We start from the raw sequence: 115,343 nt of genomic DNA, 5'->3' as shown, positions 1-115,343 counted from the left end.
TGAATTATGGGTGATGTTGCAAAAAGCAGCCGTTGCCGCGCGTGCTTTAAGTTATGAAGGTGTCTTTGTTTACCAAACAGGTCAGCAGGCGAAAGCGGTACAAATTACCCATTTTTTTGATGGCAGAAACGAATTTTCTCGCAATGTGGTGTTAGATGGTGCATCGCGTGAAGTATTGAGCCAAGGTAGTAATCTGGTGATTTATAACGCTAAAAACGAAAAAATAGTGATTGAGAAAAAGCGCGGCCAAAATATGTTCCCAGCCATGTTGCCGCTAAACTTTGATACGATTAAAGATAATTACAACGTACATTTAAGCACCCATGAACGGGTGGCAGACCGTCAGGCGCAAATTCTGTTTCTGGAGCCTAAAGACAGGTTGCGTTATAGCTATAAATTCTGGATAGATGACGAGTATGGTTTGTTATTAAAGTCCGTCAGATTTAATCAGCGCAGTGAGATTATTGAGAGTATTGGCTTTAACCGCGTGTCCTTATTAAATTCGGTTGGTCTTGATTGGTTCACCCCACGCATTGATAGCAAAAAGAGCTATGTAATGGCAGATGAGCCGGTGATTTTGCCTGATGGCAAATTGTCGGTGACATGGGAGATTAAAGAGCTGCCAGCCGGTTATCGCAAGGTAGATCAAATAGTACGTATGGTGCCAGGTAAACCTTATCCCGTCATGCATATGATTTTTTCAGATGGCTTGGCCACGGTGTCATTATTTATTGAGCCTACGAATAAAGGCGAAAAAACCAAAGTGGCGTTAGCCTCTAGCGGCTATACCAGTTTTTATGCCGGTGTGAATCACGGCTATCTGGTGACTGCGGTGGGTGAGGTGCCTGAGGCAACCGTGGTGCAGATTGCCAACGCGGTAGTCATTGGGAAATAGTAGTTATTACTAAATCACTCTCTGGTCAGTTTCACTCATCCTTATGATAGAAGAACACGCAGTCGTCATTCGTTGCCAGCAAGGTGCAGTTGAGCTGGAAATCGAGCGCAGAACCGCATGCAGCATTTGTGGGCAGCGACGTGGTTGCGGTAATGCAACTTGGGGCAAAATGCTTGGTCATAAAAGCCAAACATTCTTAGCGGAAAATGGCATCAATGCACAGGTTGGCGACAGTGTCGTGGTTGGCATTGATGAGCGCATGGCATTACGCTCGGTTTTTTTGCTGTATGTGCTGCCTCTATTAAGCCTGATTTTCTTTTCAGTGTTAGCCGAGGCTTTATTTAACAATCAGCTGTACGTAGTGCTAGCTGCCGTCTTTGGTTTGTGCATAGGATTTTTCTGGGTTAAATGGTACTTGATGGGGCGCGGGCGTTCTGCGGGTGTTAATTCATATCAGGCTGTGGTGTTGCGCTATGCTGATGATGTGGTCAGTGATGCATCAGGCATTAATTAGCTTGGTATTTGAAACATTTAAATTTTTTAAACATATTTCAAACATAATTAAGTGGGGTGAGTAGATGATGAGAAGTTGGCTTGCTGCAGTGATATTTGTTTTGTGTTCTGCAGTGAATGTGCATGCTAAAGATTTGCCGGATTTTACCGAGCTGGCAGAAAAGCAAGGACCTGCGGTTGTAAATATCAGCATTACGCAAAATATGCGTGCTAGTCCTACGCAGTTGCCGGGCATGTTGGGCGATGAGCAGTTACAGGAGTTTTTTAAGCGCTTTGGTATTCCTAATTTTCCAGGCCAAAATGGCGGCGGGGCCCAGCCAGAGTATAAATCACAGTCTCTCGGTTCTGGTTTTGTGATCAGCAGTGATGGCTATATCTTGACCAATGCGCACGTAGTGTCTGATGCGGATGAGGTGATTGTTAAGTTATTCGATAAACGTGAATTTAAAGCCAAGATTATCGGCGCAGACAAGCGTACCGATGTTGCGCTGGTAAAGATTGAGGCAACAGGTTTGCCAAAAGTGGTAATTGGCGATCCCAATAAATTGAAAGTGGGTGAATGGGTAGCGGCGATTGGCTCTCCGTTTGGCCTAGAAAATACCATGACTGCCGGTATTGTGAGTGCCAAGGGCAGAGCGTTGCCGCAGGAAAACTTTGTTCCATTTATTCAGACCGATGTTGCGATTAATCCGGGTAACTCTGGTGGGCCATTGTTTAATCTGGCTGGTGAAGTAGTGGGTATTAACTCGCAAATTTACAGCCGTAGCGGTGGTTCTATGGGGTTGTCGTTCAGTATTCCTATTGACGTGGCGCTTGAGGTGACTAACCAATTAAAAGCTTCTGGTAAGGTAACTAGAGGGTGGTTAGGGGTGGTGATTCAAGAGTTGAGCAAGGAGTTGGCGGAATCATTTGGCATGAAGAATACCAATGGTGCTTTGGTTGCCGGGGTAGAAAAAGGCGGCCCTGCGGACAAAGGTGGTGTAGAGGCTGGTGATGTCATCATTAAATTTGACGGTAAGCCGATTAACAGCTCTACAGATTTGCCGCGTGCGGTCGGTGCGGCTAGACCAGGCAAAGCCGTGCCAGTGGAAGTGCTGCGTAAAGGTAGTGATAAAACCTTGAGTGTGGCAATTGGTGAAATGCCATCAGACCCGTCTGAGTCGGCGCAAGCGAATAAGCCTGCAGTCAAACAGGATGCGGACCGTGTTGGTTTAATCTTAAAAGAGCTTACACCGCAGCAAAAGAAAAAGCTGAATGGTAAAAATGGTCTTTTGGTGATGGATGCGTTAGGTGCTGTAGCGCAGGCAGGTATTAGGCGCGGTGATGTGATATTAGGTTTAAATAATACCGAAGTGCAAAGCCTTGAGCAATTTAACAAGCAGTTGGCTGGGTTTGCTGCAGGTAAAACCGTTGCATTGCTCGTGTTGCGTGGTGAGAGCACCCTGTATGTGCCGGTTAAAATACCAAGTGCCAAGTAAATGCTGTTTCACCGCATAATAAAGGCTAAGCATTAATCTGTAGATGTTAATACTTTGAATTTGCTGTAAAATCCGAGCTGTTCGGTTAACAATAAGGGCGCCTAGTGCGCCCTTATTGTCTAGTATGCCTTTATATCCGGTATGCCCAAATATTAAGTACGCTTTGTATTGTTATCTGAACAGCCCGTTAGCCGTCAATTAGTCATTATTAAAAAATTAAACATGAAAAACATTCGTAACTTTTCCATTATTGCTCACATCGATCACGGTAAATCCACCTTGGCGGATCGAATTATTCACCTATGCGGTGGTTTGGCAGATCGTGAGATGGAAGCGCAAGTGCTTGATTCTATGGATATTGAGCGTGAGCGTGGTATTACGATTAAAGCGCAAACAGCGGCTTTGGAATATAAGGCGGATGACGGACAGATTTACCATTTGAATTTAATTGATACCCCAGGCCACGTAGACTTTAGCTACGAGGTTTCGCGTTCACTCTCTGCTTGCGAAGGCGCCTTGCTGGTCGTTGACGCTAGCCAGGGCGTGGAGGCACAAAGTGTGGCCAACTGTTACACCGCGCTGGATTTAGGCGTGGAAGTAACGGCTGTGTTGAATAAAATTGATTTGCCATCAGCCGACCCTGACCGAGTGATTCAGGAGATTGAAGATGTGATTGGCGTGGATGCGTCAGATGCCGTGCGTTGTTCTGCTAAAACTGGTGTGGGTGTGCGTGACGTACTGGAAGCGGTGATTGCTAAAGTACCGCCACCAGTAGGTGATGCTACTAAGCCACTTAAAGCCTTGGTGATTGATGCATGGTTTGATAACTATGTAGGCGTAGTGATGTTGGTGCGCGTAGTGGACGGCACACTAAAACCTAAAGACAAGATTCGCCTGATGGCAACCGGTTCTGAGCACCTGTGCGAGCAAGTAGGCGTATTTACACCAAAATCGTTACAAAAAACTGCATTGTCAGCGGGCCAAGTGGGCTTTGTGATTGCAGGCATTAAAGAGTTGGCTGCTGCTAAAGTGGGCGACACAGTGACCTTGGCTGCTAAGCCTGCAGCCGAGCCATTGGCAGGCTTTAAAGAAGTGAAGCCGCAAGTGTTTGCTGGTTTATACCCGGTTGAATCCAACCAGTTTGAGGCACTGCGTACAGCGCTAGAAAAATTGCGTTTGAATGATGCGTCCTTGCTGTTTGAGGCAGAAAACTCAACTGCATTAGGCTTTGGTTTTAGATGCGGCTTCTTGGGTCTGCTGCACATGGAAATTGTGCAAGAGCGTTTAGAGCGCGAATACGATATGGATTTGATTACCACCGCGCCAACGGTAGTTTACGAGCTACTGCTTAAAAATGGTGAGGTGGTACAGATTGAGAATCCATCACGCTTACCGGAGCCATCACGCATTGAAGAGATTCGTGAGCCGATGATTGTGGTGAACTTGCTGATGCCTCAAGATTATGTAGGCCCAGTCATGACTTTATGTAACGGTAAACGTGGCATTCAGCGCAATATGCAGTATATGGGCCGTCAGGTGATGTTAAGCTATGAAATGCCATTGAATGAGGTGGTGTTAGACTTCTTTGACCGTCTGAAATCTGTATCTCGTGGTTATGCAAGTATGGATTACGAGTTTTTAGAGTTCCGTGCGGCTGATTTGGTTAAACTGGATATTATGGTGAACGGTGAACGTGTGGATGCGTTAAGTCTGATTGTGCATCGCAGCAACAGCGTTTATCGTGGCCGTGAGGTGGCAGCAAAAATGCGTGAATTAATCCCGCGTCAGATGTTTGATGTGGCAATTCAGGCTTCTATTGGTGCCAACATCATTGCGCGTGAAACAGTAAAAGCCATGCGTAAAAACGTGATTGCCAAATGTTATGGCGGTGATATTACCCGTAAGCGTAAGTTGCTTGAGAAGCAAAAAGAGGGTAAAAAGCGCATGAAGCAAGTGGGTAGCGTTGAGATTCCGCAAGAAGCATTCTTAGCGATTTTAAGAGTAGAAGATAAATAAAAATAAGGTAAAACGCCATGATGTTCGCGCTTTTTATGATAGTCGTATTGCTGGTTACTGGGCTAATTTGGCTATTTGATATTCTTGTATTAAGTAAAAAACGTCCTGCGGGCGCGGATGAGCCAGTGCTGGTTGAGTACGCTAAGAGCTTTTTCCCCGTTATTTTGGTGGTGTTTTTGGTGCGTTCATTTATTGTTGAGCCGTTCAAGATTCCATCAGGCTCTATGATGCCAACCTTATTGGCTGGTGACTTTATTTTGGTGAATAAATTTACTTACGGTCTGCGCGTTCCCATTTTAAATAACACCTTCCTACCGGTGAATAGGCCGGCACGTGGTGATGTCATCGTGTTTCATTATCCGCCTAACCCTTCTATAGATTACATCAAGCGCGTAGTAGGCTTGCCTGGCGATAAAATAGGCTATCAGGATAAGCGCCTCACTATTAATGGACAGCCGGTTGCTGTCGAGAGCGCCGGTTATTATGAGTACGTGATGTCTGGGCTTAATGTGGTGCAGGCAAAACAGTATCATGAGCAGCTAGGCAGTAAAAATCATGATATTTTGGTACATAACGTGATTGGCAACTACGATGCGGACACCATAGGCGCTAAATTTGCAGAAGGTGAAGAAGTCACTGTACCGGATGGACAATATCTGGCGATGGGGGATAATCGAGATAATAGTTCCGATAGCCGAGTATGGGGTTTCGTACCGGAGCAGAATCTAGTCGGCAAGGCATTTTTTATTTGGATGAATTTTGATCAGGGTTCTAGAATCGGCAATAAAATAGACTAATGATTTGGCTGTACTAAACTGACTAAATATGGAGATTAATGATGGTGAATAAGTTAATGCATATGCAACGCGTTAAAAAACAGCAGGGCGCCACTTTATTAGGCATGTTAATCGTTGGTGCTTTTGTCGTATTTGCCGCTTTGGTTGTCATGAAAGTTGCTCCGGCTTATATTGAGTTTATGTCAGTGAAAAAAGTGCTGAAAGCCATGCAGTCTGAATCGCTAGGTACGATGACCAACAAAGAAATTAAAGATTCGTTTGAAAAACGCGCTTCGATTGCCTATGTTGATACCGTTAAAGGCTCAGATCTGGTGATAGAGAAAGCGCCTGATGGTGGTGCAGTCGTGTCGGTTTCATATGAGGTTGTTAAGCCGATTATGGGTAATGTAAGTGTGCTGATAGACTTTTCAGCGCGTAGTGATGGCAAGTAGTGTATTTGAAAAAATTGAATAAGCAGTTAACTTCTGGCGGTATTGATGTCTAAACAAGAGTTATTAAGGCGCTTGTCGCATCAGTTTGTGAATGAAAGCTTGTTAACACAGGCACTCACTCATCGTAGTTATGCAGGCCAGAATAACGAACGGCTTGAGTTTTTGGGGGATGGTGCCCTTAATTTCATCATTGCGCACCAGTTATATCAGCGTTTCCCCAAGCTAGCAGAGGGTGATTTAAGCCGTCTGCGTGCGCAATTGGTAAAAGAGGCGACCTTATCCGAAATTGCCTTATCTCTGAATCTTGGTGATGCGTTATTGCTAGGTGAAGGTGAGTTAAAGAGTGCCGGTTGGCGCAGGCCGTCTATTTTGGCTGATGCCCTGGAAGCCATTATCGGTGCAGTTTATCTGGATAGCGGTTTTGAAGCGGCGCAAACTTTCGTGTTGGGTCTATACGCCGGCAAGCTGGAAACCATAGACCCTAAAGTCATAGATAAAGATCCTAAATCTTTGCTGCAGGAGTTGTTGCAGAGTAGAAAGATCGCAGTCCCTGAATATACGGTTATACACACTAGTGGTGAAGCACACGAGCAAAAATTCGTGGTGGAGTGTCTAGTGGAAAAACATCAAATTCGCACAGTAGGCGAGGGCAGAAGCCGCCGCATAGCTGAACAGCAGGCAGCAGAGCTCGCTTTGCTTGCGTTAAATAAACTCCATATTGGAAAAGTTAAAAAATGACAGATATTGATCACGAACTTGAAGTCAAAGCGGTTGCTGCTTTAAGTGATGGGCCTTTTAAATGCGGTACGGTCGCGATTGTTGGGCGCCCGAATGTGGGTAAGTCTACGCTGCTTAACCATATTTTAGGCATGAAGTTGGCGATTACCTCGCGTAAGGCACAGACTACGCGCCACCGTCTATTGGGTATTCATACGACAGATGATACGCAGTATTTATTTGTTGATACACCAGGTTTTCAGCAAAAGCACCTCAATGCGTTGAATAAAGGCCTAAATAAAACAGTCACCCAAGTGCTGACGGAAGTAGATGTGGTGCTGTTTGTGATTGAGCCAATGAAGTTAGGTGATGCTGACCGTAAGGTATTGCAACTATTGTCTGATAAAACACCGACGATTTTGGTGGTGAATAAGCTGGACTTAATGGGCGATAAAGGCAATATTCTGCCACTGATTCAAGACTTTGATTTGGAATTTCCATTTTCAGAAATCGTACCGGTCAGCGCGAAAAAGAGCTTGAATCTAGATGAGTTATTAAAATCTATCCGCACTTATTTACCTGAGCAAGAAGCGATTTACTCGGAAGATGAATTGACCGATAAAAATGAGCGTTTCCTAGCGGCAGAATTAGTGCGTGAGAAAATATTTAGACTGCTAGGTGATGAAATTCCTTACTCAGTAGCGGTAGAGGTTGAGAAATTTGAAGTAGTGGGTAAATTACGCCGAATTTTTTGCGCCATCATCGTGGATAAAGATAGCCAAAAACCTATGCTGATTGGTAAAAATGGTGAGAAGCTAAAGCAAATTTCTACCGAAGCCAGACAAGACATGGAAAAACTGTTTGGAGGCAAGGTTTATTTGGAAACTTGGGTGAAAGTTAAAGGCGGTTGGGCAGATGATGCACGCGCCCTAAAATCGTTAGGTTATTAATCGCAAGGTTGTGTTATTTCTGTCTAATTAACTCATAGCTTATTAAGCTGGGATTGATTGGGCAAATTGTCGGTTTTTTTGATGGTAATGGTGGCACGTTGATGCAATTGGTTCTAGATGACGTTAATCTCGATACCATGAACATGGCTGCTGGTATCAAGGTGATTGAATAGTATTTATGGCGTCAGCGAGTTCTCATCGTCAAGACAATCAGTCCGTTTACGTACTGCATACCTATCCATTTAAAGAAACCAGCTTGGTGGTTGAGCTGTTTTCACGTGAGTTCGGGCGCGTTGCCACCACCGCAAAAGGCGCAAGGCGTCCACGCTCCGCCATGCGCGGCATGCTACAGGCGTTTCAGCCTATGTTGGCAACATGGTCAGGTAAGCTGGAGCTTAAAACTTTACACGGCTTAGAGTGGAACGGTTGTTTACTGCTGTTGCAGGGCGAAGCACTGATGTGCGGCTTTTACCTTAACGAGCTTTTGCTAAGACTGCTGCCGCGTGAAGACCCGCACGAAGCCTTGTTTGCCTATTATGCTGAGACCTTAAAAGCCTTGGCGAGTGAACAGCATCTGGCGACAACGTTGCGTCGTTTTGAGCTGAAGTTTCTGCAAGAACTAGGCTACGCAATACCGCTACAGTTGGACGTCAATAACACGCCGATAGTGATGCAGCAGGCTTATCGTTATGAGGCCGAGCACGGTGCCTACCCAATACGCTGTGCCTCTGCACGTTATGAGACACGCTATGAAAATGGTGTGCAGCTGTCCGGCAAGACCTTAATCGATATGCTGCATGACGATTATAGCGATGAACAAACCCAGCAGCAGAGCAAGCAGTTGATGCGTTATTTGCTAGCCCATTATTTAGGCGATAAGCCATTACATACTCGGCAGTTACTGATTGAATTGCAAGGGTATTAACGAACTTCTTGAGACAGCGCAATGTGAGTTGTGTCTGTGCTGCCATAATATTTTGATTTATAAGGTGATAGACGCATGATTAAATTGGGTGTCAATATCGACCACGTTGCAACAATTCGTCAGGCACGTGGCACTAAATATCCTAGCGTAGTGCAGGCGGCTTTGCGTGCTGAGCAGTCTGGTGCGGATAGCATTACTTTGCATTTGCGTGAGGATCGCCGACATATGCAAGATGCAGACATTTTTGCTTTGCGCCCGCTACTGCAAACCAAAATGAACCTTGAGTGTGCCGTGACAGATGAGATGCTGGATATCGCAATTAAGGTTATGCCACAGGATGTATGCTTGGTGCCAGAGCGCCGCGAAGAGCGCACCACCGAAGGTGGGCTGGATGTGATTGGCAACTTTGATAAAGTACAGCACGCCGTTAAAAAACTGAGTGATGCTGGTATTCGTGTCTCGTTATTTATTGCGCCAGATTTGGCACAAATAGATGCGGCAGTTAAAGTAGGTGCGCCGGTGATTGAACTGCATACTGGCACTTTTGCTGATGCAGAAACGGAACGCGCGCAAACTAGCGAACTGGATCGTATCGAACGTGCGCTGCATCATGCAAAAGACGCGCGTTTAGTGGTCAACGCTGGGCATGGCCTGCACTACCATAATGTGCATCACATTGCACGTATGTACGGCTTTGAAGAACTAAATATCGGCCATGCCATTGTGGCCCATGCCTTGTTTGTGGGTTGGGATAATGCCGTGCGCGAGATGAAAGCACTGATTAAAGAATTTGCGAAATAGTTTATTAACCTATGCAAGGTCAATGCCCCCGGTGTGCCAACAATACCTATGTCACTAGGCGCATTACGCTGTCTTGGGAAGGGGTGCTAGTCGCATTGTTTTTTAGTGCGATAGTTTTTTGTGCTCTGTATTTTGCATTTCCTATAATTGCACACAGCGGTAGTGGAAGATTCCCTGGATATTTAATTTTTGGCGCCATCGGTTTAGTAGGGTCGTTATTTACTTATTTTGTGAAAAAAGACACGTATCTGGTAGAGAGTTGTACGCGCTGCGATTTTAAACAATCTCAAAAAATAGTAGAAACGGATTTATGATTTTTGGCATAGGTACTGATGTTGTAGAAGTCACGCGTATTAAAGACTCAATTGCAGAGTTTGGCGATGCTTTCGCACGCAGAATACTGGCGGAGAGCGAGTTGGCTAGTTATGAGCAATCGCAGATTAAAGCGCGTTTTTTAGCTAAGCGGTTTGCCGCTAAAGAGGCGTTTTCTAAAGCCTTAGGTACTGGCTTGCGTGCCCCTGCCACTTTGCAAAATATATCAGTAAGCCATGATGCTTTAGGTAAGCCTATATTGGTGCTGGCGCCAGTATTGCAGGCGTTATTAGATGAAAAAAATATTAGCCATATGCATATCAGTATTAGTGATGAAAAAAACCTGGCCGCAGCTTTTGTAGTGCTGGAAATATAATGTCTGAAGTCACTGTACTCGATACTATGCAGCAACCGGATATGGCGCGGCGCTTTGGTGGCGTGGCTAGGTTATACGGTGCCGATGGCTTGTTGAAATTGCAGTCTGCACATATGTGCGTGATCGGCATAGGTGGGGTCGGTAGTTGGGCAGCCGAGGCTTTGGCGCGTAATGCGGTAGGCAATATTACTTTAATTGATTTGGATAATGTTGCAGAGTCTAACGTCAACCGTCAGTTGCATGCCTTAGACGACACTTTCGGCAAAGCCAAGGTGACCGCTATGCGTGAGCGTATTCTTGCCATTAACCCTTTGGCCAACGTACATGAGGTGGAAGACTTTGTGACGGTAGAGAATGTAGCCGTCATGCTGAAGCAGACCTATGACTTCGTGATTGATTGCGTTGATGATGCTAAGGCAAAAGTGGCAATTGCCGCTTTTTGCCGTGCGCACAAACTGCCCTTGGTAACGGTAGGTGCTGCCGGCGGTAGGTTGGACCCTACTCGCATACAGGCAACTGACTTAGCGTATGTATCCGGCGATAGATTGTTGGCCAAAGTACGCAATCAATTACGCCGTGACCATCAATTCCCCAAAGCTAGCAACACCAAAAAGTCCGATAAATTTGGCATACAGGCGGTTTATTCAGACGAGCCGGTGATTAAGCCAGATGCCACTTGCGAGGTTGATACTAATGCTGGCGTAACAGGCTTGAATTGTGCTGGTTATGGTTCTAGCGTCTGTGTCACTGCGCCATTCGGCTTTACCGCCTCCGCGTTAGCGTTAAAATCTTTCTTGCAAAAATAATCGTGTGGGCATGGTAGGTTAGCCATCATCGCTTAGACCTGGCTAGATGGGGCGACGTCAGTGGTTGGTAATACATTTTCAGTATCAACTTGTAATTCCAGCATCAAATTAGCAGTGATTTTCCATCCCGTATATCTAATTGAAAGACGATGGTTGGCATGACTAAGCGACGAAAGCTCATAGTTGGTAATTGGAAATTACACGGTAGCATTGCCGGTAATCAGCAGCTATTGCAGCAATTGCGATTAAATCTGCAGGCGCTGGATGCGGTAGATTTTGCACTGTGTTTACCCTATGTTTATTTGTTCCAAGGGCAGCAACTATTGGCTGGCAGCAACATTCTGTGGGGTTCGCAGAATGTGAGCCAGTATGATGAAGGTGCTTATACTTCATGTATCTCTGCTGCAATGATAGCGGAGTTTGGCTGCAGCTACGTGATTGTGGGGCACTCTGAGCGGCGTCTGTTGCGCTTAGATAGCTATGACATCATTGCGACTAAGCTCCTGCGTGCATTAGCTAGTGGCTTAACGCCAATTTACTGTGTGGGCGAAACGCAGCAAGAGCGTGATGCCGGTATGGCTGAAGAAGTGATTCAGCAGCAACTGCTGAATATGCTAAATGCACTGGATGACGATGCATTGGAACGTGCTAAATCTCTTAATATTGTGGTGGCTTATGAGCCGGTGTGGGCAATTGGCAGCGGGCAGCATGCAAGCCCACAGCAAGCGCAGTTGATGCATGTGCTGATTCGACAGCTTATCGCTACGCGCGACCATGCGCTTGCACAGCAGGTGCGCATTCTCTATGGCGGCAGTCTAACTGCCGATAATGCACATGATATGCTGTCCATGCATGATATAGACGGCGGTTTGCTGGGGCGCTCATCGCTGGATGCGCAAGCCTTTACGAAAGTAGCTTTGATTGCAAATGCCTTGGCACATGGGGAGTGAACCTCTACTATAGGCGGTAGTCCTTACCAAAGTGTATAAGGTTTTTGTTTGTTTCCTACATAAAATAGCCATATCTGTTTGCTAAGCTTTTACATATTTCACAGAGATGACGGTTTTTATGAATTTTCATGACACTGTCATAATTGTCACTTATGCTGAATGAAATAACTAATTAGAAAATATCATGCGTTCAGTCAATTCACCGCTTAAATTACTTAATCGAGACATCAGCATATTGGCGTTTAATGCGCGCGTATTGAGTCTTGCCCAAAATGCGGAATATCCTTTGCTTGAACGCCTGCGTTTTCTTTGCATCGTGTCTTCTAACCTTGATGAGTTTTTTGAAGTACGCGCCGCGCCGCATGTGGATGCTATGCGTGACAATGAAAAGAAGACCGACGTCAACGTACAAAGCTATTTGGAAATATCCAAAGCTGCACATACCTTAGTAGAAAAGCAGTACGAGATTTTTAATACGGATTTAATGCCTGCACTGGCGAGCGCTGGCGTCTATTTGGTCTCGAACGCAGAGCGTACATTGGAGCAAAAGCGTTGGGTGGCGCGTTATTTTGAGTCTAGTGTGCGTCCGCTCTTGGTGCCAGTTGCGCTCGACCCCTCACACCCTTTTCCGCAAGTAGCTAATAAGTCATTAAACTTTATTGTGTCACTGGGTGGCACCGATGCATTTGGTCGCAATAACAATATTGCTATCGTGAAAGTGCCGAGAGCACTGCCACGCTTGATTAAGCTGCCTAAACACTTGAGTGGCAAGCAACAAAAGTTTGTGTCGTTATCCAGTGTTATCCGTGCGCATCTGGCTAGCTTATTTACTGGCCGTGAAGTGCTATGTTTTTCACAGTTCAGGGTAACTCGTCACTCTGATTTGGCGGTGGATGAAGAAGACGTAAAAAACCTGCGCACAGCATTAAGAAAAGGCTTAGTACAGCGCCATTTTGGTGAGGCGGTGCGCTTGGAAGTATCGCACGGTTGCGATGAAAAACTAGCTAAGCTTTTGCTGCAGCAATTTGATTTGCCTAAACAGTCGCTATACCGCGTGAATGGTTTGGTGAATCTCGCACGTTTGATGCAGTTGGCCGATTTGGCGGAGGGCGATCAACTCAAATTTAAGCCATATGAGCCGCAAATTAGCCAGCAGTTGGTGCCAAATCAGTCGTTTTTCTCACAGCTCAAGCAGCAGGATATACTTATCCATCAGCCTTATGAGAGTTTTGAATCGGTGATTGATTTTCTGCGTGAAGCAGTGCATGACCCTGATGTGCTTTCTATCCAGCAAACTATATACCGTACTGGTTCAGACCCGCGTATGCTGAAGCTGCTGCAAGAAGCAGTGCGCCGCGGTAAAGAGGTGATGGCTGTGGTGGAACTTAAAGCTAGGTTTGATGAAGAGGCCAACATCAACTGGGCTGAGGATTTGGAATCCGTGGGTGCGCAAGTGGTTTATGGCATAGTGGGGCTCAAAACCCATGCCAAAATGTTATTGGTAATGCGCCGTGAGGCTTCCGGCCTTCAGTATTATGGGCATGTTTCTACTGGAAACTATAACCCAAGAACAGCGCGCCTTTATACCGATGTGAGTATGCTGACTGCTGACGCGCAGATTACCCGCGATATGGAGCATCTGTTTAGGCATATTGCCAGTCAGGTTAAATTGCCTCGTATGCAGAAACTGCTGGTCGCGCCGTTTAATTTGCATAAACAGATGCTGGCTAAGATTAGAGCTGCAGAGTTGTGTGCAAAAGCTGGTAAACCTGCTTCTATTATTCTGAAAATGAATGCGTTAACGGATGAAGCATTGGTGAAGGCGTTGGTGCGGGCAGGACGTGCCGGAGTGGAAGTGGATTTGATTCTGCGTGGCGCTTGCATCTTGCCGATTGATGCGCCGGGCTTGAATGGCCGAATTCGTGTACGTTCGGTGATTGGTCGCTTGCTTGAACATTCGCGCGTGTTTTATTTTAAAATCGCAGAAGTTGAACATATGTGGCTCTCCAGCGCCGATTGGATGAACCGCAATATGATGCGCCGTGTTGAAATTGCATGGCCGATTACCGATGCTAAAAATCGTGCGCGAATTTTGCAGGAATGCTGCCAAATGTACTTAGAAGATAACCATGATGCATGGATATTAAATGCCGATGGCACCTATCAGCCTATCGCAGCGCAAGCACATAAAGCTAAGCCTGGTGAGCCGCTGCGTATTTATAGTGCGCAACTGCAATTACTGCATAAATATACGGATTAACTGATTACTAAACTGCTTAATTAAATCATGGCAAATTTAATCATTTGGCGGCATGCAGAGGCCGAAGTGGAAAGTGACAGCGGTCGCGACCATGATCGTGCATTAACTAAGCGAGGTCTTAAGGATGCAGCCAAGATGGCAAAGTGGCTGTATAAGCATTTGCCGGAGTCTACTGAGATTCTATGCAGCCCGGCACGACGCTGCCTGCAAACAGTGCAGGCCTTGCAAGACTTAAATCATCTGGAAGTTAACATTACTGATTGTTTAAACATAAAGAGTAATGTGGAGCGCATACTGCAAGCAGTTGCCAATCAGGATAACACGCAAACTATTCTATTGGTGGGGCATCAGCCTAATCTTGGTTTACTAATCAGCAGCTTGCTAGGTCTACACGAAAGTGCGTGCGTGGTAAAGAAGGGCGCAGTTTGGTGGCTAACCCAGCGCCAGGTGAATGGCCTGGCACATTACTACATTGATGCCGTGAAACAACCTAGTTTTTGATTAGCGGAAACGGTATGCAGCTTCAGAATTTCAGCATACGTATGTCTATACACGGCTGTTGAACTGTGTTACTTTTGCTCCGTAGGCGTATTTCTCCATATGTGATGGCTTTTGAGCCTATTTCCAGAAACTAGGGTGAGCAGTAAGATTTAAATCGTCTTTTAACTAAACTTTAATGATAAGGGGTACTTGCCATGATTTTTGTTAAACGTTTTTTCAGTACGTTTCTTGCCGCTTCTATTTTATTTACAGGATCTGTGCAAACAGTGCAGGCCGCCATGATTAGCTCGGCACAGGTTGCGGAAAGCGCCTTTTCAACTGCAGGTGATCAAGACCGTGCGCGTATTGTTACCGCCTTGTCACGTCAAGATGTGCAGGCCGCGCTAATTGAGAAGGGTATTGATCCAGCACAAGCGCGTAGCCGCGTTGCTTCACTTACAGATGAAGAAGCTAGCGCTATGGCGACTCAGATTGAAAATGCACCAGCGGGTAGCGGCATTATTGGTGCAATTGTTCTGGTATTTTTAGTGCTGTTATTAACTGATATTCTTGGTTTTACTAAAGTTTATCCATTTACACGTTCTATCCGCTAATCGTGTGTTAGTCTGATTTAGATCTTGTTACAACAGAAAGCCAGCATGTTACATAAGTGGATCGTGCTGGCTTTTTGTTTGCTACTCAATGCCTGTGCTGCAACAGGTGTACGTGAAACCGTACAAAATACATCGCTGCCTAGACAGCATGAACTGACTCAAACCCCATTCTTCCCCCAATCGTTATATCACTGCGGGCCTGCCGCATTAGCAACAGCGCTCAATGCTGTTGAAATTCGCGTGACGCAAGAGCAACTGGTACCTGAAGTTTATATTCCCGCCCGTCAAGGTAGTTTACAAATTGAAATGTTGGCTGCAGCACGCAGACATGGCGCATTGGCGATTAAAGTGGCACCTAAGCTTGATGCTGTGCTGGCAGAAGTTGCCTCCGGTAATGTGGTGGTGGTGATGCAGAATTTAGGTCTGTCTTGGGTGCCTTCTTGGCATTATGCGGTAGTGGTTGGCTACAATCTAGACCGAGAGTTGGTCTGGTTACGTTCTGGCACTTATGAACGTTTTGAAATGAGCTTGAGCGCTTTTCAGCGCACTTGGGCGCGTAGCAATTATTGGGCGTTTGTCGCATTGAAACCGGGTAATTTACCCAAGGCTGATGACCCGGATGCCGTGGCCAAAGCAATCGTGGCTTTTGAGAACAATGCCAGTAAGACCGATATCTATTTAGCCTATGATGCAGCTGCAACACGTTGGCCTAAACATTTGGTGCTGCTGATGGGGCTGGGTAACAGTGCTTATGCGCTAGGCCAGTACGCTGATGCGGTAAGGGCTTTCCGCAGCGCAACGATTGCACACCCTAACTCTGCTGCTGCATATAATAATTTGGCTAATGTGCTATTGCTGCAAGGAGATGCGGTGGCTGCTAAAGATGCTGCCGAGAAAGCGTTGCAATTGACACAGGCAGATCCTGCTTTACGAGTAGAGGTTAGCAAAACGGTAGATGAAGTTAACGCTTATATCAAGAAATCCCCACACTAGTATTAGGCTGCTGAGGTAACACCAGTCTATATCACTGGAGTATCTTACCTAAGACTATCTTACCTATCTATGTGAGTTGTAATAAAGCCGGTTTTTCTAAAGGTGCGTTGATATAAAGTTAGTTATTTTTTTACGCAAAAAACTTAACTGACGCTAGATTGGATCATCGCGCCATTACCAGAGTTTAACTTCAGCAGAATTTAACTTTAAGTAGTAATGACGCGAATCAACCTTCATCACCAGTCGTGCTTATTTCTTTTTAGGTCTGCCGGTTTTGATGGCAGGTACTTTACCCATCGCTGCCTTTAAGGCGGCATCGGTCATTGCGCTTAACTGCATGATACCTGCACGTAATAACTCACTCTTTTTGGCTGGTTGACCTAATTTAGTCAAACGCTCTTTTAGTACGGAAAATTGCGCGTACTCAGTTTTAGGCATGGTAAAGCTATCACGCTCCATTTTTAGTTTAGGCGTTTTTTCTTTTGCAACCTTATTTTTTTCAGCGGTTTTCTCTGCAGGTTTTTTGCTGCTAGCGGCGCTAGCTTTAGCGGCAACTTTTGCTGCTGGTTTGGCTGCGGTCGCAGGCTTTACAGCGTTGGTTTTCGCTGCAGTTGGATTAACAGTAGCTTTGCTGGCTGGTGCTGCCTTGGTGGCAGGTTTGTTTGCTTCTACGCTGCTTGTATTTTCAGGTGTTGATTTTAAGGCTTCAGCCTGGATTGCATTGATTTTTGACATGGTTACACTCCAAATAAACGATATAAACAGTTTATACCGTTTATTTTTTAGTGCAAATGAATTTTTTGTGACAGTTTTATATTGTGGTTACTAGCTCAAAGTGCCAGTTTATTTTCTGCCATGCCAGTGTTTCCTCATCCAGCAGGTAGTGGGATTGCGGATATTTTGTTGCCCACGATTTTGGTAGTGTGACCTTAAAGCCATTGTGGTTTAACGTGAGTTGTATGCCGCGTAAGTTTGGCATTTGCCGTGCGTGGCATAAGATGACAGACAAACGCATGCAAATTAATTGCATCATAAAGATACGGTCTGAGAAGTCGGCTTCTAATCGCTTTAATTTGCCGCGATGACCCAAGATAATTAAACTTAGGCAATGCAACTCGCTTTGTGAGAAGCCAACTGGTTCTGTATGGTCTAGGATGTAGGCGCCATGCAAGTGCGCATCTACTGGGGAGATGATGCCGCCAATTTCGTGCAACTGTGCTGCCCAGCGTAATTTGCGGGCGTGCTTAAAGTATTCGCCGTCTGCAAAGGTTGTGCCATCGCTGATTTTCTCAAATAACTTCTCAGCAACTTCAGCAACCGTGTTGGCATGCGTTTCATCTACATCAAATTTACGTGCTAAGCGCTGAATTGATGTATTACGCAAGTCCAGTATGTCGTTCTCACGTGCCAGCATGTCATGGAGCAAGCCGTGTCGTAGCGCACCTTTTGCCACGTTTAAGTTATCGATGTTGAGGAACTCAAACACGGCAATCAGCACTGACAAGCCACCGGCAATCACCGGTTTGCGGTCTTCTTTTAAGCCATTCAAGCGTAGCTTATCTACATATCTTGCTTTGAGCAGTTCTTCTTTTAGCCAATATAGGCTTTCTCTACTAACCGAATCAGCTGGTTTGCCATATTGCGCTAGCACATCTGCAACCGCGCCCACCGTGCCCGAGGCGCCGTAGGCGACATCCCAGTGTTTGTTGTTGAAGTGATTACCCAAGGTTTCAAAGATGGATTCGGCTGAAATCTCAGCGCGTGTAAATGCCTTTTCAGTAAATTCACCGTTGCTAAAGTGCTTGAGTGCCCATGCCACAGAGCCTACGTGCAGTGATGCGGTTTGTGTAGACTCAAAACCGTGACCAAGGATGAACTCGGTTGAGCGTCCGCCGATGTCTATCACCAATCTTTTTTCATCGGACTGGGGTAAAAAGCGGCTTACCCCTTGGTAAATAAGACGCGCTTCTTCTACGCCGGAAATTACCTCAACTTCAAAGCCTAGTGCCTTTTTTGCCAGTTTGAGAAAGTGATCGCGGTTGTTAGCTTCGCGCAAGGTTTGTGTGGCAACTGCACGTACGTGCGATGCATCAAAGCCTTGCAAGCGCTCACCAAATCTAGATAAGCAGCGAATGCCGCGTTCGATGGCATCGGTGGTTAGGTTACGCTCCTCATCTAGGTCGCCACCTTGTCGTACCGCTTCTTTGATGTACTCCACACGCTCGATATGACCGCTATCCAGTCGGCCAATTTCAAGCCGGAAGCTATTGGAGCCAAGGTCTATTGCCGCGAGTAGTGATTTATCTGCGGGTGAGTTACTTGATTGATTATTCATAAAGGATGCAGAGCTTTTTGTGCGAGTTTTATGTGAAAACAGTTTTATATAAAAACAATAATACTGTTTATTTTGTGATTATAGTTTGAAAGTTTAATGACATTGATTATTTTGCATAACAATTTAATCATGGCATTAAACTTGTCGCTTGAAATTTTTTTGCTAATCCCCACATAGCTACTATTGTTTTATTCTTAACATTAGGAGCTTAATTTATGTCCACTGCGACAGCGCAACAAGAAATTCATCCAAAAGAATCAATGGCTTTCCAAGCTGAGGTGAAACAACTCTTGCAGTTGATGATTCACTCCCTATACAGCAACAAAGAAATTGTGCTACGTGAGTTGATTTCAAATGCATCAGATGCTGCAGATAAATTACGTTTTGAAGCGTTAGCCAACGGTGCTTTGTACGAAAATGACAGCGAGTTAAAAATCCGCATCGCTTTTGATAAAGCAGCACGCACCTTAACCATTAGCGATAACGGTATCGGCATGAGCCGCGCAGAAGTAATTGCTAATATTGGTACTATCGCTAAATCTGGCACTAAAGAGTTTTTTAACGCCTTAACCGGTGACCAAGCAAAAGATGCTAATTTAATTGGTCAGTTCGGTGTGGGCTTTTACTCAGCCTTTATTATTGCCGATAAGGTAACGCTGACTACACGCCGTGCTGGTGTAACAGAAGCGGTGCGTTGGGAGTCTGCTGGTGAAGGTGACTTTACAATTGAAGCTGCAGACAAGACTAGTCGCGGTACTGAAATCGTGCTGCACTTGCGTGAAGGTGAAGATGAGTTCTTAAGCGACTGGAAACTGAAAACCATCATCCGCAAGTATTCAGACCATATCACTTTGCCGATTGTGATGAAGAAATCAGAATGGAAAGATGGTGCTGAAGTTGCAACCGATGAGGATGAAACTGTCAACAAAGCATCTGCATTATGGGCACGTAGCAAAAATGATATTACTGAAGAAGAGTACCAAGAGTTTTACAAGCATGTATCTCATGACTTTGAAAACCCACTGGCTTACACGCACAGCCGTGTAGAGGGTAAGCAGGAGTATATTTCTTTACTGTACGTGCCAGCTAAAGCACCGTTTGACTTGTACGACCGTGACCGTCGTCATGGCATTAAACTTTACGTTAAACGCGTGTTTATCATGGAAGACGCAGAAAAATTAATGCCGCAATACCTGCGCTTTATCCGCGGCGTGATTGATACCTCAGATTTACCACTTAACGTCTCGCGCGAAATCTTGCAGTCTAGCCGTGACGTAGATGCGATTAAAGCGGGCTCTGTGAAAAAGGTATTAGGTCTGCTCGAAGATATGGCTGAAAACAAGCCTGAAGACTACGCTAAATTCTACCAAGAGTTCGGCCGTGTACTCAAAGAAGGCCCAGGCGAAGATTTTGCCAATAAAGAGAAAATAGCCGGCTTATTGCGCTTTGCTTCAACCAAGGCTGATACCGACGTGCAGGATGTATCGTTCAAAGACTACATTTCACGCATGCAAGCTGAGCAAGATGTGATTTATTACATCACAGCCGATAGCTTTGCTGCGGCACAGCATAGCCCGCACTTGGAGATTTTCCGCAAAAAAGGCATCGAAGTATTGCTGATGAGTGACCGCGTGGATGAATGGCTGCTTGGTAGCTTGACCGAGTTTGAAGGTAAAAAACTGCAATCTATTGCTAAGGGTGATTTAGATTTAGGTAAGCTTGAATCCGAAACCGAGAAAGAGATTCAAAAGAAAATTGAAGAAGAATCAAAAACCTTAGTAGAAAAGATTAAGCAAACACTGGGCAGCCAAGTTAAAGACGTGCGCGTGACGCATCGCTTAACAGACTCTCCTGCATGCTTGGTGAGTGATGCGCAAGATTTGTCAGGCAACTTGGCACGTATCTTAAAAGCGGCTGGTCAGAACGCACCAGAAAGTAAGCCAATTTTAGAAATCAATCCGGGTCACAAACTGGTGAAACGCCTGGAAAACGAATCTGCAGAGGCGGTATTTGCAGATTTAACGCATGTGTTGTTCGACCAGGCGTTATTGGCAGAAGGTGGCACGTTGGAAGACCCAGCTAGTTTTGTAAAACGTATGAATAGTCTGATTAGCTAAGTTGTTGTTCTAAATATAAAAACCGCCCTGCGTAAGCTCGGCGGTTTTTTTATGGCAGTGAACAATGAAGATTTGCCATGCAACTTTCAAACAACAGTCATAAAGCTGGCGCAATTTTTGCTAAAATGAAACTACCATTCAATCATTTAAAGATTATCTAAAATGAAAACGCCAGCCGAAACTAAAGCTAAACCTAAAAAAACAGTCAAAGCTAAGTCGATTGCAATCCCCAAGCTCGGACCAATTCAACAGGCTTTAAAAAATCATTTGATATTCTCTAGCTTCAAGACCAGCGAGGCTGCAACGCCAAGGGACTGGTATGACGCTGCGAGTTATAGCGTGCGTGATCATGTCGTGGAGCGCTGGGTACAAACGGCAGAATCCTATTATCGCGACGACCCGAAGCGCGTTTACTATTTGTCCTTAGAGTTTTTGATTGGGCGCATGCTGAGCAACGCTGCACTAAACTTGGGCATTAACGAAGAGTTGAGGGAAGGCATGGATGCCTTAGGTCGCAGTCTAGAGAACGCGATAGAGTTTGAAACCGACGCGGCATTAGGTAACGGTGGTTTAGGTCGTTTGGCGGCGTGCTTTCTTGACTCAATGGCCACGATGGATATTCCAGCGGCAGGCTACGGCATTCGCTATGAGTACGGGATGTTCAGGCAATCCATAGAAAATGGCCAGCAGATAGAAAACCCGGATAACTGGTTGCGGTACGGCAATATATGGGAGTTCCAACGTCCGGAGGCCACTTATAACATCAAGTTTCACGGTCATGTTGTCAAATACCCAAATGATCAGGGCGAAGAGATTCAGCATTGGGTAGACGCTGAGCATGTGATTGCAATGGCTTATGATGTGCCGGTGCCTGGCTATGGCACAGATACTGTCAATAATTTACGTTTATGGTCAGCTAAAGCCGCGCGTGAGTTTGATTTAAGGCATTTCAATGACGGTAATTACGAAAAAGCGGTAGAAGAGCGTAATGCGACCGAGAATATTTCAAAAGTACTTTACCCGAATGACACGTCAGTGCTTGGTAAAGAGCTGCGCTTAAAGCAGCAGTATTTCTTTGTTTCTGCTTCTATTCAAGATATTTTGCGCCGCTTTTTAAGCACGCATGAAATGAAAACGCAGGATGACTGGAAGATCCTGCCAGAGAAAATAGCGATTCAACTCAATGACACGCACCCATCTGTAGGTGTGGCTGAAATGATGTATCAGTTGGTGGATGTCTATCAATTGCCGTGGTCTTTTGCCTGGGAGTTGGTGGTTAAGATTTTTGCTTACACTAACCATACGCTAATGCCAGAAGCGCTGGAAACCTGGACGGTGGATTTGTTCGGTCGTTTGTTACCACGTCATTTGGAAATTATTTATCAAATCAACCATGAGTTCTTGCACATGGTCAACCACCACTTCCCGGGTGATGCCGAGCTGTTACAACGTGTATCTATTATTGATGAAAACAATGGCCGTCGTGTGCGCATGGCACATTTGGCCGTGGTTGGCAGTCATACCGTCAATGGTGTAGCGGCGCTGCATAGTGAATTGCTGAAAAGCACGCTGTTTGCTGACTTTGACCGCATTTTCCCTGGAAAACTGACCAATGTGACTAATGGTATTACGCCACGTCGTTGGTTGAATCAAGCTAACCCAGGCTTAACTGCCTTAATCGAGAAGGCAATTGGGTCTGGCTTCAAAAAAGACCTGACGCAGATTAAGAAAATTACACCATTAGCGGATGACGCAGATTTTAGAAAAGCATTTGCCCAGGTCAAGCTTGCAAATAAACAACGTCTAGCGGCAAAGATTGAAGCTAAAACTGGTGTGAAGTTGAATGTGAACAGCTTGTTTGATGTGCAAATCAAGCGTATCCATGAGTACAAACGCCAACTGCTCAATGTGCTGCATGTGATTACTTTGTATAACCGTATTCGTCGTGGTGAAAAAGGAATTACACCACGTACCGTTATTTTTGGTGGTAAGGCTGCGCCTGGCTACTGGATGGCAAAACATATTATTCGTTTGATTAATGATGTTGCCACCATCGTGAATGAGGACATCGCGGTAGGTGACAGCTTGAAAGTGGTGTTTTACCCAAATTACGAAGTGTCCGCTGCTGAGATTTTGTTTCCGGGCAGCGATCTTTCTGAGCAGATTTCTACCGCAGGCACAGAGGCGAGCGGTACTGGCAATATGAAGATGGCGTTAAACGGTGCGCTAACGATAGGCACACTGGATGGCGCTAACGTGGAAATTAAAGAAGAAGTTGGCGATGAGAATATCTTTATCTTTGGCTTAACCACACCGCAAGTGGCTGAAGTAAAGGCAAGTGGCTACCAACCTCGCGATTACTACAATAGCAATCCGGAGCTTAAGCAGGTGTTGGATATGATCGCCGATGGCTATTTCTCTATTGATGAGCCTGGCCGTTATAAAGTCATTGTTGATAATTTGCTAAACAACGATCAATACTTGTTGCTGGCCGACTATGCGAGCTACATTGAAGCGCAAGACCGTGTTGGCAAGCTATACCAGAAACAAGAGGACTGGACGCGTATGGCGATCTTGAACGTAGCGAATATGGCTAAATTCTCAAGTGATCGTGCCATTAACGATTACGCTAAGGAAATTTGGCATGTAACTCCGCATGCAAACGCTAAAGCCAAGAAATAGATCTAGCTTGCATTACGGTCTATTGGGCGCTAAGTTGATACTGCCAATTAATTGTCATACTATTCAGTTAGAATCGTATCGTTAATTTTACAGCGCCCAGTTTGGGGTAATGAATGGAGAAGCATATGCGCTACTTAGTGGCAGTTTTAAGTTTTATATTGTTTGCAACGCATGCCAATGCCTTGAGCGTGAACGATTTGAGTAACACAGAAGCAAGCGGCGGGCTAAAAGAGGCGCTTATTCAGGCCGCTGGTAAGGCTGTTGGCCAACTAAGTGCAACAGATGGTTTCTTTGGCAATAAAGAAGTAAAAATTCCGTTGCCAGAGACCATGCAAAAAGCAGAAAAGGCCATGCGCATGTTTGGCATGGGCAAGCAGGCGGATGAGTTGGTGCTTAAAATGAATCGTGCAGCCGAAGCCGCCGTGCCCGAAGCTAAAGCCTTGTTAGAGGATTCGGTTAAAAAAATGAGTGTTGCAGACGCTAAAGCAATCTTGACTGGCGGTGATGATGCTGCAACGCAATACTTCAAAAAAACCACCTCAGCGCCTATGGCCGAGAAGTTTTTACCTATCGTGAAAAAAGCCACAGAGAACGTACAGTTGGCTCAGCAATATAATAAATTTGCAGAGTTGGGCAGCAAGTACGGTGTAGTTAAAAAAGAACAAGCCAACCTAGAGCAGTACGTCACGCAAAAAACACTGGATGGTGTGTATTTGATGATGGCAAAAGAAGAAGCTGCTATTCGCAAAGACCCGGTCGGGCAAGCTAGCAACGCGATTAAAAAAGTATTTGGTGCGCTGATTAACTAATGTAAAAAAATGTGCGCAAGCAATTAGTTACACTTGCTTGCGCTTTCTTTTTTATTAGAGTGTCTTTTGCTTAAGTGCGTGCTTAAAGCATTAGACATGCGCTAATGGCTTTACCTGAAACTTGATGTCTTCCCCTGAAATTTAATAATTTCTATTCCTAATCAATTTCGTATTGATAGTTCTCACATTGCAACTGTATGAGCAATGTAAATAATTGTTAACTTTATAGTTCGGCAGAGCTGAAACCCTAGCTGGTCTGATATTATTCTCAAAAAAATGTGGCTGAACAATAAACAAAAATCGAATCACACACGATTTATTGTGATGAAGTTGCATTTCTAATTTAGCTTTCTATCTGTTAATACGATAGCAGGCCTTCCTCGTTTCGCAATTCCCCAGCAACCACAACATATTATTTGGAAAATTGTGTCTGTCCCCATTTCTGCTACTTAGAATTTGTAAGGCAATCCTCTACTTTTATTGCACAAACCTTAACATCAATCAAAATCTCTGCACCGGTAGGCACTACATAGCCTGATTTACTTAAGGTAAATGAGTCACAGAATACGTCGATTCAAGTGCTTGTGCCATAACGATAATATTAGTTTCTAATATGTGATGCTGAATTGGTTTGAATAAGGTGGCCTACCAAATAGATGCTTATGTGCTTAGACTTACATAAAACGATAATGGACAAGCCAAGATTTATGAAACTTTATACGGGAGAGTTTTGCTAGATAAAGCAAGGATTTATAGAAGTGAGTTAACAATAATTTACAGTGAAGGTTTTAATAATTTAGTAGCATGTGTGTTTAGTAAATGCTGTACGCAATTTGGCTTTTCTGTTCAATGGTAAATGGCTTGTGCAAATAATACGTGCCATGCAGAAAAGTAGTTTGCGTGATTAACGAAACATTCTACAAGTTTGGTATGAGCTCAAAGTGTAGTGGCAGTTGAGGATTTGAAATGAGTTTTATTAGTAAGAAGTTATTGAGTAGTGGGTTTGTCTTTGTGTTGTGTCTTGTGTCAATTGCAGTATTTTTTGCTATGGAGAACATATCAAGCTCAGTTTTATTTAGGATTGTTTTAGGGCTTGATGCTAGTTTTTTAATATGCAATATTGCGCTCGCCATGCGCTTTCTATCTGAAGGATACGGTGATTTTTTAAAAATGGTTCTGCATAAAAATGAAGAGTTGTTTTTATCAACCGTATTCGTGTTGTCACCAATAGCTTTCTCAGATAAATATCTAAATGAAACCGGAAAGATGCTAAGAAGTAGTTTGGTGAGTAATGCTGTTTCATTTGTTTTGATTGTGATTGTTAACGTAATCATAGGGTTTTTATTAATCAATCTGGTACAAAATTAATTGCAATGATTGCATAAATAAAGATTAGGTCTTGGGTACTTTTTCATAGGCATAATGGCTTTGTATCAAAATGATGATAAAAACTAATTGCATCAAATGAAATATTACTCAGTTCACTTGGTGTTGTTTTTGATCTTGGTTTCTATAGCCAATGCCTTGCTTGCTGAAGATTGCTAACAAGAGAAAAATACATTCATTAAGAAATCTGCTAGCATTTAGCAGGTGCAGATCATTCAGTTACACCAAGCGATAACAGTATTAGGGTAGAAGATTACACCTTCAGTATGATTATTCCCACTCATGTATCGGTTTTGCTCTTTGATTGTCACATTCGACCTGCTGCAAATCCGCTATAGCGCCACCGCTAAAATTGGTAGCAGAGGCTAAATTTAGAGTGTGTTAGTTTTTTATTCTTTAATTAACTGTGCATACTTGGCTCTAATTTTAGCGGCTTTAGGTGCGGCGACTGCCATGCAGTAAGGTTGATTGGGGTTCTTATCAAAATAATACTGGTGGTAATCTTCCGCTGGGTAAAAGGTTTCAGCGGCATTGATCTCGGTCACGATGGGGCTGGCCCAAATCTGTTGTTTATTTAATGTATTAATCATGCTGGCGGTGGCTGTGCGCTGAGCCTCATTTTGGCAGAACACGGCAGAACGATACTGGGTGCCAACATCATTGCCTTGGCGATTCGGCGTAGTCGGATCGTGCGATACAAAGAATATTTCTAGCAGCGTTTCAAAGTTAATTAACTCTGCATCATAAGTGATTTGAATGGCCTCAGCATGACCGGTATCTCCATTGCAAATCTGTTTGTAGGTTGGGTTGCTGGTGTGTCCACCGATGTAGCCAGAGATAACTTTCTTTACACCGTTCAGCTGGCTAAATACCGGTTCTGTGCACCAAAAGCAGCCGCCGGCAAATACTGCAATTTCTTCATGACTCATGATGTAATCCTTATAATAATGCTGAGAGTGTTTAAGCTATATTTCATGCTTGGCGCTAATTATCTGCTGTATTGTTAGTCACAACATTGGGCTAAACATTCATTTTTTCTAAATATTTTCATTGCTATTATCCATGCAGTTAAATGCTTTATACGTAGATTTTAATTCTTATTTTGCCTCAGTTGAGCAGCAGTTAGTGCCTGAGCTGCGAGGCAAGCCTATTGGCGTGCTGGCAGTGATGGCGGAAACCACTTGCTGTATTGCAGCCAGTTATGAAGCCAAAGCGTTTGGTATTAAAACCGGCACGCTGGTCAGTGAGGCGCGCAAGTTGTGCCCGGATATTATTTTTGTGGAGGCACGGCCGCCGGTCTATGTGCAGTATCACCATTTTTTAATTGATATTGTGGAGAGTTGTACTCACGTAGAAAAAGTACTCTCAATTGATGAAATGGTTTGTAAGCTCACTGGCAGTCAGCAGCAGCCAGACAATGCACTTAAATTGGCGGCAAAGATTAAATCGGTACTCGCGGAAAAAGCAGGCAGTTTTATTCGCTGTTCTATCGGCATTGCCCCTAATACTTATTTGGCAAAAGTTGCCTCAAATATGCAAAAGCCTGATGGCTGCGTGCTGATTGTCTTCAATGAGTTACCGCAGCGTTTGTATGGATTAAAACTGCGCGATTTAAATGGCATTGGTAAGCAGATGGAGGCGCGTTTAAATCGGTACAAGATTACGACAGTGGAGCAGTTGTATGCTGCTAATCGGCAGCAGTTGCAGGTGGCATGGGGTAGCGTGGAAGGTGAGCGCATGTATGATAAGTTACGCGGCATAGAGCCTTATTACGTTAAAAACGCGCGCAGTAGTTTAGGGCACTCACATGTGATGCCGCCTGAGCAGCGCAACGAAGTGGGCGTAAGGGCGGTATTGCACCGCTTGTTGCAAAAAGCCTGTATGCGTATGCGTAGCTACGATTTACTCGCTTCAAGAATTAGCGTTAAGGTGAAATTTAGAAATAAGCCTAGTTGGCAAAAAGAAAGTGCGCTATCACCTACGGATAACACTTTACGGCTAATTGAAGCGCTAGAAGCTTTTATGCAGCATTATCCGGTGACCGATGCGGAGCCGTATGCAGTTGGCGTGTCTTTTTCAGGGCTGGTCACGGCAGATGAAGTGGCTCGAGATTTGTTTCAGGTAGCTCCGTTGGAAAACGAGAGAAAATTAAATCAGGCCATTGATAGCCTTAATTCAAAATTTGGTAAAAATACGATTTACTTTGGTGGTGCGCATGAGGCACTCAAAGATGCGCCGATGCGTATCGCGTTTAATCATATTCCTGATATGGATGTAGAGAGTGATGAGTAAATCGTTACTTAATGTTGAGTAATGCCTGCTACGTAAAATCATTAGTTACAAATTATTAACAATTTCTGGTAAGCCAATTTAAAACAATCGCGTTAACTGAGCATGGCTACGACGAGTTGGCCTGATTCAGTGGCTTAATAAAATCTAGAAATAGAGGAGAAGTAAAATGCGTAATTTTAAGTTGAACGTTGTTAATAGCACGCGCGTGGCAATGGCGGTGCCTGCATTGATCGCAGCAGTGTTTGCAACGCCAGCGTTGGCCAGTGATCAATATATCGATACTGCACGCGTGATTTCAGTCACGCCGCAAACAGAGCGTATCAATACTCCACAGCAAGAATGCCGTACAGAGTATCAGCAACAGAGTTACTCTCAAGGTAATCGCTCAATGACAGGTGCAATCATCGGCGGTATTGCTGGTGGTTTGTTAGGTAACACGGTAGGTCGAGGTAGTGGCCGTGTTGCGGCAGTCGCAGTTGGTGCCGGTGTTGGTGCGATTGCGGGTGACCGTATTGCGAATAGTCGCCCGAATGAAGTAGTAACACGCAACGTGCCGGTAGATGTGTGTTATCAGGTAGACCGTTGGCAAACTGTGAATACTGGCTATTTTGTCACTTATGAGTATAACGGTAGAACCTATAACACGGTGACCGCTGAGCATCCTGGTCGTTTTGTGGATGTGAATGTGATGGTGGCGCCAAACCGTTATGCGCCTGCACAAATCAGCTATGTTGATCCTGGTTATCGCCGTGATGGCCAATGGCGTGGGAATCGAGGACACGGTAAACATGACTGGAAAGATCAGGAGCGTTATGACCGCGATGATCGCTACGATAGGGATGATCGTCGTTACTACTAATTGTGAAGTAACGTAAGTGTGAAATAACCTTTGCATGATATGGTTTTGATTTAGCCTAGTAGCTTATTGCTGCTAGGCTTTTTTTATGCGATGTGTCCCATAGTCATCTGGTTGCAAGTAAAATTGGTAGTTCTTATCAAGTCAAAATAACAGAGTAAAAATAACCGAGTGAAACTAACTGTAGACTGTGTATCAACTGGGCAACTGTTTGCCATGCCTGAAACTAGCGTTTTGGCGTATTTACTCTCTAAGGCGAGTAAGCGTTTAGAGGCTTTGCCATTAGAAGCTTTGCTATGTGCGCAAAGCGGCTTGCTGGCTGCGCCGGAATATCCTATTGCGGCTATTGCCGCCGCTGCGGATGCGCTAGATGTCGGTACCGACTACTGGCTGCGCGCTGAGCCAGTACATCTGGTGCTACAGCGCGACAGTTTTAGTTTAAGTGAGCCTTGCCCGCTCACGGTGGCACATGAGCATGCGCAAGCGATGATCGCGAGTTTGAATGCGCACTTTGTCACAGATGGTTTAAAGTTTGCGCTAGGTGAGTCTGGTGCATGGTATTTATCTTTAACGCAGCCACCATCAATTAACACAGCACTGCCGGCAATGGCGATGGGCAAAAATATTGCGCATTTTATGCCGCAGGGTGCCGATGCTAACCGTTGGGTGGCATACTTGAATGAAGTGCAGATGTTATTGCATGTGCATGCGGCTAATGCCGCACGTGAAGCAGCCGGTGAAGTTGCGATTAATAGCATTTGGCTCTCTGGCGGCGGCGTGATGCCACCATCTTTAGCCGCAAATCTTGATTGCGATATTGATGCTGTGGTTGGAAGCGGTGTTTTGTATAAAGGCTTGGCAAAGCACTCCGGCTTGGTGCGTCACGAGCCGCTCACCTCTTTACGCAGTGTAATAACGCAGTTGGCTGGGTGTGCACATGTACGTGTGCAGTTGGCGCATGATGCATTGCTGGTTGAAGATAACTTTCAGGTTTTGTTGGAAGGGCTAAAAAAACGTACCATCACCCAATTGGTACTTAACCTGGCTTGTTATGACCAAACCCTAGTGGCGAAAATTAAACCGCTTGATCTTTATAAATTCTGGCGAGCAGCCAAGCCTATGAGCATCTACTTAGTATGACATCCATCTCACAACGTAACGTGCCTGCTGCCATCGTACAAAGCTTGCAAGCATCGGGCGTCTCCCCACTGATGTCGCGCCTGCTATCTGCACGCGGGGTGTCTGATATTGCACAAACCAGCATACATTTGAGTGCGTTGCTGCCACCGCAGCAGCTTACGCATAATCAGGCCATGGCGAAGCTATTGGCTGAAGCAATCCAAGCCAATAAGAAATTATTAGTGGTTGGTGACTATGATGCAGATGGCGCCACTGCGACAGCGGTTGCGGTCAAAGGCTTACGATTATTTGGTGCCAACGTAGATTTCTTAGTGCCGAATCGTTTTGAGTATGGGTACGGACTCACCCCGGAAATCGTCAAACTGGCCGCGACACAGGCGCCAGACGTCATTGTTACGGTAGATAACGGTATCGCCAGTGTGGATGGTGTAGCTACCGCCAATGCAATGGGCATACAGGTGTTGATTACTGACCACCATTTGCCTGGTGCACAAACGCCAGAGGCTGCCTGTATTGTCAATCCCAACCAGCACGGCTGTACTTTTCCCAGCAAGAATCTTGCTGGGGTAGGGGTCATGTTCTACTGCCTACTAGGGTTGCGAGCAGAGCTACGTGAGCAGGGCGCTTACCAATCTAGTGCTGAGCCTAATTTAACCGAGTTGCTGGATTTGGTAGCCTTGGGTACCGTTGCTGACTTGGTTAAACTGGATGAAAACAACCGCATTTTGGTAGAGCAAGGTTTGCGCAGAATACGTGCCGGAGCATGTAGTCATGGGGTTTCTGCTTTGCTTAGAGTCGCGGGACGTGAGCCAGCTAAAGCCGCTGCGCAAGACTTAGGCTTTTATGTCGGGCCGCGGCTAAATGCAGCTGGCCGATTGGATGATATGACGCTAGGTATACAGTGCCTGTTGGCAGAAACTGAAAAAGACGCAGTCGTACTCGCCCAGCAGTTGCATGATTTAAACAAGCAAAGACGTAGCATAGAGGCGGACATGCAAGAGAGTGCCAATGTTTCGCTCGATGAGATAGCCATTGCGGATCAGTACTCCATCAGTATTTATGAGCCAGATTGGCACCAAGGCGTGATTGGGATTCTGGCATCGCGCATTAAAGAGCGGCACCATCGCCCAGTGATTGCGTTTGCAGATGGCGGCTCCGGTTTGCTTAAAGGTTCTGGGCGTTCAATTGCCGGCTTGCATCTGCGTGACGCCTTGGATTTGCTGAGCAAGCATTTACCAGATTTAATCTTGAAGTTTGGCGGTCATGCGATGGCGGCAGGTTTGACAATCAAGGCAGAAGATTTTAACGTATTTAAAATGGGTTTTGAGGCCGTGGTCAAAAGCCTGCTTACCGAAGTGGATTTGGAAGCTGTTTTGGAAGTGGATGGCAGCTTGAGCTCTGGCGAGATGACCTATGCCGTCGCACAAACACTGGAGAATCAAGTGTGGGGGCAGGGTTTCCCTCCGCCATTGTTTTACGATGAATTTGAGGTGGTGAATCAGCGTATCCTAGCTGAGAAGCATTTAAAACTCAGTTTGAGAGCGCTTGCCAGCCCATCAGCAGCAGTGATTGATGCTATTTATTTTAATCAAACAGAATTTTTAGATAGCCAGATACAAGCGGCCTATCAATTGCAAACCAATAGCTATAACGGTGTGCAAAAAGTACAATTAAATATCAGGCATGTGAACGTTTAAGCACGCTATGCAAACAACCCCACACTTACTTACCAAGCAAATGCTGCAAACCGCACTGCCGGTGCGTGCAGTTGACGCGCACAAAGGTACATCAGGCAGTGTTGCTATCATAGGTGGCGATGACGGCATGCTTGGTGCAGTGCTACTGGCGGCCAGGGCTGCATTATTGTCTGGTGCCGGCAGGATATACGCCGCCATGCTTTGCGAAACAGCTCCCGCGGTGGATTTGCTGCACCCAGAAATCATGATGCGTAGACCGGATGCGCTTGCAACGTTGGCGCAGTTAGATGCCGTGGCTATTGGCCCTGGTTTAGGACAGTCTGACGCAGCCATCACCGAGCTCACTTTTTGGTTGACGCAAGCCTGCCCGCTGGTGCTGGATGCCGATGCGCTGAATTTGATTGCTCAACATCATCAGCTAGCAGAGTTGCTGAAAAATAGACGAGGCCAAACCGTGTTAACCCCTCATGCGGGAGAGGCTGCTAGATTAATGGGCGTTACTGCGGCAGCAATTCAATCTCAGCGCGTAGAATCGGCTGTCAGATTGGCGCAATCGCTACATGTGATTTGTGTGCTTAAAGGCGCGGGCACCATCATTGCCGAGCAAAATGGCAGTTATTGCATCAATACTACTGGCAATTCAGCGCTAGCGACTGGCGGTACTGGGGACGTGTTGACCGGCGTTATTGCAAGTTTAATTGCGCAAGGCTTAGCGCCTATTCAGGCTGCGAGGCTGGGTGTTTATGTACATGGTGCAGCGGCAGATGCGCTAGTTGCGCGTGGGATAGGTCCGCTTGGTTTAACCGCGTCAGAACTGGTGACGGCAATACGCGACGTGCTTAACCAACTCAGCCGTGATTAATCCTGTGTGCTAGCTCAGTTTAATATGGGTTAGCAGCGGCTAAAAACGCACAGCCTTATTTGATTTGCCATTTGAGCCAGGTAAACAGGATGTTGCCATTGCCTTGGCCGCCTACTATATAAGTCGATTGCACAGCCAACTGTTTGTACTCAATAGAAGCAATAGGCGCAATCACCGGTATCGGCAAATAGTGGTAGTCCTCACGTAAAGTGGCACCTATGGTGTAGCCAGCGCCTAAGCGAAAATCATTATTGGCATGCCACATTTTCTGAAAGGCATAGCCAGCCACCGGCTCCATCTCCTTGTGTGAGTCTGCAAACACCATCGCGTATACACCATGCCAATCACCATCTGCATCGTATCTATACTTGCCAATACCTATGCCCCAGGGATGTTCGTTGTAGCCGTCTATTTTTTCTTTATCGTAAAATGCGCGGTTGTGCCAAGTGTTGACTGGTACATACAGTTCATAATCACTACTGTTCCAGGTTTCGGACAATGTGTTTTTAACGTCAGCCCATAATCCATCTGATGCCGTGTCAGCAAATGCGTGAAAATGGGGTGAGATAATGAGTAAAATCGTAACTGCAATTTTTTTTATCATGATTAATCATACTATTATTCGCGCTTAAATCCCACCATCTAAAATTAAGTTACAATGTCGTACGGTTGCGGCGAATTGCATGGAGATGATGCTGTTGTCACAAAATTCGTCCGCCTAAAGTAGATAAACCATATACTTTTAGTTTAAGAACTCAAAAAAATTAGGGGTAGCATGCCTAGAAAAATAGTAGTTGCCAATTGGAAAATGCATGGCAACTTAGCAACGAATCAACAGCTTCTGCAAGCTTATCTTGATCGATTAAGCGCACTCAAAAATGTTGAAGTAGTCGTCTGTGTCCCATATCCATATCTCGCGCAGGTGCAAAGCCTTTTGCAGCATACTGCTATCGCATGGGGTGCGCAAAACCTCAGTAAAGATGTAGTCGGCGCTTATACCGGTGAAGTAAGTGCAAGTATGCTGAGAGACTTTGGCGCAACTCACGTCATTATTGGACATTCAGAGCGTGCAACAGCCTATTGCGAGTCTGATGAAAATATCGCAGCTAAGTTCATGCAAGCCAAGGCGCATGGATTAGTGCCGATACTGTGTGTAGGTGAAACCTTGATCGAGCGTGAGGCCGGAGTGATGGAAATGGTCGTCGCCAAGCAAATTGACACCATTATTAACCTATACGGTGCAGCTGTTTTTGCGAATACAGTGGTTTCATACGAGCCAATCTGGGCAATTGGCACCGGCTTGGCAGCTACGCCAGACCAAGCGCAGAGTATGCATGAGTTTATCCGGCATAGGGTTGCAAGCCACAATCAAGAAGCGGCAGCCAGCTTGAAAATCCTTTACGGGGGGAGCGTAAATCCTCAAAATGCGGTACAATTATTCAATATGCAGGATATAGATGGCGGCTTGATTGGTAGATGCTCATTAAGCGCGCAAGAATTTGAAGGAATTTGCCAGGCGGCATGTTAAGTGAGGTATCGGACTTGTGTTCGGTCAAGTTGCTGATTTCACTCGGCTTAGCTTAAGTGTTGCGGTGGCGTATAAGGTAAAAAATGGAAAATATAGTATTAGTAATTCATGTGCTGGCAGCTTGTGGTGTGATTGGCTTGGTATTGTTGCAACATGGTAAAGGTGCCGATATGGGTGCATCTTTCGGTAGCGGTGCATCAGGCAGTTTGTTTGGTGTGTCTGGCTCATCTAATTTTATGAGTCGTGCGACAGCGGGCTTCGTATTCGTATTTTTTATTACTAGTTTGACGTTGGCTTACTTGTCTAGCCATAAAGCTAGTAGCGGTAGTGTGGTTAAGGCAATGTCAACGCAGGCGGTTGATGCTGCTAAGTCTGCACCGGCTGCTGCAACTGAAACAACCAGTACAGAGGCTGTGCCAAAATAATGATGTAGTTTAAGCATATGCCGTCGTGGTGGAATTGGTAGACACGCTATCTTGAGGGGGTAGTGACGAAAGTCGTGAGAGTTCGAGTCTCTCCGTCGGCACCATTTAGTAGTTTTGATTTTTTGGTTACAAGTAGTAAATCTGGTCTTGAAGTTGTTAGTTTTTGGTGACGGTAATGTTTTACTTTTATTCGTTGCAAATTCTTTAGTGATTTAGTCTGGGGTTTGTTAGTGCTAGAAAATTATTTTCCGATATTGTTGTTCATTCTTGTAGGTTTGGCCGTTGGCGTTGGTCCGCTAATTCTGTCTAAACTAGTCTCCCCAAGCAGACCTGACTCTGCAAAAAACTCCCCGTATGAATGTGGCTTTGAAGCCTTTGAAGATGCGCGTATGAAGTTTGATGTGCGTTACTATCTTGTTGCTATCCTGTTTATTTTGTTTGATTTGGAAATCGCGTTTCTATTTCCATGGGCCGTGGTGCTGCGTGAAATAGGTTTGTTCGGTTTCCTTGCAATGATGGTTTTTTTAGGCGTGCTTGTGATTGGTTTCATCTACGAGTGGATGAAGGGCGCATTGGAATGGGATTGATTGAATCATGAGTCTTGAAGGTGTATTAGAAAAAGGGTTTGTCACCACTACGCTGGATACGGTGATTAACTATACCCGTACTGGTTCGTTATGGCCGATGACTTTTGGTTTGGCCTGTTGTGCGGTAGAAATGATGCACGCAGGCGCCTCTCGTTATGACCTTGACCGTTTTGGTATCGTATTTCGTCCCAGTCCTCGACAATCTGATGTGATGATTGTGGCTGGGACTTTGGTTAATAAAATGGCGCCGGCCTTGCGTAAGGTCTATGACCAAATGGCTGAGCCGCGCTGGGTTATTTCTATGGGGTCATGCGCTAACGGTGGTGGTTATTACCATTACTCTTATGCGGTTGTGCGCGGGTGTGATCGTATTGTTCCTGTTGATGTCTATGTGCCGGGTTGTCCGCCTACTGCAGAGGCGTTGTTGTACGGCATCATCCAGTTGCAAAATAAAATTAAGCGTACAAACACTATTGCCCGTTAGGTTAATAATGGGCCTGTTAAATTAAGAACAAAATTATGTCAGCTAAATTAGATCAGCTACTAGCCAGTTTGCAAACAGTGCTCGGTGAAAAAATTACTAAGCAAACTGTTGCTTTAGATGAAGTTACTATCGAGTGTCGTGCCGAAGATTATCTCGCTGTTTGTGAGTTGTTGCGTGATGATACTGCGTTAAAGTTTGAGCAGTTGATTGATCTGTGCGGTGTGGACTACCAAGAGTACGGTGAAGGTAGTTATGATGGTTTACGTTATGCAGTGGTCTGTCATTTTCTTTCTGTTTCCTTGAATCAACGTCTACGTTTGCGTGTGTTCGCTAAAGATGAAGATTTTCCAATATTGTCGACTTTGGTTGGTTTGTGGCCAGTAGCTAACTGGTTTGAGCGTGAAGCGTTTGACCTGTACGGCATTCTGTTTGAAAACCACCCAGACCTGCGTCGTTTGTTGACTGACTATGGTTTTGTTGGTCATCCGTTCCGTAAAGATTTCCCTATGATAGGTAACGTCGAAATGCGTTATGACCCAGAGCAGCAGCGTGTAATTTATCAGCCAGTTTCTATTGAGTTGCGCAATAACGTTCCACGCGTCATTCGTAACGAAGGAGCGCACAATGGCTGAAATTAGAAATTACACCATGAATTTTGGCCCACAGCACCCGGCGGCGCACGGTGTGTTGCGTTTGGTGTTGGAGTTAGATGGTGAAGTGATTCAACGCGCAGACCCACATATTGGTTTGCTGCATCGCGGTACTGAAAAATTGGCTGAAAATCGCACTTATTTACAAAGCGTACCCTATATGGACAGGTTGGACTACGTGTCCATGATGTCTAATGAGCACGCTTATGTGATGGCAATTGAAAAGATGCTGGGGTTGGAAGTGCCAATCCGCGCACAGTATATTCGCGTGATGTTCGATGAAATCACCCGTGTGCTGAATCACTTGCTATGGCTAGGCGCACATGCGCTAGACGTAGGTGCTATGACTGTGTTCTTGTATGCGTTCCGTGAGCGTGAAGATCTGTTTGATGTGTACGAGGCCGTTTCTGGTGCTCGTATGCATGCTGCTTACTACCGCCCAGGTGGTGTCTATCGCGACCTGCCAAATTCGATGCCGCAGTATCAGGTGTCATCCATGCGCAATGCTAAGACGGTTAAAGCACAAAATGCGAACCGCCAAGGTTCATTGTTAGATTTTATTGAAGACTTCACCAACCGTTTCCCAGCTTATGTTGATGAGTATGAAACCCTGTTAACGGATAACCGTATCTGGAAACAACGTACTGTTGGTATTGGCGTGGTCAGTCCTGAGCGTGCTTTAGCGCTTGGTATGACTGGGCCGATGTTGCGTGGCTCAGGCATTGAGTGGGATTTGCGTAAAAAGCAACCTTATGAGGTTTATGCTGATTTGGATTTTGATATTCCAGTAGGCGTCAATGGTGACTGTTACGATCGTTACTTGGTGCGTATGGAGGAGTTTAGACAGTCCAACCGTATCATCAAGCAATGTGTTGACTGGTTACGTAAAAATCCAGGCCCTGTGATTACAGCAGATAATAAAGTCGCACCGCCGAACCGTGAAGGGATGAAAACTAACATGGAAGATCTGATTCACCACTTCAAGCTGTTTACTGAAGGCTTTCATGTGCCGGCGGGCGAAGCCTATGCTGCGGTTGAGCATCCTAAAGGCGAGTTCGGTATTTACATGGTGTCCGATGGCGCGAACAAGCCATACCGTTTAAAAATTCGTGCGCCCGGCTTCCCACATTTAGCTGCGCTGGATGAAATGACCAGAGGTCACATGATTGCCGACTTGGTTGCTATTATCGGCACCCAAGATATCGTGTTCGGGGAAATCGACCGATGAACGTATTCTGTAACATTTCTTCGTTATTGTTAGCATTTTCGTCATTGCCATGCGCGCTGGTGCGCGGTGTGGAGTAGGAATCAATCAGTATGTTAAGCCCAGAAGCAACCACAAAAATAGATTATGAGTTGACCAAATACCCAGCTGATCAACGTCAGGCTGCGGTGATGAGTGCCTTACGTATCGTGCAAACTGAGCGTGGCTGGTTGTCAAAAGAAAGTATTACCGAGGTAGCGCAATATTTAGGCATGCCTGAAATTGCAGCGATGGAAGTGGCAACTTTTTACAATATGTATGATTTGTCACCAGTAGGTAAATACAAAGTAACGATCTGTACTAATATCTCATGCATGCTGCGTGGCTCTGATGAAATCGTTAATCACCTACAGAGTAAGCTGGGTGTGGGTTTTAATGAGGTTACCCCAGATGGTAAGTTTTGTTTAAAAGAAGGTGAGTGCATGGGCTGTTGTGGTGGTGCGCCGTTAATGCATGTTAATAACACAGAAATGCATGAATTTTTAACCACCGATAAAGTGGACGCGATTATTGAGGGGCTTAAATAATGGTCGCTTCTAGCAAGCCGGTAGTAAAAACAGATCTAACCGGACAAACTTTGGTCACGTTACGTACGCTGACTGAGGAAAATCCGGCGTCATTGGAAACCTACCTGAAGTTAGGCGGTTATGCTGCGCTGAAGCGTGTGGTCACCGAGAAAGTCAAACCTACCGATATTATTTCCGAGGTAAAAGCTTCGGGTCTACGCGGTAGGGGCGGTGCAGGCTTTCCTACCGGTCTTAAATGGAGCTTCATGCCACGTTATTTTGATGGTGTGAAATACCTAGTGTGCAATACCGATGAAGGTGAGCCAGGTACTTTTAAAGATCGCGACATCATTCGCTACAACCCGCATCAGTTAATTGAAGGTATGGCGATTGCTGCTTATACCTTGGGTGCGCGTGTGGGCTACAACTATATCCATGGCGAAATCTGGCAGGATTATGAGATCTTTGAAGCTGCATTGCATGAAGCAAAAGCTGCTGGTTATCTAGGTGAAGATCTATTCGGTACAAATTTCAGTTTTGATTTATATGCAGTGCATGGTTATGGCGCCTATATTTGTGGTGAAGAAACCGCACTGATTGAATCAATCGAAGGCAAAAAAGGCCAGCCCCGCTTTAAACCGCCATTCCCGGCAAGCTACGGTGTGTTTGGTAAACCTACCAACGTCAATAACACTGAAAGCTATACCAGCATCCCTTGGATTATGCAAAATGGTGGTAAAGCTTTTGCTGATTTAGGTGTTGCAAACTCTGGTGGTACCAAACTGTTTTCTATCTCTGGTCATGTTGAAAAACCTGGCAATTACGAAGTGAATATGGGCATGCCATTTACTGAGTTGCTAGCATTGGCTGGCGGTATCTGGAAAGGGCGCCAATTGAAGGCGGTGATTCCTGGTGGACCATCTACTGCGGTGATGCCTGCATCAGCCATTCTAGGCGCAACCATGGATTATGACGGCTTAAGCAAAGCTAGATCTAGTCTGGGTGCTGGCTCGATGATTGTGATGGATGATACAACCTGCATGGTGAAAGCTTTGCATAGATTGTCTTATTTCTTCTACGAAGAAAGCTGTGGCCAATGTACACCTTGCCGTGAAGGTACGGGCTGGGTATATCGCGTGATTGACCGTATTGTTAAAGGTCAGGGCAAGATGGAAGACTTAGATTTGCTCACCGATGTAAGTAACAATATCGCCGGTCGTACGATTTGTGCGCTAGGTGAGGCAGCTGCAACGCCAGTATTAAGTTTTATTAAGCATTTCAGGCCTGAGTTTGAATACTACATTCAGCATGGCAAGAGCATGGTTGACGGTAAATAACTGTAAAGACGGTAAAAATACATAATGTTGAATATTGAAATAGATGGTAAATCGATAGAAGTCGAGCACGGCAGCACCATTATTGATGCGGCTGATAAAGTCGGTATTGCGATTCCACGTTTTTGCTACCACCCTAAATTATCCGTGGCGGCAAACTGCCGTATGTGCTTGGTGCAGGTAGAGAAATTTAACAAGCCATTACCAGCGTGCGCAACCCCGGTTGCAGACGGGATGAAGATATTTACACGCTCAAAATCTGCGATTGAAGCGCAGCAAAGCGTGATGGAGTTTTTACTGATTAACCACCCATTGGATTGTCCAATTTGCGATCAGGGTGGTGAGTGTGATTTACAAGATATTGCGGTGGCTTATGGTGTAAGTGGCTCACGCTATACGGAAGAAAAGCGCGTTGTGTTCAATAAAAACATCGGGCCATTGGTGAGCACCGATATGACGCGCTGTATTCAGTGTACACGTTGCGTGCGCTTCTTGAAAGAAGTGGGCGGTATGCAAGAGTTGGGCATGATTGGTCGTGGTGAGCATGCCGAAATTACCGCTTATGTGGATAAGAGTGTTAACTCAGAACTGTCTGGCAACATTATTGATTTGTGCCCAGTTGGCGCATTGACCAGCAAACCATTCAGATACTCTGCACGTAGCTGGGAATTAACACGCAGGCCAAGCATTGCTGCGCATGACAGCTTAGGCTCACACATTGAAGTGCATGTTAAAGACAATAAAGTCATGCGTGTGTTACCGCGTGAAAAAGAAAGTATCAACGAATGCTGGCTGTCAGACCGTGATCGTTTCTCGTACGAAGGCCTGAATAGCCCAGACCGTCTTAAAGTGCCAATGATCAAGCACAACGGTGCTTGGGTGGAAACCGATTGGAAAACCGCGCTTGAGTTCGCCGCTGGGCAGTTAAAAGATATCACCAATGAATATGGTGGTGAGGCATTAGGTGTGCTGGTTTCTCCAAACAGCACCATGGAAGAAGGTTACCTCGCTAAGAAATTAGCAAATGGCTTGAACAGTGGTAATGTGGACTACCGTTTACGTCAAACTGACTTCAGGTTGGATGGCAAGCGCTTAGGTACGCCATGGATGGGCTGCAATATCCATGAGATCGAAGAGCTGGACCGTATTATTGTGATTGGCTCTAATTTACGTAATGAGCATCCATTACTGGCGCAGCGTTTCCGTCGAGCTGTGGCGAATGGCGCTGAATTATCTGTGGTGAGCCCACTGGATAATGACCCGCTGATGGATATCGCGCATAAAGTAATTGTGCGTCCAAATGATATGGTCAATGTGCTTGGTCAGATTCTAAAAGCGATGTCTGGTTTGCAACGTTTATCTCTATGTTTGCCGCCATCACTCACGAGCTTGCTGGACGATATTAAAGTGCGCCCAAACACGCAAGCGATCGCGGAAAGTTTGGCTGGTCATGGTAAAGACTATGATTTGATTGCGCCAAAAGTCGGTATTTTCTTAGGCAACATGGCATTGAGCGACCCACGCTTTACAGAAATGTACAGTATGGCTGAGGCGATTGGTGGTATCACTGGCGCTAAAGGCGGTATATTGCCTGCTGCAGCCAATAGCACTGGTATGCACATGATGGGCGTAATGCCATCAAGTACCGGCATGCACGCGCGTGCGATGCTGGAAGTGCCACGTAAGGCCTATGTGTTGTTAAATATTGAGCCTGAGCTGGATTGCCAGCACGCAGCATTGGCTAAAGCGGCGATGGAAAAAGCGGAATGTGTAGTTGCGCTGACTGCTTATAAATCGCAAGCGCTAGAGCATGCAGATATTCTATTACCTATCACACCGTTCACAGAAACCTCTGGTACTTTCATGAGCATGGAAGGTCGTGTGCAGAGCTTTGCTGCAGCAGTGAGACCTTTAGGTGAGGCACGCCCAGCATGGAAAGTATTACGCGTGTTAGCCAATACCTTAGGTTTGGCTGGCTTTGATTTTGAATCTAGCGAGCAAGTTAAAGATGCGATCTTTAACGGTGAGAAACCATCTGCTGTGGTTTGGCGTAGTTTGAATAACAACTTGAGAGAGTTGGTTGAGATTCAAGTGAATATCAAACATGACGGTCTGCAACGTATTGGCGAAGTGCCGCAATATGAGTCTGATCCGATTGTAAGACGCTCACCACCATTACAAAAAACCAAATACAACATTAAACCAATGGCACGTATGTGTGGCCGTCAGTTAGCAGCTTTAGATTTGGTTGAAGGTGACCATGTATTGGTTAAACAGGATAAAGGTAGTGCAGTATTGACCGTGCGTCTGGATGATCACGTGGCAATGGGTTGTGTGCGCGTGGCAGCTGCGCACGAGGCAACTATTGGCCTAGGTGATTTGATGGGCGACATCACGATTGAGAAATTATCTTTAGAGCAGTTACAAGCTATTAATAAAAACATTACGGAAGCGCGTGCCTAATGGAATGGTTATCAAATCTATTCGGTAGTTACTGGCCAGCAGTTGAAATCACTGGCTGGACTCTGATTAAAATTGTTGCAATTGTGTTGCCGCTGATGGGCGCTGTGGCCTATTTAACGCTAGCAGAGCGTAAAGTGATTGGTTATATGCAAGTGCGTATCGGTCCTAACCGCGTTGGTTACTTCGGCTTGCTGCAACCGCTGGCGGATGGTATCAAGCTACTGTTGAAAGAGGTGATTTTACCAACAGCCTCTAATAAGGCACTGTTTTTGCTGGGTCCGGTGCTAGCAATTGCACCTGCGTTTGCAGCTTGGGCTGTAGTACCGTTTGATTTAAATATGGTGTTGGCAGATGTAGATGCAGGTTTACTTTATATCCTTGCCATGACCTCTGTGGCTGTTTATGGCGTGATTATCGCAGGCTGGGCTTCTAACTCTAAATATGCATTCTTGGGCAGTTTACGCTCAGCAGCACAAATTGTTTCATACGAAATTGCGATGGGTTTTGCATTGGTGGGCGTGTTGATGTGCGCTAATAGTTTAAATCTAGGTAAAATTGTTTTAGGCCAAGAAGGTGGCTTCTGGCATTGGTACTTCATTCCATTATTCCCTTTGTTTATTGTTTACTTTATTAGTGCTGTAGCTGAAACCAACCGCGCGCCATTTGACGTGGCCGAGGGTGAGTCAGAGATTGTTGCCGGTTTTCACGTTGAGTACTCAGGTATGGCGTTTGCAGTATTCTTCTTGGCTGAATACGCCAACATGATTTTAGTGTCTATGCTGGCAGCATTGATGTTCTTGGGTGGCTGGTTGTCACCTGTGCCGTTTATTCCAGATAGTTTCTTGTGGTTACTGGCTAAAGTTGGTTTCTTATTATTCTTATTCTTATGGTTTAGGGCAACCTTCCCACGCTACCGCTATGACCAGATTATGCGTTTAGGCTGGAAGGTGTTTATTCCAATTACTATTGTGTGGATTGTGTTTGTAGGTGGCATGATGCAAACCCCATGGGCATATTTGTTTCACTAACTTATTGTTTCACTAGCTTTTGTGATTAGACTGGTTTAGTGATCAGACTTTGAATAAATAAAATTATGATTAAATCAATTAAACAAACATTAGGCAGCTTAATGTTATGGGAGTTGCTAAAAGGCATGGCGCTTACAGGCCGTTACTTTTTTGCACCTAAAATTACTGTTCAATACCCGGAAGAAAATACACCACAATCGAACCGATTCCGTGGTTTACATGCATTGCGTCGTTACCCAAATGGTGAAGAGCGTTGTATCGCTTGTAAATTGTGTGAGGCTGTGTGCCCTGCGATGGCTATTACGATTGAGTCTGAGCAACGTGAGGATGATAAAACGCGCCGCACCACACGCTATGATATCGACCTGACCAAATGCATATTCTGCGGCATGTGTGAAGAATCATGCCCTGTAGATTCTATTGTAGAGACTCGTGTGTTTGACTATCACGGCGAGCAACGCGGTGATTTGATTTATACCAAAGAGATGTTGTTAGCAGTAGGTGATAAACACGAAAAACAAATTGCTGCTGATAGAGCGCAAGATAAGTCATTTAGATAGAAAACTATTTAGATAGTAAAGCCTACATACATCGTTTAAGTACTTTTAACAGATAACCATTTAAAAATATGACATTTTTTGGCTTGCATTTTCAAGACATCGTTTTTTATACGCTCGCAACCATTCTGCTGATTGCAGGTTTACGTGTGATTACCACGCGCAATCCTGTTTATGCCGCACTGTATCTGGTATTGGCGTTCTTTACCGCCGCTGGTATTTGGCTGCTGTTAGAGGCTGAGTTTCTGGCAATCGCATTGGTATTGGTGTACGTAGGTGCGGTGATGGTGCTGTTCCTGTTTGTGGTGATGATGCTGGATATTAATCTGGATAAATTACGTGAAGGTTTTTGGAAAGCGTTGCCAGTAGCCTTGCCTGTTGGTGGTTTGATGGCAGTGGAAATGGTGATGGTAGTTGGAGCACGTAATTTTGGCGTGGATGTAGTGGCAGCACCGCCTGCACATCCGGCTGATTACAGCAATACTGCAGAGCTGGGTCGTGTGTTGTATACCGATTATTTATTGTCATTTGAGCTGGCATCAGTAGTCTTGCTAGTGGCGATTGTGGCTGCAATTGCCTTGACCTTGCGTGATCGTAGAGACAGCAAGTCTATGGATCCAGCGAAACAAGTGCTGGTGAAAAAAGCAGACCGTATAAGAATTGTAAAAATGGAAGCCGAAGTGGAAAAAGTAGCGGAAAAAAATGATGCTGTAGATACATCAGCGCAAGCTGATGATAAAGGGGCTAAATAATGGTCGGTTTATCTCATTACCTGATTTTAGGCTCATTGCTGTTTGCGATTAGCGTCATTGGTATTTTTCTGAATCGTAAAAATGTCATTATTTTATTGATGGCAATTGAGCTAATGCTGTTAGCAGTTAACCTTAACTTTATTGCGTTCTCCCATTATCTGAACGATGTTGCAGGCCAGGTTTTTGTATTTTTCATATTAACGGTAGCTGCTGCAGAGTCTGCTATCGGTTTAGCGATATTGGTTGTGTTGTTCAGAAACTTGCGCACCATTAACGTCGACGATTTAGACAGTTTGAAAGGCTAAGTGTTTAGCATGAGTATGCAACAAATCTATCTTGCAATCCCTTTGCTTCCTTTATTGGCCGCCATTATTATCGGCTTGTTTGGCAAGTATCTTCCTAGAGCCGCTGCCCATGTGGTGACCATTGCCGGTGTGGCAGTTTCTTTCGGTTTGTCAGCCTATGTGCTAAATCATGCCATAGTGAGCCAGCCTTACAATGAGACTGTGTATTCTTGGTTGAAAAGTGGAAATTTCTCATTTGAAATTGGCTTCTTAATCGACAGGCTGAGCGCCATGATGATGGTGGTAGTGACTTTTGTGTCGTTGATGGTGCATATTTATACCATTGGCTATATGCACGAAGACAAAGGCTACGCACGTTTCTTCAGCTACATTTCGCTATTCACCTTCTCTATGCTGATGCTGGTGATGAGCAATAACTTCATGCAGCTATTCTTTGGCTGGGAAGCGGTGGGTTTGGTTTCTTACCTACTGATTGGCTTCTGGTACACACGCCCGACCGCAATTTACGCTAACCTGAAGGCGTTCTTAGTTAACCGTGTGGGTGACTTTGGCTTCTTGCTCGGCATCGGTCTGGTGCTATACCATTTTGGTAGTCTGGACTATGCTGCAGTGTTCTCAGTGGCACCGGCGATGGCTGATACTAAAATCAACCTGATTGGCAATGCGTCTTGGTCACTGATGACAGTGACATGTATCTTATTGTTTATCGGTGCAATGGGTAAATCTGCACAAGTGCCGCTACACGTATGGTTGCCTGACTCTATGGAAGGCCCAACCCCGATTTCTGCGTTGATTCATGCCGCAACCATGGTTACTGCTGGTATCTTTATGGTGGCGCGCATGTCACCGTTGTTTGAACTATCTTCAACTGCCTTATCATTTGTAATTGTAATCGGCAGTATCACCGCCTTGTTTATGGGTTTCTTGGGTGTTATCCAAAACGATATCAAACGTGTGGTGGCGTATTCTACCTTGTCGCAATTAGGATATATGACAGTAGCGTTAGGCGCATCAGCTTATTCGGTTGCTATTTTCCACCTAATGACCCATGCGTTCTTTAAAGCATTGCTGTTCTTAGGAGCAGGCTCGGTGATTATGGGCATGCACCATGATCAAGATATCCGTAATATGGGTAATCTTAAAAAGTACATGCCAATTACCTGGATTACTTCACTGATAGGCTCGTTGGCCTTAATCGGTACGCCGTTGCTGTCAGGTTTCTATTCTAAAGACAGTATTATTGAGGCGGCTAAGTTCTCTACCGTTGCCGGTAGTGGCTTTGCCTATTTTTCAGTGTTAGTTGGCGTGTTTGTAACCGCTTTCTATAGCTTCCGTATGTATTTCTTGGTGTTCCACGGTAAAGAGAAGTGGCGCGAGGCTAAACATGATGCGCATCACCATGATGACGACCATCACGATGAAGAACACCATCATGGTTTAAGCCCAGCGGATGATCCACATGAGCCGGGTTGGGTGGTGAAGTTACCATTGATACTATTGGCAGTACCATCATTAGCTATCGGTTATTTTGCAATCGAACCTATGCTGTTTGGCGATTTCTTTAAAGGCGTTATTTTTGTAGATGCGCATGCACACCCTGCTATGCACGAGCTTGCGCACCATTGGCATCACATATTCCACTCACCAGTGGGTATGGCGCTACATGGCTTAATGACGCTGCCGTTTGCATTGGCTGCATCTGGCGTGGTGTTGGCATGGTTCTTCTACATGAAGCGCCCAGATATTCCTGCGGCGATTCAAGCAAAATTCAGCTTAATTAACCAGGTTTTAGAAAACAAATACGGCTTTGATAGCTTTAATGACCGTTTCTTTGCAGCAGGCTCCAGATTTATAGGTAACAAGCTATGGCAAATCGGCGATGTTAAAGTGATTGATGGTGCTATGGTGAATGGTACGGCTAATCTGATTGGCAAGTTGTCTGGTGTGGTACGTAAGCTACAGACCGGTTTGATTTATCACTATGCATTCGCGATGATTATTGGCGTGTTTTTAATGCTATCTCTTGGTCTTTTAAAGATTTAATTCTTTCCTAAAGTATAAAAAATGCTTGAATATTTTTTGCAACATATCCTTAGTTTCTCCATCTGGCTGCCAGTATTGGCAGGCGTGTTGGTGTTGTTTACAGCGAATGACAGCAAACCCAATCTCACGCGTTGGCTAGCCTTGTTTGGCAGTGTGGCGAGCTTTTTAGTCACAATCCCGCTATATACTCATTTTAATTTTGCTGATGGCGGCTTCCAGTTCCAGGAACGCTTCTTGTGGATTATGTCTTTTAATATCCATTACCACTTAGGTGCTGATGGTATTGCGATTCCCCTCATATTACTCACTAGTTTCACTACTGTGATTGTGGTGATCTCTGCTTGGGAGGTGATTGAAAAACGTGTTGCACAATATATGGCATCGTTCTTAATCATGAGCGGCCTGATGATTGGCGTTTTTAGTACTTTAGATGCAATTTTGTACTATGTATTCTGGGAGGCAATGCTAATCCCAATGTTCCTAGTGATTGGTATCTGGGGCGGCCCTAACCGTGTATATGCAACCGTTAAGTTCTTTTTATACACGTTGCTAGGCTCATTGCTAATGCTGGTTGCGTTTATCTATATGTTTCACCAAACCGGTAGCTTCGCGATTTCAGATTACTATCAATTGCCGTTGCCATTAAATGTGCAGGTGCTGATTTTCTTGGCATTCTTTGCAGCGTTTGCGGTGAAAATCCCCATGTGGCCAGTGCATACTTGGCTGCCAGATGCTCACGTGGAGGCACCAACCGGTGGTTCTGTAGTGTTGGCAGCTATTGCATTGAAATTAGGTGGCTACAGCTTCCTGCGCTTTGCCATGCCCATTGCACCTGATGCTGCGCATTACTTATCTGGCTTCATGATTACATTGTCGCTGATTGCGATTGTGTATATTGCATTAGTGGCGCTAGTACAAAAAGACATGAAAAAGCTGATTGCTTATTCTTCAATTTCACACATGGGCTTTGTTACCCTAGGTTTCTTTATTTTCAATAACCTAGGGCTAGAGGGCGCCGTAGTACAGATGATTTCTCATGGCTTTATTTCTTCTGCCATGTTCTTGTGTGTAGGTGTGCTGTACGACCGCGTACACAGCCGTCAGATTGATGCTTATGGTGGCGTGGCTAATACTATGCCTGCGTTTGCAGCATTTGCCGTATTGTTCGCAATGGCGAATAGTGGCTTGCCTGGCACTTCAGGTTTTGTTGGTGAGTTTATGGTGATTCTAGGCGCCATCCAAGTGAACTTCTGGTACGCGTTCTTGGCCTCATTCACCTTAATCTTTGGTGCTGCTTATACCTTATGGATGGTAAAGCGCGTATTTTACGGTGAAGTTGCTAACGCTAATGTGCAAGCACTTAAAGACTTGAACAAACGTGAGTTCTTAATTTTAGCGATCTTGGCAATATTGGTGCTGGCCGTTGGTATCTACCCACAACCACTTACCGATATGACCAATGCAACGGTTACTCAACTTCTTTCACATCTAGCAAATAGCAAGCTGCCAGCAGGCTTATAAGTCCATGGAAAATATACGTTACGACCTCATTACCGCCTTACCTGAAATCATCCTGTTAGGGATGGCGATGCTAGTATTGATTACTGACCTGTTTTTAAAACAGTCGAATCGAATTGCAATCTATGGATTGTCACAGCTAGGCTTGCTGTTAGCAGCCTATTTCACGGTAACTACACACGCACCAAGCGTTGGCTATGCGTTTACTGGCGCGTTTGTGGATGACGCCATGTCTGATGTACTGAAGTTGATGATATACATTGGTACCTCATTGATCTTTGTTTACACTAGGCAATATATACAGTTGCGCAATATGTTCCGTGGTGAATTTTATGCCTTAGTGTTGTTCTCCGTGGTGGGCATGATGATTATGGTGTCTGGCCAAAGCATGCTTACGCTGTATGTTGGTTTGGAGTTGCTATCATTAAGTCTGTACGCTTTAGTGGCACTAGACCGTGATAACCGCTATGCCACAGAGTCAGCCATGAAGTATTTTGTGTTGGGCGCGCTGGCCTCAGGTATGTTGCTATACGGTATGAGTATGGTTTACGGCATGACCGGTAGCTTAAATATCTCTGACATCAATCATGTCCTGATGAACGGCGCTAAAATTCATGCGGTGATGGTATTGGGCTTGGTGTTCATTGTGGCTGGCCTAGCATTTAAGCTGGGTGCGGTACCGTTCCAGATGTGGGTGCCGGATGTGTACGAGGGTTCGCCGACTGCCATCACTATGCTGATTAGTTCAGTGCCTAAGCTAGCGGCTTTTGCTTTTGTGATTCGACTGTTAGCGCAAGCGCTGCAGACGATGGCGATTGATTGGCAGCAAATGCTGTTAATTATGGCAGTATTGTCTATCGTACTCGGCAACGTGACGGCTATTGCTCAAACTAACCTGAAACGTATGTTGGCATACTCCACCATTTCTCACGTAGGCTTCGTGTTGCTGGGCTTGATGAGCGCCAGCGGCAATGGCTATATCTCGGCTTTGTTCTATATCACGAGCTATGTGGTAATGACGCTTGCCGGTTTCGGTATAATTCTGCTGTTATCACGCAAGGGCTTTGAAGCACAAAACTTAAGCGATTTAAAAGGCCTGAATCAACGTAGCCCTTGGGTCGCGTTTCTAATGTTAATCGTGATGTTTAGCATGGCAGGCATCCCACCAACCTTAGGTTTCTACGCTAAGTTTGCAGTGTTGCAAGCTGCATTGCAGGCAGGTTTCTTGTGGGTAGTAGTATTCGCCGTATTAATGGCAGTGATAGGTGCGTTCTATTATCTACGCGTGATCAAATTGATGTACTTTGATGAGCCGGAAGATCATAGCCCGATTACCGCACCATTTGATATGCGTGTTATTTTAAGTATGAATGCATTGGCTTTATTGGCGATTGGTATCATGCCGCAAGGGCTGATGACGATTTGTTTTTATGCAATTAGTAGAAGTTTAAGTTAAATGACGATTTGGGTATTGTTAGGTATTATGTTCTTGGCGGCGAACCTGCCTTGGTTCTCGGATAAACTGTTTTATGTTATTCCGCTCAAGGCGGCAACTGGCGCCAAAAATATAGCTTGGTGTCTACTTGAGCTTATAATTCTTTACTTTTTGGTAGGTGTTGTAGCGCAATATGCAGAGCGTGCAACCTTCGGCCAAGCTGCACCACAAGACTGGGAGTTCTATGCGGTCACCAGCTTTTTGTTCTTGGTGTTTGCTTTTCCAGGCTTTGTGTATAAAGTCCTCTGGAAAAAAACTATCTAGTTATTTCACTCCATCGCGGCGCTAGCATTAATAGATGCTAGCGTTTAGTGCCTAAAGTTGTTTAATCATTGCAGTTGCTCAACCGTTGATGTTGCTTAGCTATTGCCTTTACTTGCGGCTTTGGTCTTCTGCTATTATCTACCAGTATGATTTTGTGATTAGTAACTAAAAGGGCTGTTCATGGACTTGACCGAGCATTGCATTAGTAGCGAAGAGTTAGCGCAAGGAGATTTTCTTTGTGTGAAACGTGATCAAGTGCGTTTACCAAATGGCAACATTAGCCAGCGTGAGTATGTAACGCACCCGGGGGCGGTGATCATTGTTCCCATTTTGGCTAATGGCAATATTGTGTTTGAACGTCAATTCAGATATCCCTTGCATCAAGTCTTTATTGAGCTGCCAGCTGGCAAAATAGATGCCAATGAAACCACATTGCAAACTGGGCAGCGTGAGTTGCTGGAAGAAACTGGTTATATCGCTCAGAATTGGGTGAAACTAGGCGAGCAGCACCCGTGTATTGGCTATTCTAATGAGGTGATTCATACCTACTTAGCGCAGGGTTTGGTTGCCGGTGCCAGCCAACGCGACGAAGATGAGGTTTTAGAAGTATTTGAGCTCTCGTTAGCAGAAGCGATTCAATTAGTGCAGCAAGGCAAAATTACCGATAGCAAGACTATCGTTGCGCTATTCCTCACCGAAAAATATATGCAACAGCATGCATAATACGCCGCGAACCAAAGTGTTAATCATAGGCTATGGCGACCTAGGTAGCGCTATAGCAACAAGGTTAACTGGATTAAACGCCGAAGTTTATGCCGTTGCCAGAAGCCCCAAAGCAGCGCCACAGGTACATATGCTGCAAGCGGATGTGACCGTGTATAGCTCATTAGATGTCTTGCGCACCATCCAGCCGGATATTATCGTCTATTGTGTGGCTGCAACAGGCCAAACTGATGCGCAATATCAACAGGCATATGTTGATGGCTTGCGTAATGTGTTGCTTACGCAACAAGTAAATTCGCAATTGAAGCATGTGTTTTTTGTATCAAGCACGCGTGTTTATGGCCAAGTCACAGATGAGCTATTGGATGAGTTAACTGCTGCAGCACCGGTGGATTTTGGTGGTGAACGCCTGCTAGAGGCAGAGTCTTTATTAAATTCGATGACATGTGGCAATACGGTGCTGAGGCTATCTGGCATTTATGGTCCAGGACGTTTACGCATGATTAATCTGGCAAAAGCACCAGAGCGCTGGCCTATCGATAATAGCTGGACTAATCGCATCCAGCGTGATGATGCTGCAAATTTTATCGTACATTTAATACAACAAGTAATTGCTGGCAGGCAGATTAGGCCTTGTTATATTGTGACTGATTGCAAACCCGTCAGCCAGTACGAAGTGCTCAACTGGATTGCAGTTCAGCTAGGGCTAAAACCGGCTGCGCCGCCAGCCGTGAGTGGTGGCAAACGGCTCAGTAACCAGGCGATGCTGGCGACCGGATTTGTCTTACAATATCCTGACTACCAAGCCGGCTACCAAGCACTGTTAGCAGAGTTGGTAAATGAATAGGCATCTTGCGTTGCTGCAGTATTTACCATTGATGTTGGCGTGCTGCACGCTGCTATTTGCAGGTAATGCTGCGGCCAAAGAGGATTTTGCTACTTGGCTAGAGAATATAAGATTTGAGGCTAAAGCGCTCGGTATGGCGGATGACACTACACTGGGTTTTGTAAGCCGTACTGCCTACTTGCCGAACGTAATTAAGCTGGATAGAGCGCAGCCTGAGTTTATTAGTCCGTTTTTAGATTATTTTGCGCAGCGTGTTGATAACAAAAAAGTCCAAAAGGGGCGTGCTTTGTTGCTGAAGCATCAAGCACTGCTGACAGAGATTGAGGCGCAGTACGGTGTACCTAGGCAGATACTGATTGCGTTTTGGGGTATGGAAACCCAGTACGGCAGGGTGCAAGGCAATCTGGATGTTTTGTCGGCATTGGCTACCTTAGCCTATGAGGGGCGTAGAGCAGATTTCTTTAAAGCCCAGTTGTTGGATGCGCTGCTGATGGTAGACCTTGGCTATGTGGATGCTGAGTCATTTAAAGGCTCTTGGGCTGGTGCATTTGGCAATATGCAGTTTATGCCTACTACCTTTATGCTATATGCGGTAGACGGTGATGCGGATGGTGCGATTGATGTGATAAATTCTCTGCCAGATGCGTTTGCCTCTGCGGCACATTATTTGGCGGAAATTGGTTGGCAAATCCGAACGCCGGTAATGCTGGAAGTTAAATTGCCTGCCGCATTTGATTTGCAGAGCGCGCAGTTAGCTGTCAAGAAAACGCCGCAAACCTGGGCTAAGTTAGGGGTGCAAGCTTACCCGCTAGTTGATGATGAGCTAGAGGCTAATGCCACCGCTATAGTCGATGGTGATCTAAATGCTAAGCCAAATGCGCCACAGCAGCCAGAGGCTGATGCTATGAATAGTGCTAAGGATAAGCAGTCATCAGATGTGTTGATGAATGACACCGCACAGACTTCTATCCTGCTGCCACAAGGCTGGCAAGGGCCTGCTTTTATGGTGTTCGATAATTTTGACATCATCATGCAGTGGAACCGTTCGGTTAACTATGCGCTCTCGGTAGCGCAGCTGGCTAAACTGTTGAATCAAGAGCCAAGTATTATGGGTGGAGGTTTCGCAGAGGGTGGGGCGCTTACTTACCAACAAATGCTGGATTTGCAGAACCGATTGAATGCGCGTGGTTTTGATGCCGGAGCGGCGGACGGTTTGCCAGGACTACAGACACAAGCCGCGATACGCGCTTATCAAGCACAGAAGCAGATGCCGGTAGATGGTTACGCCAGCCCGAGTTTGTACCAAAGCGTATTGTTGCATTAGGCTCATAAGTCTTGCCCGTCAGCGCAATTAATACGTCCATCATTCCTATGCTTTTTTCTATGTGCTGTGATTGCTGTCGGGCACTGTTATTTCGATGTGCACTGTGATTTCTGTTTGCACCTGATGCCACAATCGGCTAAAATCGTGCCCTGTTTAGAATTGCCGCACAAATCAAAGCACTTAATGCTAGTGATGGTTCTGACAATATCAAATATAGGCGGTTAGCTCAGTTGGTTAGAGCGCTTGGTCGACATCCAAGAGGTCAGCAGTTCGAATCTGCTACTGCCTACCAAATTTAAACCACTTCTACGTTGAAGTGGTTTTTTAATGTTCAGCATTTGTGATTGATAAGGCGATAATTGCGCGCGATAAATTGCAGTCTTTTATCTTGCTGTGCGATAATTCCTGCTTTATCCCTTATGTTATTTAAAAGCCGCTTGCGGCTTTTCTGTTTTAGAGAGAAATTGTATGCCAGTCATTCGCCTGCCCGATGGGTCGCAACGTAGTTTTGATCTGCCAGTCACCGTGGCTGAAGTCGCCATGAATATTGGTGCAGGCTTGGCTAAAGCCGCATTGGCAGGTAAGGTTAACGATAAGCTGGTAGATACCAGTTATTTGATTGAGGTAGATAGCGACTTAGCGATTATCACTGACAAAAATCCAGAAGGCTTGGACGTGATTCGCCACTCTGCTGCTCATTTGTTGGCATACGCCGTAAAAGAGCTGTTCCCTGATGCACAGGTGACCATAGGCCCAGTGATTGATAATGGCTTCTACTATGATTTTTCATACAAGCGTCCATTTACCCCGGAAGACTTAATCGCCATTGAGAAAAAAATGGCTGAGCTTGCTAAAAAAGACGAGCCGGTGACCAGGAAAGTATTACCACGCGCTGAGGCTGTGGCTTACTTCAAGAGTATAGGTGAGCAATATAAAGCTGAAATCATCGAATCAATCCCATCTGATGATGATGTGTCACTATATACCGAGGGTAACTTCACCGACTTGTGCCGTGGTCCGCACGTGCCAAGCACGGGTAAAATCAAATCATTCAAATTGATGAAGTTAGCTGGTGCTTACTGGCGCGGTGACAGCAATAACGAAATGCTGCAACGCGTGTATGGTACCGCATGGCGCAATAAAGACGAGCTGGAAGCTTATCTATTTCAGTTGGAAGAAGCTGAAAAGCGTGACCATCGCAAACTAGGCAAGCAATTGGATTACTTCCATATGCAGGATGATGCACCAGGCATGGTGTTCTGGCATCCGCGCGGCTGGAGCATTTGGCAAGAGGTTGAGCAGTATATGCGCCAGATGTTTAAAAGCTTCGGTTACCAAGAAGTGCGCACTCCAACTGTGATGGATAAAACCCTGTGGGAAAAATCCGGTCACTGGCAAAACTACCGTGACAATATGTTTGTAACCTCATCTGAAAACCGTGAATATGCGGTGAAGCCGATGAACTGTCCTGGTCACGTGCAGATTTTTAATAACCAATTACATAGCTACCGCGATTTGCCGTTGCGTTTAGCTGAGTTTGGCTCTTGTCACCGTAACGAACCATCTGGTTCATTGCACGGCTTGATGCGCGTGCGCGGCTTTACACAAGATGATGCGCATATTTTCTGTACTGAAGACCAAATTGAAGCTGAAGTGGCTGACTTTATTCAGATGCTGTACAAGGCTTACGGCGACTTCGGTTTTAATGATGTGTTGGTTAAATTATCAACCCGTCCAGAAAAGCGCGTAGGTGCAGATGAAACTTGGGATAAAGCAGAAGCTGCGTTAGCGAACGCCTTGAATGCAAATAATCTGGCTTTTGATTTGCAGCCAGGCGAGGGCGCGTTCTACGGTCCTAAGATTGAGTTCACATTGAAAGACAGTTTAGGCCGCCTATGGCAGTGCGGTACTATCCAGTTGGACTTTAACTTACCAGAACGCTTGGGAGCAGAGTATGTGGCTGAAGATAACTCACGTCAGCGCCCAGTAATGTTGCATCGTGCGATTGTTGGTTCTATGGAGCGTTTTATCGGTATCTTGATTGAAAACTATGCAGGTGCGATGCCGCTTTGGTTAGCACCGGTGCAAGTCATGGTGCTGAATATTTCTGAAAGTCAGGCCGATTATGTGCGCCAAGTAGTTGAAACTTTGAGGCAAAATGGCATTCGATGCGAATTTGACTTGAGAAATGAAAAGATTACCTATAAAATACGCGAACATAGCATGCAGAAAATGCCTTATCTGCTCGTAGCAGGTGAGCGCGAAATGCAAGCAGGACATTTGGCCGTGCGTACCAGAAAAGGTGAAGACCTAGGCTCTATGCCGATTGACGCGTTAATTGAGCGCCTAAAAGCAGAGATTGAAGCTAAGGTTTAAGCAAACAGGTGCACGGCTTAACTATTTGGAGAATTTGATATAGCACAGGACAAAGAAACCCGAATCAATGGCGATATTACAGCGCAACAGATTCGTTTGGTGGGTGTTGAGGGTGAGCCCTTAGGTATTGTGAGTTTAGCTGAAGCTTTTGCAAAAGCGGAAGAAGCTGACATTGATCTTGTAGAGATAGCGCCAAATGCGGCGCCACCTGTTTGCAGGTTGATGGACTACGGCAAATTTAAATATGCCGAGAGTAAAAGACAGCACGAAGTTAAGCTTAAACAAAAGCAAGTGGTTGTAAAAGAAATCAAGTTCCGTCCAGGGACGGATGATGGTGATTACAACATTAAAGTGCGCAATATCACTCGATTCATTCAAGATGGCGATAAAGCGAAAATCACTTTGCGTTTTAGAGGCCGCGAAATCACACACCAAGAGTTTGGTATGGCTTTATTGAAACGTGTTGAAGCAGATTTGAAAGAATACGCAGTCGTTGAACAATACCCGAAAATGGAAGGTCGCCAAATGGTGATGGTATTGGGGCCGATTAAGAAAGTTAAGTAATTTAAATTGAGTAATTGCTAGTTTGATACTAGGGATTGCACTAAAGAAGTAGTACCCCTGAGTGATACGGCTAAACGGCATGCCTAAGCACTCTTAACCACTCTAAGGAGAACAAAATGCCAAAGATGAAAACCAAGAGCAGCGCCAAAAAGCGCTTCAAATTCTTGGGTAATGGTAAAGTGAAGCGTACACACTCTCACTTGCGCCATATCCTAACGAAAAAGACCACCAAGCAAAAGCGTAAATTACGCGGCACGGCGATCATTTCTTCAACTGATGTCAAGCGCGTCCGCGCTATGATGCCAACACAATAGGAGTAGAACATGCCTAGAGTAAAACGTGGTGTCATCGCTCGCGCTAGACACAAAAAAGTATTAAAAGCAGCTAAAGGTTACCGTGGTCGTCGTAAAAACGTTTACCGCGTAGCTAAACAGGCGGTAATGAAAGCGGGTCAATACGCTTATCGTGACCGTCGTCAAAAGAAACGTCAATTCCGCACATTGTGGATTGCGCGTATCAACGCCGGCTCACGCGAGTTCGGTTTGACATATAGCCGTTTCATGAATGGCTTGAAAAAAGCTGCGATCGAAGTGGATCGTAAAGTATTAGCTGACTTGGCTGTGTTTGATAAAGCGGCATTTGCAAAATTCGTAGAATTAGCAAAAGCTGGTTTAGCAGCATAAGTAGGTAGGTAAGTACTTTTCAAACTTAATTTAAGTTTGATGAAAAAAAGAGGCTTCGGCCTCTTTTTTTTGCTGTAAAATCCAGCTTTGCAATTTTTACATGCAAATCAATGTATTACAAAAATCTATAGGGCGCTATTATTGGCGCTGCCTTGATTTTAAAATTCGATTTTAAACTCTATAGCATTAATCATAATTAAAGATTGAAACGACATGGCAGACTTAACGCATTTAATTGCTGAAGCAGAAGCAGATTTTCTTAATAGTGCTTCAATGAATGATTTGGAAATTGCTAAGGCAAAATACCTAGGCAAATCAGGCTCACTCACAGATGCGTTAAAAAGTTTGGGCAAGTTAAGTGCAGAAGAGCGTCCGGCAGCCGGTGCAGCAATTAACGTGGTGAAACAGGCGATTGAAGCTGCGCTTACCGCTCGCAGAGAGTCGCTACTAAATGCAGAACAGGCAAAACAACTTGCGCAAGAGTCGATTGATGTGACTTTGCCAGCAAGAGCGCAATCGCAAGGTGGTTTGCATCCAGTAACGCTGACATTAAAACGTGTGGAGCAATTGTTTCATTCCATCGGTTTTGAGGTTGCGACTGGTCCTGAAATTGAAACAGATTTTTATAACTTCACTGCGCTAAATATTCCTGAAGACCACCCGGCACGTGCCATGCATGACACGTTCTACATTGATGAAGCGAATGTGTTACGTACGCATACCTCTCCAGTGCAAGCACGCTATATGGAAAACGCGTTAAAGAACAATCAAACCCCACCATTCAAGATTATTGCGCCAGGCCGTGTGTACCGCGTGGATTCTGATGCAACGCACTCACCGATGTTCCACCAGGTAGAAGGTTTGTGGGTGGATGAAGATATTAGCTTTGCCAACCTTAAAGGCGTGGTGCAGGATTTCTTACAGAAATTCTTTGAGCGTGATGATTTGACCGTGCGCTTTAGACCATCATTCTTCCCGTTTACTGAGCCATCTGCAGAAATGGATATGAGTTGGAACGGCGGTTGGCTAGAGATAGGTGGTTGTGGCATGGTGCACCCAGAGGTGTTCAAACACGTGAATATCGACAGCGAGAAATATCGCGGTTTTGCCTTTGGTCTGGGAATTGAGCGTTTGACCATGCTGCGTTATGGCGTGAATGATTTGCGTCATTTCTTTAACAATGATTTGCGTTTTTTAGGTCAATTCAAATAACGCACACAGTCTATAACATACTAGTTTGCAAACGCTCACATTGAGTACTTAAAAATTTAATCCTTAATTCAAGGTTGTAAAGCATTATGCAATTTTCAGAAAATTGGTTACGCAGTTTAGTCGATACAGATTTAGATAGTCAGGCACTGAGTCATGCTCTAACGATGGCTGGGCTGGAAGTGGAAGAGATGCAGCCGGTAGCTGCAGCTTTTAGCAAAGTGGTTGTGGCTAAAATCCTTTCTGCTGAAAAACACCCAGATGCAGATCGTCTGCAAGTGTGCAAGGTGGATGTGGGCTTGGCTGAACCCTTACAGATTGTATGCGGTGCGGCCAATGCGCGTGCTGGCCTGATGGCACCATGTGCGATGGTGGGTGCTGAGTTGCCTGGTATTTCGATTAAACAAGCCAAGGTACGCGGCGTAGAGTCATTTGGCATGATGTGCTCATCCAAAGAGTTGGGCATTAGCGCTGAAGCCACCGGCTTACTTGAGTTGGATAATGATGCGGTAGTAGGGCAGGATATTCGAGAATATCTGGATCTAAACGATCATCTATTTACATTAAAACTTACGCCTAACCGTAGTGATTGCTTGAGTTTGACCGGTATTGCGCGCGACGTTGCCGCGATTACCGGCGCACCAACACGCTTTAACGCAATTGTCCCTGTGGTGGCTGAACATGCAAACAGCAAAAACGTGCAAGTGAATGAATCAGTCGTTTGCCCACGTTATTGTGGCCGTTTAATCACAGGGGTTAATACTGCTGCAACAACACCGGCATGGATGGTAAAGCGTTTGGAGCGTAGCGGCTTGCGCAGTATTAGCGTGGTGGTGGATATTACTAACTACGTGTTGTTAGAGCTAGGGCAGCCTATGCACGCGTTTGATGCAGCTAAATTGCATGGCGATATCAGTGTGCGTTTTGCTAACGCGGGAGAGTCTATTGCCTTACTGAATGACCAAACCATAGAATTAAAAGCAGATGACCTGGTGATTGCCGATAGCAATGGCGCACTGGCATTGGCTGGTGTGATGGGCGGTAAGCCTAGCTCTGTCGATGATGCAACCACCGATATTTTCTTAGAAAGTGCATTCTTCACCCCAGCGGTGATTGCAGGTAAAGCGCGCAGATTGGGTTTCAGCACGGATTCATCTTACCGCTTTGAGCGCGGTGTGGATTTTGGCAATACGCGTAATGCGCTTGAGTATGCAACTGCACTGATTAAAACTTTGTGTGGCGGCCAAGTGGGCCCTGTTACTGAAGTGATGTCTGCATTGCCAGCGCGTGATGCAGTAAAACTAAGAATGTCACGCCTGATTTCTGTATTAGGTATTAGCCTGACACAAGAAAAAGTTGCACAATTATTAACACAGCTTGGTTTTGAGTTTAGTAGTGCAGCTGAGGTGTTTACTGTAGTACCACCTAGCTATCGTTTTGATATCAATATCGAAGAAGATTTGATTGAAGAAGTGGCACGTTTACATGGTTACGACCACATCCCAGCGTTAGCGCCGGTCGCCAGTTTAAACATGCTGGCTGCACCTGAGCAGCGCTTACACTTGAACCAACTACGCGACAGTTTGGTATCTGTAGGCTACCAAGAAGTAGTGACCTACAGTTTCGTGGATGAAAGCTGGGAGCGTGATCTAATTGGTAACCCAGCACCGATTAAACTGAAGAACCCAATTGCTAGTAACCTGAGTGTGATGCGTACTAGCTTGTGGGGCGGTTTGCTGGATGTACTTACTTATAACCTTAATCGCAAGCAAGAGCGTGCGTACTTGTTCGAGATTGGTGCCGTGTACCAACAGCAGGCTGGTGCTTACCAAGAAACTACGCGCGTGTCTGGTCTGGCCTATGGTAGTGCTAAGCCTGAGCAATGGGCTGCAAGCAATACCGAGATTGATTTCTTTGACGTGAAAGCGCACGTGGATAGCTTGATTGGTGCTGATGGCCTGCATAAGCAAGTAACTTATGAAAAAGCCGAGCACTGTGCCTTGCATCCTGGTCAATCTGCGAAAGTCATGCTAAACGGCAAGGCTATTGGCTGGTTAGGTAAGTTGCATCCTAAGTGGCAGCAGCATTACGATCTGGCGAAAAGCACTTATGTGTTTGAGCTTGATGTGGACGCGATTGTGGCGCGTGCATTACCAGCATATCAAGAGGTATCAAAACTACTGCCTGTGCGCCGCGATTTGGCTATCGTGTTAGATGAAACTGTTGCTGTGCAAGCAGTATTAAGTGCAATTAAAGCAGAAAATATCGCCTTGATTGCAGATGTGGCATTGTTCGATTTGTATCAAGGCAAAGGTGTGCCTGAAAACAAAAAAAGCCTTGCATTATCAGTACTTATGCACGATACTCAAAAGACATTAACAGATAGTGATGCCGATACAGCAATCGCAAATCTGCTACAATTGTTGCAAATAAAATTTGATGCAGTATTAAGAAACTAAATCCTCCACCCTGTGGCAGGGGGATTTATTTTTTTGCATTTAGCATCATCAATAATATTAAATAGCGATACAAAGCATTAAAAAACGGGAGTGTTTATGACTTTAACAAAAGCTGAACTTGCTGATTTACTGTATGAGCAAGTTGGGTTGAATAAGCGTGAAGCCAAAGATATGGTGGAGGCATTTTTTGAAGAAGTGCGTACTGCACTAGAAGCCGGTGATAGTGTGAAGTTGTCTGGTTTTGGTAATTTTGAATTGCGTCAAAAATCAGAACGTCCTGGCCGTAATCCTAAAACTGGTGAAGAAATACCAATTACTGCACGACGTGTGGTGACGTTTCATGCCAGCCAAAAATTAAAAAGCAAAGTTGACGCAAACTTTGCATCTTAGTCGGTGTCAGTCATGACTGCCGTACCTGATAAGGTCCTAAGTCATTAGGCCTAGGCTAAAAGTAGGGTCTAGGTTAAAGGGTCTTAAGTTACAAAGTATTTAGTTGTAAAAGTTTTTTTAGTTATTAAAAGACTTTACTTATAAAGTACGGTAAAAGTTGTCTGGTAGTGATGTGTTAGTTTTCTTAGTGTGTTCTTAATGTATCTTGAATATATCCGAATATATATCGAATATACTTTAGTGTAGTAGTTATATGAGTGAGAAAGCCGAAAGTATGACTGAACAGGTCGCCAAGGTGCAATTGCCACCAATTCCAGCAAAGCGCTACTTTACTATTGGTGAGGTAAGCGAGCTTTGTGGCGTTAAACCGCATGTTTTAAGGTACTGGGAGCAGGAGTTTACACAGCTTAAACCAGTCAAGCGTCGTGGTAATCGCCGTTATTATCAGCATCATGAAGTGCTACTGATTCGACGTATCCGCGAGTTGTTGTATGAGCAAGGCTTTACCATCAGTGGTGCGCGTAATCGCCTAGATGACCTTGAGTTCAATACGAAAGCTGGGCATGGTGAGAAACCAACCAGCGCGAAAAGTGCTGTGGCTACATCTGCCGACATTGAACCTGCAATGATAGCTGCAGGTGAAGGCAAGGGCACTGCTTTTGATTACCAAGCAGTTAAAGCTGAGTTGCGTGAAATTTTAAATTTATTACGTACGGATTTTTCTTTAGCCAAGACTTCACATTAATTTAAGACCGTATCCTATCCGTGGACTAATTATTTATGCTGCCAGATTTATGGCGACATGGCTTTTGCGCTATAATACACGCCTTGTTACCAGTAATAGGTAGCAACGGTTCGGGGCGTAGCGCAGCCTGGTAGCGTACTTGCATGGGGTGCAAGGGGTCGTGTGTTCGAATCACACCGTCCCGACCAAAAATCAAGAAGTTATAGCATCAAGAAGTTCTAATATGAAGCCAGCGTTTAGCTGGCTTTTTTATTTTGTGCTGCTGCTTTAATCGGTATTGGGTGTCAGTGTTTTGCCGTAACTGGATTTACGCTTGTTTTATGAGCTAGCGATGGCACTGATAATACTGGGTTATTTATCTAATATTGGATTATTTATCCAATGGCAATAGTTGGCTACTGGCAGTAGATGCACTGGTTTGTTGTGTACGTTGCATCAAGCTAGCGACGAGGATGCCTGCTTCATATAGTAGCCATAGCGGCATCGCCAGCATAAACTGAGAGATCACATCTGGCGGTGTGAATATGGCACCTAACACAAAGGCACCAACTAGCACGTAGGCGCGTGCTTCACGTAAGCTGGCAATGCTTACTACACCTGTTGTCACTAGAAGTACTACGGCAACCGGCACTTCAAATGCGAGGCCAAATGCGATAAAAAGCGACATGGTGAAGTCTAGGTAATTGCCGATGTCTGTCATCACTGCCACGCCTTCAGGCGCGGTGTTGCTAATAAAGCCGAAAATCACCGGAAACACTAAAAAGTAGGCAAATGCCATGCCGCATAGAAAAAGTATAGTGCTGGCAAATACCAATGGCCAGATTAGACGGCGTTCATGCGTGTATAGCCCTGGCGCGACAAAAGCCCATATCTGATACAGGGTGTGCGGTAGCGAGATAACAAAGGCGGTCAGTAGCACACTCTTCATTGGCACAAAGAACGGCGTGGTGACATCGGTAGCAATCATCTGCCCGCCAGCAGGCAGGCTTGCTAGTAGCGGCATGGCTAGGAAGTGGTAAATGTCGTTGGCGAACGGGAATAGGGCGATGATGAGTAGTAGCAACACCACTGCTATACGTAACAGGCGATTACGTAATTCAACCAGATGTGAGACTAAGTTATCTGCGATGCCCAATTTAGCTAGCCTTCGCTTGATTTAGCGGCTGTGACCGGAGTGGTGTTGGGATATAGTCACCCTCTGTCATCGTGGTGGGATGTACAGGTTTTGCTGCTAGCTCTTCGTTTTCGTCTATATCATGGGTGAGCTGATCATGATGGGTAAGCAGGTCATCGCGGACAATCTGTCCATGGCGGATTACCTGACCTACCTGGTATTTAGGTGCGGCTTGCGTATTTTCCAGTATCTCATTCTGCAGCTTCTGTAGCTCTTCTATGCGCAGTTCATTGTCCATTTCGGATTTGACATCATTGATGTAGCGTTGCGCTCGGCCAAACAGATGACCTGCGGTGCGTGCCACTTTGGGTAGTTTGTCTGGGCCGATGGCAATGAGTGCCACCACGCCGATAACAATAAGCTCAGAGAATGCAATATCAAACATGATGTAGTGATGTCCTGGGTAACTTAGTGACTAGCCTTTATGTTTGGCCTTAATGTCTGGCCTGAGTAGCATCATGCTCTACCGTTTGCCCGCCTGCGGTGTTGCCATGTTCGAGGGCAGGGCTGCTTTTTCCTTCATTGACCGCTTCTTTAAAATTTTTGACTGCGCCGCCAACGTCGCCGCCAATATTACGTAATTTTTTGGTGCCAAACACCAATGCCACAATCAGCAGTACGATCAACCAATGCCAGATACTAAAAGAACCCATTATGCGACGACCTCCTAAGTTAACGCTTTGCCCACTCGTGGCCAAAGACTATATATAAACAAATGTATAAATAAAATAACTGCTGACACGGTAGTACTTACTTCACCCTGCGGGGAAGCAAGCGCTCTGCTCAGTGCCGTTCACCGACGCGTGAGCGCGACAGCGTCTCTATTGGTGTTTCACCAAATAACTCGCGGTAATAGCGCGAGAATAAGCTCATATGCCAGAACCCCCATTTCGCAGCTACGCTAGCAATGTATCTGACTTGGTGCGGTGCAGATTGCAGCTCTGCGCGTATGCGGTGCAGGCGTACATTACGCATGTAGGCAACCGGTGTAATGCCTAGTACTCGGATAAAGGCATGATTCAAGGTTCGCCTGCTGATGCGCAGGCTAATACAGAGCTCTTCTATCGTTAGCGGGTAACCTGAGCTTGAAAGTGTGAGGTCACGCACGCGATTGACGATATAGCGATGAATGCGGTGGTCGTGGCTGTGATTAGGGCTATTGCTAGCCTGCAATAGTGCTTGCAAACAGGTTGCCATCAGGTCATTTTCGAAGAGGCGCCATATCTGTTCTGCATCTTCTGTATCGCGAAACTTGGATACATAGTGCATGCCGTCGGTAAGTGATGCTTGCAAACGGGCGGTGACATCGGGAGAGATACGCTCTACTGGCTTCACGCTTTCCATTGCTTTGCGCAGATCTATCCATTCCACTTGGGCGGCATATTCTTCCAAGCGTTGTGCTGAAATAACAGCTGCCGTGATTTCTGATAAGTTAGAGGTGCGAAACACCAACTCAGCATTTTTATCCAGAGTAATCATGGCGTTGGGCTTGACTGGCATCAGCCCCCATGAGGCATCGCCCTCAATGATGGTCGGTAGGCCAATCACGTAGGCATCCGCTGGTGCAAACGCGATTTGGTCAACGGCTCGGTTCATGGTTTCGCGAAACACTTGCACACCGTGATGCGTGACACTGCTCAGTCCGCCCGAGAAAGTGCCTTTACTCAGTTGTGTGTAGTCTTGCGACCAGAACGGCAGCGCGTCCGCTTGTTCTAGCACATCCGTGGTTTTGCGTTCAACTAAATGTATTTTAGGGCTACCACCCGTAGGGGATATGCCCAGAAACTCTTCCTGGAAATTCACGACACTTCTCCTCTAGTCTAACTTTTCGTGGATGCTGGATCCGGCGTTTTTTATTGTTATGCCTTAAGCGAAAAGTCTAGTCTTTTTTATTATTCTTATCGTTGTAATTAATCTTAAAAAGCGTTCAATGGTTTATTGGTTGCGATACTCCGATACGCATTAAATACTAGGTTAGCAAGAGTGACTTTACTCCAAAAAATATGGATTGATAGCAAAAAACGGCAATAGTGACGGCATGATGATAACTTGATGAAATATAGATGAAATTTCCCACTTACATTGCATCAGTTTACTTATATTACACCCAATTTTTTAATATGTAATTAGCCTGAATAAACGGTGGATGGGACAGTAGATGGCTGCAGTATTTAAAGGAATAAATACACTGAATACCCTTCAATGATTTGGATTGGAAATTTCGATATTAGTGTCGGTGTGAACTTGCTATTTTCAATAATGGAGCAGATTGATGTTGCATAACTGGTATTGAAAATAGAGGTTTCTAGCAAGAATCGGCAAGAGCGAGATGCTTGGGTGAACTGTATGCCGATTCTTGCTACGTGAGTTGCATCTGCATTGTTATAGTTTCCCCGTCAGTTTTAAGTAATACCGGGGTTTTTAAATGCAGTGTTCTTTACAGATAGAAGACGGAGTATTTATCAGGTTATTAAAACTGATCGAATTGCTAACAGCTTTTCATTTAGGCATCTCCAACGTTTATAACGCCTAGTTTTATGGCCGCGCCTTCGGGTGCGGCTTTTTTTTTATTTTGCGCTTGTAAAAAGCATAACTGAGCGTGATTGGGATGAGAAATAAAACTGGTAGCAAAAATCGGCAACAGTGAGATTGGCGGCTTAATGGCTTGCCGATTCTTGCTACGGAAGTAACACAATTGTAACTATATTGGCGTTGCGTAGTTTTTATTTCAATCAACAAGTGGCCATATGGCCATAGGAGGAGATCATGAAAATGGGTATAGGGTCTGGAATGTATCAGACATCCCAAGGCAACGCTGCCGTTGCATGTGTGCCTGATGCGATCAGCTTTGCTGAGCCGCGTTCAGGTACGGTACGTTTTGTAACAATGGCGTTAGCGATTGCCGCAGGTGTCGTTGGTGGCAGCATGCTAAATTCAAGCGTGGCAACTTCCGATGCATTAACGGCGATGTTTGTCGTGCTTGCACTGGTAGGTGGCTTTTTATCAACCTGGTCGCCATGCGGCTATTCTAGTTTGAGTCTGTTGCGACCAGCTGGGCGTTATTCGTTCGGTTCGGTAGCACGTTGGACGCCTACCTTTTTAACCCATGTACTAGGTTATGCAGTTGGTGCATTGGTATTAGGTGGTGCACTGGGCTTCGCAGGCTGGCTGCTGTTTGAGCAACTTCCTTTCACCTACATGGTAGCAGGCATGTCTGTGCTGGCGATTGGTTATGGTGTGCATCAGTTCGGTTTCCTGAAGATGCCATATCCACAGCGCCGCGCACAAGTGCCACATGACGCACGTTACCGCTTCAGTTCTTGGGTGATTGGTTTGTTGTATGGCTTTGCATTAGGCATGAACTACCTGACCTATGTGCAAACACCAATGCTTTACATCGTCACTGGTGTAGCGCTGTTTAGTGGTGACGTGCAAACGGCTATCACGATATTCGCTATCTTCAACATTGGCCGCTGCTTGCCAGTAGCTATCAACTTTTTTCCAGTTAGCAATCAGGCTGCTCAGGCTTGGCTTGCTCGTTGGCAAGAACGCGCAGTTGAAGTAGATGGGTTCCTCTTGCTTTCTATTGGGTCTGCAGCACTTACGCTGCTATTCATTTGATAGCCGGTGGTTTTGATTCAGAAGTGAATTTATACAATTATTAATAAGGTCTGGAGAGAATATGATTACTTTAAATAATCAATCAACAAACGGAAAGCGCGGGCTAACAGCTAGCGTTGCAGGCAAGTTGGCAATCGCCGCTTTGTTGGTGGCAGCGCAACCTGCGTTTGCTGAAGATCAAAAAGCTGTGCCAAAACAGCTTGCCGCAGTTGGCAGCCTAAAGATTGACAATTTGTCAGTTGCAAAAGCGCCACCTGTTGATGCTAAGCGTTTTTACGTGATTGACCCTGGTCACTTCAACATGACTTCTCAAACGTATGTCATGGGCGCTAATGATAACAAACTGCAAATGCACGGTTTGATCGATGGCGGCAAACTGCCGCATGTGATGTCAAGCCCTAAGTTTGTAGGTATGGCTAATACAACTTACGATCGTATTGCTCATGGTAAGCGAGATGACTACGTGAGATTGCATGATCCACAAACACTTGAGGCAGTTGCAGATATTGATATTCCTGAAATCCGCTTTTTAACGGGTTTAATGGAACGTACGGCGTCTTTGAGTGTTGATGACAAATACATGCTGATTCAGCAGTTCTCACCATCATCTGGCGTGGGTCTGGTTGATCTGGAAGCCAAGAAGTATGTGAAGACTATGCCTGTTCCAGATTGTTATCACGTTTTCCCAGCTGCTAAGCAAAACTTCTTCATGCACTGTCGTGATGGTTCATTGCTGCAGGTGACTTATGACAACCAAGGTAACTCTAAGCAGAAAAATACTAAAGTATTCCATGCCGAGAACGAGTATCTACACAATAACCCGTACTACTCAAACTCAGCTGGTCGTCTAGTATGGCCAACTTACGAAGGTAAGATCTTCCAGGCTAAGTTGTCTGATTCTGGTGCTGAATTCTTGAAACCAATCGAGATTTTCACTGATAAAGAGAAGAAAGATAAGTGGGGCCCAGGTGGCTGGCAACCAATTGCTTTCCATAAAGAGCGTAACGAAATCTATCTGCTTGCAGACCAACGCGCTAAATGGACGCACAAATTACCTAGCCGTTTTGTAGTGGTAGCTGATGGTACAACCGGTAAACGTTTGCGCCGTATTGACCTGAAACATGCGATTGATTCTATTGCTGTGACTCAGGACAAAAATCCTACGCTGATTGCGGCTTCAATTGAGCACAAAATCATCTATACCTTTGACGCGATTGGCGGTAAGCAGTTGGCATCAATGGACGAGATGGGTAAAGCTCCTCAAATTATCGTTACGATGGATAAGTGAGTAAATCATGAACTGGCTGATTAATGACCCGATTGTTCCGGTGTTTGCTTCACTTTTCCTGGCACTTGTTTTGGCTGCGGCTGCAATTCCAAAAATCCGCAATGCAGATGAGTTTCAGGGGGTGGTTGCAAATTACCGGCTGCTTCCTTCCTTCATGGTCGCCCCATTCGCGAAGCTTCTACCTTGGTTAGAGCTTGGCAGCGCCATAGCATTGCTGGTGCCGCCAGCGCGCGAGGTGGCTGCGTGGGTAGCGGCAGGCCTGTTTATGATGTTTGCAATGGCACTCGCGATTAATGTCGGACGTGGCCGCACCCACATTGACTGTGGTTGCGTACGTCGCCCGACAAGTGTGAGCCGCATTGGCATGTTTCACGTCATGCGTGCCCTTGCACTCGCCGCAGTGAGTCTCTTCACCGCTAATGTCACTGTTAGTTTGTCAGCAATGACATGGGAGTCAGTAGTGGTTGGTGTAGCTGGTGCCGCGATGTTTGCGATGCTTTATCTTGCTGCAGATTTAATCGTGGGTTTACACGACTCACGTGCCAAAAAAAGTTAGTTTATACATAGGAGAATAGAAATGAATACTGGATTTATTATTGCATCGAATGTGTTGTTGTGGTGCGCATTCTTAAGCCTGGCAGCATTGATGCTTGGCGTTATACGACAAATTGGTCTGTTACACGAGCGTTCAGCTCCGCTGGGTGCGATGTTGCTCGACAACGGCCCTGAAGTCGGCGAGCGCTCACCGGTGTTCAGTCTGACGACGTTTGACGGTGCACCGATTACAGTTGGTCGTGCGGTGACACCAAACCGTCCAAGCCTGTTGATGTTTACTGGTCCAAGCTGCCCTATCTGCGCTAAGTTGCTGCCGATTATTCGTTCAGTAGCTGCTGCAGAAGGTGCTGATGTAGTGCTGATTAGTGATGGTACACGTGCTGAACACCTTGAGTTCTTACGTAACCATCCGCTGCAAAATGAGCGCTATGTTGTTTCAGCTGAAATTGGTATCCGTTATCAGATTTCTAAAGTTCCTTATGGCGTGTTGCTTGATGCAGATGGCGTGATTCTTGGCAAAGGCCTGTGCAATACACGTGAGCATGTTGAAAGCTTGTTTGAGACAGTTCGTGAAGGTCATTCAACTTTACAGGACTTCATGAAGCACAGCACGACTCCGTTACTGCACGCAGACGAAAACAAAGGTGTTCATTAATTTAGTCTAAAAGTTCCAATATTTAGGATAAGGAAAACAAAATGAAAGAAAACAAACGATTTGATTCTACCATTGAGAAATTGGCGCGTACCACGGCCAATTACACTGGCCGCCGTAGCTTTATCGGCAAAGTAGGTATGTTATTAGCAGGTTCAGCACTGTTACCTTTGCTACCAGTTGACCGTCGCGCTCGTCTTGGTCTTGGTGAAGCACAGGCAGCTAGTGTTAACAGCATGACCCGTGAACGTGGTTGGGTGCCTCAGGATAAAGATCCACAGGCTTGTGACTACTGGCGTCATTGTTCTATCGACGGCCAAATTTGTGATTGTAGTGGTGGTAGCTTGACATCTTGCCCACCAGGTTCAAGTCTATCACCAAGCTCATGGGTTGCTAGTTGCTTTAACCCAGGTGATGGTCAAACTTACCTGATTGCGTACCGTGACTGTTGTGGTAAACAAACTGCTACTCGTTGCGGTTGCTTCAATACACACGGTGAATTGCCAGTGTATCGTCCAGAGTTCAACAACGACATCGTTTGGTGTTTCGGTGCTGAAAATGATGATATGACATATCACTGCACTATCTCACCAGTTGTTGGTAAGGCTAGCTAAAATGAAAATGAGAACTAGGCCCGGTACACGCTTGATGGGCCTGCTTCTCGTCATGAATATGGCGGTGGCGGGTATTTCACACGCTGGCGAAATCGTTACAAAAGACGATTTTCGCCGGCCGGAGGGAATTCCGTCACCTTCATCTAATCCGTTGACGGAAGATAAAGCAAATTTAGGTAAGACGCTGTTTTTTGATGCGCGTCTATCTCGTGATAATAGTATGTCTTGTGCCACCTGCCATGCGCCAGATAAGCGCTGGAGCGATGGTCGTTTACGCCCGTTGGGATCAGAACATGTAGCAAACGCACGCCGCACACCAACCGTGCTCAATAGTGCGTGGCTTTCAGCCTTGATGTGGGATGGCCGTGCCGGCTCTTTAGAGGCACAAGCCGTGCTGCCGATTACTACCCCGCATGAAATGAATTTTGATATGCCTAGCGTAGTAGCACGCTTGGAAAGCATACAAGGATACCGTCCTTTGTTTACACAGGCGTTTGGTGATGCTACGGTGAACAAAAAGCGAATTACCGAAGCGCTAGCGAGCTTCGAGAGAACACTGGTTTCTAATGCAGCGCCTTTTGACCGCTGGGTTGCTGGTGATGAAAGCGCGATTAGCGAGCGTTCTAAACATGGCTTTAAATTATTCACAGGCAAGGCGCAATGTGCCTCCTGCCATAAGTCGTGGCGTTTTACCGATGATAGTTTCCATGATATCGGCCTGCGTACTGAAGATATTGGCCGCGGTGCAAAAGTGCCGCCGCAAGTAACGCTCATGCAGTATGCGTTCAAAACACCATCGTTACGTGATCTGCCGATTAATGGTCCATATATGCACGATGGTGCGATGAGTGGTTTGGACGAAGTGGTCAAGCACTATGAAAAGGGTGGTATTGACCGCAAGAGCCGTTCGCTGGAAATGAAACCATTTGAATTGACCGACGCGGAAAGATTATCACTGATTGAATTTGTTAAGACGCTGGATGGCGGCGCCTTGAAGGTGGATTATCCTCGGATGCCACAGTAAGTATGCGTACAGCAAGAATTGAAGGTGATGTGATGAAGCAGATATTAGGAAGATTGTGGCATGTAGCTATCAATACACATAAAACGGGCGTTTCGTATTCCGCTAGTGTGTTGCGGCGTAAATTATCAATAGTTACCTTGATGGCAGCCATGATGCTGGGCGTATGCACGAGTTCATATGCTGAGCAGGATCATACCGGTCATGATGTTCCAAAACGTGATGCTTCAAGCAAGGTTTACCCGTCCAGAGCGGAGCAGGGTGTAGTTACGCCATTAGCGCCAGGGGCAACCTTGCACAAAATGACGCTGTCGCATCACGAGCTTGAGGCGTGGTCATTTGTGCCAAAACGCAAAGATCGTATCGAGATTGAAAACCGTTCCAATATTACACATGCACTTTATGTGACCTATCCTGACGGTACTGTGGTCAATCTTGAAATTCAGATTCCAGGAGATATTGTCAGCTGGACGGTACCGGATGATGCCGAAGGCGAGTATGTGTTCCGGTGCTGGATCCATCCGGTGATACGCGCAAACATGATAATTAGTGAGTGATTAAGCCAAACTGATTGATGACTGCAGTATAAAGATAAGATAGGAGCAAGAGATGACTGAGCATGTACCCGAAAAAGTGTCAGTTGCTGTCAAATCTGCGATAGAAAATCCAGAGCGCAGGAAGGCCATTAAACGCATATTCCGTCATGCCGGTGTGGCTGTGTTAGGCACAATGGTTGCGCAGGCGGCTATTTTTTCTCGACCTGCACGAGCCGCCAAAATTCTCAGGCCGCCTGGCGCATTGCCGGAAAAAGAGTTTGATTCAACCTGCATCCGCTGCGGCTTATGTGTCAAAGATTGCCCCTACGATATCCTCAAACTGGCAACTTGGGCTGACCCTGCACCATTGGGCACTCCATTTTTTGTAGCACGCCAGGACCCTTGCCGCATGTGCACTGATATTCCTTGTGTAAAAGCCTGTCCAACTGGTGCGCTTGATCCTCTGTTGACTGATATCCGCAAGGCGGATATGGGTGTGGCGGTGCTGGTAGACCATGAAAACTGCCTAAATTATAAAGGCCTGACCTGTAGTATCTGTGTCCGTGTATGTCCGATCCGTGGTGAAGCGATCTCGCTAAAACCGATTCAAAACGAGCGTGGTGTATTACAGATTCCGACGGTTGACCCAGATAAATGTACTGGTTGTGGCACCTGCGAAAAACACTGTGTACTGTCCGAAGCGACGATACGCGTATTGCCGCGCGAACTTGGCTTAGGTATTTCTGGCACTAATGCAATGGGACGTAGGTAATGGTGAATTTATTCCGACGAATAGTTTCTTACGTTAAAAGCCATCGCTGGCTACTAATGCGTCGTACGCTGCAAATTCTGATCGTGCTTGCTTTTGTGGTTGATATTCCGGAAGTGGGGCGTATCGCGCATGGTAATCTTTCTTCTAGTCTCTGGTTCTGGAATGTACCGCTTACTGACCCGTTTGTGCTGCTGCAATCATGGCTTGCAGGTGCTCCTCTAGCGCAGACTGCGCTAATCGGGGCAGCCATTGTGGGAGGATTTTATGCATTTTTTGGCGGTCGCATCTATTGTAGCTGGGTGTGCCCCATCAATATGATGACCGATGCTGCGTACTGGCTACGGCAGAAGTTTAAGATTAAGGGCAACCTGACCATGTCGCAAGATTTGCGGTCAGTACTACTGGTCATGGCGCTAGTGCTGTCTGTGATCACCGGCACGCTTGCTTGGGAAGATATCAATCCAATCACGTTGTTGCAGCGTGAAATTATGTGGACCTCTGCCGCGGGGCTCACATTCCTAGCAGCATTGTTTATGTTTGATTTTCTCGTGACGCGTCGTGGCTGGTGCGGCCATCTTTGTCCAGTGGGCGCTTTTTACCGATGGATAGGGCATTATGGCAGGCTGCGTATCATGGCAGTCAAGACAGATGCATGTTCAGGCTGTACCGACTGTATCAAGGTCTGTCCTGAGCCTCATGTGCTAGCGCCTTTGGTTGCTCAGAAAGCCGTGACGGTTACTGACAGTGATTGTACCCGCTGCGGTGCGTGCGTCGATAAATGTGGCAGCGGGTCATTGTCTATGAAGTTAGATCTAAGCCGTGTCAGTTCATTTCGCGGTATCCCAATTGTAAAAAAATGAATTTGATACAGACCATGTCTTGCTAAATGGCAACACCTATATGGTAAAACAAGGTCTGCTGAATAACACAGCAGCTAAATTCAATCATGTCTCGCAGACTAGTCAACCTGCGCTAGTTGATATGAAGTTTTTGATATACATGTCTTACATTTTTGCCGGGATATACTGCAATTGGGTTCTACAGCGTAAAAAAGCGGGGCAAGCCCCGCTAAGAGAAGTCACGCTAAGAAAAGTCATAAGTAAAATCAGAGCCTATAGACTCTGATTTACATGGCTCTGACCTTTACATAGCTCTAATCCAGCGCACGACTTCTCTGAACTCATCGTCCGTTAATTTGCCTTCGTTAGGCGGCATAGGTAGCACGCCCCAACTACCGCGGCCGCCTTTTTTAATTTTATTAATCAATTTATCTTCTACATCTTGGCCTTTATATACAGCAGCTACATCTTTAAATGCAGGGCCCACATTGCGTTTTGTCATGGTATGACACATCAGACAGCCACCTTTTTGAGCCAGAGCTTCGCCCGCAGGTACGGCATCGTCGGCTAGCGCAAGTTGTGCTGACAAACCTAAAGCTGCCGCCAGAATAATGTTTGATACAAATGATTTTTTGCTGGTATGAGCAGCAGTGCTTGGCTCTGAAGCCACTGTTAATTGACTACGCATAATAAAAAACTCCACAAGGTTATTTCGAGCCTTGATTGTAGGCGTGACTATTACAGCATGATGACAAAAATCGGCATAACCGTAGCTAAAACAGGTGGATAAAGCAGCGTGTGTTGCCGTTTTTGTATAACGTACGTTTTTTTGCGCGCCCATAATAGTTACACCTATAAATCAACATGGTAGCGAGGTGTTGGTGGTTTCATTTGCATGTTACCCGATGCAACTTGTTCCCAATTTCCTGGCAGTAAAGCTGTAGCAGTAAACACTTTTTATTTAAGTATTTTTCTATGGAGGTTACCAAGGGGAATTATGAAACACTTATTGAAATCGGCAATACAAACAGCAATATTAGCCCCGGTTTTCTGTGCGATGCCGCAGGCTTATGCTGCTGAAGAGGTGAGCGAAAAATCTTCACCACATACATTAACAACAAACGTTGGATTCTTCAGCGACTACACATTCCGTGGCATTTCTTACACTAGAGAACACGGCTCGATACAGGGCGGGTTTGACTACACACACAGCAGCGGTTTTTATCTCGGCATCTGGGCAACCAATATAGATAGTGGAGCAGTGTATGGCAATACGGTCGAAAAAGACCTGTATGGTGGCTATGTACAGCCCTTAACTGACAAATTAAGCATGAGTGTGGGCTTTATAGAGTACTTCTATCCTCACGGTAAACACGCTGGCCACGGTACTACTAACAGGGGGGACTCTGCTAACACTACTGAAATTAATGCTGCGTTAATGTATGAGAATCTCACATTAAAGCACTCTTACGCACTGTCTAATTTCTTTGGCATTAACAATAACTACGCTGGTAACGGCAACTCACGTGGCTCAGGCTATACCGAGTTAAACTTCAACTGCAAACTGCCAATTGCCGACCTGAATTTATTGATGCATGTTGGTCGCCAGACTGTGCAACATTATTCGCAGGCAAACTATACTGATTGGCTAGTAGGCGTGAATAAAGATTTTAGCATTGCAAACAGCACAGGCTGGAATGCCGGCCTTAACTACACTACCACCAATGCTAGTGATAGCTGGTATGTTGACGCTAAGGGCTGGGAGACTGGTAACGACCGTTTCATAGGATATATTAAACGTACGTTTTAAATGCTGTGGGAAGCGGGTGCTTTGCAGGACTAAGTGTTACGAAAATGCCAGCCAAGAGCTGGCTTTTTTGTGTCTGTTAGCCATGCAAGTTAAAGATAAGACTATCATAAGGGTAACTAAGTATTTACCTAATAGAGTATGTGCTATTATTTGCGGTTGTTTACAGAGATTTTTGTGGTTGATAGTCTGGTTTTGAGAGCTATATTTGAGTGCTGGATTTGAGCACTAGGTTTGAGTACTAGGTTTAATAAGTCTAACGTTTATAGCACGACAGCTTTATAGGAATGAAATGGAACACGCCGCATTTGTACATAATGAAGAGCAGTATATTGTGCACAACCCGAAAGAGGTTACACAGATTATAAACGACTTAATTAAGCATAAGTCTATGATTAAAGTGACATTTAATCACGGTGCTGATGTTTATCTGACCAGCATTATCAGCATTGATGCTAAAACTGGCGCGGTGTATTTAGATGTGGGCGTTGATGATGAGTTTAACCGTCGCTTGCTTGCCAGTAACCATGTGGTGTTTATCAAAGAAGATGGCGTAAAAATAAAATGGACCAGTGCGCATATAGCCGGTGTTGAGTTAAAAGACGGTAAGGCGATTAAAATTGCACTGCCAAAAGACATGGTTCGCCTGCAACGCCGCGATTTCTATCGCTTTGCCACGCCGGTAGCTAATCCTGTCGTATGCAAAATTCCGGTACCGGACGTGCTGAATCCTGCAGAAGAAACTATCTTGGAGCTCAGCTTGGTGGATGTCAGCTTAGGCGGCATCGGCACATTGGTGGCAGCACCACTTAATCCAGCCTTGGTGCTTGGTCAGGCATTCAATGGCTGTAAAATTGGTTTTCCCGATGTCGGTGAAACCAATCTTACGTTAAAGGTAAAAAATATTACGGAAATACACGTGCAGGATGTGATGACTAAGTATCGTGTAGGATTCGAATACGTGGAGCCTTCAAGAGGTAATGAAGGTCTGATTAACCGCTATGTTTATATCTTGGAGCGTCAAGCCATCGCTTTGGCGCATGGCGCCGCTTAAGTGATGCCGCGTAATTTATTTTAGGTAGTTTGATTATTTAGCTAACTTGGTTTTAGCTGGTTTAGTTTAAGTCTGAGTTAGCTTAGTCTGATAGCTCGATAACGTAAATAGTTAAATACACAGTGTGCTCATACACTGTGTATTTAAATTCCCAAGCCGTTAAGCGTCAAGCCTATTAAATCCCGAGAGACTCAGCCCATGCTAGGGCTGCGATATGACACTCATTGACCTTGTCTGCATCGTATTGCAGCAGTTCTGCTAGTTCTAAAATCCGCTTGCTATCAGCACCTTCGCAGGCTTCTGTTAATTGTAAGAATGGCCCGTACACGCCACCGCGAGTAAGTAGCGCCTCAGAAACATTTTCCGGCAGCTGAATTTTTTCCAGTACCTGATCCATCGGCATTTTTAGAATGGCATCTAGCAGCGAGAATACGCCAACGATAAATAGATTATCTCTATCATGTTTCTCAAAGTAGCTTTCGCCTAGCAGTTCGGTTAGGCGTCCACGGGTGATAGAGGTTTTCATCAATGCTGGCGGTGTTGAGTTTTCCCCTGCGGTCACCATCAGTAGTGTGAGCCAGCGGTAAAGCTGTTTTCTGCCCAAAATGGTGAGCGCATGTTGAATGGACTGAATCTCACAGGAAAGCCCAAAACCTACAGAGTTGATATAACGTAGCAACTTAAATGAAAGCGCGGCATCACGTTTAAAGCCATTTTCAATATCACTGTTGTCTGAGTCCTGCGTGACTAAATTGAGCAGGTTTAATACGCTATCAAACGACGGGTTGATGACCTTGGCGGTAAAGGTTTCTGGTCGAGCAAAGTAAAAGCCCTGAAAGCGTCTAAAGCCAATTTCTTTATATGCTTCAAACTGCTCTAGCGTTTCAATTTTCTCTGCCACCATTTGTACGTTCGGCGCGGCATATTTCTGGAATAGCTTACGTGCCTCTTGTGGGTTTACGCTTAGCGCATCAACTTTTACAAAGCTGGCAAATTGAGCGAGAAGCTCTAATTGTGTACCAAGTTGTGGGTTATCCAGCGCGATTTTATAGCCGAGCTTGCTTAACTCTCTACAGCGTTCAACCACGGCATCTCCTGCTACCACTGTGCGCAGGATTTCCAGCACGGTACGCTGTGGCGGCATGAGTTCTATAAACTCACTCAATAGCATCGCCTCATTGACGTTGATAAATGCTAACTTGTCACCCAGCAGCCATTGCACGTCCATATCGCCCATGGTGTTGATCAACACATTGGAGCAGGCTTTCAGACCATCTTCAAATACGGCGCTATCAGCATCAGCACTGTGTCTAAATAGCAGCTCATAGCCGATGATGTGCTGTTTCAAATCCATAATAGGCTGGCGCCCAATAAATACTTGATTTTCCATTTTATAGCCCTAACGAGTTCTGATAGTCTGATGCTAAACTTTATGAGGTAACGCAAGCGTAACCGCGATGCTTGGCACTTTAATTATTGTAATAAAATTCTACCTGACTAAAGCTTGCCGCGTATTGTATTTTTGAAATATTTGGTAAGGTATGCAGAATTGTTGTTGAGATGAACAACATACCTTATATTGTGTGCAGTAGATTCTAATAAGAGAGCAAAACTCATGAAAATAATCGTAACGCCAAGCCAGCCATACAGTGACCAAAAACCTGGCACATCCGGTTTGCGCAAAAAAGTAAAAATATTCCAGCAAGAACATTATCTGGAAAACTTTGTGCAAAGTTTGTTTGACACACTAGTCGTGCCAAATGATGCAGTATTAGTGGTGGGCGGCGATGGGCGTTACCATAATAGGCAAGCTATCCAGACGATTATTAGCATGGCAGCTGCCAACGGTTTTACCCGAGTGTTGATCGGACAGGGCGGTATTTTGTCAACGCCCGCGGCATCGCATGTTATCCGTAAATATAAAACATTTGGCGGTATGGTGTTGTCGGCAAGTCATAATCAAGGCGGTATTCACGGTGATTTTGGTATCAAGTACAACATCGGTAATGGTGGGCCAGCACCGGAGAAAATTACTGACGAAGTTTTTGCTAAAAGTAAGGTCATTGCCGAGTATAAAATTTCTGATTTACCGCTGGTGGATATTGATACCATCGGCGAGACCCAGTTTGCAGGGGCTGTATCTGACCAGACCTTCACCGTGCAGGTGATTGATGCGGTGCAGGATTATGCTGATTTAATGCAAAGCCTGTTTGATTTTAAGGCTATCCGTCAGTTGTTGGCATCGGGCTTTGAAATGAAGTTTGATGCGATGCATGCGGTAACCGGGCCATACGCCAAAGAGATTTTTGTAAATCGTCTCGGTGCTTCAACTGATAGCTTAATGAACTGTGAGCCTTCTGAAGATTTTGGCGGTGGGCATCCTGACCCTAACTTAACTTATGCAGAAGAGTTAGTGAAAATCATGTTTGCTGGTGAAAATGCGCTCGATTTTGGCGCAGCCTCAGATGGGGACGGTGACCGTAATATGATTTTAGGGCAAAACTTTTTTGTTACGCCGTCGGACAGTTTGGCTGTGTTAGCTGCCAATGCCACTCTAGTGCCGGCATATAAAAACGGGATTGCTGGCGTTGCACGCTCTATGCCAACCAGCGGCGCAGTCGATCGTGTGGCAGCCAAGTTAAATATACCAAGCTTCGAGACGCCTACAGGCTGGAAATTCTTCGGCAATTTGATGGATGCCGGTCAGGTGACGTTATGCGGTGAGGAGAGCTTTGGCACCAGCTCTAGCCATGTGCGCGAGAAAGATGGCTTATGGGCAGTGCTGTTCTGGCTGAATGTGATTGCTGTTAAGCAAATGAGCGTGGAAGCCATTTTAAAAGCGCATTGGCTGGAGTATGGGCGTAACGTCTACTCGCGACATGATTATGAGGCAATTCCAACTGAAGCCGCCAATAGCGTGATTGCGCATATTAAATCGCAGTTCTCCAGCTTGCCGGGGCAGGTGTTCGGCAGCTACACGGTTAAATTGTGTGACGATTTTAGCTACCATGATCCGATTGATGGCTCGGTCAGTAATAATCAAGGGATCCGAGTGCTATTTACTGATGGCTCACGTATTGTATTCAGGCTGTCTGGTACCGGCACGGAAGGGGCAACTTTGCGTATTTACCTAGAAGCGTATGAGCCGGATAGCGCAAAACATCACTTGGATGCACAGGTAGCGTTAGCTGAAATGATACGAATTGCGCTGCAGATTTCACAGCTGGTAGAAAAAACTGGCCGCGTGGCACCTACTGTGATTACATAGTATTGATTGCATGATGATTGGTCAGGTATGCGAGTTGGCGTTCTGCCTAGCTCGCATGCTGTGATGCAACTAGTGCTATTCAGTTGAATGACTCGACGGGACTTACTCAGACTTTTGGTTTTATTCAACCTTCGATATTGCTTATTGCTGTCTTGTTCAACTTACTGTCTCATTCAGCTTACGATTTTATTCAATTTAGGTTTTTATTCAACTTGGGTGATCGTCATTTCACCTTTATATAAGCGTATGTCCATGCGTCCTAAAAACGACATGCCTAGCAACACGTCACCATCCAGTCCTGGCGCAATCATGGCGGCGACGTTGTGCGCATGCACACCGCCTATTTGCACCGAATCTAACCTGACCATATAGCCTACGCTATCGCCATTGGCGGTATTGGTGCGCACGGCGTTAATGCTTTTTAGGTTAAGTAAGTCTGCTGTCGATTGTGAAATGGCTACTCCGGTGGCGCCGGTATCTACCAATACCTTAACTTTTTTACCATTGATAAGCGCTTCACTGCGGTAATGGCCATCTAGCCCACGTTTTAGTACCACTGAACTAGAGTTGCCCAAGGTGTAAATTTTATTTGGATTTTGAATGCTGTCAGCGAGGTAATAAATAACACCTGCCAGTGTCAGCCAGATAATGATGGAAAGTAGAGTGTTTCTGCTCATTATGCTAGCTTAAAAGCCATGGCCACGATGGCAATGTAGGTCAGGTGATGCAATAGCTGGTCGAAGCCGAGTAGTATCCAAAACCATTCACTAGTGCTGGCTTGCCAGCCGAACTTGCTGCTGAGGTTCATTTTAGCCCAGTCGATATGATAGTGAATCATCATGTCTGCTAGTGCGAACACCCATGCTGCGGCTCCCAGCCAGTAGGCAAGCACCATGAAAGTGCCTATGCCATGTATCGCTGCATGTGCGATGCCTCCGGCATGGCCATAGGTACTTTTGTTTTTGTACATCCAGGGGGATGCCTGCAACGGGAAGTCGCAGATAAAGTGCTTGATAAACAAGCAAAGCAAGGCTTCAAACATTGGTTTTAGTCTGCTTCCTCAATCCAGGCCAGTTGTATAGCTTCTAGGATTCTTTCGCCGCACTTATCAGGGCTATCATTAAATCCATCAAGCTGGAGTACCCATTCCATTAAATCCGTAAAGCGGATAGTTTTTGGGTCAATATCTGGGTGTTTGTCGTAAAGTGCCTCTGCGATTGCTTGGCTGTCCGTCCATTTCATGCGTTTTTCTCCTTATGGTTTGTGGATTATAGCTTTGTCCCCCATAAAAATCATGCCTAGCATTCTTTCTAGGTGGAATTTATCCAGATAAAACTTATAAGCAAAAAAAACCCGTAGCACTTTGTGGAGCGTACGGGTTAAGGGGCAATTTGGAGATATGCACTGCTATAAATAAAAGCAAGTAAGGTGCCAATTAAAATATTGTTAAAATTCAATTGGTTGCCTGTTTTACTGTGCTTGATTGGTGCACCAAAATAAACCAATATGGTTGATATCAACCATTTGTGCATCTCTGTGGTGTTTTGTGGCTAAGTTTTATAACTTTGCTACTTCGGCTTAACGATGAAGGCTGGTCATGTTAAAATGAGAACAACTCCCTTTTATTCAAATATTTGGAAAACTAAAAACCATGTCGCAAGCACCATTTAACTACGCCAATACTTTAAATCAAGCTGACCCTGCATTGTGGGGCATGATTGAGCAAGAGGTAGTGCGTCAACATGAACACATCGAACTGATTGCTTCTGAAAACTACACCAGCCCAGCGGTAATGCAGGCGCAAGGTTCTCAGTTGACCAATAAGTACGCAGAGGGCTACCCAGGCAAACGCTTTTATGGTGGCTGTGAGTTTGTTGACCAAGTTGAACAGCTTGCGATTGACCGTTTGAAAGCACTCTATGGCGCAGAATATGCCAATGTGCAACCGCATTCTGGTTCACAAGCAAACCAAGCGGTGTATTTCTCTATCTTGAAGCCAGGTGATACCGTAATGGGTATGAACTTAGGTCACGGTGGTCACTTGACGCACGGTTCACCAGCTAATCTTTCTGGTAAATTGTTTAACATCGTGCCATACGGCTTGAACGATAAAGAAGAGATCGACTACGACGAGATGGAGCGCATTGCCGTTGAATGTAAACCAAAATTATTAATTGGCGGTGCTTCAGCTTACGCTTTGCGTTTTGACTGGGCACGTATGGCTGAGATTGCGAAAAAAGTTGGTGCATACTTCATGGTTGACATGGCGCACTACTCAGGTTTGATTGCTGCTGGCGTTTACCCTAACCCAGTGCCGCACGCTGATTTCGTAACTTCTACTACCCACAAAACTTTGCGCGGCCCACGTGGCGGTATCATTATGGCTAAAGCTGAGTTTGAGAAGTCATTGAACTCTAGCGTGTTCCCAAGCTTGCAAGGCGGCCCATTGATGCACGTGATTGCGGCAAAAGCTACTGCGTTCTTAGAAGCTGGTCAGCCAGAGTTTAAAACCTATCAAGCGCAAGTGATTAAGAATGCACAAGTGATGGCAGAGACTTTAACAGCACGCGGTTTACGTATTATTTCTGGCCGCACTGAATCACACATGTTCATGGTGGATTTACGTCCTAAAGGTTTAACCGGTAAGGCGGCAGATGCAGCTTTAGGTTTAGCGCACATTACTGTGAACAAAAACGCGATTCCTAATGATCCAGAGAGCCCATTCGTGACTTCTGGTATCCGTATCGGTGCACCGGCAATCACCACCCGTGGCTTCAAAGAAGAAGAAGCGCGTTTGGTTGCTAATCTAATCGCTGACGTGTTGGATAACCCAACCGATGAAGCAGTGATTGCAGCAACTAAAGTGAAAGTACATGCTTTAACTGCAAGATTCCCAGTGTATCAAGGTTAATCTGCCAAGGTTAATTTAAAGCTCATTTAAGGCTAATTGTGAAGTGTCCTTTTTGTGGAACAGATGATACCCAAGTCATTGACTCTAGAGTCAATGATGAGGGTGATTCAATTCGTCGCCGCCGTAAGTGCGGTGCATGTGATAAGCGCTTTACTACCTATGAAACGGCAGAACTGCACTTACCGCAGGTTGTGAAGCAAAATGGTACACGCGAAGAGTTTAAGCGTGAGAAGTTAAGGGTGTCATTTACCCGCGCGCTGCATAAGCGCCCGGTGCCAACCGAATACGTGGATAAAGCGCTAGACCATGTGACGCAGAAAATTTTGGCGCGTGGCGAGCGTGAAGTGCACGCTAGGGACTTAGGCGAAATGGTGATGCATGAGCTTAAAATGATGGATAAAGTGGCTTATATCCGTTTTGCTTCGGTGTATCGCAGCTTTTCTGATGTGGATGACTTTAATGATGTTATCCGCGATTTGGACGTGCAAGCCGTAGCCCCCAAGCGCCGCACTACCGATACTTAAAATACCTCTGAATCTATCGTTAACCCACCGACCGCCCCTCAACGTTTTTGTCTACATTATCTACATCTGACCATACCTACATGAACCTTGCATTGCGCTTGGCAGCGCAAGGTTTGTACACCACTCAACCTAATCCACGTGTGGGTTGTGTCATTGTGCGCGATCAGCAAATTGTCGGGCAAGGTGCTCACCATAAAGCGGGTGAACCACATGCCGAAGTATTTGCGCTGCGACAAGCGGGTGCGTTAGCAGAAGGCGCAGACGTTTACGTGACGCTAGAGCCGTGTAGTCACTTTGGCCGAACGCCGCCTTGCGTACAAGCAGTGATTGCTGCCAAACCAAAACGTGTGGTGATCGCCATGCAAGACCCTAATCCGTTAGTAGCAGGGCGTGGTGTAACTGCGCTGCGTGCGCAAGGGGTAGAGGTAGTGGTTGGTGTGTTGGAGCAAGAGGCTGTTGCGCTAAATGTCGGCTTTATTGCGCGTATGACGCGTGGTTTTCCATATGTGCGCAGCAAAATTGCTGCCAGTTTAGATGGTCGCACCGCCCTTAGTAACGGCAAAAGCCAATGGATTACCGGCGAGGCTGCGCGGCAAGATGTACAGCACTGGCGTGCGCAGTCTTGCGCGATTTTGACCGGTATCGGCACGGTATTGGCTGATAACCCGAGCATGACAGTGCGTTTTCCTACAGCTACTCGCCAGCCGTTGCGGGTGATAGTGGATAGCAAATTACAATTACCGCTAAACAGTAACATGCTTGAGCCAACTATGCTGGCACAGAGCCCCGTGCTGGTGGCTTATGTAGTAGATACGGAGCAGCGCGCTGCAGTGTTGGCGGCAACAGGTGCTGAGTTGCTTTGCATCCCGAATCAAACGCAGCAGGTAGATTTAGCCCAGTTGTTGCAAGTGTTAGCGCAACGAGATGTGAATGAAGTGTTGGTGGAGGCTGGGCAGGGTCTGAATGGTGGATTGCTACATGCAGGCCTGATAGATGAGTTTATTTTTTATTACGCACCTAAATTGATGGGCAGCGCTGCGCACGGCATGTTTGCAATGCCAGCATTTACTACCATGCAACAGGTACCTGATTTGCAAGTGTTAGATGTTCGTCAGGTTGGTGCAGATATTCGCGTACGCGCCAAACCTATTGTGCCTGTAGCTTAGTCCTGATGCTGCTATCTCAATTTTGAGTGACGCAGAACTATCCGCTGCTGATGTATGGTCAAACCTGTGTAATCACAAATATAGTCTAGCTAGCCACGTGTATTTGATATTGCATATTTGGCACTATGTTAGCGCTTAAATGAAAATGGAGTCATCGTGCTGATTGATACCCACTGCCATCTGGATGCAGCCGAGTTTGATGCCGACCGCGATCATATCGTGTGCGCTGCGTTTGAGAATGGCGTGTCTGGCATTGTGGTTCCGGCTGTGACGCGTGCATACTTTGATACTGTCATCAAGCTGTGTCAGGACTATCCAAACTGTGTGTACGCGCTTGGTGTGCATCCTATGTATGTAGAACAATCTGCATTAGTTGATATCGACGCACTACGCACCTATGTGCAAAACCACCAGCCCGTTGCGATTGGAGAAATTGGCTTGGATTACTTTCTGAGCACTCCAAGTACGCACCCTGAAAACATCAAGCTGCAAACCCATTTTTTTGTAGAGCAGCTTAAAATTGCGCAAGCTTACGATTTACCAGTGATTCTGCATGTGCGGCACGCGATTGATGATGTGTTAAAGCAATTGCGTAAACATAAAGTGTGCGGTGGTATTGCGCACGCGTTTAACGGCAGCATGCAGCAAGCTGAGCAATTCATGGCGTTAGGGTTTAAGCTGGGGTTTGGTGGTGCAATGACTTATTCACGTGCGTTAAAGATTCGCGCATTAGCGACGCAGCTGCCTTTGGAGGCAATCGTGCTGGAAACTGATGCGCCGGATATTCCGCCGGAATGGTTAGGGAACGCAGGCAGAAATAGCCCTGCAGAGCTCATGAAAATTGCACAGGTTTTAGCAGATTTAAGGCAGGTTGATGTGGCTCAAGTGCTTGATATTACTGGTGCCAACGCCATAAAAATCATGCCAAAATTAGCTGACTTATGCACACCAGTTAATGCACTACATTAAGAAAGCCAAAAAAACGTTAACAATCAACGGTTGTTTTGTAAGTTATTGATTTATATATACTAAATAATAGATTAAAAAATAAGCGATTTTAAAAAAACCTTATAAATTGGTATGTTACGTTTTTAAGTCACAACAATTCACAAAGTTATCCACAGATATTGTGGGTAGTATTTTAAGTTCTTAGGAACTTTTTAGAAGTCAATATTTATATTTAATAATTTTTATAAAAAAGTGTATAAATCGTTAGGTTTTTTATGTTAGTTAACCATCAGCAATACCGTACTATTTGGCCTAATTTTGAGTATGTGCAGCCCTGTGTTGAAGTTATTGACCAGACCAAACTGCCTCATGCTTTTGAAGTGGCTAGAATAACAACCTTGGCACAGATGATCACCGCGATTAAAACTATGCAGGTGCGTGGTGCTCCTCTAATTGGTGCGGCGGCGGCTTATGGTATTGCACTCTCAACATTAGATAGCTGTTCTGATCGACACTTGCAGCAGTCTGCAGAGCTATTGATTGCTAGTCGCCCAACGGCAGTGAATTTAAGGTGGGCGGTGCAGCGTATGCTGAGTGCTTTACTACGCTTGCCAGATGCGCAGCGCCAATCTGCAGCATGGTCAGAAGCGGCGCATATCTGCGATGAAGATGTAAAGCTTAATCAGGCAATTGGTACACATGGTCTGGTTTTAATTCATGCGCAGTATCAGCAAAAAGCACGTACCATCAATATACTTACTCATTGCAACGCAGGTTGGCTGGCAACGGTCGATTTTGGTACAGCGTTAGCGCCGATTTATGCGGCGCATAACGCTGGTGTTGATGTACATGTGTGGGTGGGAGAGACGCGACCACGTAACCAAGGAGCCAGTTTAACTGCGTGGGAGTTGGGGCAGCATGGCGTGCCGCATACCGTGATTAGCGATAATGCGGGTGGGCATTTGATGCAGCAGGGACAGGTGGATATGGTGATCGTTGGCGCAGACCGCGTCACGGCTACAGGCGATGTATGTAACAAAATCGGCACCTATTTAAAAGCGTTAGCAGCATTTGATAGCGCGGTGCTGGGGCATCATGTGCCGTTTTATGCGGCGGTGCCGTCACCTACTATAGACTGGACTATAGACGACGGTTTGAAGTCGATAGAAATTGAAGAGCGTGGTGCTGAAGAGTTGTCTTGGATGAGTGGTAGGCAGGCCGATGGAACGATGGCAACCGTGAATATCTTGCCGCACGGTACGCAGGTGGCCAATCCGGCTTTTGATGTAACCCCAGCTAGATTGGTGACGGGTATCATTACTGAGCAAGGGGTGTTTGCGCCGCAGCAATTAGGCATGATGCAGCGATAACGCTAAGAATATAGTTAGGGATACAGTGATGGCTGATGAACTGAAGCATGCACGTGAGCAGTTGTTGGAGCTGAGCCAAAAGCTATGCGCGTTAGGCTTGAATCGTGGCACTTCCGGCAATGCTAGTATTCGTGTGCAGAATGCACAAGGGCAAGGTGGTTTGTTAATCACCCCTTCGGGTATGGCAGTGGAACATATGCGTCCTGCCGATATGGTGTGGATGGATTTTACCGGCCATGCACAGGGTGAACTGGCGCCATCCAGTGAATGGCGCTTTCATGTGGATATTTTGCGAGCCAAGCCGGCAGTGAATGTAGTGGTGCACACACATAGCATGTTTGCGACCACGCTCAGCACCTTAAGACGCGATATTCCGGCTTTTCATTACATGATTGCAGTGGCGGGTGGTGATAGTATCAAGTGTGCGGATTACGCACTGTTTGGTAGTCAGCAGTTGTCGGATAACGCTTTGCACGCATTAACAAATAGAACCGCCTGTTTGCTGGCTAATCACGGCATGATCGCTGTGGGTGCAGACGCAGAAAAAGCTTTAAACGTCACGCTGGAAGTGGAAACCTTATGCGAGCAGTATTTAAGAGCGCTGCAAGTGGGTGAGCCGTATATTTTGACGCAACAGGAAATGTTGGAAGTACATGAAAAGTTTAAGGGCTATGGCGCATGGGCCAATAACCCTTAGTGTGCATTATGCGTAAGCGCTGAGCTTAGGTTCGTCAGGCTTATTGTTCGTTTTGTGGTTTGCCTGAGAAGAATAGACGCAGGAAAAATGCTGCCATTAATAATACAAAAACAATCACGCCCAAGCTTAACAATCCGGTAAATGTGCCAAATAAATTTGCGTACATACTCTAATCTCCTCAATAAATATAATCATCTTGATTATTCCGCTGGTAATTTTATGCGTGTGAGAATTTACTCGATTGATTTATATCAATATTGCGTGAATTTCTTAGCGTACCATCACCGTCATTCACGACTGGATTTAAAATACTGGGCAAAATGCAAGCCAGTAAAATAAACGCAGAATTAAGAGTTTTTATTTGTAGGTGTTAGGGCTTTAAAGTAAAATAGGCTCCCGTCTGAAATAATAATTTAAGTGCCTTCTCCATGACCAAATATGTATTCGTAACCGGCGGTGTTGTTTCCTCTCTTGGTAAAGGCATCGCCGCCGCCAGTTTAGGCGCAATCTTAGAGTCACGCGGTATCAAAGTGACTATGCTCAAGCTAGATCCCTATATTAACGTTGACCCAGGTACCATGAGTCCATTTCAGCACGGTGAAGTATTTGTGACCGATGACGGGGCTGAAACCGACTTAGACTTAGGTCATTACGAGCGCTTCATTAGTCAGCGTATGGGTAAACGCAATAACTTCACTACCGGCCAAATCTACGAAACCGTCATCAAAAAAGAGCGTCGCGGTGAGTATCTAGGTAAAACGGTACAGGTGATTCCACACATTACCGACGAAATTAAAGCCCATGTAAAACGTGGCGCCGAGGGCGCTGACGTAGCGATCGTTGAAGTCGGCGGAACGGTAGGTGATATCGAGTCATTACCATTTTTGGAAGCTATCCGCCAAATGGGTTTTGAAGAGGGTAGAAACAATACCTGTTACATCCATTTAACCCTGTTGCCTTGGATTCCAACTGCGGGGGAATTAAAAACCAAACCTACTCAGCACTCAGTGAAAGAACTGCGTGAAATTGGTATTCAGCCAGATGTGTTGCTGTGCCGCGCAGATCGTAATATTCCTGAAGATGAACGCAGAAAAATCGCATTGTTTACCAATGTAGCATCAGAGGCTGTGATTAGTGCGATTGATGCCGATTCTATTTATAAAATCCCAGGCTTGCTGCATGAGCAAAACTTGGATGGCATCATTTGCGATAAATTAGATATTCAGGCAAAACCTGCTGATCTTGCAGAGTGGGAGCGCATCGCTACTGCGTTGGCAAACCCTAAACACTTAGTGAATGTAGCGTTTGTTGGTAAATATGTTGATTTAACTGAGTCTTACAAGTCACTGACCGAAGCGTTGATCCACGCAGGTATCCACACCGAATCTAAAGTGAAAATTCACTATATGGATTCTGAAGACATCGAGCAAAAAGGCACAGCTGCGCTGCAGGGCATGGATGCGATTTTAGTGCCAGGCGGTTTTGGTGTACGTGGTACAGAAGGTAAGATCGCTGCGATTCAATACGCACGTGAAAACAAAGTACCTTATTTGGGTATCTGTTTGGGCATGCAGCTGGCGGTGATTGAGTTTGCGCGTCACGTAGCAGGCTTAACCGATGCCAACAGTACTGAGTTTAATCCACAGGCACAACATAAACTGATTGGCCTGATTGATGAGTGGCAAGATGCATCGGGCAACATTGAAAAGCGTGATGAAAACTCTGATTTAGGCGGCACCATGCGTTTAGGTGCACAAAGCTGCCCAATCGTGCCAAACACACTAGCTGCAACTATTTACGGTGCAGCAGTGAATGAGCGTCATCGTCATCGCTATGAGGTGAATAATCATTATGTGAATCAGCTAAAAGCCGCTGGTCTGGTGGTTTCTGCAAGAACACCGACTGAAGACTTATGTGAGATGGTTGAGTTGCCACAAAACGTGCATCCTTGGTTTGTGGCTTGCCAATTCCACCCAGAGTTTACCTCTAACCCGCGTGCTGGCCATCCGTTATTTACGGCTTATGTGCAAGCGGCCTTAGACAATAAAAAATAAGAAATAATCTAGCAATCAATACCGGTATAGGTAAACCCAACAGCTTCTAGCATCAGGGTTTATCTATATTGTTTATGGCTAATATTTAAGGTGTTAATCGTATGAAATTATGTAACTTTGATGTGGGTCTTGAGCATCCATTATTTTTAATTGCTGGTCCATGCGTGATCGAGTCACAGCAGATGGCGATTGATACTGCTGGTCAGCTCAAAGAAATTGCAACAGCGCTCAATATTCCATTTATTTACAAATCTTCTTACGACAAAGCTAACCGTAGCTCTAATAAAACATTTCGCGGTTTTGGCATGGATGAAGGTTTAAAAATCTTAGACCATGTACGTAGCCAAATCGGTGTGCCGATTTTGACTGATGTGCATACAGAAGAACAAGTACCGCACGTTGCCGCAGTGGTAGATGTGTTGCAGACGCCTGCATTTTTATGCCGTCAAACTGACTTTATCACTGCCTGCGCGCGCTCTGGTAAGCCGGTGAATATCAAAAAAGGCCAATTCATGGCGCCTGGTGATATGAAAAATGTGGTGCAAAAAGCCAAAGAAGCCAACGGCGGTGCAGATAATATTATGGTGTGCGAACGCGGTGCGTCATTTGGCTACAACACGCTAGTGTCAGATATGCGTGGCCTTGCTACCATGCGTGAAACTCATTGCCCGGTAGTATTTGATGCAACGCACTCAGTGCAACAGCCTGGAGGTCAAGGCGATAAAAGCGGCGGTCAGCGTGAGCATGTACCAGTGTTGGCACGCGCTGCTGTGGCGAGCGGTATTGCCGGTATTTTCATGGAAACACATCCTGACCCTGCAAAAGCCCTGTCTGACGGCCCAAATGCATGGCCACTGCACAAAATGCGAGATTTGTTAGAAGTGCTAGTCGATTTAGACCGATTAGTTAAAAAAGCAGGTTTTATTGAAAGTACGTTGTAAAAAATAATTAGGCTACTACACCCACGCCGATAGGTGAGTTAAGCGTTAGTAAGCTAACGGGTGTGTCTGGTTTATTGGTGGCCAAACGATTTAGAACTTAGGAGAAAGTAATGAGCGCAATTGTAGATATTATCGCCCGCGAAATTTTAGATTCACGCGGTAACCCAACTGTTGAAGCAGATGTATTACTTGAAAGTGGCGTGATTGGCCGTGCAGCAGTGCCTTCAGGTGCATCTACCGGTGCTAAGGAAGCGGTTGAGCTACGCGATGGCGATAAAAGCCGCTACTTAGGTAAAGGCGTATTGCAAGCGGTTGAGAATGTAAACACAGAAATCACTGAAGCGATTATCGGTTTAGACGCTGAAGAGCAAAGCTTTATCGACAAAACTTTGATTGAGTTAGATGGTACAGACAACAAAGACCGTTTAGGTGCGAACGCAATCCTAGCGGTATCGATGGCATGTGCCCGTGCTGCTGCTGAAGAATCAGGCTTGCCACTTTACCGTTATTTGGGTGGTTCAGGTGCGATGCAATTACCAACACCTATGATGAACATCATCAACGGTGGCGCACACGCTGACAACAGTGTGGATATGCAAGAGTTCATGATTATTCCAGCAGGTTTGCCATCATTCCGTGAAGCAATTCGCTGTGGCGCTGAAGTATTCCATGCATTGAAAAAGACTTTACATAAAAAAGGCTTGGCTACTACTGTAGGTGACGAGGGTGGGTTTGCTCCTAACTTACCTTCTAACGAATCTGCAATCCAATACATCTTGGAAGCGATTTCAGACGCAGGTTATGAGCCAGGCCGTGATGTTTACTTAGGTTTGGATTGTGCAAGTACTGAGTTCTACAAAGATGGTCGTTATCATTTAGAGTCAGAAGGTTTAGCGTTGACTTCAGGTCAGTTCTCTGACTACTTGGCAACCTGGTGCGATAAATACCCAATCATCAGCATTGAAGATGGTATGGGCGAGTTTGACTGGGAAGGTTGGGACATCCTGACTAAACGTTTAGGTAAAACTACACAGTTGGTAGGTGATGACTTGTTCGTGACCAACACTAAAATCTTACGTGAAGGCATCCAACGTGGTGTAGCTAACTCTGTATTGATTAAAGTAAACCAAATCGGTACGTTGACTGAAACCTTCCAAACCATTGAAATGGCTAAACGTGCTGGTTACACAGCTGTGGTGTCACATCGTTCTGGTGAGACAGAAGACAGCACGATTGCTGATATTGCCGTGGCAACCAATGCATTGCAAATCAAAACTGGCTCATTGTGCCGTTCAGAGCGTATTGCTAAGTACAACCAATTGTTGCGTATTGAAGAAGAATTGGGTGATGCAACTAGCTACGCTGGTAAGTCAGCTTTTTACCAATTATTTAAATAACACTAGAGTGTGTTTGAATAGTTAAAATTGAAAGCCCTCACACTAATCTTTGTGATCTTGATTGCCTTGCTACAGTATCCACTGTGGCTGGGCAAAGGTAGCTGGTTACGTGTGTGGGACTTAAATCGTCAGGTTGCCCTGCAGCAGGAAAAAAACACCACGTTAAAAGCACGTAATGGCACGCTAGAGGCCGAAGTGCGAGATCTTAAGAGTGGTAAGGCTGCAATTGAAGAGCGCGCGCGTAGCGAGCTTGGTATGATTAAGCAGGATGAAGTTTTCTATCAGGTGATAGACCAAGCGTTACCAGAAGCACTGCCACCACCTCCGGTTAATCCATCATCAACGACTAAGCCATAGGCTTATCTTTTAGGCTTGTGCCAATTACACCAATTTAAGCACCTAAATGTTAGGCGCCTAGATTTACCTACCTAGATTTAACTGTCAGAATTTAAACGCTTATCTTAACACTTAGCGCTAAATGCTAGCCTTTCACACTTTGTATATACGCTTACCCAATTAATCGTAGTCTTAATCAACGACAGTTTGCCGTTGATGTATTGGTAACTTAATGGCTAAAGTGAATACGGTAGTGTTTTGAGCGTGAGGGTATGCCCACTTGCTGTGAGTTGAATAGCCTCTGTATTTTCCAAGTTAATTTCGGCACATCTAATCTCAGCCAGTATGTCATAGCCTCCTTGTGGAGCAGGTGCGCTACGCACTACTTTACCCACGGGATCATTGGCTGTGTTAAGGATATTCTCACCGGCTGCTGTCGCTTGCGCTACATGTGCCAGATAGGTGCGGCGCTTAATGCTGCCGAGGTAATGTGTACGGGCTACGATTTCCTGGCCGGTATAGCAGCCTTTTTTAAAGTTAATGCCGCTGAGTAAATCCAGATTTAACATTTGCGGCACAAATTCCTCTTGTGTCTCAGGCTTTACGTCAGGCACGCCAGCTTGAATTTCCAGCCATTCCCAATAGTCAGCATTTGCCACGCTAGCTTGTGCAGATAAGGCGCTCCAGATTGCTGGTGCATGATTGATGTCGGTAAAAATCTCAAATCGTGCGTGCGTGCTGCCAGGCAGTTTCAGAAGTGAGCCATTGTCAAGGGTAACTAACTCGTAGTCATGTTGTGGGATTTCTGCAAATTGTGTGCTGAGTAATGCGTTCGCGTTCGGTCCACTTAGGCCAATTTTAATGATGTCATGGCTCGTGTCCTGCACTTCTACCTTGCTACGCATCACGTACATTTTTAATCGTTTCGCTGTCGCAGCGACTAGCTCCAATGGCATTTGCAGATGGATGCGCTCATGCTGTGCAAACGCCAGAAAGAGGGCTAGCATGCGACCCTTAGGTGTGCAGTAAGCTGTGTAGTGCGCAGTTTCACCCTTCAGCTGATTAACGTCGTTAGTAACCTGACCTTGCAGAAAGGTGAATGCATCTGCACCGCTAAGTTGTAATAGGCCTAGGTGGGAGAGGTCGCACATCACGGTTGCGTTCTCTAACAATGGTTGAGTATTACCCATGTCCATTACTGGTGTGGTGGTTTGAATAAATGCCTGCCATTGTTGATTGCTCATGTTAACCTTTTGTATGATTGCCTATTATCAATTAGTATCAATTAAATTGTGTAAAACGGACTACTGATTATAACGTGAAGCCGATAACCCTGAATTTCAAGCCCTCATTTATTTTATCTACGCTGTTGCTGACGATGAGCGTGTTAAGTAGCTGGTTAGTCTGTCTAGTACCGCTATCAGCTAGCCTGCTGTGTATATCATTACTGCTGATCTGGCTGGCGGCGATTTGCGCGCTGGCTGGTGATGGGCTGCATTTGTTTCCGTGGTCACCGGTTGGTCTGCATGTAAACGCGAAAAACCAACTAGATATCTTGCGTAAAGACGGGCAGCGCTTGAGTGATGTGTCTTTGGGGATTGATAGCGTAATTACGCCTTGGCTCACCATCGTGCACTTTAAGCAACAAGATGCAGGCTATTTGCAGTGCTGGTTAAGCCGACCGCTGTTAATCTTGCCAGATAGCAGCAACGCCCAAGATTTGAGGCGGTTTAGGGTATGGCTGCTATGGGGCAAGCGTGACCAAGTGCGTTAAAAGTTGTTATGCACTTGCTGGTTGCGTTTAAGGCGTTTGCTTCAGTGTACGTCTGCGGCTAACTAAAGTACGCCATTGTGCTTTTAACTCAAGCACTGGGTGTTTAGGTAAGTAGGCTAATATAAATAATACGCCTGCGATGCTCGCTAAAATCCAGCGCAGTTCAAAATTGGCGTTGTCACGGCGCGCTGGTTTTTGCTTTTTCATGGCACCCAAGATGGTGGAAACGCTGTCGCCACGTACATACATGCCATTAATTTCTTTGGAAAGCTCCTTGAGGTAGGTTTCATCCAATTTAGACAGGTAGCGGTCACCCTCGCCATTGGCTACGCTATCATTTCTAGTGCCTAGGTTAGACTCCGAAATCTGGGCGATCCCCGGCTGCATGGCAAAGCTCTCATTGGCCCAGTAGCCAATCAGCTGGTTAAATTCATCATATTTGGGAATAGGCGTGCCCTTATCGGAGCCTACGCCCACAAAGAGCCAGTCATCGCCGCCTTGAAAGGAAGTAAGGTCCTGCCGATTAAAAATATGTAGCTTAGGTGCTTCTTCACCATCGGTAAAAAACACCACTTGCGCTGGTGCAGGGAAGGAGCGTATGGTTTTAGCCAATACTGGCATGCTGGCTCTGATTCTGCTGTTACCAGACCAGCCGTTACGCCAGTCAAAATGGTCTATGGTGTCGTTGATAGCGTCAAAGTTTTCGCAAACCTCAATTGGAGTATACAGCGCGGCAACGCTGACCCCAGCAAATAAACCAATGCTGATGTTGGTGCCGCATGGCAGTTCACTGACCAGTTTATGCAAAATGTCTTGCGTGTAGACTAGCCGTGAAACAGGCTTGCCATTGATAGTTTTATCCAGCACATTCATGCTTTGTGAAATATCGACGGCAAATAGATAGCTGTAGATATTGCGTTTAATCGGCACTTTAGGGTTGAATAAGGCGATAGCCAAGAGCAAAAAGGCAGCGAGCAATAGACTGACATCTTTTCGATGACGTAAATAATTATAAATTGGATGCATAATGAATCAATCAGTTTCTAAGTTGTTCAGTCTTAGTTATTCAATCTTAGCTTTAAGGTAAACCAACCGGGATATTGCCCATAATTAAGCCTGGAGAATCACCTTCGCCGGCACCAGGCGTTGGATTCTCTGGCAGCATGGTGAGTAGGCGGTCTAAATTATGTCTAGCTCGCCAGTTACTATTGTCTAGTCTTAATGACAGCTGGTAAGCCTTTTTAGCTTGGTTGAGCAGGTATTCTGCCTCATCATGCACTGTCATATTAGTGCCGGCAATGGCCAGCCCACGTCTGAAAAAGATATTGCCTAGATTGTATTGAATCGCTGCTTTTTGCTCTATTGATGCACCATTCAGTGCTTTATTAAAGAGTAGCGTTGCCTCTTTGTAGCGTTCATTTTTTGCCAGCCAGTAGGCGGTTGAGAATTTAGCTTCAAAGCTTTGTAAATCAGATTTTGGCTGTTTACCAGTGCTAATGGCTGTGTTAAATGCATCAATCTGTTGTATGCGATTAACGTAATAGATAGCTGCTGCGCTTGCCAGCAATGCCGTGATAATAAATAGCCACGATAGAACTTTCACATTAAAAAAATGAGTGATTTTTTTCAATGTAAAAAAGTTGGCTGCGGTTGTTGTAATGCTTAGTGCCATGTTGTGACCTCTATTCTTTTAACGCCCAGTAATAATGCAATCATGATTGCAGCAATCATAAAACAAATATTTGTGTACTCTCGCCCTGGTACTTTTTCAACGTATTTAATGGGTTTTTTCTCACGATTGTTAATGTCATTCATGGCTAATTGCAGTGACCTAGGGTCTTCCGCTTCATAAGCTTTAAATGGGGTTTTAAACGTCTGGAAATACTCGTGTAGCTCAATCTGCGCTGGTAATGGCTGGTCTTCTACTGGTACAAAGTTCGGGTCAAAAATACTCAGGCCACCAGGTTGGCGTAGCACTATCCAATACAAACTGATGTTTAAGCGTTGAAACCAGTCCCGGATTTTTTGTTGCGTGTTGGCATCTACCCGCCCAGCACCATCTGAAAGCAAAATTACCGCACGTGAGCCTGAATCAGTGACTTTATCAAACAGCGCTGCGCTGCTGGTAAGCCCGCTACCAATGTTGGTTTGGAATAGCGCATTACCGGCGGTTGCCTGTACTGCAGCAATCACTGCCTTTTTATTTTCACTGAGGGGCAGTACGTACATGGCTGAGTTACTAAAGGTAATCATGCCAAACATATCCTGCTGGCGTGATTTCACAAACTCGGTAATTAGCCTAGCCGCCGCCACAGACTTGGTTTCGCCTACTGTGGTGTTGCCGTTATGATCGGCGGTTCCGGAGAACGGGTCATCCATACTGGCGCTACGATCCAGCACCAGTGCGATTTGTGCGCCTACGCCAATACGCTCTACCTTTTGCTCAGTGGTATGCGGTGCAGCTAAGCCTAAGATAATAAAAATCAGGGTGAGTACCGCTAATATTTTTAGAATCAGGCTAATCAGGTTAGATAGGGGATCCACAGGTAGCATATCTACCCAAGAATAATGCTTGGCGTGCGCACGCTGTAATAACAGGGGTAAAAATGCTAGTGGAAGAAGCCATAATACCCATGGGTGAGAAAAAGCCATGGTTTAGACTCCAGCCTCGATGCTTGTTGGAATCAAGCCACGTTCACAGTCACGACATTGTTTGGTGAATTTTAATAGCCATTGCGTGGGGTTACTGCCTACGCTATGTGCTGCACTAGGTTCAAAGTACACCTGGCGTGACAGGCCGAAGAACTGTGCAATCTCAGCGCGTATAGGCGAGAAGTTAGGGTGGCTCTCCAGAAATTCATCTACATTGCCGTTAAACACGCTACCCTGTGCCGTCTGGTTAAAGGCATGATGCACTGCCGCAACTGCTTGTTTTAGCCCTTCATCGTTGTGTGGCAGTTTTTTAATTGCACGGTAAGCTTTGGCAAAGTTACCGCCCATGCGCGGCAGCCATGCGTGCTTGCCAAATATGTAAAGTAGGGCGAGCAGGCTGAATGCCAGCACACCAATCGCGAGTTTTAGTCTGGTTTTTTCTTGATCATTTTTTAGCAGTAAAGGCTCAAGAAACGTGCTCATATTGTTTTCTACTTTAACCTGGCCAAAAATAGCGATAGGAGATACCGCAATGTCCAGGCTAGGCACACGATATTTGACCAACTGTTTGCTATTCTTAGTGTTCACTAATTGCAAATATTCCGGGCCCAATGCTGCATTTTTGGCTACTACGCTGTTGGTAAATACTTGATAAACAAGCTTAAGTTGATGCGTGGCGTAATCTTTATGCTCTACTTTACTGTGCTGAATCTCTTTTAGCTCGATCCCAATCACTTTACCTCTGTAGCGCTTCTCGTAGCCTACAATCGGCAGTGAGGTTTCTAACAGTTTGTACGGTGCTTTGATGGTGAGGGTGACTTCTCTTTCAACCACATCGCCAACGGTATATCCAACCCGCTTAAATGGGTCTATGGTGCTGATGCTTACTACACCCTCATCCACATCAGGCAAGTTTTGACTATCAAGTGCCAGTGCCTGCAGCGAGGCAATGCTCAGAATGGCGGCGAGTAGTAGGTCTCTAAAATGTTTTGTCATGATTATTTTTTTAAGTGGTTTTAAGCGGCTACAAATTGGTGAAAGTATTCTGTGAGTGAGTCTGCATCGAACTCACCCTCTACATAAAACGGCGGCATGTCGAAGCGCATAAATAACTCATAAATTTCATTGCGTCTGCTTTCAAACGACTGCACGATTTTTTCACGTAACTCTTTACGCAGAAACAAGGTGCGTTTTTCTCCAGTTTCCGCATCGTCAACATTAACCAAGCCAAATTCTGGTAGGTTTTTATACTCGGCTGAATCCCATAGCACCATGGGGACGATATGGTGGCGTAGCAGGTTGGATAATGCGCCTTCCAGCAAGCTATTCGGCATGTGGAAGTCTGAAATCAAAAACACCAAAGAGCGCTCACGTGGCAAATAGCGGTAAACCTCTGTAATGCCGTTGCAGTTGACCTGCGCTGGATGAAAATCCTTTAAGGACTCTGCCATAGAGATTGCGTGGTGAGACTTGAATGAAGTGGTGCTAATCCAGTCTTCACGCACTTTCTCATCAAAGCCGATAAAGCCAAACGGGTCATGATGCTCGCTGGCGGATTGCGCAATCGACTCTGCAATCTCGGCGGCTAATTTAATTTTTCTTTTTTTCGCGCCAAAGTTCATGCTGCCGGATAAATCACAGATGACATAAACCGGGGTGGCGCTCTTTTGGTTAAACAAGCGAACGTACACTTGCTCTAACGGATCGCGTATGGTTTGGCGAATATCAATACGACGCGGGTCTGGATAAGACAGCAGGGTAGTATGCCCACGAAACTCCATGCCCATGCCGCGCTGCGTACTTGGGTGTCGGCCTGGATGACGCCCGCGCGACCTCCAGCTAATGTGATAGTCAAAAGATTTAATATTTTCAATCATAAAAATTCAACACAGAAACTCAATAGGTTAGGTTGCTTTTAACATCAGTGAGTTGATACTCGGTTGCAAAATCCAGCAGGTATGGTGCAAGGCTATTACCTGCTAGAGTGGCCGTTACTTAAATTTGGCTTCATTTAAGGCGCCGCGACTGCGTTTACAATTCCGGATAGCATTTCACGCGCAATTTCCGTACGACGCATTTCATACACTGGGCTAAATACCAAGCGATGCGCAATCGTAGAGTGAAATACCGCATGAATATCATCCGGCAATACTGCACTACGATTGTTCAGCCATGCGTTTACACGAGCTGCGCGCAGCATCATGCTCATGCCGCGTGGGCTAGCGCCTGAAAGCACAAGGCGATTCATATCGACGCCAGAAACTTTCACACCGTAATCCAGCGGTGCTTTGGTTGCTTTCCATAGGTTTAGGGCATACCTTTTCAGGGTGTCGCTGGCTTCAATGCTATTTTGTATCACACTGGAGAATGCATTCAGTTCGTCAAATTGCAGTACATCAGGTTTTACCGTGTCCACTAATGCATCTACGTTATGGAATTTAGTATCAAACACCAACGCTTCCATGATGGCATCATCATTTGGCACCACAATTGGGATTTCCATCATAAAGCGGTCACGTGCTGCGGAAGGGATCTCGAAGGTCTCTTCTTTTTCTACTTGGTTGCGGTCAGCAAACACAATCATGTGCGGGAAGTAGTGTTCGGTATTGAAAGCAGACAAACTGCGCTCAGCCATCACGCGCAGTAACAAGGAGTGCACCTGCGGACGTGCGCGGTTAATCTCGTTAAAGAAGAATACAGAAAGGTTCTCGCCAGACATCAGTAATGGGCCAGGGCTTACATGCGGTTTACCGTCTTCACCTAGGTAGGTGTGGTATACCAAGTCGTTAGGCATTAAGTCAATGGTGCCTTCAATCCGTTGGTAGCCGCCGCCAATTCCGCGAGTAAATGCACGCAGTAGCGTGGTTTTACCTACGCCTACATCACCTTCAAGTAATACATGACCACGGGCGAAAATTGAAGTGGTAATTAGTCTAATTGGCGTTTGTTGGCCAACCACAACTTTATTGACTTCAGACTCTAAAGTAAGCGCATGGTTGCGCCAATCAGCTAGTTGAACATCACTCATCGAGAATTCCTGTATTTTTTGAAATGGTTGTAATAGAACTTAAAACACATGGTAAACGTTTTTTTTGTAGGGGTAAACAGATCTGTATACCCCTTTATTAAAATATATCCTAAATATGAAATGAAAACGTTAAAAAGTGAATAAAAATAACAATAAAAAGTGAATATCTCTTTCGTAAAAATGGTTTTCCAGCGAAAATAGCGAAAGTTGAATCAAGTGCCTTGATTATTCATCGCTTGATTGGGTTCAAATAGACGTTTAAAAACTCATTTACAAAGTCAAAATTATGCAAAGACAAAATAGTTTCACAAAAGAAGAATTACTCAAATGTGGTCGCGGTGAAATGTTTGGTGAGGGTAATGCACAATTGCCATTGCCGCCAATGTTGATGTTTGATCGTATTGTTTCTATTACTGAAGAGGGTGGTAAGTATGGTAATGGTCAAATCATTGCTGAACTGGATATCACGCCTAATTTATGGTTTTTTGATTGTCACTTTACCGGTGACCCAGTCATGCCAGGTTGCTTAGGCTTGGATGCAATGTGGCAACTTGTTGGTTTTTATTTAGGTTGGATGGGTGGCCCGGGTCGCGGTCGTGCATTAGGCGCAGGTGAAGTTAAGTTTACTGGACAAGTGTTGCCAACTGCAAAAAAAGCAACCTACACCATTGATTTAAAACGCGTCATTATGCGTAAATTAGTGATGGGTATTGCCGATGCCACCATGCAAATTGATGGCCGTGAAATTTATGTAGCAACAGATTTGCGCGTAGGTTTATTTACACGTACGGACAATTTCTAGTTTTCAGATAATTTTTAGTTTTTAAGTAGAATAAAAAAGTTTTTAAGGAGCACGAAATGCGTCGTGTCGTTATTACTGGGTTTGGAATTGTTTCGAGCTTAGGCAACAATAAATCAGAAGTGTTGGCGAGCTTAAAGTCTGGCCAATCGGGGATTACTTATCAACCAGAATACGCTGCTATGGGCTTGCGCTCACACGTAGCTGGATCTATCAAGAATCTCAAAGTAGAAGAGCTAATTGATCGTAAATTGATGCGATTTATGGCTAAAGGCCATGCCTATGCATGGTTGGCGATGCAAGAGGCAATTGCTGATTCAAAGCTACCTGAAGAAATGGTTTCTAATGTGCGCACCGGTTTGATTGTAGGTGCAGGTGGTGCATCGCATGAAAGTATTTTGGAAGGGGTTGATACACTCCGTGAAAAAGGCGTGCGCCGTGTCGGGCCATATATGGTGACAAAGGCGATGGCGAGCGGCGTGTCTGCATGCTTAGCTACCGGTGCAAAAATCAAAGGTATTAATTACGGTATTAGCTCAGCTTGCTCTACTAGCGCACACTGTATTGGCGCAGGGGTTGAGCAAATTCAATTAGGTAAGCAGGATATTATTTTTGCAGGTGGCGCAGAAGAAGAGCACTGGACGTTGTCGTTTATGTTTGATGCCATGGGCGCATTAAGCAGCAAGTACAATGAAACGCCTGATAAAGCGTCACGTACTTATGATGCTGACCGTGATGGTTTTGTGATTTCTGGCGGCGGTGGTATCGTGGTGCTGGAAGAGTATGAGCATGCTAAAGCACGCGGTGCAAAAATCTATGCAGAAGTAGTAGGCTACGGCGCAACTTCTGACGGTTACGATATGGTAGCGCCATCAGGCGAAGGTGCGGTGCGTTGTATGAAACTGGCTTTAGAAGGCGTAGATGCGAAAATTGATTACATCAATACGCACGGCACGAGTACACCGGTGGGTGATGTGAAAGAGTTGGAAGCGATTCGCGAAGTGTTTGGTGAAAACGGTTTAAATCAACAACCTGCGATTGCTTCTACTAAGTCGTTATCTGGTCACGCCTTAGGCGCTGCTGGTGTGAATGAAGCAATTTACACCTTGTTGATGATGGAAAATAACTTTATCGCAGCTTCTGCCAATATTGAAACGCTAGACCCTGCGGCAGAAGGTTTGAATATCGTACGTACTGCGATAGAAAACGTGAAAATTGAAACGGCGCTATCAAATAGTTTTGGTTTTGGCGGAACTAACGCTACATTGACGCTATCAACAAAAAATCTGTAATGCTTTAATTGGTAATGCATTAAATTTATAGTGCATTGCTGTTTGTTATTTAGGTGAGGAAGTATGAGTATCAAAGCGAAATTCTTGGGTCTCATATTTCCCATCCTTTTCTTGTTTGGCTGTGCAGGTTTCTCCAATCACACCGTTTATATCTCCCAGCAACAAATCCAATCTAAGCTAAATGAAAAGCTGGTGATCCCTATTTCTTTGCTTAAGGTGTTTGATCTTAGTTTAAGCAATGCCAATGTAAGGTTTGATGATGCAACCGGTCGTATGTATACAAAATTTGATACGCAGTTGTTGAATCAAATTAGTGGCAAAAAGATGGCTGGTAAACTTGCTATCTCTGGCAACTTACAACTGGATTCCATTACCAACTCTGTAGTCCTGAATGATGTGGCCGTTGATGACTTCTTGATTGATGGTGTCGAGTCTAAATACAGTGACGCAATGGGTGGTATCGCAAAAATGTTAGGTAGCCAGCTATTGAATGGTCTTAATCTTTATACGGTTAAGCCTGATGCACTCAAGGTTGGCTCTACACAATATTACCCAAAAGATTTGAAAGTAACGGGTCGCGGTTTGGAAGTCACCTTAAGTCCCTATCAGTAGCTAGTGTTACGGACTAATCGCTGATCATAGTATCTATAGTTTTGACTGACTTAGATTTTAACTAACGCTATGTTTTGACCTAGTTTGGCGTTCTAATCTAACTCCATAGTAACTATGCTCCATAGAAACTTGTTTGGGTGCAACTTTTGATTCATTTACAGGCTGCACCCAAGCCAATTTTCTGCTTACTCTGCGGTTGGGCTTCTGTATCTTGATAGCCAGTGTGCGTAAGGTGGCGGTAGCACCCAAGCCGGTTGTTCTATACCTAACTCTTTAGCTGCTTGATATGACCAGTTGGGGTTCTCTAAATGCGCGCGTCCTATCATTACTAAATCCAGTTGTTCATTGCGTACTGCTTGGTCAGCAAGCTTGGGTGCGCCAAAACCCCATGCAGATGAAACCGGTAGTTGCGTTTCATTGCGTACACGCTCGGCAATCGGCGCCAAAAATGCAGGTCCCCACGGGATATTTGTTTCTGGAATAGTAAAGCCGACACTAACACTCAGCATGTCTAGCCCAATCTGCTTCCACTCATTAATCAATTGAATGGATTCGTTCAGTGTTTCTTCGTCTTTGTTATCGTACTCTAAGACGCCAAAGCGTGCGGTTAATGGCAGATGGTCTGGCCAAATTTTTCGTACGGACGCAATCATCTCTTTGCTGAATCTGGCTCTGTTCTCGTAGCTGCCGCCATACTCATCGGTTCTCTTGTTGGAGTGTGGAGAGAAAAAGCTTTGACCCATGTAACCATGTGCTAGATGTAGTTCTAGCCATTCAAAGCCTGCATCAAGCGCACGTTGTGCCGCTAATGCAAAATCATTCTGCACGCGTTTGATATCGTCTATCGTCATTTCGCTTGGAACTCGTGCGAGGTCGCCACCAAATGCAATCGCTGATGGTGCGATGGTTGGCCACGCATCTGGATGGTCTGCGGGAATATGGTCATCACCTTCCCATGGCACATTCGCGCTGGCTTTGCGGCCGGCATGCGCAATCTGAATACCAGGAACCGCACCAGCGGCTTTAATTGCAGCTGCAATTTCGCGTAACTGTTCAGCTTGCTCATCGTTCCAGATTCCTAGGCAGTGTGGGGTGATGCGTCCTTCAGGTGCTACCGCAGTCGCCTCTACTATCACCAAGCCACTGCCGCCACGCGCTAAGCTTGTGTAATGTACTTTGTGCCAGTCGTTAGCTAAACCATCATCGGCCATGTATTGGCACATAGGTGGAATAGCGATCCGGTTTTTTAATGTGACGTCTTTCAGTTGATAGGGTGTAAATAAGTCGTTCATGATAATCCTTTGCGTTGGCATGTAATATTTAATTCTATAGTTCGAATATAATAGAACTATAGAATATTGTAAAGAGTTGTGTTAAATTAAATGCATGCGGCAAATCAAGCATCCAACAATAGAGCAAGTGGAGTTAACGGACATCATGTATGCGTTGGCTGACCCAACGCGTCTGGAAATTGTGCTAATGCTTGCACAGGCAGGTAAAAAGTTAACGTGCGGCGAAATTAATCTGAATCGTCCTAAATCCAGTATGTCGCATCATTTCAAAATTCTGCGCAGTGCAGGTCTAGTAGAGACCCTGATTGAGGGAACTGAGCACATGAACTCATTAAGGCTGGAAGAGGTAGAGGGGAAGTACCCCGGGGTGTTAAGTGCGGTGTTGAGGTCTGTGATTAAAAGTTAGCGGTTACGGGCTTGGTTAGCTAGCGTTTAGCCGCATGCTTGCCAAGTTGTAGTGCAGTTACAGTATCAGTGCTGCGGCCACCAAGCGACCTTCGCTCATTAATATATTGTAGGTGCGGCATGCGGCAGCGGTGGTCATACATTCAAGAGCAATGCCATGTTCGGTCAGTAATTGATAGTTTTTGGGATGTACAAATACATGCGTGGCACCTGTGCCTAGTAATACAACCTCTGGTTTTAATTTGATTATTTCCTGAAAATGTTCATTCTGCAAAGTGCTGACATTCTGCACCTGCCAATCCGTCACAATCGACTGTGGCATCACAATCAAGTTTTGCGCATAACGTTGTTTGTTTACCTCTATATAGCTTTCGCCATAAGCTGTAATCAGGTTGTTATTTTCAGCGGTAGTTAAATGTAACTTCATTGTGGATTTTTGCCTTTAATCTCTGAGGCTTAATTGAACGTAAGCCTCATTCTAATGTAAACTAATGCCTTTCACTAATAAGCTTTTTTAAGCACGAATTCACGCATTATGCAGCCTTTACATAAATCTAATAAACTTAACAATGTCTGTTACGACATTCGCGGCCCCGTGCTCCAGCGTGCGCGCGAGATGGAAGAAGACGGCCATCATATCATCAAGCTTAATATTGGTAATCCTGCCTCGTTCGGGTTTGAAGTGCCTGAAGAGATTCAACAGGATGTGATTCGTAACATGGCCAAAGCTGGTGGCTATACCGATAGTAAAGGCCTGTTTGAGCCACGCAAATCCATCATGCATTACACGCAAAGTAAACATATCAAAGGCGTGACTGTTGATGATATCTTTATTGGTAACGGTGTGTCTGAGCTGATTGTGATGTCGATGCAGGGCTTGTTAAATAATGGTGACCAGATTTTGGTACCAATGCCAGACTATCCATTATGGACGGCTGCGGTTACCTTGGCAGGCGGTACGGCACGTCACTATCTGTGTGATGAAGAATCTGGCTGGATGCCTAATCTCAAGGATATCGAGTCAAAAATCACGGCTAATACGCGCGGCATTGTGGTGATTAACCCTAACAATCCTACCGGTGCGCTATACCCGCGTGAGATTTTAGAGGGTATTGTGGAAATTGCCCGCCACCATGGCTTAGTCATTTTTGCAGATGAAATCTACGATAAAGTTTTATACGATGGTAATGAGCATACCTCGATTGCGTCACTTGCTGATGATGTGCTGTTTGTGACATTCAACGGCCTATCAAAAAATTACCGTACTTGCGGCTATCGCGCAGGCTGGATGATTTTAAGCGGTGAGAAAAAACATGCGCAAGATTACATAGAAGGCCTGAATATGCTGGCTTCAATGCGTTTGTGTGCCAACGTGCCTGGTCAGTTAGCGATACAAACTGCTTTAGGTGGTTACCAAAGTATTGATGATTTAGTCGCGCCAGAAGGTCGCTTGTGCAAACAGCGTGATGTTGCTTATGAGTTGCTTACCGCAATTCCCGGCGTGACTTGTACCAAGCCACAAGCAGCGATGTATTTGTTTCCAAAGTTAGATCCAAAAGTGTATCCGATTGAGGATGACCAAAAATTCATTCTGGACTTGTTGTTAGAAGAAAAAGTGCTTTTAGTGCAAGGTACTGGTTTTAATTGGAAGACGCCAGATCACTTCCGCGTGGTGTTCTTACCGAATGTGGATGATTTGACCGAGGCGATTAAACGTATTGCCAGGTTCTTAGAGAATTACAGAAAAAAGCATGAATCAAAATTAGATGGAGCAAAAGCTTGAAACAGTTAAATGTTGGAATATTGGGCTTAGGCACAGTAGGCGGTGGTACGTATACAGTATTAAAACGCAATGCATCTGAAATTACACGCCGCACCGGTGTGGCAATCAATGTGGTGCAGGTGGCAGATAGAAACTTGGCTAATGCCAAAGCATTGGCTGCTGACGTTGAAGTAACAGATGATGCATTTGCTGTGGTGAATAATCCAGCAGTAGATGTGGTGGTCGAATTGATTGGCGGCTACACCTTGAGCCGCGAGCTAGTGTTAAAGGCGATTGCGAATAAAAAACATGTGGTCACAGCCAACAAGGCACTGATTGCTTTGCACGGTAATGAGATTTTTGCTGCTGCGAAAGCAAACCATGTGATTGTGGCGTTTGAAGCCGCAGTGGCTGGTGGTATCCCTATCATTAAAGCGTTACGCGAAGGATTGGGTGCCAATCGAGTAGAGTGGGTGGCTGGTATTATCAATGGCACTACTAACTTCATTCTGACCGAAATGCGTGAAAAAGGCTTGAACTTTGCTGATGTGTTGGGCGAAGCGCAACGCTTAGGCTATGCCGAAGCAGACCCTACCTTTGACGTTGAAGGCATTGATGCGGCACATAAACTCACCATTATGTCTGCGATTGCTTTTGGTATGCCGATGAAGTTTGAGCAGGCGTACACAGAGGGCATTACTAAATTAGAGCAAGTAGATATCAAGTACGCTGAAGAGCTAGGCTATCGCGTGAAGTTGCTTGGTATTACCAAGCGTAGCGACAGCGGTGTTGAACTGCGCGTGCACCCGACTTTAATTCCAGAGAAACGCTTAGTGGCGAATGTAAATGGTGCCATGAACGCTGTGGTAGTGAAGGGTGATGCAGTAGGCCCAACACTTTATTACGGTGCTGGTGCCGGTGCAGAGCCTACAGCCAGTGCGGTAGTAGCTGATTTGATGGATGTGGCACGTTTGATTGATGCAACCAGCGCACAGCGTGTGCCTTATCTAGCGTTCCAGCCAGAACAAGTGCAAGACTTGGCAATTTTACCGATTGAAGAAGTGCAAAGTGCTTACTACCTGCGTTTACGTGCGAGTGATAAACCAGGTGTGCTTGCCGATGTGACTAAGATTTTAGGTGACCGTAGCATCTCTATTGATGCCATGCTGCAAAAAGAGCCGGATGAAAACGAAACAGAAGCAGATATCGTGATCTTGACGCATATCACTGTTGAGAAAAACATGAATGCCGCGATTGCCGCAATCGAAGCGTTAGAAGCGATTACTGGTAAAGTTGTGCGCATCCGTATGGAAGAGCTTGCCAAATAATGATTAATCGTCACCTCAATCTATACTGGGGTGACGGAAGTACGAGAGATTAAATGAAATACATATCAACACGCGGGCAATCGCCTGCTTTAAGTTTTAGCCAAATTTTATTGGGCGGCCTAGCACCGGACGGCGGTTTGTATCTGCCAGAAACCTACCCGCAATTCAATGATGCTGATTTAACAGCATTACGTGGTTTGTCATACGCAGATTTAGCATTTGCCATCTTATCGCGCTTTGTTGACGATATTCCTGCTGCAGATTTAAAAGCGATTATTGATAAAACTTACCGTGCTGATGTGTATGCGTTTAGCCGTGCTGGCCAAGATGCTGCAGATATTACGCCAACCTTAAAGCTGAAAGATAATCTATATCTGCTCAGCCTTTCTAACGGCCCTACATTGGCGTTTAAAGACATGGCCATGCAGTTGCTGGGTAACTTGTTTGAATATGTGCTCACCAAAGAAGGTAAAACCACCAATATCTTAGGTGCAACTTCTGGTGATACCGGTTCTGCTGCTGAATATGCAATGCGCGGTAAAAAAGGCATTCGTGTGTTTATGCTATCACCGCATAAAAAAATGAGCCGTTTCCAAACTGCGCAGATGTTCAGTCTGCAAGATGACAACATCTACAATATCGCAGTCAACGGCGTGTTTGATGATTGCCAGGATATGGTAAAAGCCGTATCGAATGACGCAGCATTTAAATCGGAATATAAAATAGGCGCAGTGAACTCTATCAACTGGGGTCGTATCGTTGCGCAAGTGGTTTATTACTTCAAAGGTTATTTAGCTGTGACGCAGAATAACAGCCAAAAGGTTAGCTTTTCTGTGCCGTCTGGTAACTTTGGTAACGTATGCGCTGGTCACATTGCGCGCATGATGGGTTTGCCGATTGATAAACTAGTGGTGGCAACCAATGAAAACGACGTGTTAGACGAATTCTTCAAAACCGGTGTATATAGCCCACGCGGTTCAGCTAACACCTACCATACTTCTAGCCCTTCTATGGACATTAGCAAGGCCTCTAACTTTGAGCGTTTTGTGTTTGATTTAGTGGGACGTGATAGCGATAAAACCCGCGCACTATGGGCGAAAGTTGACGGCGGTAACAGCTTTGATTTAAACGCTGATGGCTATTTTGCAAAAATTGCAGATTATGGATTTGTATCAGGCAGCAGCAATCATGCACATCGTATGCAAACCATACGCGATACTAAAGCCAAATACGAGGTAGTGATAGATACACACACTGCTGACGGCTTGAAAGTTGCATACGAGCATTTGGATGCAAACGTACCGATGGTGGTGCTAGAAACTGCATTGCCAGCCAAGTTTGAAGATTCTATCGTAGAAGCGCTAGGTCAGGCACCAGAGCGTCCAGCTGCGTTGAACGGGATTGAATCGTTACCGCAGAAATTTACTGTGATGGATGCGAGTGCGGCAGATATCAAAACATTTATTGTTAAAAACGTTTAATTCTATCATTCTGGTTTAAGCCAGAATGATAAGTATCATGGTAACGGAGCCTAGGGTGACGGAGAATAGATGAAACAATACATCGACTTAGTGCAACATGTGTTTGAGCATGGCAATAAAAAAGAAGACCGCACCGGTACCGGTACAGTTTCTGTATTTGGCTACCAAATGCGCTTCAATCTGGCAGAAGGTTTTCCTCTTCTTACCACTAAAAAAGTACACTTAAAGTCGATTATTCACGAATTGCTCTGGTTTCTACAGGGCAGCACCAATATTGCATACCTAAAAGAAAACGGCGTACGCATCTGGGACGAGTGGGCTGATGAAAATGGTAACCTAGGCCCGGTATATGGCTACCAATGGCGCAACTGGCCTAAGCCAGATGGTTCGCATATCGACCAGATTGCACAAGTGGTCAATAGTATTAAAAATAACCCGGATTCACGTCGCTTAATCGTTTCAGCTTGGAACGTAGCGGACGTGGATCAAATGAAACTTCCGCCTTGCCATGCATTCTTTCAGTTTTATGTAGCTAATGGTAAGTTGAGCTGCCAATTATATCAACGTAGTGCCGATATCTTCTTGGGGGTGCCTTTTAACATCGCTTCATATGCTTTGCTCACGATGATGGTAGCGCAGGTTTGTGGCCTGAAATTAGGCGATTTTGTGCATACGCTGGGCGATGCGCATATTTACTCGAACCATTTTGAGCAAATGCATGAGCAGTTGCAACGTGACCCACGACCATTGCCAACTATGCGTATCAACCCAGAAGTAAAAGATATTTTCAGCTTTAAGTTTGAAGATTTCACCTTAGAAGGGTATGATCCGCACCCCCCAATTAAAGGCCAAGTCGCTGTTTAACTGGCGGCATATCAGTAATGACTCAACTTTCAATTATCGTAGCGGTTGCGCATGACCGTGTAATCGGTGTCAACAACACCTTGCCTTGGCATCTGCCAGAGGATTTAAAGCGCTTTAGAGCGCTTACCATGGGGCATCATATTATTATGGGTCGTAAGACCTATGATTCTCTTGGGCGCTTATTGCCTGGGCGTACTACCGTCATCGTGACACGCAATGAAAATTACCAAGTAGAAGGTGCGCTGGTAGCTAACTCGTTGGATGATGCTATTGCCTTATGTAAGGGCGATGATGAAGTGTTTCTAATCGGTGGTGCCGAGTTGTATCAAGCAGGCCTCAAACTTGCACAAAAGCTATACATTACTGAAATTGAATTAGATGTAGTGGGGGATGCGTTTTTCCCCGCGTTAGTATCTGACGAATGGCTGGAAACTGAACGCGAAACACATACTTCTGAAAAAGGCTTGAACTTCAACTATGCTACTTACGTGCGTAAGTAGCATAGTTTGCTTTTCCTTAATTTACCTGCATTGTCCATACTTCAGTTTAATCTACCTCTAATATTGGTTGCAGTAGACCCTTATAAAGCGGACTGAACTCACGTATCATGCTTGCTTGGTTAAATAGTGTTTAGGTAAGGGGTTGGTGAGGCTTTAGCTAGATGTAACTAAAGCCTCACTTTATCTATAGAGCGGTGCTAGTTATTGCGCTACACAATCCACGTAGTAGGTTGCTTTACCATCCACCACTTGTTTTACCAGACCGTGCACGTCAGTCTCAAAGCCTGGGAAGCGTTCGTTAAACTCACGGGCAAACTTCAGGTAGTTCACAATAATCTTGTTGAAGCGTTCACCAGGAATCAGCAATGGAATGCCTGGTGGGTAAGGCGTTAACAATACTGCCGTAATGCGGTCTTCAAGCTCATCAATCGCTACACGGTCAATCTTGCGATGTGCCATCTTAGCAAAAGCGTCGGTTGGTTTCATTGCCGGCACCATGTCTGACAGGTACATTTCTGTCGTCAAACGTGCCACGTCGTTAGCTTTGTAGACACCATGAATTTGTGCACATAAATCACGCAGGCCTAAGCGCTCGTAACGTGGGTTTTTTTGTACGAACTCTGGCAAGACTTTCCATAATGGCTGGTTCTTGTCGTAATCATCTTTAAATTGCTGTAGCGCGGCTACCATGGTGTTCCAGCGGCCTTTGGTGATGCCGATGGTGAACATGATGAAGAATGAATACAAGCCGGTTTTTTCAACAATCACACCGTGCTCTGCCAAGTATTTGGTCACAATGGCGGCTGGAATGCCAAACTCATCAGAGAAGTCACCGTGAATATCCAAGCCTGGCGTGATGATAGTGGCTTTGATCGGATCTAGCATGTTAAAGCCTTCTGCTAGGTTACCAAAGCCGTGCCAGCCTTCGTTGGCTTTCAGCATCCACGCGTCGCGCTCTTCAATGCCTTCTTCTGAAAGGTCGTTTGGACCCCATACTTTAAACCACCAGTCGGTACCCCATTCTTCATCCACTTTGCGCATTGCGCGGCGGAAGTCTAAGGCTTCCATAATAGACTCTTCAACCAATGCGGTGCCGCCTGGTGCTTCCATCATGGCTGCAGCTACGTCTATACTCGCGACGATAGAGTATTGCGGGCTAGTAGAGGTGTGCATGAGGTACGCTTCGTTAAACACGTCACGATCCAGCTGGTTGTTTTCTGCATCCTGCACCAGAATTTGCGAGGCTTGTGACAAGCCTGCTAGCAATTTGTGGGTGGATTGCGTTGAAAACACCATAGACTCTTTACAGCGTGGGCGATCTGCGCCAATCGCGTGGTAATCACCATAGAAGTCGTGGAAAGTAGCGTGTGGTAACCAAGCCTCATCAAAGTGCAGGGTGTCGATCTTGCCATCCAGCATTTCTTTGATTTCTTCTACGTTGTACAACACACCGTCATAGGTAGATTGCGTGATAGTAAGTACACGCGGTTTTACGTTCTTATCGATTGCAAATGGGTTGCGCTCGATTTTCTTCTGGATGTTTTCCCAAGAAAATTCGCTTTTCGGAATCGGGCCGATAATACCGAAGTGGTTACGTGTCGGCATCAGGAACACAGGGATTGCGCCAGTCATGATGATGGAGTGCAATACCGACTTATGGCAGTTACGGTCAACCACTACCACGTCACCTGGCGCTACGGTTGAGTTCCACACCATTTTGTTGGAGGTAGACGTACCGTTAGTCACAAAGTATAGATGGTCACAGTTGTAGATACGTGCGGCATTGCGCTCAGAAGCGGCGACCGGGCCGGTGTGGTCTAACAGTTGGCCTAACTCATCTACGGCGTTACATACGTCGGCACGTAGCATATTCTCGCCAAAAAACTGGTGGAACATTTGGCCAACAGGTGATTTTAAGAATGCCACGCCGCCTGAGTGACCAGGGCAGTGCCATGAGTAAGAGCCATCCGCCGCATAGTGCGTAAGTGCTTTAAAAAACGGTGGTGGCAGGCTATCTAAATAAGCTTTGGCTTCGCGAATGATTAAGCGTGCTACGAACTCTGGCGTATCTTCATTCATATGAATAAAGCCATGCAGTTCACGTAATACATCATTCGGGATATGGCGCGAGGTACGTGTTTCACCGTGCAGGAAAATTGGGATTTCTTCGTTGCGGTAACGAATCTCTGCTACAAACTTACGTAGTTGCTCAATCGCCTCTGGTTTTTCCTCGATAAACTCTTCATCATCAATCGATAAAATGAACGCTGAGGCGCGGCTTTGCTGCTGTGCAAACGAGGTTAGGTCACCGTAGCTGGTCACACCCAACACTTCGGTGCCTTCTTCTTCAATGGCTTTGGCCAGTACGCGAATACCTAAACCGGATGAGTTCTCTGAGCGGAAGTCTTCGTCAATAATAATGACAGGGAAACGAAATTTCATTCAAATGCCTTTAAATTATATGGTGAGCGCGGCTTAAATAAGCGCCGCTTACTCTTAATCTATTAATACGCTTAGCTCAGCTGTTAGGCTGCTTCTCGCCGTAATGTGGAACTCAGTGCCTAAGAGCACCTCAATGTTAGATTTTTGGTAGCGTCACGCCAACTTGACCTTGGTACTTACCGCCACGGTCTTTATAGCTGGTTTCGCAAACATCATCTGCATCAGCTTCAAAGAACAACACTTGCGCGCAACCTTCATTTGCATAAATCTTAGCTGGCAGTGGAGTAGTGTTGCTGAACTCTAATGTGACATAGCCTTCCCACTCTGGTTCAAACGGTGTTACGTTCACAATGATGCCGCAACGCGCGTAGGTGGATTTGCCCAAGCACACGGTAAGTACGTTGCGTGGAATGCGGAAGTATTCCACTGTGCGCGCTAAAGCAAATGAGTTTGGCGGAATAATGCAGTAGTCTGCATTTACTTCAACAAAAGAATTTGGATCAAAGTTTTTTGGATCCACAATGGTACTGTTGAGGTTGGTAAATAACTTAAATTCTCTTGAGCAGCGGATATCGTAGCCATAGCTAGAGGTACCGTAAGACACCATGCGTTCGCCTGCCGCATTCATTTTGACTTGATTAGGCTCAAATGGCTCTATCATGCCGTGTTGTTCTGCCATGCGGCGAATCCATTTGTCTGATTTAATGCTCATAATTGTTTAAATTGATAGAGGTTTAAAGTGAATCGAATTATAAGGCCTAACCGCTGAATTACAAGGAGAAATTATAGGTTTTACAATGAAAAAAACCTCACACTTATTGAATAAGTTGTGAGGTTTGTAAAAACGCTTTATTAAGCGAAATAGCAGCTTAGTGTTTGTCGCCACCTAATTCAATGCTGTAGCGCCAGAATTGATCTTCAGATTCAAAAATCACGCTAGATTCTTGTGGGTCACGGCTACCAGCTGGGTATTGATGTACTGGTGACTTGTCAGCCATCCAAGCTTTTACCACAGGGTCAACCAAGCGCCATTGTGCTTCAACTTCACTGATGTGCAAGTAAAGTGATGGGTCGCCTTCCATCAAGTTCAGCATTAAAGATTCGTAAGAATCGATAGTTTCATCACCTTGTTGGCGTTGTGGTGCATCAATGCTCAGCGTGCGTGTTGCAACGTCCAAACCTGGAATCTTAGATTCGATTTCCATTTTGATGCATTCACGTGGCTGAATATTCAGTGTTAGCCAGTTTTGGTGTTGGCCTTCTACCAATTGCATAGGTGCTTTTTTGAATCGGATAGAAATCGCGGTGTTGCCTTCGTGCATGCGTTTAGCGGTGCGCACGTAGAACGGCACGCCTTTCCAGCGCGGGTTATCAATAAACAGTTTCAGCGCAGCGTAAGTTTCTGTCACGCTTTCAGTTACGCCATCGCGTGCTAGCTCTTCCAAGTAACCTGTTACGTTTTCGCCATGGCCATCACCGGCTTGTACGCGGCCGGCTTTGTATTGCGCACGGAATGCGTGTTTGCTAAGTTCGTTCACTGGAATCGGGCGGATAGCTTCTAACAGCTTGATTTTCTCAGCGCGAATGCTCTCCGGGCTCAAGTCTTGCGGCTTTTCCATGGCAACTAGTGCTAATGTTTGTAGCAAGTGGCTTTGTACCATGTCGCGTAGGGCGCCAGTAGCATCGTAGAATGTCGTGCGGTCGCCAACGCCTAGGGTTTCGTTGTTGGTGATTTGCACGTGGTCAATGTGCTCATTGTTCCATAATGGCTCAAACATCGCGTTTGCAAAGCGTGTCAGCATCACGTTTTGTAATGCAGATTTACCTAAGTAGTGGTCAATACGGTAGATTTGGCTCTCTTTGAGGTGTTTGGTCAGCTCGGCCTGCAATGCTTGTGCGCTTGGTAAGTCGGTACCAAATGGTTTCTCAATCAGCACACGGCGCCAGTATTGGCTTTCATCCACAAGGCCAACTTTTGATAGCTCTTCCACAATCGGTGCGAAATCGGTTGGGCGTACTGATAGGAAGTAAGCCAGGTTTTGTGGGTAGATGGCTGTATCTGCCAGTCTTTCCTGCAGCTTTTTGTAAGCGTTAGGGTCATTAGGTGGGTTTGCATGGTAGTGGTTACGTGCGATAAAACGCTCGAACACTTTTTGGTCGTAACCGTTTTTGAATTTGGCATCCAACATACCTTTAACATCGGCTTGCCAGTCTTCGCGCGACACTTCACCGCGGCCCACAGAAAGAATTACCATGTGTTCCGGTAAGCGGCCAGCTGCATCTAGGCGAAACAAACCAGGCATTAGTTTGATGCGAGATAAGTTACCGCTCGCGCCAAACAGCACCAAGGTACAAGGATCTATTTTTTTTGCCATTATTTCAAACTTTCTTAAATAGGTTTTTGTAAATACTGAGGGGCTATTTCATATTCGCCAGATTTTCATATTCACTGGATTGCTTCATAATTTCGCAACTTTATGAAGCACTCAGGTTAAAATAGCGCCTTTAAACGAATTAATGTAATTATACCGAAAAAGGCAGCACTGTTTTATGCAAACCACACAAACACTTGAAGTTAAATCACTTACTTTAGCGAATAATCAGCATACACGCTGGTACCGTTTTAATTCGCAGGATGAAATCAATCAAGCGACCTTGAAAAGTATCTTGCAAACGGCCGATGAGGCAATTAAAAAATACGGTAGTTTTTTAATTGTACTGGCTGGCGGTAGCACGCCAAAAAGCGTTTATCAGTTGTTGGCTAAAGAAAATGCAGATTGGGCCAATTGGCATGTGTACCACAACGATGACCGCTGCTTGCCTGCGGACCATGTAGATCGCAACAGCAAAATGGCACGCGACGCATGGTTAAACCATGTGGCGATTCCAGCCAATCAGATTCATGATATCCCGGCCGAGCTAGGCAATGTTGAAGGTGCAAAAGCCTATGCACAAACCCTAGCTGGTGTGCGTACGTTTGACTTGGTGATTTTAGGCTTGGGTGAAGATGGCCATACTGCTAGCTTGTTCCCAAATCAAGCCGTGGATAACAGCGCGGATGCCGTGCCTGTATTTAACTCACCTAAACCGCCAGCTGAGCGTGTGACCATTAGTCAAAGTCGTTTGGATAATACACATCATGTCATTTTTCTGGTGACCGGTGCTGGTAAGCAGGATGCGGTAAATAACTGGTTAAATGGTGTTGCGATTCCGGCAACTTTGGTTGCGCCAGCGTGTGGTGTGGATGTGTATAGCTTTGGTGTACAGTTTTAATTTAAAGTATTAAGACATTATAAATTTAAACCCCAATTACCTTGCTTAAGTAATTGGGGTTTAGTTTTTTCTACACCCTAGCTGCTCATTCACAGTTGGGGTGTCGCTAGGCGATTAGTCGCCTAGCATTTGTTACCTAAATATATTCTTAATATTTTATTAGGTATTTTGGATGACAATATTAGGGAATTTTCCGCTGTAGTCCAGGCTCGCATTAGCAATCTTAATCGCCGCTTTGCGTGCAATTTCCTTGTAGATATTTGCTACTTTTGAATCTGGGTTGGCCGTAACGGTGGGTTTGCCGCTGTCAGCTTGCAAACGAATATCAATATCCAGTGGCAATGAACCCAATAAGTCCACGTTGTAATCTTTTGCCATCAATTCCCCGCCACCAGCGCCAAAGATATGCTCTTCATGGCCGCAATTAGAGCAGATGTGTGTGCTCATGTTTTCAACAATACCTAAAATAGGAATGCTGACTTTCTCAAACATTTTGAGGCCTTTGCGTGCATCAAGTAACGCGATGTCTTGCGGTGTAGTCACGATAATTGCGCCGGTCACCGGTATTTTCTGCGCTAATGTCAGCTGAATGTCACCGGTACCAGGTGGTAAATCAATCACCAGGTAATCGAGATCGCGCCATTTGGTATCACGCAGTAGTTGCTCTAATGCGCCGGTCACCATTGGGCCGCGCCATACCATCGGGGTGTCGGTATCAATTAAGAAGCCGATAGACATAGCCTGTATGCCGTGTGCTTCCATCGGCTCCATGCTTTTACCATCTAGGCTTTCTGGTCGGCCGCTGATGCCAAGCATTTGCGGTTGGCTAGGGCCGTAGATATCAGCATCTAGCAAACCTACGCTAGCGCCTTCAACCGCCAGGGCTAATGCCAAGTTGACGGAAGTTGTAGATTTACCTACGCCGCCTTTGCCGGAGGCAACTGCGATAATATTTTTAACGTTAGGCAGTAAGGTCACGCCTTGCTGTGCTTTATGCGCCACGATTTTGCTGCTGACATGCACGGCAACCCTGCCTATGCCTTCAATCGCTAACAGCGCCTGCGCTACTAGATTCTGTATATCTGCTTCAACCGATTTGGCCGGGTAGCCCAGTACGATATCTACGCTGACGTCGTTGCCATCTACTTTGATATTTCTTGCGGATTTACTGCTCACAAAGTCTTTGCCCGTGTTCGGATCTATACATAGTTTTAAGGTGCTTTGAATGAGTAGTTCTGAAATTGCCATGTTGTTAATTCCTGACTTTAATATTGGGTGATG

114 protein-coding genes and 3 tRNA genes (1 of these 117 running past the window's edge) are annotated in these 115,343 nt (G+C 45.4%); 90 read left to right on the top strand and 27 right to left on the bottom strand.

Annotation, left to right across the window (positions count from 1 at the left end; all coding sequences use genetic code 11):
- The 17 genes from MMOL_RS08310 to MMOL_RS08230 all read left to right on the top strand — a co-directional run.
- On the top strand, positions 1–895 hold the 3' portion of the coding sequence (locus tag MMOL_RS08310; RefSeq protein WP_015832578.1) for a MucB/RseB C-terminal domain-containing protein. The gene continues 101 nt to the left of window position 1, outside the view; 895 of the gene's 996 nt are visible here — the last part of the coding sequence; its start codon lies off the left edge, out of view; the stop codon is at positions 893–895.
- A 43-nt stretch (positions 896–938) separates the two neighbouring features.
- A complete protein-coding gene (locus MMOL_RS08305) occupies positions 939–1,409 on the top strand; it encodes a SoxR reducing system RseC family protein (protein ID WP_015832577.1) in 471 nt (156 codons plus the stop codon).
- Between the two features lie 64 nt (positions 1,410–1,473).
- Complete coding sequence (locus tag MMOL_RS08300) at positions 1,474–2,886, top strand: DegQ family serine endoprotease (RefSeq protein WP_041928565.1); 1,413 nt, start codon at positions 1,474–1,476, stop codon at positions 2,884–2,886.
- 222 nt (positions 2,887–3,108) lie between these two features.
- Positions 3,109–4,902 carry a translation elongation factor 4 gene (lepA, locus tag MMOL_RS08295; protein WP_015832575.1) on the top strand — a complete coding sequence of 598 codons (1,794 nt, stop codon included), beginning with the start codon at positions 3,109–3,111 and terminating at the stop codon, positions 4,900–4,902.
- Positions 4,903–4,919: 17 nt separating this feature from the next.
- Entirely contained in the window at positions 4,920–5,699 is a 780-nt protein-coding gene (gene lepB / locus MMOL_RS08290) for a signal peptidase I (protein ID WP_015832574.1), read from the top strand.
- A gap of 41 nt (positions 5,700–5,740) precedes the next feature.
- Entirely contained in the window at positions 5,741–6,130 is a 390-nt protein-coding gene (locus MMOL_RS08285; protein ID WP_015832573.1) for a DUF4845 domain-containing protein, read from the top strand.
- Between the two features lie 45 nt (positions 6,131–6,175).
- On the top strand, positions 6,176–6,868 hold the full coding sequence (rnc, locus tag MMOL_RS08280) for a ribonuclease III (RefSeq protein WP_015832572.1): 693 nt from the start codon (positions 6,176–6,178) through the stop codon (positions 6,866–6,868).
- On the top strand, positions 6,865–7,797 hold the full coding sequence (gene era, locus MMOL_RS08275) for a GTPase Era (protein WP_015832571.1): 933 nt from the start codon (positions 6,865–6,867) through the stop codon (positions 7,795–7,797). The genes rnc and era overlap by 4 nt, the downstream gene beginning before the upstream one ends.
- Positions 7,798–7,975: 178 nt before the next feature.
- Positions 7,976–8,722, top strand: a complete 747-nt coding sequence (gene recO, locus MMOL_RS08270) for a DNA repair protein RecO (protein ID WP_015832570.1) — start codon at positions 7,976–7,978, stop codon at positions 8,720–8,722.
- A 75-nt stretch (positions 8,723–8,797) separates the two neighbouring features.
- Entirely contained in the window at positions 8,798–9,523 is a 726-nt protein-coding gene (gene pdxJ / locus MMOL_RS08265; protein ID WP_015832569.1) for a pyridoxine 5'-phosphate synthase, read from the top strand.
- 310 nt (positions 9,524–9,833) lie between these two features.
- Positions 9,834–10,211 (top strand): holo-ACP synthase, encoded by a 378-nt coding sequence (gene acpS / locus MMOL_RS08260; protein WP_015832567.1) that lies wholly within the window; start codon positions 9,834–9,836, stop codon positions 10,209–10,211.
- Entirely contained in the window at positions 10,211–11,017 is an 807-nt protein-coding gene (locus tag MMOL_RS08255) for a tRNA threonylcarbamoyladenosine dehydratase (protein WP_015832566.1), read from the top strand. The genes acpS and MMOL_RS08255 overlap by 1 nt, the downstream gene beginning before the upstream one ends.
- A 158-nt stretch (positions 11,018–11,175) precedes the next feature.
- The gene (gene tpiA, locus MMOL_RS08250; RefSeq protein WP_041928779.1) at positions 11,176–11,967 is read left to right on the top strand and encodes a triose-phosphate isomerase; all 792 of its coding nucleotides are present in this window, start codon (positions 11,176–11,178) and stop codon (positions 11,965–11,967) included.
- Between the two features lie 184 nt (positions 11,968–12,151).
- Positions 12,152–14,227, top strand: coding sequence for a polyphosphate kinase 1 (gene ppk1 / locus MMOL_RS08245; RefSeq protein WP_015832564.1), 2,076 nt, complete (start codon positions 12,152–12,154; stop codon positions 14,225–14,227).
- Between the two features lie 27 nt (positions 14,228–14,254).
- Positions 14,255–14,728: a SixA phosphatase family protein gene (locus MMOL_RS08240; RefSeq protein WP_015832563.1), complete on the top strand. Its 474-nt coding sequence runs from the start codon at positions 14,255–14,257 to the stop codon at positions 14,726–14,728.
- 194 nt (positions 14,729–14,922) lie between these two features.
- Positions 14,923–15,321 (top strand): PA2779 family protein, encoded by a 399-nt coding sequence (locus tag MMOL_RS08235; RefSeq protein WP_015832562.1) that lies wholly within the window; start codon positions 14,923–14,925, stop codon positions 15,319–15,321.
- 45 nt (positions 15,322–15,366) lie between these two features.
- The gene (locus MMOL_RS08230) at positions 15,367–16,314 is read left to right on the top strand and encodes a PA2778 family cysteine peptidase (protein ID WP_015832561.1); all 948 of its coding nucleotides are present in this window, start codon (positions 15,367–15,369) and stop codon (positions 16,312–16,314) included.
- Positions 16,315–16,563: 249 nt separating this feature from the next.
- Here the strand turns inward: MMOL_RS08230 and MMOL_RS08225 are convergent, their stop codons facing one another.
- Together MMOL_RS08225 and MMOL_RS08220 are read right to left on the bottom strand one after the other, a co-directional pair.
- Positions 16,564–17,049 (bottom strand): hypothetical protein, encoded by a 486-nt coding sequence (locus MMOL_RS08225; RefSeq protein WP_015832560.1) that lies wholly within the window; start codon positions 17,047–17,049, stop codon positions 16,564–16,566.
- A 76-nt stretch (positions 17,050–17,125) separates the two neighbouring features.
- Complete coding sequence (locus MMOL_RS08220) at positions 17,126–18,649, bottom strand: Ppx/GppA phosphatase family protein (protein ID WP_015832559.1); 1,524 nt, start codon at positions 18,647–18,649, stop codon at positions 17,126–17,128.
- Positions 18,650–18,864: 215 nt separating this feature from the next.
- Between MMOL_RS08220 and htpG the strand changes: the two genes are divergently transcribed.
- From htpG to MMOL_RS08200, 4 genes are all read left to right on the top strand, one after another.
- Entirely contained in the window at positions 18,865–20,766 is a 1,902-nt protein-coding gene (gene htpG / locus MMOL_RS08215; RefSeq protein ID WP_015832558.1) for a molecular chaperone HtpG, read from the top strand.
- Positions 20,767–20,928: 162 nt separating this feature from the next.
- The gene (locus tag MMOL_RS08210) at positions 20,929–23,448 is read left to right on the top strand and encodes a glycogen/starch/alpha-glucan phosphorylase (protein ID WP_015832557.1); all 2,520 of its coding nucleotides are present in this window, start codon (positions 20,929–20,931) and stop codon (positions 23,446–23,448) included.
- Between the two features lie 125 nt (positions 23,449–23,573).
- The gene (locus MMOL_RS08205) at positions 23,574–24,257 is read left to right on the top strand and encodes a DUF4197 domain-containing protein (protein WP_015832556.1); all 684 of its coding nucleotides are present in this window, start codon (positions 23,574–23,576) and stop codon (positions 24,255–24,257) included.
- Between the two features lie 966 nt (positions 24,258–25,223).
- Positions 25,224–25,625, top strand: coding sequence for a hypothetical protein (locus tag MMOL_RS08200; RefSeq protein WP_015832555.1), 402 nt, complete (start codon positions 25,224–25,226; stop codon positions 25,623–25,625).
- A 407-nt stretch (positions 25,626–26,032) separates the two neighbouring features.
- Here the strand turns inward: MMOL_RS08200 and msrA are convergent, their stop codons facing one another.
- The gene (msrA, locus tag MMOL_RS08195; protein WP_015832554.1) at positions 26,033–26,572 is read right to left on the bottom strand and encodes a peptide-methionine (S)-S-oxide reductase MsrA; all 540 of its coding nucleotides are present in this window, start codon (positions 26,570–26,572) and stop codon (positions 26,033–26,035) included.
- A 133-nt stretch (positions 26,573–26,705) separates the two neighbouring features.
- Between msrA and MMOL_RS08190 the strand changes: the two genes are divergently transcribed.
- From MMOL_RS08190 to MMOL_RS08170, 5 genes are all read left to right on the top strand, one after another.
- Entirely contained in the window at positions 26,706–27,935 is a 1,230-nt protein-coding gene (locus MMOL_RS08190; RefSeq protein WP_015832553.1) for a Y-family DNA polymerase, read from the top strand.
- A gap of 166 nt (positions 27,936–28,101) precedes the next feature.
- Positions 28,102–28,794 carry a glycine zipper 2TM domain-containing protein gene (locus MMOL_RS08185; protein ID WP_015832552.1) on the top strand — a complete coding sequence of 231 codons (693 nt, stop codon included), beginning with the start codon at positions 28,102–28,104 and terminating at the stop codon, positions 28,792–28,794.
- Positions 28,795–28,962: 168 nt separating this feature from the next.
- Positions 28,963–29,931, top strand: a complete 969-nt coding sequence (locus MMOL_RS11935) for a hypothetical protein (protein WP_238524367.1) — start codon at positions 28,963–28,965, stop codon at positions 29,929–29,931.
- On the top strand, positions 29,928–31,628 hold the full coding sequence (recJ, locus tag MMOL_RS08175) for a single-stranded-DNA-specific exonuclease RecJ (protein WP_015832550.1): 1,701 nt from the start codon (positions 29,928–29,930) through the stop codon (positions 31,626–31,628). The genes MMOL_RS11935 and recJ overlap by 4 nt, the downstream gene beginning before the upstream one ends.
- A 7-nt stretch (positions 31,629–31,635) precedes the next feature.
- Positions 31,636–32,490: an NAD(P)H-hydrate dehydratase gene (locus tag MMOL_RS08170; RefSeq protein ID WP_015832549.1), complete on the top strand. Its 855-nt coding sequence runs from the start codon at positions 31,636–31,638 to the stop codon at positions 32,488–32,490.
- Between the two features lie 55 nt (positions 32,491–32,545).
- Here MMOL_RS08170 and pagP read toward each other — a convergent pair whose 3' ends face one another.
- A complete protein-coding gene (pagP, locus tag MMOL_RS08165; RefSeq protein WP_015832548.1) occupies positions 32,546–33,094 on the bottom strand; it encodes a lipid IV(A) palmitoyltransferase PagP in 549 nt (182 codons plus the stop codon).
- A 171-nt stretch (positions 33,095–33,265) separates the two neighbouring features.
- Between pagP and tpiA (MMOL_RS08160) the strand changes: the two genes are divergently transcribed.
- From tpiA (MMOL_RS08160) to MMOL_RS08010, 31 genes are all read left to right on the top strand, one after another.
- Positions 33,266–34,018: a triose-phosphate isomerase gene (gene tpiA / locus MMOL_RS08160; RefSeq protein WP_015832547.1), complete on the top strand. Its 753-nt coding sequence runs from the start codon at positions 33,266–33,268 to the stop codon at positions 34,016–34,018.
- A gap of 83 nt (positions 34,019–34,101) precedes the next feature.
- A complete protein-coding gene (gene secG / locus MMOL_RS08155; RefSeq protein WP_015832546.1) occupies positions 34,102–34,443 on the top strand; it encodes a preprotein translocase subunit SecG in 342 nt (113 codons plus the stop codon).
- Positions 34,444–34,462: 19 nt separating this feature from the next.
- Positions 34,463–34,547: transfer RNA gene (locus MMOL_RS08150), tRNA-Leu, on the top strand.
- A gap of 126 nt (positions 34,548–34,673) precedes the next feature.
- Positions 34,674–35,030: an NADH-quinone oxidoreductase subunit A gene (locus MMOL_RS08145; RefSeq protein ID WP_041928776.1), complete on the top strand. Its 357-nt coding sequence runs from the start codon at positions 34,674–34,676 to the stop codon at positions 35,028–35,030.
- A 7-nt stretch (positions 35,031–35,037) separates the two neighbouring features.
- Positions 35,038–35,514, top strand: coding sequence for a NuoB/complex I 20 kDa subunit family protein (locus MMOL_RS08140; protein ID WP_015832544.1), 477 nt, complete (start codon positions 35,038–35,040; stop codon positions 35,512–35,514).
- Positions 35,515–35,549: 35 nt separating this feature from the next.
- A complete protein-coding gene (locus tag MMOL_RS08135; RefSeq protein WP_015832543.1) occupies positions 35,550–36,146 on the top strand; it encodes an NADH-quinone oxidoreductase subunit C in 597 nt (198 codons plus the stop codon).
- Positions 36,139–37,392 (top strand): NADH-quinone oxidoreductase subunit D, encoded by a 1,254-nt coding sequence (locus tag MMOL_RS08130; RefSeq protein WP_015832542.1) that lies wholly within the window; start codon positions 36,139–36,141, stop codon positions 37,390–37,392. Before MMOL_RS08135 ends, MMOL_RS08130 begins: the two co-directional genes overlap by 8 nt.
- 89 nt (positions 37,393–37,481) lie before the next feature.
- On the top strand, positions 37,482–37,955 hold the full coding sequence (gene nuoE, locus MMOL_RS08125; RefSeq protein WP_015832541.1) for an NADH-quinone oxidoreductase subunit NuoE: 474 nt from the start codon (positions 37,482–37,484) through the stop codon (positions 37,953–37,955).
- Positions 37,955–39,271 (top strand): NADH-quinone oxidoreductase subunit NuoF, encoded by a 1,317-nt coding sequence (gene nuoF / locus MMOL_RS08120; protein ID WP_015832540.1) that lies wholly within the window; start codon positions 37,955–37,957, stop codon positions 39,269–39,271. The genes nuoE and nuoF overlap by 1 nt, the downstream gene beginning before the upstream one ends.
- A gap of 24 nt (positions 39,272–39,295) precedes the next feature.
- On the top strand, positions 39,296–41,731 hold the full coding sequence (gene nuoG / locus MMOL_RS08115) for an NADH-quinone oxidoreductase subunit NuoG (RefSeq protein ID WP_015832539.1): 2,436 nt from the start codon (positions 39,296–39,298) through the stop codon (positions 41,729–41,731).
- Positions 41,731–42,759, top strand: a complete 1,029-nt coding sequence (nuoH, locus tag MMOL_RS08110) for an NADH-quinone oxidoreductase subunit NuoH (RefSeq protein ID WP_015832538.1) — start codon at positions 41,731–41,733, stop codon at positions 42,757–42,759. Before nuoG ends, nuoH begins: the two co-directional genes overlap by 1 nt.
- Before the next feature lie 65 nt (positions 42,760–42,824).
- Positions 42,825–43,319, top strand: coding sequence for an NADH-quinone oxidoreductase subunit NuoI (nuoI, locus tag MMOL_RS08105; RefSeq protein WP_015832537.1), 495 nt, complete (start codon positions 42,825–42,827; stop codon positions 43,317–43,319).
- Positions 43,320–43,387: 68 nt separating this feature from the next.
- The gene (locus MMOL_RS08100) at positions 43,388–44,068 is read left to right on the top strand and encodes an NADH-quinone oxidoreductase subunit J (protein WP_015832536.1); all 681 of its coding nucleotides are present in this window, start codon (positions 43,388–43,390) and stop codon (positions 44,066–44,068) included.
- Entirely contained in the window at positions 44,068–44,373 is a 306-nt protein-coding gene (nuoK, locus tag MMOL_RS08095) for an NADH-quinone oxidoreductase subunit NuoK (RefSeq protein ID WP_015832535.1), read from the top strand. Before MMOL_RS08100 ends, nuoK begins: the two co-directional genes overlap by 1 nt.
- Positions 44,374–44,382: 9 nt before the next feature.
- Positions 44,383–46,416: an NADH-quinone oxidoreductase subunit L gene (nuoL, locus tag MMOL_RS08090; RefSeq protein WP_015832534.1), complete on the top strand. Its 2,034-nt coding sequence runs from the start codon at positions 44,383–44,385 to the stop codon at positions 46,414–46,416.
- A gap of 21 nt (positions 46,417–46,437) precedes the next feature.
- Positions 46,438–47,937, top strand: a complete 1,500-nt coding sequence (locus MMOL_RS08085; protein WP_015832533.1) for an NADH-quinone oxidoreductase subunit M — start codon at positions 46,438–46,440, stop codon at positions 47,935–47,937.
- 4 nt (positions 47,938–47,941) lie between these two features.
- Positions 47,942–49,390, top strand: coding sequence for an NADH-quinone oxidoreductase subunit NuoN (gene nuoN / locus MMOL_RS08080; protein WP_015832532.1), 1,449 nt, complete (start codon positions 47,942–47,944; stop codon positions 49,388–49,390).
- A complete protein-coding gene (locus tag MMOL_RS08075) occupies positions 49,391–49,693 on the top strand; it encodes a DUF2818 family protein (RefSeq protein WP_015832531.1) in 303 nt (100 codons plus the stop codon).
- Between the two features lie 180 nt (positions 49,694–49,873).
- On the top strand, positions 49,874–50,416 hold the full coding sequence (locus tag MMOL_RS08070) for an NUDIX domain-containing protein (protein WP_015832530.1): 543 nt from the start codon (positions 49,874–49,876) through the stop codon (positions 50,414–50,416).
- The gene (locus MMOL_RS08065; RefSeq protein ID WP_015832529.1) at positions 50,409–51,263 is read left to right on the top strand and encodes an SDR family oxidoreductase; all 855 of its coding nucleotides are present in this window, start codon (positions 50,409–50,411) and stop codon (positions 51,261–51,263) included. Before MMOL_RS08070 ends, MMOL_RS08065 begins: the two co-directional genes overlap by 8 nt.
- Entirely contained in the window at positions 51,256–52,587 is a 1,332-nt protein-coding gene (locus MMOL_RS08060) for a lytic murein transglycosylase (RefSeq protein ID WP_015832528.1), read from the top strand. The genes MMOL_RS08065 and MMOL_RS08060 overlap by 8 nt, the downstream gene beginning before the upstream one ends.
- A gap of 215 nt (positions 52,588–52,802) precedes the next feature.
- Positions 52,803–52,879, top strand: a tRNA-Val gene (locus tag MMOL_RS08055).
- A 176-nt stretch (positions 52,880–53,055) separates the two neighbouring features.
- Positions 53,056–54,963 carry a threonine--tRNA ligase gene (thrS, locus tag MMOL_RS08050; protein WP_015832527.1) on the top strand — a complete coding sequence of 636 codons (1,908 nt, stop codon included), beginning with the start codon at positions 53,056–53,058 and terminating at the stop codon, positions 54,961–54,963.
- Between the two features lie 39 nt (positions 54,964–55,002).
- Positions 55,003–55,527: a translation initiation factor IF-3 gene (gene infC, locus MMOL_RS08045; RefSeq protein ID WP_081433024.1), complete on the top strand. Its 525-nt coding sequence runs from the start codon at positions 55,003–55,005 to the stop codon at positions 55,525–55,527.
- A gap of 116 nt (positions 55,528–55,643) precedes the next feature.
- Positions 55,644–55,841, top strand: coding sequence for a 50S ribosomal protein L35 (rpmI, locus tag MMOL_RS08040; RefSeq protein WP_015832525.1), 198 nt, complete (start codon positions 55,644–55,646; stop codon positions 55,839–55,841).
- A gap of 9 nt (positions 55,842–55,850) precedes the next feature.
- Positions 55,851–56,210 carry a 50S ribosomal protein L20 gene (gene rplT, locus MMOL_RS08035; RefSeq protein ID WP_015832524.1) on the top strand — a complete coding sequence of 120 codons (360 nt, stop codon included), beginning with the start codon at positions 55,851–55,853 and terminating at the stop codon, positions 56,208–56,210.
- A 213-nt stretch (positions 56,211–56,423) separates the two neighbouring features.
- On the top strand, positions 56,424–57,422 hold the full coding sequence (gene pheS, locus MMOL_RS08030) for a phenylalanine--tRNA ligase subunit alpha (protein WP_015832523.1): 999 nt from the start codon (positions 56,424–56,426) through the stop codon (positions 57,420–57,422).
- Positions 57,423–57,508: 86 nt separating this feature from the next.
- Entirely contained in the window at positions 57,509–59,878 is a 2,370-nt protein-coding gene (pheT, locus tag MMOL_RS08025) for a phenylalanine--tRNA ligase subunit beta (RefSeq protein ID WP_015832522.1), read from the top strand.
- A 96-nt stretch (positions 59,879–59,974) separates the two neighbouring features.
- Positions 59,975–60,268, top strand: coding sequence for an integration host factor subunit alpha (locus tag MMOL_RS08020; protein WP_015832521.1), 294 nt, complete (start codon positions 59,975–59,977; stop codon positions 60,266–60,268).
- 274 nt (positions 60,269–60,542) lie between these two features.
- Positions 60,543–61,013, top strand: a complete 471-nt coding sequence (locus MMOL_RS08015) for a MerR family transcriptional regulator (RefSeq protein ID WP_041928563.1) — start codon at positions 60,543–60,545, stop codon at positions 61,011–61,013.
- A gap of 111 nt (positions 61,014–61,124) precedes the next feature.
- Positions 61,125–61,201: transfer RNA gene (locus MMOL_RS08010), tRNA-Pro, on the top strand.
- A gap of 182 nt (positions 61,202–61,383) precedes the next feature.
- Here the strand turns inward: MMOL_RS08010 and tatC are convergent.
- From tatC to MMOL_RS07990, 4 genes are all read right to left on the bottom strand, one after another.
- Positions 61,384–62,148 (bottom strand): twin-arginine translocase subunit TatC, encoded by a 765-nt coding sequence (gene tatC / locus MMOL_RS08005; RefSeq protein WP_015832519.1) that lies wholly within the window; start codon positions 62,146–62,148, stop codon positions 61,384–61,386.
- Position 62,149: 1 nt separating this feature from the next.
- Positions 62,150–62,572, bottom strand: coding sequence for a Sec-independent protein translocase protein TatB (tatB, locus tag MMOL_RS11930; RefSeq protein WP_015832518.1), 423 nt, complete (start codon positions 62,570–62,572; stop codon positions 62,150–62,152).
- A 49-nt stretch (positions 62,573–62,621) separates the two neighbouring features.
- Positions 62,622–62,840 (bottom strand): Sec-independent protein translocase subunit TatA, encoded by a 219-nt coding sequence (gene tatA, locus MMOL_RS07995; protein ID WP_015832517.1) that lies wholly within the window; start codon positions 62,838–62,840, stop codon positions 62,622–62,624.
- Positions 62,841–62,970: 130 nt separating this feature from the next.
- Positions 62,971–63,990, bottom strand: a complete 1,020-nt coding sequence (locus tag MMOL_RS07990) for a helix-turn-helix domain-containing protein (protein ID WP_015832516.1) — start codon at positions 63,988–63,990, stop codon at positions 62,971–62,973.
- 963 nt (positions 63,991–64,953) lie between these two features.
- Between MMOL_RS07990 and MMOL_RS07985 the strand changes: the two genes are divergently transcribed.
- The 9 genes from MMOL_RS07985 (at position 64,954) to napH (ending at position 72,106) form a co-directional block, all read left to right on the top strand.
- Positions 64,954–65,808 (top strand): methylamine utilization protein MauF, encoded by an 855-nt coding sequence (locus MMOL_RS07985; protein WP_015832515.1) that lies wholly within the window; start codon positions 64,954–64,956, stop codon positions 65,806–65,808.
- Positions 65,809–65,869: 61 nt separating this feature from the next.
- Complete coding sequence (mauB, locus tag MMOL_RS07980; protein ID WP_015832514.1) at positions 65,870–67,096, top strand: methylamine dehydrogenase (amicyanin) large subunit; 1,227 nt, start codon at positions 65,870–65,872, stop codon at positions 67,094–67,096.
- A gap of 7 nt (positions 67,097–67,103) precedes the next feature.
- Complete coding sequence (locus tag MMOL_RS07975; protein ID WP_015832513.1) at positions 67,104–67,652, top strand: MauE/DoxX family redox-associated membrane protein; 549 nt, start codon at positions 67,104–67,106, stop codon at positions 67,650–67,652.
- Positions 67,653–67,673: 21 nt separating this feature from the next.
- Positions 67,674–68,306, top strand: coding sequence for a methylamine dehydrogenase accessory protein MauD (gene mauD / locus MMOL_RS07970; protein WP_015832512.1), 633 nt, complete (start codon positions 67,674–67,676; stop codon positions 68,304–68,306).
- Positions 68,307–68,347: 41 nt separating this feature from the next.
- The gene (gene mauA / locus MMOL_RS07965) at positions 68,348–68,917 is read left to right on the top strand and encodes a methylamine dehydrogenase (amicyanin) small subunit (RefSeq protein WP_015832511.1); all 570 of its coding nucleotides are present in this window, start codon (positions 68,348–68,350) and stop codon (positions 68,915–68,917) included.
- A 1-nt stretch (position 68,918) separates the two neighbouring features.
- Complete coding sequence (gene mauG / locus MMOL_RS07960) at positions 68,919–69,941, top strand: tryptophan tryptophylquinone biosynthesis enzyme MauG (RefSeq protein WP_015832510.1); 1,023 nt, start codon at positions 68,919–68,921, stop codon at positions 69,939–69,941.
- A gap of 2 nt (positions 69,942–69,943) precedes the next feature.
- The gene (locus MMOL_RS07955; RefSeq protein ID WP_015832509.1) at positions 69,944–70,495 is read left to right on the top strand and encodes a cupredoxin domain-containing protein; all 552 of its coding nucleotides are present in this window, start codon (positions 69,944–69,946) and stop codon (positions 70,493–70,495) included.
- 52 nt (positions 70,496–70,547) lie between these two features.
- The gene (napG, locus tag MMOL_RS07950) at positions 70,548–71,246 is read left to right on the top strand and encodes a ferredoxin-type protein NapG (RefSeq protein ID WP_015832508.1); all 699 of its coding nucleotides are present in this window, start codon (positions 70,548–70,550) and stop codon (positions 71,244–71,246) included.
- Positions 71,246–72,106 (top strand): quinol dehydrogenase ferredoxin subunit NapH, encoded by an 861-nt coding sequence (gene napH, locus MMOL_RS07945; protein WP_015832507.1) that lies wholly within the window; start codon positions 71,246–71,248, stop codon positions 72,104–72,106. The genes napG and napH overlap by 1 nt, the downstream gene beginning before the upstream one ends.
- 283 nt (positions 72,107–72,389) lie before the next feature.
- On the opposite strand, the gene MMOL_RS07935 is transcribed toward napH, so the two are convergent.
- Positions 72,390–72,773, bottom strand: a complete 384-nt coding sequence (locus MMOL_RS07935; protein ID WP_041928772.1) for a c-type cytochrome — start codon at positions 72,771–72,773, stop codon at positions 72,390–72,392.
- A 309-nt stretch (positions 72,774–73,082) separates the two neighbouring features.
- Between MMOL_RS07935 and MMOL_RS07930 the strand changes: the two genes are divergently transcribed.
- Both MMOL_RS07930 and MMOL_RS07925 read left to right on the top strand, forming a co-directional pair.
- Positions 73,083–73,895, top strand: coding sequence for a TorF family putative porin (locus MMOL_RS07930; protein ID WP_015832505.1), 813 nt, complete (start codon positions 73,083–73,085; stop codon positions 73,893–73,895).
- 289 nt (positions 73,896–74,184) lie between these two features.
- A complete protein-coding gene (locus tag MMOL_RS07925) occupies positions 74,185–74,946 on the top strand; it encodes a flagellar brake protein (RefSeq protein WP_015832504.1) in 762 nt (253 codons plus the stop codon).
- Between the two features lie 175 nt (positions 74,947–75,121).
- Here the strand turns inward: MMOL_RS07925 and MMOL_RS07920 are convergent, their stop codons facing one another.
- Positions 75,122–76,336 carry an EAL and HDOD domain-containing protein gene (locus tag MMOL_RS07920; protein ID WP_015832503.1) on the bottom strand — a complete coding sequence of 405 codons (1,215 nt, stop codon included), beginning with the start codon at positions 76,334–76,336 and terminating at the stop codon, positions 75,122–75,124.
- Between the two features lie 225 nt (positions 76,337–76,561).
- On the opposite strand from MMOL_RS07920, the gene MMOL_RS07915 reads away from it, so the two are divergent.
- Positions 76,562–78,214, top strand: a complete 1,653-nt coding sequence (locus MMOL_RS07915) for an alpha-D-glucose phosphate-specific phosphoglucomutase (RefSeq protein WP_015832502.1) — start codon at positions 76,562–76,564, stop codon at positions 78,212–78,214.
- Positions 78,215–78,417: 203 nt separating this feature from the next.
- Here the strand turns inward: MMOL_RS07915 and MMOL_RS07910 are convergent, their stop codons facing one another.
- The 3 genes from MMOL_RS07910 to iscX are packed head-to-tail and all read right to left on the bottom strand — an operon-like array spanning position 78,418 to position 79,456.
- Positions 78,418–78,891: a retropepsin-like aspartic protease family protein gene (locus tag MMOL_RS07910; RefSeq protein ID WP_015832501.1), complete on the bottom strand. Its 474-nt coding sequence runs from the start codon at positions 78,889–78,891 to the stop codon at positions 78,418–78,420.
- Positions 78,891–79,256 carry a DUF3307 domain-containing protein gene (locus MMOL_RS07905; protein ID WP_015832500.1) on the bottom strand — a complete coding sequence of 122 codons (366 nt, stop codon included), beginning with the start codon at positions 79,254–79,256 and terminating at the stop codon, positions 78,891–78,893. Before MMOL_RS07905 ends, MMOL_RS07910 begins: the two co-directional genes overlap by 1 nt.
- Positions 79,257–79,261: 5 nt before the next feature.
- Positions 79,262–79,456 (bottom strand): Fe-S cluster assembly protein IscX, encoded by a 195-nt coding sequence (iscX, locus tag MMOL_RS07900; RefSeq protein WP_015832499.1) that lies wholly within the window; start codon positions 79,454–79,456, stop codon positions 79,262–79,264.
- A 409-nt stretch (positions 79,457–79,865) separates the two neighbouring features.
- Here iscX and glyA point away from each other — a divergent pair, with 409 nt between their 5' ends.
- From glyA to MMOL_RS07870, 6 genes are all read left to right on the top strand, one after another.
- Complete coding sequence (gene glyA, locus MMOL_RS07895; protein ID WP_015832498.1) at positions 79,866–81,125, top strand: serine hydroxymethyltransferase; 1,260 nt, start codon at positions 79,866–79,868, stop codon at positions 81,123–81,125.
- 38 nt (positions 81,126–81,163) lie between these two features.
- The gene (gene nrdR, locus MMOL_RS07890) at positions 81,164–81,649 is read left to right on the top strand and encodes a transcriptional regulator NrdR (protein ID WP_015832497.1); all 486 of its coding nucleotides are present in this window, start codon (positions 81,164–81,166) and stop codon (positions 81,647–81,649) included.
- A gap of 47 nt (positions 81,650–81,696) precedes the next feature.
- Positions 81,697–82,815: a bifunctional diaminohydroxyphosphoribosylaminopyrimidine deaminase/5-amino-6-(5-phosphoribosylamino)uracil reductase RibD gene (gene ribD, locus MMOL_RS07885; RefSeq protein WP_015832496.1), complete on the top strand. Its 1,119-nt coding sequence runs from the start codon at positions 81,697–81,699 to the stop codon at positions 82,813–82,815.
- A gap of 156 nt (positions 82,816–82,971) precedes the next feature.
- Positions 82,972–83,784, top strand: coding sequence for a TatD family hydrolase (locus MMOL_RS07880; protein ID WP_015832495.1), 813 nt, complete (start codon positions 82,972–82,974; stop codon positions 83,782–83,784).
- 254 nt (positions 83,785–84,038) lie between these two features.
- Positions 84,039–85,133, top strand: coding sequence for an S-methyl-5-thioribose-1-phosphate isomerase (mtnA, locus tag MMOL_RS07875; RefSeq protein ID WP_015832494.1), 1,095 nt, complete (start codon positions 84,039–84,041; stop codon positions 85,131–85,133).
- A 28-nt stretch (positions 85,134–85,161) separates the two neighbouring features.
- Positions 85,162–85,830 carry a class II aldolase/adducin family protein gene (locus MMOL_RS07870; RefSeq protein WP_015832493.1) on the top strand — a complete coding sequence of 223 codons (669 nt, stop codon included), beginning with the start codon at positions 85,162–85,164 and terminating at the stop codon, positions 85,828–85,830.
- Between the two features lie 40 nt (positions 85,831–85,870).
- Here MMOL_RS07870 and MMOL_RS12105 read toward each other — a convergent pair whose 3' ends face one another.
- Positions 85,871–85,996: a DUF3149 domain-containing protein gene (locus MMOL_RS12105; protein WP_015832492.1), complete on the bottom strand. Its 126-nt coding sequence runs from the start codon at positions 85,994–85,996 to the stop codon at positions 85,871–85,873.
- A gap of 262 nt (positions 85,997–86,258) precedes the next feature.
- Between MMOL_RS12105 and MMOL_RS07865 the strand changes: the two genes are divergently transcribed.
- From MMOL_RS07865 to ftsB, 4 genes are all read left to right on the top strand, one after another.
- On the top strand, positions 86,259–87,884 hold the full coding sequence (locus MMOL_RS07865; protein ID WP_015832491.1) for a CTP synthase: 1,626 nt from the start codon (positions 86,259–86,261) through the stop codon (positions 87,882–87,884).
- A gap of 101 nt (positions 87,885–87,985) precedes the next feature.
- Positions 87,986–88,825 carry a 3-deoxy-8-phosphooctulonate synthase gene (gene kdsA, locus MMOL_RS07860; RefSeq protein ID WP_015832490.1) on the top strand — a complete coding sequence of 280 codons (840 nt, stop codon included), beginning with the start codon at positions 87,986–87,988 and terminating at the stop codon, positions 88,823–88,825.
- Between the two features lie 110 nt (positions 88,826–88,935).
- Complete coding sequence (gene eno / locus MMOL_RS07855; RefSeq protein WP_015832489.1) at positions 88,936–90,222, top strand: phosphopyruvate hydratase; 1,287 nt, start codon at positions 88,936–88,938, stop codon at positions 90,220–90,222.
- 27 nt (positions 90,223–90,249) lie between these two features.
- Positions 90,250–90,579 carry a cell division protein FtsB gene (gene ftsB, locus MMOL_RS07850; RefSeq protein WP_015832488.1) on the top strand — a complete coding sequence of 110 codons (330 nt, stop codon included), beginning with the start codon at positions 90,250–90,252 and terminating at the stop codon, positions 90,577–90,579.
- A gap of 215 nt (positions 90,580–90,794) precedes the next feature.
- Here ftsB and ygfZ read toward each other — a convergent pair whose 3' ends face one another.
- Positions 90,795–91,802 (bottom strand): CAF17-like 4Fe-4S cluster assembly/insertion protein YgfZ, encoded by a 1,008-nt coding sequence (ygfZ, locus tag MMOL_RS07845; RefSeq protein ID WP_015832487.1) that lies wholly within the window; start codon positions 91,800–91,802, stop codon positions 90,795–90,797.
- A 74-nt stretch (positions 91,803–91,876) separates the two neighbouring features.
- Here ygfZ and MMOL_RS07840 point away from each other — a divergent pair, with 74 nt between their 5' ends.
- Positions 91,877–92,332 carry a hypothetical protein gene (locus tag MMOL_RS07840; protein WP_148207855.1) on the top strand — a complete coding sequence of 152 codons (456 nt, stop codon included), beginning with the start codon at positions 91,877–91,879 and terminating at the stop codon, positions 92,330–92,332.
- A gap of 27 nt (positions 92,333–92,359) precedes the next feature.
- Here MMOL_RS07840 and MMOL_RS07835 read toward each other — a convergent pair whose 3' ends face one another.
- The 6 genes from MMOL_RS07835 to MMOL_RS07810 all read right to left on the bottom strand — a co-directional run bounded on the left by MMOL_RS07835 (position 92,360) and on the right by MMOL_RS07810 (position 98,012).
- Positions 92,360–93,358, bottom strand: coding sequence for a VWA domain-containing protein (locus MMOL_RS07835; protein WP_015832485.1), 999 nt, complete (start codon positions 93,356–93,358; stop codon positions 92,360–92,362).
- A gap of 52 nt (positions 93,359–93,410) precedes the next feature.
- Positions 93,411–94,004: a hypothetical protein gene (locus MMOL_RS07830; protein WP_015832484.1), complete on the bottom strand. Its 594-nt coding sequence runs from the start codon at positions 94,002–94,004 to the stop codon at positions 93,411–93,413.
- On the bottom strand, positions 93,995–94,984 hold the full coding sequence (locus MMOL_RS07825; RefSeq protein ID WP_015832483.1) for a vWA domain-containing protein: 990 nt from the start codon (positions 94,982–94,984) through the stop codon (positions 93,995–93,997). Before MMOL_RS07825 ends, MMOL_RS07830 begins: the two co-directional genes overlap by 10 nt.
- Positions 94,985–94,987: 3 nt before the next feature.
- Entirely contained in the window at positions 94,988–95,980 is a 993-nt protein-coding gene (locus MMOL_RS07820) for a hypothetical protein (protein WP_015832482.1), read from the bottom strand.
- Positions 95,981–96,000: 20 nt separating this feature from the next.
- Positions 96,001–96,861: a DUF58 domain-containing protein gene (locus MMOL_RS07815; RefSeq protein ID WP_015832481.1), complete on the bottom strand. Its 861-nt coding sequence runs from the start codon at positions 96,859–96,861 to the stop codon at positions 96,001–96,003.
- A 134-nt stretch (positions 96,862–96,995) separates the two neighbouring features.
- Positions 96,996–98,012, bottom strand: coding sequence for an AAA family ATPase (locus tag MMOL_RS07810; RefSeq protein ID WP_015832480.1), 1,017 nt, complete (start codon positions 98,010–98,012; stop codon positions 96,996–96,998).
- Positions 98,013–98,298: 286 nt separating this feature from the next.
- Between MMOL_RS07810 and fabA the strand changes: the two genes are divergently transcribed.
- The 3 genes from fabA to MMOL_RS07795 all read left to right on the top strand — a co-directional run bounded on the left by fabA (position 98,299) and on the right by MMOL_RS07795 (position 100,715).
- Entirely contained in the window at positions 98,299–98,814 is a 516-nt protein-coding gene (gene fabA, locus MMOL_RS07805; RefSeq protein WP_015832479.1) for a 3-hydroxyacyl-[acyl-carrier-protein] dehydratase FabA, read from the top strand.
- Between the two features lie 56 nt (positions 98,815–98,870).
- A complete protein-coding gene (gene fabB, locus MMOL_RS07800) occupies positions 98,871–100,103 on the top strand; it encodes a beta-ketoacyl-ACP synthase I (RefSeq protein ID WP_015832478.1) in 1,233 nt (410 codons plus the stop codon).
- 63 nt (positions 100,104–100,166) lie between these two features.
- Positions 100,167–100,715, top strand: coding sequence for a DUF1439 domain-containing protein (locus MMOL_RS07795; RefSeq protein ID WP_015832477.1), 549 nt, complete (start codon positions 100,167–100,169; stop codon positions 100,713–100,715).
- Positions 100,716–100,900: 185 nt separating this feature from the next.
- Here the strand turns inward: MMOL_RS07795 and MMOL_RS07790 are convergent, their stop codons facing one another.
- Positions 100,901–102,007, bottom strand: coding sequence for an NADH:flavin oxidoreductase/NADH oxidase (locus MMOL_RS07790; protein WP_015832476.1), 1,107 nt, complete (start codon positions 102,005–102,007; stop codon positions 100,901–100,903).
- A gap of 94 nt (positions 102,008–102,101) precedes the next feature.
- Here MMOL_RS07790 and MMOL_RS07785 point away from each other — a divergent pair, with 94 nt between their 5' ends.
- Positions 102,102–102,413: an ArsR/SmtB family transcription factor gene (locus MMOL_RS07785; RefSeq protein ID WP_015832475.1), complete on the top strand. Its 312-nt coding sequence runs from the start codon at positions 102,102–102,104 to the stop codon at positions 102,411–102,413.
- 57 nt (positions 102,414–102,470) lie between these two features.
- Here the strand turns inward: MMOL_RS07785 and MMOL_RS07780 are convergent, their stop codons facing one another.
- A complete protein-coding gene (locus tag MMOL_RS07780; protein ID WP_015832474.1) occupies positions 102,471–102,839 on the bottom strand; it encodes an Mth938-like domain-containing protein in 369 nt (122 codons plus the stop codon).
- 108 nt (positions 102,840–102,947) lie between these two features.
- Here MMOL_RS07780 and MMOL_RS07775 point away from each other — a divergent pair, with 108 nt between their 5' ends.
- From MMOL_RS07775 to MMOL_RS07755, 5 genes are all read left to right on the top strand, one after another.
- Positions 102,948–104,195 carry a pyridoxal phosphate-dependent aminotransferase gene (locus MMOL_RS07775; RefSeq protein WP_015832473.1) on the top strand — a complete coding sequence of 416 codons (1,248 nt, stop codon included), beginning with the start codon at positions 102,948–102,950 and terminating at the stop codon, positions 104,193–104,195.
- A complete protein-coding gene (locus MMOL_RS07770) occupies positions 104,192–105,502 on the top strand; it encodes a homoserine dehydrogenase (protein WP_015832472.1) in 1,311 nt (436 codons plus the stop codon). The genes MMOL_RS07775 and MMOL_RS07770 overlap by 4 nt, the downstream gene beginning before the upstream one ends.
- A gap of 53 nt (positions 105,503–105,555) precedes the next feature.
- Entirely contained in the window at positions 105,556–106,983 is a 1,428-nt protein-coding gene (gene thrC, locus MMOL_RS07765) for a threonine synthase (protein WP_015832471.1), read from the top strand.
- A gap of 69 nt (positions 106,984–107,052) precedes the next feature.
- A complete protein-coding gene (locus MMOL_RS07760; RefSeq protein ID WP_015832470.1) occupies positions 107,053–107,847 on the top strand; it encodes a thymidylate synthase in 795 nt (264 codons plus the stop codon).
- 17 nt (positions 107,848–107,864) lie between these two features.
- Positions 107,865–108,347 carry a dihydrofolate reductase gene (locus MMOL_RS07755; protein ID WP_015832469.1) on the top strand — a complete coding sequence of 161 codons (483 nt, stop codon included), beginning with the start codon at positions 107,865–107,867 and terminating at the stop codon, positions 108,345–108,347.
- Between the two features lie 201 nt (positions 108,348–108,548).
- Here the strand turns inward: MMOL_RS07755 and MMOL_RS07750 are convergent, their stop codons facing one another.
- The 3 genes from MMOL_RS07750 to zwf all read right to left on the bottom strand — a co-directional run bounded on the left by MMOL_RS07750 (position 108,549) and on the right by zwf (position 113,164).
- Entirely contained in the window at positions 108,549–110,789 is a 2,241-nt protein-coding gene (locus tag MMOL_RS07750; RefSeq protein WP_015832468.1) for an arginine/lysine/ornithine decarboxylase, read from the bottom strand.
- Between the two features lie 136 nt (positions 110,790–110,925).
- Positions 110,926–111,501, bottom strand: a complete 576-nt coding sequence (dcd, locus tag MMOL_RS07745; protein ID WP_015832467.1) for a dCTP deaminase — start codon at positions 111,499–111,501, stop codon at positions 110,926–110,928.
- Positions 111,502–111,658: 157 nt separating this feature from the next.
- Complete coding sequence (gene zwf / locus MMOL_RS07740; RefSeq protein ID WP_015832466.1) at positions 111,659–113,164, bottom strand: glucose-6-phosphate dehydrogenase; 1,506 nt, start codon at positions 113,162–113,164, stop codon at positions 111,659–111,661.
- 175 nt (positions 113,165–113,339) lie between these two features.
- Between zwf and pgl the strand changes: the two genes are divergently transcribed.
- Positions 113,340–114,062, top strand: coding sequence for a 6-phosphogluconolactonase (gene pgl, locus MMOL_RS07735; protein ID WP_015832465.1), 723 nt, complete (start codon positions 113,340–113,342; stop codon positions 114,060–114,062).
- A gap of 159 nt (positions 114,063–114,221) precedes the next feature.
- On the opposite strand, the gene apbC is transcribed toward pgl, so the two are convergent.
- Positions 114,222–115,310 carry an iron-sulfur cluster carrier protein ApbC gene (apbC, locus tag MMOL_RS07730; RefSeq protein ID WP_015832464.1) on the bottom strand — a complete coding sequence of 363 codons (1,089 nt, stop codon included), beginning with the start codon at positions 115,308–115,310 and terminating at the stop codon, positions 114,222–114,224.
- Positions 115,311–115,343 lie beyond the last annotated feature (33 nt).

This window comes from Methylotenera mobilis JLW8, from assembly GCF_000023705.1.
GTDB lineage: Bacteria > Pseudomonadota > Gammaproteobacteria > Burkholderiales > Methylophilaceae > Methylotenera > Methylotenera mobilis.
This window is presented reverse-complemented; position numbering and strand designations above follow the sequence as displayed.

Excerpts from the sequence above, each read along its gene's own strand:
- MMOL_RS07915 (WP_015832502.1), top strand. The coding sequence starts at position 76,562 with ATGAAAATAATCGTAACGCCAAGCCAGCCATACAGTGACCAAAAACCT.
- MMOL_RS08060 (WP_015832528.1), top strand. The coding sequence starts at position 51,256 with ATGAATAGGCATCTTGCGTTGCTGCAGTATTTACCATTGATGTTGGCG.
- MMOL_RS08240 (WP_015832563.1), top strand. The coding sequence starts at position 14,255 with ATGGCAAATTTAATCATTTGGCGGCATGCAGAGGCCGAAGTGGAAAGT.
- MMOL_RS08190 (WP_015832553.1), top strand. The coding sequence starts at position 26,706 with ATGCAGTTAAATGCTTTATACGTAGATTTTAATTCTTATTTTGCCTCA.
- MMOL_RS08205 (WP_015832556.1), top strand. The coding sequence starts at position 23,574 with ATGCGCTACTTAGTGGCAGTTTTAAGTTTTATATTGTTTGCAACGCAT.
- MMOL_RS08285 (WP_015832573.1), top strand. The coding sequence starts at position 5,741 with ATGGTGAATAAGTTAATGCATATGCAACGCGTTAAAAAACAGCAGGGC.
- MMOL_RS07935 (WP_041928772.1), bottom strand. The coding sequence starts at position 72,773 with ATGCGTAGTCAATTAACAGTGGCTTCAGAGCCAAGCACTGCTGCTCAT.
- MMOL_RS07825 (WP_015832483.1), bottom strand. The coding sequence starts at position 94,984 with ATGGCTTTTTCTCACCCATGGGTATTATGGCTTCTTCCACTAGCATTT.
- glyA (WP_015832498.1), top strand. The coding sequence starts at position 79,866 with ATGTCGCAAGCACCATTTAACTACGCCAATACTTTAAATCAAGCTGAC.
- MMOL_RS07985 (WP_015832515.1), top strand. The coding sequence starts at position 64,954 with ATGAAAATGGGTATAGGGTCTGGAATGTATCAGACATCCCAAGGCAAC.
- MMOL_RS08300 (WP_041928565.1), top strand. The coding sequence starts at position 1,474 with ATGATGAGAAGTTGGCTTGCTGCAGTGATATTTGTTTTGTGTTCTGCA.
- pagP (WP_015832548.1), bottom strand. The coding sequence starts at position 33,094 with ATGATAAAAAAAATTGCAGTTACGATTTTACTCATTATCTCACCCCAT.
- acpS (WP_015832567.1), top strand. The coding sequence starts at position 9,834 with ATGATTTTTGGCATAGGTACTGATGTTGTAGAAGTCACGCGTATTAAA.
- MMOL_RS08255 (WP_015832566.1), top strand. The coding sequence starts at position 10,211 with ATGTCTGAAGTCACTGTACTCGATACTATGCAGCAACCGGATATGGCG.
- fabA (WP_015832479.1), top strand. The coding sequence starts at position 98,299 with ATGCAAAGACAAAATAGTTTCACAAAAGAAGAATTACTCAAATGTGGT.
- nuoK (WP_015832535.1), top strand. The coding sequence starts at position 44,068 with ATGGTCGGTTTATCTCATTACCTGATTTTAGGCTCATTGCTGTTTGCG.
- MMOL_RS07775 (WP_015832473.1), top strand. The coding sequence starts at position 102,948 with ATGCAGCCTTTACATAAATCTAATAAACTTAACAATGTCTGTTACGAC.
- MMOL_RS07925 (WP_015832504.1), top strand. The coding sequence starts at position 74,185 with ATGGAACACGCCGCATTTGTACATAATGAAGAGCAGTATATTGTGCAC.
- MMOL_RS07835 (WP_015832485.1), bottom strand. The coding sequence starts at position 93,358 with ATGCATCCAATTTATAATTATTTACGTCATCGAAAAGATGTCAGTCTA.
- thrS (WP_015832527.1), top strand. The coding sequence starts at position 53,056 with ATGCCAGTCATTCGCCTGCCCGATGGGTCGCAACGTAGTTTTGATCTG.
- mauG (WP_015832510.1), top strand. The coding sequence starts at position 68,919 with ATGAAAATGAGAACTAGGCCCGGTACACGCTTGATGGGCCTGCTTCTC.
- MMOL_RS07750 (WP_015832468.1), bottom strand. The coding sequence starts at position 110,789 with ATGAAATTTCGTTTCCCTGTCATTATTATTGACGAAGACTTCCGCTCA.
- MMOL_RS07870 (WP_015832493.1), top strand. The coding sequence starts at position 85,162 with ATGGCTGATGAACTGAAGCATGCACGTGAGCAGTTGTTGGAGCTGAGC.
- fabB (WP_015832478.1), top strand. The coding sequence starts at position 98,871 with ATGCGTCGTGTCGTTATTACTGGGTTTGGAATTGTTTCGAGCTTAGGC.
- htpG (WP_015832558.1), top strand. The coding sequence starts at position 18,865 with ATGTCCACTGCGACAGCGCAACAAGAAATTCATCCAAAAGAATCAATG.
- napG (WP_015832508.1), top strand. The coding sequence starts at position 70,548 with ATGACTGAGCATGTACCCGAAAAAGTGTCAGTTGCTGTCAAATCTGCG.
- kdsA (WP_015832490.1), top strand. The coding sequence starts at position 87,986 with ATGAAATTATGTAACTTTGATGTGGGTCTTGAGCATCCATTATTTTTA.
- nuoG (WP_015832539.1), top strand. The coding sequence starts at position 39,296 with ATGTTGAATATTGAAATAGATGGTAAATCGATAGAAGTCGAGCACGGC.
- MMOL_RS08075 (WP_015832531.1), top strand. The coding sequence starts at position 49,391 with ATGACGATTTGGGTATTGTTAGGTATTATGTTCTTGGCGGCGAACCTG.
- tpiA (WP_041928779.1), top strand. The coding sequence starts at position 11,176 with ATGACTAAGCGACGAAAGCTCATAGTTGGTAATTGGAAATTACACGGT.
- rpmI (WP_015832525.1), top strand. The coding sequence starts at position 55,644 with ATGCCAAAGATGAAAACCAAGAGCAGCGCCAAAAAGCGCTTCAAATTC.
- MMOL_RS08185 (WP_015832552.1), top strand. The coding sequence starts at position 28,102 with ATGCGTAATTTTAAGTTGAACGTTGTTAATAGCACGCGCGTGGCAATG.
- MMOL_RS08070 (WP_015832530.1), top strand. The coding sequence starts at position 49,874 with ATGGACTTGACCGAGCATTGCATTAGTAGCGAAGAGTTAGCGCAAGGA.
- MMOL_RS07930 (WP_015832505.1), top strand. The coding sequence starts at position 73,083 with ATGAAACACTTATTGAAATCGGCAATACAAACAGCAATATTAGCCCCG.
- MMOL_RS07785 (WP_015832475.1), top strand. The coding sequence starts at position 102,102 with ATGCGGCAAATCAAGCATCCAACAATAGAGCAAGTGGAGTTAACGGAC.
- pgl (WP_015832465.1), top strand. The coding sequence starts at position 113,340 with ATGCAAACCACACAAACACTTGAAGTTAAATCACTTACTTTAGCGAAT.
- mtnA (WP_015832494.1), top strand. The coding sequence starts at position 84,039 with ATGTTAGTTAACCATCAGCAATACCGTACTATTTGGCCTAATTTTGAG.
- MMOL_RS08170 (WP_015832549.1), top strand. The coding sequence starts at position 31,636 with ATGCAAACAACCCCACACTTACTTACCAAGCAAATGCTGCAAACCGCA.
- recJ (WP_015832550.1), top strand. The coding sequence starts at position 29,928 with ATGACATCCATCTCACAACGTAACGTGCCTGCTGCCATCGTACAAAGC.
- MMOL_RS07975 (WP_015832513.1), top strand. The coding sequence starts at position 67,104 with ATGAACTGGCTGATTAATGACCCGATTGTTCCGGTGTTTGCTTCACTT.
- nuoH (WP_015832538.1), top strand. The coding sequence starts at position 41,731 with ATGGAATGGTTATCAAATCTATTCGGTAGTTACTGGCCAGCAGTTGAA.
- MMOL_RS08015 (WP_041928563.1), top strand. The coding sequence starts at position 60,543 with ATGACTGAACAGGTCGCCAAGGTGCAATTGCCACCAATTCCAGCAAAG.
- rplT (WP_015832524.1), top strand. The coding sequence starts at position 55,851 with ATGCCTAGAGTAAAACGTGGTGTCATCGCTCGCGCTAGACACAAAAAA.
- MMOL_RS07905 (WP_015832500.1), bottom strand. The coding sequence starts at position 79,256 with ATGTTTGAAGCCTTGCTTTGCTTGTTTATCAAGCACTTTATCTGCGAC.
- MMOL_RS08305 (WP_015832577.1), top strand. The coding sequence starts at position 939 with ATGATAGAAGAACACGCAGTCGTCATTCGTTGCCAGCAAGGTGCAGTT.
- napH (WP_015832507.1), top strand. The coding sequence starts at position 71,246 with ATGGTGAATTTATTCCGACGAATAGTTTCTTACGTTAAAAGCCATCGC.
- MMOL_RS07910 (WP_015832501.1), bottom strand. The coding sequence starts at position 78,891 with ATGAGCAGAAACACTCTACTTTCCATCATTATCTGGCTGACACTGGCA.
- ygfZ (WP_015832487.1), bottom strand. The coding sequence starts at position 91,802 with ATGAGCAATCAACAATGGCAGGCATTTATTCAAACCACCACACCAGTA.
- MMOL_RS08230 (WP_015832561.1), top strand. The coding sequence starts at position 15,367 with ATGTTACATAAGTGGATCGTGCTGGCTTTTTGTTTGCTACTCAATGCC.
- MMOL_RS08085 (WP_015832533.1), top strand. The coding sequence starts at position 46,438 with ATGCTTGAATATTTTTTGCAACATATCCTTAGTTTCTCCATCTGGCTG.
- MMOL_RS07790 (WP_015832476.1), bottom strand. The coding sequence starts at position 102,007 with ATGAACGACTTATTTACACCCTATCAACTGAAAGACGTCACATTAAAA.
- recO (WP_015832570.1), top strand. The coding sequence starts at position 7,976 with ATGGCGTCAGCGAGTTCTCATCGTCAAGACAATCAGTCCGTTTACGTA.
- MMOL_RS07760 (WP_015832470.1), top strand. The coding sequence starts at position 107,053 with ATGAAACAATACATCGACTTAGTGCAACATGTGTTTGAGCATGGCAAT.
- MMOL_RS07820 (WP_015832482.1), bottom strand. The coding sequence starts at position 95,980 with ATGACAAAACATTTTAGAGACCTACTACTCGCCGCCATTCTGAGCATT.
- MMOL_RS08225 (WP_015832560.1), bottom strand. The coding sequence starts at position 17,049 with ATGTCAAAAATCAATGCAATCCAGGCTGAAGCCTTAAAATCAACACCT.
- MMOL_RS08140 (WP_015832544.1), top strand. The coding sequence starts at position 35,038 with ATGAGTCTTGAAGGTGTATTAGAAAAAGGGTTTGTCACCACTACGCTG.
- eno (WP_015832489.1), top strand. The coding sequence starts at position 88,936 with ATGAGCGCAATTGTAGATATTATCGCCCGCGAAATTTTAGATTCACGC.
- tatB (WP_015832518.1), bottom strand. The coding sequence starts at position 62,572 with ATGTTTGATATTGCATTCTCTGAGCTTATTGTTATCGGCGTGGTGGCA.
- MMOL_RS08130 (WP_015832542.1), top strand. The coding sequence starts at position 36,139 with ATGGCTGAAATTAGAAATTACACCATGAATTTTGGCCCACAGCACCCG.
- lepA (WP_015832575.1), top strand. The coding sequence starts at position 3,109 with ATGAAAAACATTCGTAACTTTTCCATTATTGCTCACATCGATCACGGT.
- nuoF (WP_015832540.1), top strand. The coding sequence starts at position 37,955 with ATGGTCGCTTCTAGCAAGCCGGTAGTAAAAACAGATCTAACCGGACAA.
- iscX (WP_015832499.1), bottom strand. The coding sequence starts at position 79,456 with ATGAAATGGACGGACAGCCAAGCAATCGCAGAGGCACTTTACGACAAA.
- MMOL_RS07810 (WP_015832480.1), bottom strand. The coding sequence starts at position 98,012 with ATGAGTGATGTTCAACTAGCTGATTGGCGCAACCATGCGCTTACTTTA.
- MMOL_RS07815 (WP_015832481.1), bottom strand. The coding sequence starts at position 96,861 with ATGATTGAAAATATTAAATCTTTTGACTATCACATTAGCTGGAGGTCG.
- ppk1 (WP_015832564.1), top strand. The coding sequence starts at position 12,152 with ATGCGTTCAGTCAATTCACCGCTTAAATTACTTAATCGAGACATCAGC.
- MMOL_RS07955 (WP_015832509.1), top strand. The coding sequence starts at position 69,944 with ATGCGTACAGCAAGAATTGAAGGTGATGTGATGAAGCAGATATTAGGA.
- zwf (WP_015832466.1), bottom strand. The coding sequence starts at position 113,164 with ATGGCAAAAAAAATAGATCCTTGTACCTTGGTGCTGTTTGGCGCGAGC.
- dcd (WP_015832467.1), bottom strand. The coding sequence starts at position 111,501 with ATGAGCATTAAATCAGACAAATGGATTCGCCGCATGGCAGAACAACAC.
- pheT (WP_015832522.1), top strand. The coding sequence starts at position 57,509 with ATGCAATTTTCAGAAAATTGGTTACGCAGTTTAGTCGATACAGATTTA.
- nuoL (WP_015832534.1), top strand. The coding sequence starts at position 44,383 with ATGAGTATGCAACAAATCTATCTTGCAATCCCTTTGCTTCCTTTATTG.
- nuoN (WP_015832532.1), top strand. The coding sequence starts at position 47,942 with ATGGAAAATATACGTTACGACCTCATTACCGCCTTACCTGAAATCATC.
- mauD (WP_015832512.1), top strand. The coding sequence starts at position 67,674 with ATGAATACTGGATTTATTATTGCATCGAATGTGTTGTTGTGGTGCGCA.
- pdxJ (WP_015832569.1), top strand. The coding sequence starts at position 8,798 with ATGATTAAATTGGGTGTCAATATCGACCACGTTGCAACAATTCGTCAG.
- apbC (WP_015832464.1), bottom strand. The coding sequence starts at position 115,310 with ATGGCAATTTCAGAACTACTCATTCAAAGCACCTTAAAACTATGTATA.
- MMOL_RS07755 (WP_015832469.1), top strand. The coding sequence starts at position 107,865 with ATGACTCAACTTTCAATTATCGTAGCGGTTGCGCATGACCGTGTAATC.
- msrA (WP_015832554.1), bottom strand. The coding sequence starts at position 26,572 with ATGAGTCATGAAGAAATTGCAGTATTTGCCGGCGGCTGCTTTTGGTGC.
- mauA (WP_015832511.1), top strand. The coding sequence starts at position 68,348 with ATGAAAGAAAACAAACGATTTGATTCTACCATTGAGAAATTGGCGCGT.
- secG (WP_015832546.1), top strand. The coding sequence starts at position 34,102 with ATGGAAAATATAGTATTAGTAATTCATGTGCTGGCAGCTTGTGGTGTG.
- tatA (WP_015832517.1), bottom strand. The coding sequence starts at position 62,840 with ATGGGTTCTTTTAGTATCTGGCATTGGTTGATCGTACTGCTGATTGTG.
- MMOL_RS07865 (WP_015832491.1), top strand. The coding sequence starts at position 86,259 with ATGACCAAATATGTATTCGTAACCGGCGGTGTTGTTTCCTCTCTTGGT.
- lepB (WP_015832574.1), top strand. The coding sequence starts at position 4,920 with ATGATGTTCGCGCTTTTTATGATAGTCGTATTGCTGGTTACTGGGCTA.
- MMOL_RS08135 (WP_015832543.1), top strand. The coding sequence starts at position 35,550 with ATGTCAGCTAAATTAGATCAGCTACTAGCCAGTTTGCAAACAGTGCTC.
- MMOL_RS07920 (WP_015832503.1), bottom strand. The coding sequence starts at position 76,336 with ATGGAAAATCAAGTATTTATTGGGCGCCAGCCTATTATGGATTTGAAA.
- rnc (WP_015832572.1), top strand. The coding sequence starts at position 6,176 with ATGTCTAAACAAGAGTTATTAAGGCGCTTGTCGCATCAGTTTGTGAAT.
- thrC (WP_015832471.1), top strand. The coding sequence starts at position 105,556 with ATGAAATACATATCAACACGCGGGCAATCGCCTGCTTTAAGTTTTAGC.
- MMOL_RS08065 (WP_015832529.1), top strand. The coding sequence starts at position 50,409 with ATGCATAATACGCCGCGAACCAAAGTGTTAATCATAGGCTATGGCGAC.
- mauB (WP_015832514.1), top strand. The coding sequence starts at position 65,870 with ATGATTACTTTAAATAATCAATCAACAAACGGAAAGCGCGGGCTAACA.
- MMOL_RS08210 (WP_015832557.1), top strand. The coding sequence starts at position 20,929 with ATGAAAACGCCAGCCGAAACTAAAGCTAAACCTAAAAAAACAGTCAAA.
- pheS (WP_015832523.1), top strand. The coding sequence starts at position 56,424 with ATGGCAGACTTAACGCATTTAATTGCTGAAGCAGAAGCAGATTTTCTT.
- MMOL_RS07780 (WP_015832474.1), bottom strand. The coding sequence starts at position 102,839 with ATGAAGTTACATTTAACTACCGCTGAAAATAACAACCTGATTACAGCT.
- MMOL_RS08020 (WP_015832521.1), top strand. The coding sequence starts at position 59,975 with ATGACTTTAACAAAAGCTGAACTTGCTGATTTACTGTATGAGCAAGTT.
- MMOL_RS08220 (WP_015832559.1), bottom strand. The coding sequence starts at position 18,649 with ATGAATAATCAATCAAGTAACTCACCCGCAGATAAATCACTACTCGCG.
- nuoI (WP_015832537.1), top strand. The coding sequence starts at position 42,825 with ATGATTAAATCAATTAAACAAACATTAGGCAGCTTAATGTTATGGGAG.
- nuoE (WP_015832541.1), top strand. The coding sequence starts at position 37,482 with ATGTTAAGCCCAGAAGCAACCACAAAAATAGATTATGAGTTGACCAAA.
- MMOL_RS08200 (WP_015832555.1), top strand. The coding sequence starts at position 25,224 with ATGAGTTTTATTAGTAAGAAGTTATTGAGTAGTGGGTTTGTCTTTGTG.
- era (WP_015832571.1), top strand. The coding sequence starts at position 6,865 with ATGACAGATATTGATCACGAACTTGAAGTCAAAGCGGTTGCTGCTTTA.
- MMOL_RS08235 (WP_015832562.1), top strand. The coding sequence starts at position 14,923 with ATGATTTTTGTTAAACGTTTTTTCAGTACGTTTCTTGCCGCTTCTATT.
- MMOL_RS08100 (WP_015832536.1), top strand. The coding sequence starts at position 43,388 with ATGACATTTTTTGGCTTGCATTTTCAAGACATCGTTTTTTATACGCTC.
- MMOL_RS07830 (WP_015832484.1), bottom strand. The coding sequence starts at position 94,004 with ATGGCACTAAGCATTACAACAACCGCAGCCAACTTTTTTACATTGAAA.
- MMOL_RS12105 (WP_015832492.1), bottom strand. The coding sequence starts at position 85,996 with ATGTACGCAAATTTATTTGGCACATTTACCGGATTGTTAAGCTTGGGC.
- tpiA (WP_015832547.1), top strand. The coding sequence starts at position 33,266 with ATGCCTAGAAAAATAGTAGTTGCCAATTGGAAAATGCATGGCAACTTA.
- MMOL_RS07795 (WP_015832477.1), top strand. The coding sequence starts at position 100,167 with ATGAGTATCAAAGCGAAATTCTTGGGTCTCATATTTCCCATCCTTTTC.